At 72.5% G+C, this 112,753-nt stretch carries 101 protein-coding genes and 1 pseudogene (2 of these 102 cut by a window edge); 43 read left to right on the forward strand and 59 right to left on the reverse strand.

Annotation, left to right across the window (positions count from 1 at the left end; all coding sequences use genetic code 11):
* The 4 genes from ACTMSW_RS13400 to ACTMSW_RS13415 all read right to left on the reverse strand — a co-directional run.
* Positions 1-322, reverse strand: the 5' portion of a protein-coding gene (locus ACTMSW_RS13400) for a DUF3090 domain-containing protein (RefSeq protein WP_441180910.1). It extends 269 nt beyond the left edge of the window; only the first 322 of its 591 coding nucleotides appear in the window; the start codon lies at positions 320-322; the stop codon falls past the left edge of the window.
* Between the two features lie 142 nt (positions 323-464).
* The gene (locus tag ACTMSW_RS13405; protein ID WP_441180911.1) at positions 465-1,175 is read right to left on the reverse strand and encodes a histidine phosphatase family protein; all 711 of its coding nucleotides are present in this window, start codon (positions 1,173-1,175) and stop codon (positions 465-467) included.
* A 34-nt stretch (positions 1,176-1,209) separates the two neighbouring features.
* Positions 1,210-2,046 (reverse strand): undecaprenyl-diphosphate phosphatase, encoded by an 837-nt coding sequence (locus tag ACTMSW_RS13410; RefSeq protein WP_441180912.1) that lies wholly within the window; start codon positions 2,044-2,046, stop codon positions 1,210-1,212.
* Positions 2,043-3,095, reverse strand: coding sequence for an LLM class F420-dependent oxidoreductase (locus tag ACTMSW_RS13415; protein WP_441180913.1), 1,053 nt, complete (start codon positions 3,093-3,095; stop codon positions 2,043-2,045). Before ACTMSW_RS13415 ends, ACTMSW_RS13410 begins: the two co-directional genes overlap by 4 nt.
* 190 nt (positions 3,096-3,285) lie before the next feature.
* Here ACTMSW_RS13415 and ACTMSW_RS13420 point away from each other — a divergent pair, with 190 nt between their 5' ends.
* Positions 3,286-4,257: an aldo/keto reductase gene (locus tag ACTMSW_RS13420; protein ID WP_441180914.1), complete on the forward strand. Its 972-nt coding sequence runs from the start codon at positions 3,286-3,288 to the stop codon at positions 4,255-4,257.
* A gap of 121 nt (positions 4,258-4,378) precedes the next feature.
* Positions 4,379-4,570 (forward strand): DUF5703 family protein, encoded by a 192-nt coding sequence (locus ACTMSW_RS13425; RefSeq protein WP_357037061.1) that lies wholly within the window; start codon positions 4,379-4,381, stop codon positions 4,568-4,570.
* Here ACTMSW_RS13425 and ACTMSW_RS13430 read toward each other — a convergent pair.
* Positions 4,539-5,327 carry an AfsR/SARP family transcriptional regulator gene (locus ACTMSW_RS13430; protein WP_441180915.1) on the reverse strand — a complete coding sequence of 263 codons (789 nt, stop codon included), beginning with the start codon at positions 5,325-5,327 and terminating at the stop codon, positions 4,539-4,541. The two genes, ACTMSW_RS13425 and ACTMSW_RS13430, sit on opposite strands and share 32 nt — an antisense overlap.
* Positions 5,328-5,402: 75 nt before the next feature.
* Here ACTMSW_RS13430 and ACTMSW_RS13435 point away from each other — a divergent pair, with 75 nt between their 5' ends.
* Both ACTMSW_RS13435 and ACTMSW_RS13440 read left to right on the forward strand, forming a co-directional pair.
* Positions 5,403-5,825: an XRE family transcriptional regulator gene (locus tag ACTMSW_RS13435; RefSeq protein WP_441180916.1), complete on the forward strand. Its 423-nt coding sequence runs from the start codon at positions 5,403-5,405 to the stop codon at positions 5,823-5,825.
* A 77-nt stretch (positions 5,826-5,902) separates the two neighbouring features.
* Positions 5,903-7,084 (forward strand): MAB_1171c family putative transporter, encoded by a 1,182-nt coding sequence (locus ACTMSW_RS13440; RefSeq protein ID WP_441180917.1) that lies wholly within the window; start codon positions 5,903-5,905, stop codon positions 7,082-7,084.
* A 4-nt stretch (positions 7,085-7,088) separates the two neighbouring features.
* Here the strand turns inward: ACTMSW_RS13440 and ACTMSW_RS13445 are convergent, their stop codons facing one another.
* From ACTMSW_RS13445 to ACTMSW_RS13460, 4 genes are all read right to left on the reverse strand, one after another.
* On the reverse strand, positions 7,089-7,625 hold the full coding sequence (locus tag ACTMSW_RS13445; protein WP_441180918.1) for a hypothetical protein: 537 nt from the start codon (positions 7,623-7,625) through the stop codon (positions 7,089-7,091).
* A 12-nt stretch (positions 7,626-7,637) separates the two neighbouring features.
* On the reverse strand, positions 7,638-7,844 hold the full coding sequence (locus tag ACTMSW_RS13450) for a hypothetical protein (RefSeq protein ID WP_441180919.1): 207 nt from the start codon (positions 7,842-7,844) through the stop codon (positions 7,638-7,640).
* A 133-nt stretch (positions 7,845-7,977) separates the two neighbouring features.
* Positions 7,978-8,625 carry a hypothetical protein gene (locus ACTMSW_RS13455; RefSeq protein WP_441180920.1) on the reverse strand — a complete coding sequence of 216 codons (648 nt, stop codon included), beginning with the start codon at positions 8,623-8,625 and terminating at the stop codon, positions 7,978-7,980.
* Positions 8,626-8,682: 57 nt separating this feature from the next.
* On the reverse strand, positions 8,683-10,011 hold the full coding sequence (locus tag ACTMSW_RS13460) for a M20/M25/M40 family metallo-hydrolase (RefSeq protein WP_441180921.1): 1,329 nt from the start codon (positions 10,009-10,011) through the stop codon (positions 8,683-8,685).
* A gap of 133 nt (positions 10,012-10,144) precedes the next feature.
* Between ACTMSW_RS13460 and ACTMSW_RS13465 the strand changes: the two genes are divergently transcribed.
* From ACTMSW_RS13465 to ACTMSW_RS13510, 10 genes are all read left to right on the forward strand, one after another.
* Positions 10,145-10,759, forward strand: a complete 615-nt coding sequence (locus tag ACTMSW_RS13465) for a hemerythrin domain-containing protein (RefSeq protein WP_441180922.1) — start codon at positions 10,145-10,147, stop codon at positions 10,757-10,759.
* A gap of 78 nt (positions 10,760-10,837) precedes the next feature.
* Entirely contained in the window at positions 10,838-11,809 is a 972-nt protein-coding gene (locus tag ACTMSW_RS13470; protein ID WP_441180923.1) for a LysR family transcriptional regulator, read from the forward strand.
* 197 nt (positions 11,810-12,006) lie between these two features.
* On the forward strand, positions 12,007-13,548 hold the full coding sequence (locus tag ACTMSW_RS13475) for a sugar ABC transporter ATP-binding protein (RefSeq protein ID WP_441180924.1): 1,542 nt from the start codon (positions 12,007-12,009) through the stop codon (positions 13,546-13,548).
* Positions 13,545-14,549, forward strand: a complete 1,005-nt coding sequence (locus tag ACTMSW_RS13480; protein WP_441180926.1) for an ABC transporter permease — start codon at positions 13,545-13,547, stop codon at positions 14,547-14,549. The genes ACTMSW_RS13475 and ACTMSW_RS13480 overlap by 4 nt, the downstream gene beginning before the upstream one ends.
* A complete protein-coding gene (locus tag ACTMSW_RS13485) occupies positions 14,549-15,553 on the forward strand; it encodes an ABC transporter permease (RefSeq protein WP_441180927.1) in 1,005 nt (334 codons plus the stop codon). Before ACTMSW_RS13480 ends, ACTMSW_RS13485 begins: the two co-directional genes overlap by 1 nt.
* A 33-nt stretch (positions 15,554-15,586) precedes the next feature.
* Positions 15,587-16,780 carry an ABC transporter substrate-binding protein gene (locus tag ACTMSW_RS13490; protein ID WP_441180928.1) on the forward strand — a complete coding sequence of 398 codons (1,194 nt, stop codon included), beginning with the start codon at positions 15,587-15,589 and terminating at the stop codon, positions 16,778-16,780.
* A gap of 97 nt (positions 16,781-16,877) precedes the next feature.
* Positions 16,878-17,747, forward strand: coding sequence for a sugar phosphate isomerase/epimerase family protein (locus ACTMSW_RS13495; protein ID WP_441180929.1), 870 nt, complete (start codon positions 16,878-16,880; stop codon positions 17,745-17,747).
* Between the two features lie 142 nt (positions 17,748-17,889).
* Complete coding sequence (locus tag ACTMSW_RS13500; protein ID WP_441180930.1) at positions 17,890-18,057, forward strand: hypothetical protein; 168 nt, start codon at positions 17,890-17,892, stop codon at positions 18,055-18,057.
* Positions 18,030-21,581, forward strand: coding sequence for a ThuA domain-containing protein (locus ACTMSW_RS13505; protein ID WP_441180931.1), 3,552 nt, complete (start codon positions 18,030-18,032; stop codon positions 21,579-21,581). The genes ACTMSW_RS13500 and ACTMSW_RS13505 overlap by 28 nt, the downstream gene beginning before the upstream one ends.
* A 69-nt stretch (positions 21,582-21,650) precedes the next feature.
* Positions 21,651-21,893, forward strand: coding sequence for a hypothetical protein (locus ACTMSW_RS13510; protein ID WP_441180932.1), 243 nt, complete (start codon positions 21,651-21,653; stop codon positions 21,891-21,893).
* Positions 21,894-22,045: 152 nt separating this feature from the next.
* Here the strand turns inward: ACTMSW_RS13510 and ACTMSW_RS13515 are convergent, their stop codons facing one another.
* The 3 genes from ACTMSW_RS13515 to ACTMSW_RS13525 are packed head-to-tail and all read right to left on the reverse strand — an operon-like array spanning position 22,046 to position 25,130.
* Entirely contained in the window at positions 22,046-22,396 is a 351-nt protein-coding gene (locus ACTMSW_RS13515) for a DUF3140 domain-containing protein (RefSeq protein WP_441180933.1), read from the reverse strand.
* Positions 22,396-22,563, reverse strand: coding sequence for a hypothetical protein (locus ACTMSW_RS13520; RefSeq protein ID WP_441180934.1), 168 nt, complete (start codon positions 22,561-22,563; stop codon positions 22,396-22,398). Before ACTMSW_RS13520 ends, ACTMSW_RS13515 begins: the two co-directional genes overlap by 1 nt.
* A gap of 14 nt (positions 22,564-22,577) precedes the next feature.
* Complete coding sequence (locus tag ACTMSW_RS13525) at positions 22,578-25,130, reverse strand: ATP-dependent Clp protease ATP-binding subunit (RefSeq protein ID WP_441180935.1); 2,553 nt, start codon at positions 25,128-25,130, stop codon at positions 22,578-22,580.
* Between the two features lie 127 nt (positions 25,131-25,257).
* On the opposite strand from ACTMSW_RS13525, the gene ACTMSW_RS13530 reads away from it, so the two are divergent.
* The 5 genes from ACTMSW_RS13530 (at position 25,258) to ACTMSW_RS13550 (ending at position 30,457) form a co-directional block, all read left to right on the forward strand.
* Positions 25,258-25,662 (forward strand): hypothetical protein, encoded by a 405-nt coding sequence (locus ACTMSW_RS13530; RefSeq protein ID WP_441180936.1) that lies wholly within the window; start codon positions 25,258-25,260, stop codon positions 25,660-25,662.
* A gap of 123 nt (positions 25,663-25,785) precedes the next feature.
* Complete coding sequence (locus tag ACTMSW_RS13535; protein WP_250797911.1) at positions 25,786-26,046, forward strand: hypothetical protein; 261 nt, start codon at positions 25,786-25,788, stop codon at positions 26,044-26,046.
* 7 nt (positions 26,047-26,053) lie between these two features.
* Positions 26,054-27,145 carry a hypothetical protein gene (locus ACTMSW_RS13540; RefSeq protein ID WP_441180937.1) on the forward strand — a complete coding sequence of 364 codons (1,092 nt, stop codon included), beginning with the start codon at positions 26,054-26,056 and terminating at the stop codon, positions 27,143-27,145.
* Positions 27,138-29,804 (forward strand): FtsK/SpoIIIE domain-containing protein, encoded by a 2,667-nt coding sequence (locus ACTMSW_RS13545; RefSeq protein ID WP_441180938.1) that lies wholly within the window; start codon positions 27,138-27,140, stop codon positions 29,802-29,804. Before ACTMSW_RS13540 ends, ACTMSW_RS13545 begins: the two co-directional genes overlap by 8 nt.
* Positions 29,801-30,457 (forward strand): hypothetical protein, encoded by a 657-nt coding sequence (locus ACTMSW_RS13550; protein WP_441180939.1) that lies wholly within the window; start codon positions 29,801-29,803, stop codon positions 30,455-30,457. Before ACTMSW_RS13545 ends, ACTMSW_RS13550 begins: the two co-directional genes overlap by 4 nt.
* A 55-nt stretch (positions 30,458-30,512) precedes the next feature.
* Here the strand turns inward: ACTMSW_RS13550 and ACTMSW_RS13555 are convergent, their stop codons facing one another.
* From ACTMSW_RS13555 to ACTMSW_RS13565, 3 genes and pseudogenes are all read right to left on the reverse strand, one after another.
* Positions 30,513-31,784 carry a cupin domain-containing protein gene (locus tag ACTMSW_RS13555; protein WP_441180940.1) on the reverse strand — a complete coding sequence of 424 codons (1,272 nt, stop codon included), beginning with the start codon at positions 31,782-31,784 and terminating at the stop codon, positions 30,513-30,515.
* Positions 31,785-31,862: 78 nt separating this feature from the next.
* Positions 31,863-32,162: pseudogene (locus ACTMSW_RS13560) on the reverse strand (hypothetical protein); the annotation flags it as partial.
* 128 nt (positions 32,163-32,290) lie between these two features.
* Complete coding sequence (locus tag ACTMSW_RS13565) at positions 32,291-33,715, reverse strand: endo-1,4-beta-xylanase (RefSeq protein ID WP_441180941.1); 1,425 nt, start codon at positions 33,713-33,715, stop codon at positions 32,291-32,293.
* A gap of 298 nt (positions 33,716-34,013) precedes the next feature.
* Between ACTMSW_RS13565 and ACTMSW_RS13570 the strand changes: the two genes are divergently transcribed.
* Entirely contained in the window at positions 34,014-34,781 is a 768-nt protein-coding gene (locus ACTMSW_RS13570; protein WP_441180942.1) for a DUF72 domain-containing protein, read from the forward strand.
* 52 nt (positions 34,782-34,833) lie between these two features.
* Here ACTMSW_RS13570 and ACTMSW_RS13575 read toward each other — a convergent pair whose 3' ends face one another.
* From ACTMSW_RS13575 to ACTMSW_RS13610, 8 genes are all read right to left on the reverse strand, one after another.
* Positions 34,834-35,262, reverse strand: coding sequence for a DUF2267 domain-containing protein (locus ACTMSW_RS13575; RefSeq protein WP_357041249.1), 429 nt, complete (start codon positions 35,260-35,262; stop codon positions 34,834-34,836).
* Between the two features lie 306 nt (positions 35,263-35,568).
* On the reverse strand, positions 35,569-36,444 hold the full coding sequence (locus ACTMSW_RS13580; RefSeq protein ID WP_441180943.1) for a DUF72 domain-containing protein: 876 nt from the start codon (positions 36,442-36,444) through the stop codon (positions 35,569-35,571).
* 48 nt (positions 36,445-36,492) lie between these two features.
* Complete coding sequence (locus tag ACTMSW_RS13585; RefSeq protein ID WP_441180944.1) at positions 36,493-36,891, reverse strand: TraR/DksA family transcriptional regulator; 399 nt, start codon at positions 36,889-36,891, stop codon at positions 36,493-36,495.
* 155 nt (positions 36,892-37,046) lie between these two features.
* Positions 37,047-37,685, reverse strand: coding sequence for a uridine kinase (locus tag ACTMSW_RS13590; RefSeq protein ID WP_441180945.1), 639 nt, complete (start codon positions 37,683-37,685; stop codon positions 37,047-37,049).
* Positions 37,686-38,346: 661 nt separating this feature from the next.
* On the reverse strand, positions 38,347-38,958 hold the full coding sequence (locus tag ACTMSW_RS13595) for a winged helix-turn-helix domain-containing protein (RefSeq protein ID WP_441180946.1): 612 nt from the start codon (positions 38,956-38,958) through the stop codon (positions 38,347-38,349).
* A gap of 341 nt (positions 38,959-39,299) precedes the next feature.
* Positions 39,300-39,866 (reverse strand): winged helix-turn-helix domain-containing protein, encoded by a 567-nt coding sequence (locus ACTMSW_RS13600; protein ID WP_441180947.1) that lies wholly within the window; start codon positions 39,864-39,866, stop codon positions 39,300-39,302.
* A 47-nt stretch (positions 39,867-39,913) separates the two neighbouring features.
* Positions 39,914-40,408: a rhodanese-like domain-containing protein gene (locus ACTMSW_RS13605; RefSeq protein ID WP_441180948.1), complete on the reverse strand. Its 495-nt coding sequence runs from the start codon at positions 40,406-40,408 to the stop codon at positions 39,914-39,916.
* A gap of 32 nt (positions 40,409-40,440) precedes the next feature.
* The gene (locus tag ACTMSW_RS13610; protein WP_441180949.1) at positions 40,441-40,890 is read right to left on the reverse strand and encodes a cysteine dioxygenase; all 450 of its coding nucleotides are present in this window, start codon (positions 40,888-40,890) and stop codon (positions 40,441-40,443) included.
* Positions 40,891-41,076: 186 nt separating this feature from the next.
* Here ACTMSW_RS13610 and ACTMSW_RS13615 point away from each other — a divergent pair, with 186 nt between their 5' ends.
* On the forward strand, positions 41,077-42,003 hold the full coding sequence (locus tag ACTMSW_RS13615; protein ID WP_441181062.1) for a DUF3500 domain-containing protein: 927 nt from the start codon (positions 41,077-41,079) through the stop codon (positions 42,001-42,003).
* A gap of 10 nt (positions 42,004-42,013) precedes the next feature.
* On the opposite strand, the gene ACTMSW_RS13620 is transcribed toward ACTMSW_RS13615, so the two are convergent.
* The 7 genes from ACTMSW_RS13620 to ACTMSW_RS13650 all read right to left on the reverse strand — a co-directional run bounded on the left by ACTMSW_RS13620 (position 42,014) and on the right by ACTMSW_RS13650 (position 50,576).
* A complete protein-coding gene (locus tag ACTMSW_RS13620) occupies positions 42,014-42,778 on the reverse strand; it encodes a class I SAM-dependent methyltransferase (RefSeq protein WP_441180950.1) in 765 nt (254 codons plus the stop codon).
* A 41-nt stretch (positions 42,779-42,819) separates the two neighbouring features.
* Positions 42,820-43,317 carry a DUF2231 domain-containing protein gene (locus ACTMSW_RS13625; RefSeq protein WP_441180951.1) on the reverse strand — a complete coding sequence of 166 codons (498 nt, stop codon included), beginning with the start codon at positions 43,315-43,317 and terminating at the stop codon, positions 42,820-42,822.
* A gap of 73 nt (positions 43,318-43,390) precedes the next feature.
* The gene (locus ACTMSW_RS13630) at positions 43,391-44,131 is read right to left on the reverse strand and encodes a GAF and ANTAR domain-containing protein (protein WP_441180952.1); all 741 of its coding nucleotides are present in this window, start codon (positions 44,129-44,131) and stop codon (positions 43,391-43,393) included.
* A 184-nt stretch (positions 44,132-44,315) separates the two neighbouring features.
* Positions 44,316-46,607 (reverse strand): accessory Sec system translocase SecA2, encoded by a 2,292-nt coding sequence (gene secA2, locus ACTMSW_RS13635; protein ID WP_441180953.1) that lies wholly within the window; start codon positions 46,605-46,607, stop codon positions 44,316-44,318.
* Between the two features lie 85 nt (positions 46,608-46,692).
* Positions 46,693-48,450, reverse strand: coding sequence for an ABC transporter ATP-binding protein (locus tag ACTMSW_RS13640; RefSeq protein ID WP_441180954.1), 1,758 nt, complete (start codon positions 48,448-48,450; stop codon positions 46,693-46,695).
* Between the two features lie 34 nt (positions 48,451-48,484).
* Positions 48,485-49,573 carry a zinc-binding dehydrogenase gene (locus ACTMSW_RS13645; protein WP_441180955.1) on the reverse strand — a complete coding sequence of 363 codons (1,089 nt, stop codon included), beginning with the start codon at positions 49,571-49,573 and terminating at the stop codon, positions 48,485-48,487.
* Positions 49,566-50,576 carry a Gfo/Idh/MocA family protein gene (locus ACTMSW_RS13650; protein WP_441180956.1) on the reverse strand — a complete coding sequence of 337 codons (1,011 nt, stop codon included), beginning with the start codon at positions 50,574-50,576 and terminating at the stop codon, positions 49,566-49,568. The genes ACTMSW_RS13645 and ACTMSW_RS13650 overlap by 8 nt, the downstream gene beginning before the upstream one ends.
* Positions 50,577-50,803: 227 nt before the next feature.
* Here ACTMSW_RS13650 and ACTMSW_RS13655 point away from each other — a divergent pair, with 227 nt between their 5' ends.
* The 4 genes from ACTMSW_RS13655 (at position 50,804) to ctaD (ending at position 56,604) form a co-directional block, all read left to right on the forward strand.
* Positions 50,804-51,787 (forward strand): glucosyl-3-phosphoglycerate synthase, encoded by a 984-nt coding sequence (locus tag ACTMSW_RS13655; protein WP_441181063.1) that lies wholly within the window; start codon positions 50,804-50,806, stop codon positions 51,785-51,787.
* Positions 51,788-51,863: 76 nt separating this feature from the next.
* Positions 51,864-53,021 carry a glycosyltransferase gene (locus ACTMSW_RS13660; RefSeq protein WP_441180957.1) on the forward strand — a complete coding sequence of 386 codons (1,158 nt, stop codon included), beginning with the start codon at positions 51,864-51,866 and terminating at the stop codon, positions 53,019-53,021.
* A gap of 727 nt (positions 53,022-53,748) precedes the next feature.
* On the forward strand, positions 53,749-54,477 hold the full coding sequence (locus ACTMSW_RS13665) for an STAS domain-containing protein (protein ID WP_441180958.1): 729 nt from the start codon (positions 53,749-53,751) through the stop codon (positions 54,475-54,477).
* A 108-nt stretch (positions 54,478-54,585) separates the two neighbouring features.
* Positions 54,586-56,604 (forward strand): aa3-type cytochrome oxidase subunit I, encoded by a 2,019-nt coding sequence (gene ctaD / locus ACTMSW_RS13670; protein WP_441180959.1) that lies wholly within the window; start codon positions 54,586-54,588, stop codon positions 56,602-56,604.
* 59 nt (positions 56,605-56,663) lie between these two features.
* Here ctaD and ACTMSW_RS13675 read toward each other — a convergent pair whose 3' ends face one another.
* Both ACTMSW_RS13675 and ACTMSW_RS13680 read right to left on the reverse strand, forming a co-directional pair.
* Positions 56,664-57,803, reverse strand: a complete 1,140-nt coding sequence (locus ACTMSW_RS13675; protein ID WP_441180960.1) for a SigB/SigF/SigG family RNA polymerase sigma factor — start codon at positions 57,801-57,803, stop codon at positions 56,664-56,666.
* Between the two features lie 223 nt (positions 57,804-58,026).
* Positions 58,027-59,397 (reverse strand): hypothetical protein, encoded by a 1,371-nt coding sequence (locus ACTMSW_RS13680; protein WP_441181064.1) that lies wholly within the window; start codon positions 59,395-59,397, stop codon positions 58,027-58,029.
* A 284-nt stretch (positions 59,398-59,681) separates the two neighbouring features.
* Here ACTMSW_RS13680 and ACTMSW_RS13685 point away from each other — a divergent pair, with 284 nt between their 5' ends.
* Positions 59,682-59,906, forward strand: coding sequence for a CDGSH iron-sulfur domain-containing protein (locus ACTMSW_RS13685; protein WP_441180961.1), 225 nt, complete (start codon positions 59,682-59,684; stop codon positions 59,904-59,906).
* 46 nt (positions 59,907-59,952) lie between these two features.
* On the opposite strand, the gene ACTMSW_RS13690 is transcribed toward ACTMSW_RS13685, so the two are convergent.
* Genes ACTMSW_RS13690 through ACTMSW_RS13700 form a run of 3 tightly spaced genes read right to left on the reverse strand, consistent with a single transcriptional unit; the run spans position 59,953 to position 63,970 of the window.
* The gene (locus ACTMSW_RS13690) at positions 59,953-61,041 is read right to left on the reverse strand and encodes an iron-containing redox enzyme family protein (RefSeq protein WP_441180962.1); all 1,089 of its coding nucleotides are present in this window, start codon (positions 61,039-61,041) and stop codon (positions 59,953-59,955) included.
* Positions 61,042-61,092: 51 nt separating this feature from the next.
* On the reverse strand, positions 61,093-62,853 hold the full coding sequence (locus ACTMSW_RS13695) for a thiamine pyrophosphate-binding protein (protein ID WP_441180963.1): 1,761 nt from the start codon (positions 62,851-62,853) through the stop codon (positions 61,093-61,095).
* Positions 62,846-63,970 carry a baeRF2 domain-containing protein gene (locus ACTMSW_RS13700; protein ID WP_441180964.1) on the reverse strand — a complete coding sequence of 375 codons (1,125 nt, stop codon included), beginning with the start codon at positions 63,968-63,970 and terminating at the stop codon, positions 62,846-62,848. Before ACTMSW_RS13700 ends, ACTMSW_RS13695 begins: the two co-directional genes overlap by 8 nt.
* A 153-nt stretch (positions 63,971-64,123) precedes the next feature.
* Here ACTMSW_RS13700 and ACTMSW_RS13705 point away from each other — a divergent pair, with 153 nt between their 5' ends.
* Both ACTMSW_RS13705 and ACTMSW_RS13710 read left to right on the forward strand, forming a co-directional pair.
* On the forward strand, positions 64,124-64,669 hold the full coding sequence (locus ACTMSW_RS13705) for a hypothetical protein (protein WP_441180965.1): 546 nt from the start codon (positions 64,124-64,126) through the stop codon (positions 64,667-64,669).
* A 103-nt stretch (positions 64,670-64,772) separates the two neighbouring features.
* The gene (locus tag ACTMSW_RS13710) at positions 64,773-65,633 is read left to right on the forward strand and encodes an alpha/beta fold hydrolase (protein ID WP_441180966.1); all 861 of its coding nucleotides are present in this window, start codon (positions 64,773-64,775) and stop codon (positions 65,631-65,633) included.
* Between the two features lie 28 nt (positions 65,634-65,661).
* Here the strand turns inward: ACTMSW_RS13710 and ACTMSW_RS13715 are convergent, their stop codons facing one another.
* Complete coding sequence (locus ACTMSW_RS13715; RefSeq protein ID WP_441180967.1) at positions 65,662-66,000, reverse strand: DUF3817 domain-containing protein; 339 nt, start codon at positions 65,998-66,000, stop codon at positions 65,662-65,664.
* Between the two features lie 186 nt (positions 66,001-66,186).
* On the opposite strand from ACTMSW_RS13715, the gene ACTMSW_RS13720 reads away from it, so the two are divergent.
* Positions 66,187-67,665 (forward strand): glutamate--cysteine ligase, encoded by a 1,479-nt coding sequence (locus ACTMSW_RS13720; protein WP_441180968.1) that lies wholly within the window; start codon positions 66,187-66,189, stop codon positions 67,663-67,665.
* Positions 67,666-67,704: 39 nt separating this feature from the next.
* Here the strand turns inward: ACTMSW_RS13720 and ACTMSW_RS13725 are convergent, their stop codons facing one another.
* From ACTMSW_RS13725 to ACTMSW_RS13770, 10 genes are all read right to left on the reverse strand, one after another.
* Positions 67,705-68,775, reverse strand: a complete 1,071-nt coding sequence (locus tag ACTMSW_RS13725) for a GNAT family N-acetyltransferase (RefSeq protein WP_441180969.1) — start codon at positions 68,773-68,775, stop codon at positions 67,705-67,707.
* Positions 68,762-70,021, reverse strand: a complete 1,260-nt coding sequence (locus ACTMSW_RS13730) for an ATP-grasp domain-containing protein (RefSeq protein ID WP_441180970.1) — start codon at positions 70,019-70,021, stop codon at positions 68,762-68,764. Before ACTMSW_RS13730 ends, ACTMSW_RS13725 begins: the two co-directional genes overlap by 14 nt.
* On the reverse strand, positions 70,018-71,286 hold the full coding sequence (locus ACTMSW_RS13735; RefSeq protein WP_441180971.1) for an MFS transporter: 1,269 nt from the start codon (positions 71,284-71,286) through the stop codon (positions 70,018-70,020). Before ACTMSW_RS13735 ends, ACTMSW_RS13730 begins: the two co-directional genes overlap by 4 nt.
* Before the next feature lie 16 nt (positions 71,287-71,302).
* Entirely contained in the window at positions 71,303-72,637 is a 1,335-nt protein-coding gene (locus ACTMSW_RS13740) for a diaminopimelate decarboxylase family protein (protein WP_441180972.1), read from the reverse strand.
* 4 nt (positions 72,638-72,641) lie between these two features.
* On the reverse strand, positions 72,642-73,451 hold the full coding sequence (locus ACTMSW_RS13745; protein WP_441180973.1) for a class I SAM-dependent methyltransferase: 810 nt from the start codon (positions 73,449-73,451) through the stop codon (positions 72,642-72,644).
* Positions 73,448-74,137 (reverse strand): 2OG-Fe dioxygenase family protein, encoded by a 690-nt coding sequence (locus tag ACTMSW_RS13750; RefSeq protein ID WP_441180974.1) that lies wholly within the window; start codon positions 74,135-74,137, stop codon positions 73,448-73,450. The genes ACTMSW_RS13745 and ACTMSW_RS13750 overlap by 4 nt, the downstream gene beginning before the upstream one ends.
* 91 nt (positions 74,138-74,228) lie before the next feature.
* Positions 74,229-74,843, reverse strand: coding sequence for a GNAT family N-acetyltransferase (locus ACTMSW_RS13755; RefSeq protein ID WP_441180975.1), 615 nt, complete (start codon positions 74,841-74,843; stop codon positions 74,229-74,231).
* Between the two features lie 166 nt (positions 74,844-75,009).
* Positions 75,010-76,182, reverse strand: a complete 1,173-nt coding sequence (locus ACTMSW_RS13760) for a zinc-dependent alcohol dehydrogenase (protein ID WP_441180976.1) — start codon at positions 76,180-76,182, stop codon at positions 75,010-75,012.
* A 19-nt stretch (positions 76,183-76,201) separates the two neighbouring features.
* Positions 76,202-77,158: an SRPBCC family protein gene (locus tag ACTMSW_RS13765; protein ID WP_441180977.1), complete on the reverse strand. Its 957-nt coding sequence runs from the start codon at positions 77,156-77,158 to the stop codon at positions 76,202-76,204.
* Positions 77,159-77,287: 129 nt separating this feature from the next.
* Entirely contained in the window at positions 77,288-78,442 is a 1,155-nt protein-coding gene (locus ACTMSW_RS13770; protein WP_441180978.1) for a low temperature requirement protein A, read from the reverse strand.
* A gap of 217 nt (positions 78,443-78,659) precedes the next feature.
* Between ACTMSW_RS13770 and ACTMSW_RS13775 the strand changes: the two genes are divergently transcribed.
* Positions 78,660-79,070 carry a VOC family protein gene (locus tag ACTMSW_RS13775; RefSeq protein WP_441180979.1) on the forward strand — a complete coding sequence of 137 codons (411 nt, stop codon included), beginning with the start codon at positions 78,660-78,662 and terminating at the stop codon, positions 79,068-79,070.
* 346 nt (positions 79,071-79,416) lie between these two features.
* Positions 79,417-79,872 carry a pyridoxamine 5'-phosphate oxidase family protein gene (locus ACTMSW_RS13780; protein WP_441180980.1) on the forward strand — a complete coding sequence of 152 codons (456 nt, stop codon included), beginning with the start codon at positions 79,417-79,419 and terminating at the stop codon, positions 79,870-79,872.
* Positions 79,873-79,893: 21 nt separating this feature from the next.
* Here ACTMSW_RS13780 and ACTMSW_RS13785 read toward each other — a convergent pair whose 3' ends face one another.
* From ACTMSW_RS13785 to ACTMSW_RS13800, 4 genes are read right to left on the reverse strand one after another with little or no spacing between them, the layout of a single operon-like run.
* Positions 79,894-81,123: an epoxide hydrolase family protein gene (locus tag ACTMSW_RS13785; RefSeq protein ID WP_441180981.1), complete on the reverse strand. Its 1,230-nt coding sequence runs from the start codon at positions 81,121-81,123 to the stop codon at positions 79,894-79,896.
* A gap of 52 nt (positions 81,124-81,175) precedes the next feature.
* Positions 81,176-81,694 carry a peptide-methionine (S)-S-oxide reductase MsrA gene (gene msrA, locus ACTMSW_RS13790; RefSeq protein ID WP_441180982.1) on the reverse strand — a complete coding sequence of 173 codons (519 nt, stop codon included), beginning with the start codon at positions 81,692-81,694 and terminating at the stop codon, positions 81,176-81,178.
* A gap of 40 nt (positions 81,695-81,734) precedes the next feature.
* The gene (locus ACTMSW_RS13795; RefSeq protein WP_441180983.1) at positions 81,735-82,622 is read right to left on the reverse strand and encodes a redoxin family protein; all 888 of its coding nucleotides are present in this window, start codon (positions 82,620-82,622) and stop codon (positions 81,735-81,737) included.
* A complete protein-coding gene (locus ACTMSW_RS13800) occupies positions 82,619-83,362 on the reverse strand; it encodes a DUF1223 domain-containing protein (RefSeq protein ID WP_441180984.1) in 744 nt (247 codons plus the stop codon). The genes ACTMSW_RS13795 and ACTMSW_RS13800 overlap by 4 nt, the downstream gene beginning before the upstream one ends.
* A gap of 136 nt (positions 83,363-83,498) precedes the next feature.
* Between ACTMSW_RS13800 and ACTMSW_RS13805 the strand changes: the two genes are divergently transcribed.
* Positions 83,499-84,113 (forward strand): GNAT family N-acetyltransferase, encoded by a 615-nt coding sequence (locus ACTMSW_RS13805; RefSeq protein WP_441180985.1) that lies wholly within the window; start codon positions 83,499-83,501, stop codon positions 84,111-84,113.
* Here the strand turns inward: ACTMSW_RS13805 and helR are convergent.
* On the reverse strand, positions 84,100-86,253 hold the full coding sequence (gene helR / locus ACTMSW_RS13810; RefSeq protein ID WP_441181065.1) for an RNA polymerase recycling motor ATPase HelR: 2,154 nt from the start codon (positions 86,251-86,253) through the stop codon (positions 84,100-84,102). The two genes, ACTMSW_RS13805 and helR, sit on opposite strands and share 14 nt — an antisense overlap.
* A gap of 433 nt (positions 86,254-86,686) precedes the next feature.
* Between helR and ACTMSW_RS13815 the strand changes: the two genes are divergently transcribed.
* On the forward strand, positions 86,687-90,445 hold the full coding sequence (locus ACTMSW_RS13815) for a family 78 glycoside hydrolase catalytic domain (protein WP_441180986.1): 3,759 nt from the start codon (positions 86,687-86,689) through the stop codon (positions 90,443-90,445).
* A gap of 91 nt (positions 90,446-90,536) precedes the next feature.
* Here the strand turns inward: ACTMSW_RS13815 and ACTMSW_RS13820 are convergent, their stop codons facing one another.
* Genes ACTMSW_RS13820 through ACTMSW_RS13835 form a run of 4 tightly spaced genes read right to left on the reverse strand, consistent with a single transcriptional unit; the run spans position 90,537 to position 94,420 of the window.
* A complete protein-coding gene (locus ACTMSW_RS13820) occupies positions 90,537-91,154 on the reverse strand; it encodes a LutC/YkgG family protein (RefSeq protein WP_441180987.1) in 618 nt (205 codons plus the stop codon).
* Positions 91,151-92,614: a LutB/LldF family L-lactate oxidation iron-sulfur protein gene (locus ACTMSW_RS13825; RefSeq protein ID WP_441180988.1), complete on the reverse strand. Its 1,464-nt coding sequence runs from the start codon at positions 92,612-92,614 to the stop codon at positions 91,151-91,153. Before ACTMSW_RS13825 ends, ACTMSW_RS13820 begins: the two co-directional genes overlap by 4 nt.
* Positions 92,611-93,357, reverse strand: a complete 747-nt coding sequence (locus tag ACTMSW_RS13830; protein WP_441180989.1) for a (Fe-S)-binding protein — start codon at positions 93,355-93,357, stop codon at positions 92,611-92,613. Before ACTMSW_RS13830 ends, ACTMSW_RS13825 begins: the two co-directional genes overlap by 4 nt.
* A 4-nt stretch (positions 93,358-93,361) precedes the next feature.
* Positions 93,362-94,420: a LacI family DNA-binding transcriptional regulator gene (locus ACTMSW_RS13835; RefSeq protein ID WP_441180990.1), complete on the reverse strand. Its 1,059-nt coding sequence runs from the start codon at positions 94,418-94,420 to the stop codon at positions 93,362-93,364.
* A 291-nt stretch (positions 94,421-94,711) separates the two neighbouring features.
* Here ACTMSW_RS13835 and ACTMSW_RS13840 point away from each other — a divergent pair, with 291 nt between their 5' ends.
* The 8 genes from ACTMSW_RS13840 to ACTMSW_RS13875 all read left to right on the forward strand — a co-directional run bounded on the left by ACTMSW_RS13840 (position 94,712) and on the right by ACTMSW_RS13875 (position 107,609).
* Positions 94,712-96,256, forward strand: coding sequence for a sugar ABC transporter ATP-binding protein (locus tag ACTMSW_RS13840; protein WP_441180991.1), 1,545 nt, complete (start codon positions 94,712-94,714; stop codon positions 96,254-96,256).
* The gene (locus ACTMSW_RS13845; RefSeq protein WP_441180992.1) at positions 96,256-97,227 is read left to right on the forward strand and encodes an ABC transporter permease; all 972 of its coding nucleotides are present in this window, start codon (positions 96,256-96,258) and stop codon (positions 97,225-97,227) included. Before ACTMSW_RS13840 ends, ACTMSW_RS13845 begins: the two co-directional genes overlap by 1 nt.
* On the forward strand, positions 97,224-98,315 hold the full coding sequence (locus tag ACTMSW_RS13850; protein WP_441180993.1) for an ABC transporter permease: 1,092 nt from the start codon (positions 97,224-97,226) through the stop codon (positions 98,313-98,315). The genes ACTMSW_RS13845 and ACTMSW_RS13850 overlap by 4 nt, the downstream gene beginning before the upstream one ends.
* Positions 98,316-98,410: 95 nt before the next feature.
* The gene (locus ACTMSW_RS13855; RefSeq protein ID WP_441180994.1) at positions 98,411-99,385 is read left to right on the forward strand and encodes a substrate-binding domain-containing protein; all 975 of its coding nucleotides are present in this window, start codon (positions 98,411-98,413) and stop codon (positions 99,383-99,385) included.
* An 83-nt stretch (positions 99,386-99,468) separates the two neighbouring features.
* Positions 99,469-100,653: an L-rhamnose isomerase gene (rhaI, locus tag ACTMSW_RS13860; protein ID WP_441180995.1), complete on the forward strand. Its 1,185-nt coding sequence runs from the start codon at positions 99,469-99,471 to the stop codon at positions 100,651-100,653.
* A gap of 4 nt (positions 100,654-100,657) precedes the next feature.
* Positions 100,658-102,691 carry a bifunctional aldolase/short-chain dehydrogenase gene (locus ACTMSW_RS13865; protein WP_441180996.1) on the forward strand — a complete coding sequence of 678 codons (2,034 nt, stop codon included), beginning with the start codon at positions 100,658-100,660 and terminating at the stop codon, positions 102,689-102,691.
* Positions 102,692-102,718: 27 nt separating this feature from the next.
* On the forward strand, positions 102,719-104,206 hold the full coding sequence (locus ACTMSW_RS13870) for a rhamnulokinase (protein WP_441180997.1): 1,488 nt from the start codon (positions 102,719-102,721) through the stop codon (positions 104,204-104,206).
* 37 nt (positions 104,207-104,243) lie between these two features.
* Positions 104,244-107,609, forward strand: coding sequence for an alpha-L-rhamnosidase-related protein (locus ACTMSW_RS13875; RefSeq protein WP_441180998.1), 3,366 nt, complete (start codon positions 104,244-104,246; stop codon positions 107,607-107,609).
* Between the two features lie 43 nt (positions 107,610-107,652).
* On the opposite strand, the gene ACTMSW_RS13880 is transcribed toward ACTMSW_RS13875, so the two are convergent.
* Positions 107,653-108,543: a LysR family transcriptional regulator gene (locus tag ACTMSW_RS13880; protein ID WP_441180999.1), complete on the reverse strand. Its 891-nt coding sequence runs from the start codon at positions 108,541-108,543 to the stop codon at positions 107,653-107,655.
* A gap of 81 nt (positions 108,544-108,624) precedes the next feature.
* On the opposite strand from ACTMSW_RS13880, the gene ACTMSW_RS13885 reads away from it, so the two are divergent.
* Positions 108,625-109,605 (forward strand): DMT family transporter, encoded by a 981-nt coding sequence (locus ACTMSW_RS13885; RefSeq protein WP_441181000.1) that lies wholly within the window; start codon positions 108,625-108,627, stop codon positions 109,603-109,605.
* Positions 109,606-109,715: 110 nt separating this feature from the next.
* Here ACTMSW_RS13885 and ACTMSW_RS13890 read toward each other — a convergent pair whose 3' ends face one another.
* On the reverse strand, positions 109,716-110,426 hold the full coding sequence (locus ACTMSW_RS13890) for a VOC family protein (RefSeq protein WP_441181001.1): 711 nt from the start codon (positions 110,424-110,426) through the stop codon (positions 109,716-109,718).
* Between the two features lie 56 nt (positions 110,427-110,482).
* Positions 110,483-111,073, reverse strand: coding sequence for a DinB family protein (locus tag ACTMSW_RS13895; protein ID WP_441181002.1), 591 nt, complete (start codon positions 111,071-111,073; stop codon positions 110,483-110,485).
* A gap of 67 nt (positions 111,074-111,140) precedes the next feature.
* Here ACTMSW_RS13895 and ACTMSW_RS13900 point away from each other — a divergent pair, with 67 nt between their 5' ends.
* Complete coding sequence (locus ACTMSW_RS13900; protein WP_441181003.1) at positions 111,141-111,680, forward strand: GNAT family N-acetyltransferase; 540 nt, start codon at positions 111,141-111,143, stop codon at positions 111,678-111,680.
* 40 nt (positions 111,681-111,720) lie between these two features.
* On the opposite strand, the gene ACTMSW_RS13905 is transcribed toward ACTMSW_RS13900, so the two are convergent.
* A protein-coding gene (locus ACTMSW_RS13905; protein WP_441181004.1) for a helix-turn-helix domain-containing protein crosses the window boundary here: on the reverse strand, positions 111,721-112,753 show its 3' portion. 89 nt of this gene lie beyond the right edge of the window; the window shows 1,033 of its 1,122 coding nt (coding positions 90-1,122); its start codon lies beyond the right edge, outside the window; the stop codon is at positions 111,721-111,723.

Here is a 112,753-nt window from a genome sequence, read left to right on the forward strand (position 1 = left end):
TCACCACGGTCGCGGTGTCCACGTCGAAGGCCAACCCGAGCGTGCCGACCCGGAACTCCTCGTCGACGGGCGTGTCCAGGGGGTCGTTGTCTCCGACGGTGGTCACCGGCTCGGGCAGTTGCACACCGAACCGGCGCTGCGCCTCGGAGAGCAGCTCCTCCAGCTTCTCCGCCAGCAGCGACACCTGGACCTTCTCCAGCGCGACGCTGACCAGCCGGCCTCCGCCGCGCGCTTGGAGGAAGAACGTGCGATCCCCCGGCGGCCCGACGGTCCCGGCGACGAACCGCTCCGGCGGCTCGAAGGCGTGCACCTGGTGGGTCATACCCACGACCCTATCCGGCGCCCGGAGCGATCGCGCACCCCACCGACCTGAATCACCACCGGGCCGCCGCGCCCGGCGTACGGGTGACGGTTCCCGGGCGTGGCGGGGTGGGTGACCGGCACCGCGGCACCCGGTCCCGCGGTCATCGCGCCGCTCCCGCGCCGCCGCCGACGGCGGCGTCGGAGTCGGCCGCCGCCGGTCGGGCCGCGCGCCGTCGCCGCTTGCGCTGCGGCGGCACCAGCCCGGCGAGGTCGCCGCCCACGTCGTTCAGCCGGACCAGGAAGGGACGCAGTGGCGTGTACCGGATCGCCGTGACCGACGCCGGGTCGGCGACGATGCGCTGGAAGAGATCGAGATGTACGCCGAGCGCGTCCGCCACGATGGCCTTGATCACATCGCCGTGGCTGCACGCCAGCCACACCGCCTCGGGCCCGTGCTCGGCGGTGACCCGCGCGTCCCAGGACCGGACCGCCGCCACGGCCCGGGCCGCCATCGTGGCCATCGCCTCCCCCTCCGGGAAGACCACCGCGCTGGGGTGCTGCTGCACCACGGGCCACAGCGGTTCCTTGGCGAGCTTCTTCAGCGGCTGCCCCTCCCAGGAGCCGTACCCGCACTCGATCAGCCCCTCCTCGACGACCGGGGCGACCTGGGGCAACGCCAGCTCCAGGGTCTGCCGGCAGCGGATCAGCGGGCTGGTCACCACCGCCGCGAGGGGAAGCCCCCGTAGCCGCTCGCCGACCGCGGCGGCCTGGGCGCGACCCGTGTCGTCCAGCTCGACGGGTTGCCGGCCGGCGAGCCCGCCGTCCGCGTTCGCGGTCGTCCGGCCGTGTCGCAGGAGCAGAAGGGTCGCCACAGACCCACCCTAGATCCTTCCCGCGCCGACCGGATCAGGTGGCGCTGATGGTTCCGGTCATCAGGAGGGCGAGGACCAGGGTGCCCAGGGCCACCCGGTACAGCACGAAGACGTACAGGGTGTGGTGGGCGACGTAGCGCAGCAGCCAGGCGATGGCCGCGTACCCGACGGCGAATGCGATGGCCGTGGCGACCACCATCTGGGCGACGCTCGGCACCGACGTGCCCTCGGCGGCCGGGGTGAAGACGTCCTCCAGGCTGAAGATCCCGGACATCACCACCGCCGGGATGGCCAGCAGGAACGAGTAGCGGGCGGCCGTCTCCCGGGTCAGGTTGAGCAGCAGGCCGGCGGTGAGCGTGCCGCCGGAGCGGGACACCCCCGGGATCAGCGCCATCGCCTGGGCGAAGCCCATCACCACGCCGTCGCGCATCCGGAAGTTCTCCAGGGTGCGCGTCTGCCGCCCCCAGTACTCGGCGAACGCGAGCACGAACGCGAAGACGATCAGGGTGGTGGCCACCAGCCACAGGTTCCGGCCGGCGGTACGGATCTGGTCCTTGAAGAGGAAGCCGAACAGCCCGATCGGGATCGAGCCGATGATCACGTACCAGGCCATCCGGTAGTCGAGGCTGGACCGCACCGAGCTGTCCCAGATCCCGACGACCCAGGTCCGGGTGATCCGCCAGATGTCCTTGGCGAAGTAGATCAGCACCGCCGCCTCGGTGCCCAGCTGGGTGACGGCGGTGAACGACGCACCGGCGTCCCGGTCGAAGAAGATCGCCGAGGTGATGCGCAGGTGTCCCGACGAGCTGACCGGCAGGAACTCGGTGAGCCCCTGGACGATCCCCAGGACGATGGCCTCGACCCAGGTCACTCGCCGACTCCCGAGAGGTCCAGCGCCTCGGCGACGGTACGCAGGGTCTGCACGCCGCTGTCCCGGTCCGCCGCGAACAGCGTCACCGACAGCGTGGTGACACCGGCGGCGGCGTACTCCCGCATCCGCTCGGCGATGCGCTCCTTCGGGCCGAGCAGCGAGGTGCGGTCGATGAACTCCATCGGGACCGCGGCGGCGGCGTCACGCTGCCGCTTGGCCAGGTACAGGTCCTGCACCTCGCGGGCCGCGTCGCCGTAGCCCATCCGGGTGGCGAGCTGGTTGTAGAAGTTCTGCTGGCGGCTGCCCATGCCGCCGACGTAGAGCGCGGCGTACCAGCGGACCAGCTCGGCGCAGGTGGCGACGTCGTCGCCGACGACGACCGGGACCGACGGAACCACGTCGAAGCCGGCCAGCTCCTTGCCGGCCTTCGCCCGACCGGCCCGCACCGCGGCGAGCTGCTCGTCGGCGAACTCGGGCGCGTAGAAGACGGCCAGCCAGCCGTCGGCGATCTCGCCGGCCAGCTCCAGGTTCTTCGGGCCGACCGCGGCCAGGTAGATCGGGATCTCCTCGCGCGGCGGGTGGAAGCCCAGCCGCAGCGCCTTGCCGGGGCCGTCGGGCAGCGGCAGCGTGTAGAACTCGCCGTCGTAGGCGACCTCCTTGCGCGCCACGGCCATCTTCACGATGTCCACGAACTCCCGGGTCCGCGCCAGCGGCTTGCCGAACCGTACGCCGTGCCAGCCCTCGGAGACCTGCGGGCCGGACACGCCGAGGCCCAGGCGGAACCGGCCGCCGGAGAGCGCGTCGATGGTCGCCGCGGTCATCGCGGTCATCGCCGGGGTCCGGGCGGGGATCTGCATCACGGCGCTGCCCAGGTCGATCCGGGACGTCTGGCCGGCCATCCAGGCGAGCATGCTGGGCGAGTCGGAGCCGTACGCCTCCGCCGCCCAGACCACCGAGTAGCCGAGGCGGTCCGCCTCCTGCGCCAGCGCCAGGTGATCGGCCGGCGTGCTCCACGCTGTCTGGTATCCGAGGCTGAGCCCGAGTCGCACTAGTCCTCCCCCATCCGCACCACAGGTCGCACCAGGTTACGCAATACCGTTGGCGGAGCCGATCACCGGCTCACCGATTCGGACGGGGCACGGACGCCCGGCGACCCGGGCACGCGGATCGGCGCGTCGGGGAGCAGACTCGACAGGAGCGAGGATATCGGTGCGCGCCCGTTCGAAATAAGGTTCACCCATGCAACAGCGACCGCTCGGCCGAAGCGGGCTGGCGGTTTCGCGGCTCGCGCTCGGCACCATGACCTGGGGCCGGGACACCGATGCCGACGATGCGGCCGCCCAGCTCAAGAGTTACCTCGACGCGGGCGGCAACCTGATCGACACCGCCGACGTGTACGGCGACGGTGACGCCGAGTCGGTGATCGGGTCGCTGCTCGGCTCCCTGGTGCCCCGGGACGACCTGTTGATCGCCACCAAGGCGGGCCTGCGACCCGGCAACGGTCGGCGCCGGGACAACTCCCGGGGGCACCTGCTGCGCACCCTGGACGCCTCGCTGCGCCGTCTCGGCACCGACCACGTCGACCTGTTCCAGGTGCACGGGTACGACCCGGACACCCCGCTGGAGGAGACGCTGGCGGCGCTGGACCACGCGGTGAGCAGCGGGCGGGTCCGCTACGTCGGTGTGTCGAACTTCTCCGGCTGGCAGACCGCCCGGGCCGCCGCCTGGCAGGCCGCCTGGCCGGGGCGGGCGCCGGTGGTGGCCGTGCAGGTGGAGTACTCGCTGCTGGAGCGGGGCGTGGAGCGCGAGGTGCTGCCCGCCTCCGAGGCGCTGGGCCTGGGCGTGCTGCCCTGGTCGCCGCTGGGTCGCGGGGTGCTCACCGGCAAGTACCGCCACGGCCGGCCCGCCGACTCACGGGCCGCCTCCCCGCACTTCGAGCGGTTCGTCGCCACGTACCTGGAGCCGCGCTGCTCCAGCATCGTGGAGGCGGTCGCCACCGCTGCGGGTGGCCTCGGGGTCTCGCCGCTGGAGGTGGCGCTGGCCTGGATCCGCGACCGGCCGGGAGTGGTGGCGCCGATCCTGGGTGCCCGGACGGTCGGCCAGCTGCTCGGCGCGCTCCAGGTGGAGCGGATCACCCTGCCGGAGGAGATCGTCACCGCCCTCGACGACGTGTCCGCCGTGCCGGTCGGCTACCCGGAGCGCGACGGCTGACCGTGGCGGGTGCGGTGCCGCGTCCCGGCCACCGCGCCGGGCCCCGGGGACGCCGCGCGAGCGGCGCGGGTCACCCGGCGGGGGGTGGCGGTGGACCGTCGGGCTGGGCAGCATAGGAGCCATGGACTACGAGTACGCGCCGCTGCGGTTGCCGCCGAACGTCGATCGGGTGACCGCCGCGGTGCAGCTGGCGATCCAGGCGGAGTTCTCCGGATGGGAGTTGGCCCGGGTGCGGCTGTTCCGGGACGGTACGCGGCAGGTGATGTTGCGCCGTCGACGGGTCAACCAGCCGCAGCCGGGCCTGTCGTACTGATCGGGCACCCGCCGGTGAGGATCTGCTGGTAGAGGGTGCGCACCGCTGGACCGGGTGGTACGCCCAGTTCCCGGCCGAGCAGATCGTGCAGGCGCCGGTAGGTGAGCAACGCCTCGGGGCGCCGGCCGCTCTGGTCCAGGGCGACCATCAGCTGTCCCCACAGGCGTTCGCGCAGCGGGTACTGCCTGGTGGCGGCGGCCAGCTCGACGGTGAGACCGGCGTAGTGGCCCAGCGCGAGCCGTGCCTGCGTATGGTCCTCGATCGAGGCCAGGCGGGTCTCCTCCAGCCGGGCGGCGGTGGGCGCCAGCCAGTCGTGACGGTCGAGGCAGGCCAGCACCGGCCCGCGCCACAGCGCGAGGGCCCGCGTGAGGTGGTCGACCGCCTCCGCCGGCCGCTCGGCGACCAGGGCGGTGCGTCCCTGCCGGGCCAGCCGCTCGAACAGGACCGCGTCGCTCTCGTCGGGGCACAGGTCCAGCCGGTACCCGTGGCGGACCCGCTCCGGTCGGGCTCCGGCCCGTGCCGCAGCGCCGCCGAGGAGCCGGCGCAGGCCGGAGACGTAGGTGTGCAGGTTCGCCCGCGCCGAGGGGGGCGGGTGCTCACCCCACAGGCTGTCCATGATCTCGCCGGGACTCACCACGTTGCCGGCGCGGGTCAGCAGCAGCGCCAGCAGTTCCCGTTGCTTGCGTCGCACCGGCACGGCCCGCTGGTCCGCCGGACCGCCGACCTCCAGCGGTCCGAGCACCCAGATCCGGGGCACCGGCGCGCCTGCCGCGTGTGTGGGGTGGGGCTGAGGCGCTAGGGTGGGAGCGTTATCGGAGGAGGTCACCCGACGATGGCCGATCCGCCGGACCGGTTCCGTGGCTCCACCCTCGCGGATCGGCTCAACCACCTGTTCGAGGTGGTGCGGCCGGCCGGCCGGGACCGGCCCTACAGCAACCCCGAGGTCGCCCGGGCGGTCAGCGCCCGGGGCGAGGTGCAGATCTCCGCGCAGTACCTGTGGGCGTTGCGCAACGGCAGCCGTGACAACCCGACGGTGAAGCAGATCGACGCGCTCGCCGCCTTCTTCGGCGTGCCGCCCGCGTACTTCCTGTCCGACGAGCGGGCCGCGGACATCGACGAACAACTGGCGCTGCTCGCCGCCGTGCGCGACGCCGACGTCCGGGAGATCATGCGCCGGAGCAGCACCCTGTCCGGGCCGGACCGGCTGGCGGTCCTGCGCATCATCAAGAGCCTGACCGGGGATCCACCGCGGTAGAAGCATCTACTGACAGTAGATGCGCGCGACATTTTCATCTACCTCTGGTAGACGAACAGTAGGTAGCATGGGCGTCGATGTGGCACCCGGGCCTCGTGGACGTCGTCTACGCCACCGTGGCCGGGGCGCTGCTGTCGACCGCCGTCGTCGCGGCCCGCGCCGGGTCACCCCACCGCACACCCAGCCGTACCGCGCTGGTCGCCGCCGTCGGCACGCTCGGCGTCTCGTTCCTGGTGCAGTCACCGGCGGCGCGCGGCGTGCAGAACCATCTCGTCGCCGACCTGGGCCAGCTCACCGGCAACGGGACCTCGCTCGTGGCGGCCTACGCGCTGCGGGTCATGGTGCTGCACGTCCGGTACGACCGGGACACCGCCGCCGCCCGGGCACGACGCTGGCTCGTCGCGCTGGTCGTCGCGTTCGTCGCGATGACCGTGCTCTTCCTCGCCACACCCACCGTGCCGGGCCGCTTCACCTCCCCCGACGCGCCCGCCGGTGTCGTGGCCTACTACCTGATCTTCACCAGCTACCTCGGCGCCACCCTGGTCAGCCTCGCCCTGCTGCTCGGCCGGTACCTCGACACCGCCGGCGGCCGGTGGTCGCGGCTGAGCCTGCACCTGCACCGCGCCGCCTGCGTCGCCGGCCTGATCTACCTGGCCGGCCGAGTGGTCGCGCTGCTCGTCGGCCGGCCGCGCCTTGAGGGGTCGGGGCAGCGGTTCAACCTGATCGAGCTCGGCGTCACCATCCTGATGCCAGCCGTCGTGGCGGTGCTGTTCCTGCTCGGGGTCCTGATCGGACGCGGCGAGCGGTGGCTGCGCCACCGGCGCGCGTACCGACGGCTGCGTCCGCTGTGGGAGGCGGCGCGGGCGGCCCGGCCGCACGCGGTGCTGCCGGTGACCGGTGGTGGCGCCCGGCTCCGCCTCTACCGTCGGATCATCGAGATCCAGGATGCGCAGCTGGCCGCCGCGCAGGTGCTCGACGCGGCGCAGCGGCGGCGGATCGACGGCGCCATCGCCGGGGCGGCGCTGACCGGCGAGTCCGCCGCGGCGGTCCGCGAGGCCGCGCTCCTCGCCGCCGGCCTGGCCGTCCTGCGCGATGGGCGGGCGGCGGGCGGCGACGGCGGCCCGGTCACCGGGGCGGCCGACCAGGAGGTGGACCTCTCGGCCGCGGTGGCCCGGCTGGAACGCGTCAGCGCGGCGTGGACCGGGTCCCCCGTGGTCCACCGGCTCGCCGCTCCGCCGGAGCCGGCCAACCCGCGCTGACCCCTCACGGGTCCAGCGTGTGCCGCAGGCGTTCGAACACGACGCCGTCCCGGCCGCCACGGGGTGCTCCGGCGCCGAGGGATCGCGCCATGATGAGCGAGGCGACGAGTTCCGCCTCCCGCTCCTGGACGTCGTCGTAGACCGACCGCCGCAGCACCGACCGCACCATCGCCGGGTCGAGGTCGGGCAGCAGAGCGGTCAGGGCGGCGTCCGTCAGGGACGGGTCACCCGCGCCACCGGCCAGCACGTGCCCGACCTCGTGCAGGACGATGTGGTCGCGGTGGTTGGGCGGAACGCCCTCGGGGTAGCCGATGACGTCCCGGTCGGGCAGCGCGAGCCACAGGCCGCAGATGCCCGGCGGCAGTTCCCCGGCGGTCAACGGGAAGAGGGTGACCGGACGGCCACCCCGGTGTCGCCGCCACCGGTCGAGGAACTCGCCGAGGTCGAACGGCACCGGGATGCCCACCGTACGGTCCAGCCGGTCCACCAGCCGGGCGCAGCGTCGGAGGGACCCACGGCCACCGCGCAGTCGCACACCCACGTCGCCTCCGGGTCAGGTGATCCCCCCGACCACTCTAGGTAGGCGGCGCGGGATCGGCACGGCGGTGCGACCAGGGGACGTCACCCGGCCGACGATCAACGACCGGCCGGCGGGTCGCGCCGACGCCGTCGGCAACACCAGCACGTCGGCGGTGACCACCAGGGCCACCGCCGTCATCAGGGCGGTCATCCGCCGCCCTCGTCCGGACACACTCGCCACGTCGCCTCCCTCCGGCCCGGCCGACCGCATGTCGACCCTCACCCGGGGGCTGGCGGCACCGACCCCACGGGGCCCTACACGGACATGTGTAGGGCCCCGTGCGGGGTGACCGCCCGGAGGCGGCCGGCCGGTGTCAGTGGGCGTGGTCGTGCTCCTCGTCGTCGAGGAACGAGTGCTCGTCGAGGCGACCCACCAGCCGGTCGTCCACCGCCGGCTGGAACGGGCCGACCGGGTCGTCGTCGTCGAAGGACTCCAGGTCGACCGGCGTGCCGACCTCGCTGACCATCACGACGCCGTCCAGCGGCTCCAGCTCCGGGACCTCCAGGGCACCCAGGGACCCGTCACCGCTCTGCAGCAGCTCGAGCACCGCCTCGCCGACGCCCTCGACCGGGGCCACCTCGTCCTCCTCCGGGGCGCCGGCGCGCCGGGCGGCCTCGGCCACCTGGATCAGCGCCGAGACACTCGGCACCCGGTAGTCGCGCCGCTGGCGCACCGAGATGACCCGCGGGTGCGGGTCGGTGGGCTCCACACCCTCGCCGCCGAAGCGCCGGTCGGCCTCGTCCGGGTCGATCGCCTCGACATCCCACGGGGTGACCTCGCCGAAGGCGTCCATCAGCTGCTCGTCGTAGGCGTAGGAGGCGTTGTTCAAGGCGACGTACGCCTGCCAGACGTCGTCGTCGTCGATGCGACCCTGCGCGGCCCGGACGGCGGCCAGGTGGTGACGGGCCGCTTCGATGACGCGCTCGAGGGCGGCGTCCAGCTCACCGTGCTGGTCGGTCATGTGCGTGAGTCCCTTCGGGTGGGCGTGCCGTGCCGGGATGGAGACGCCGGACGGGGGCTAGCAGGTGCGCAGGAACCGGTCGAGAACCCGCACGCCGAACTGTAGTCCGTCGACCGGAACGCGCTCGTCGATGCCGTGGAACAACGCGGAGAAGTTCAGGTCCGCCGGCAGCCGCAGCGGCGCGAAACCGAAGCAGCGGATGCCCAGCTGCGAGAACGCCTTCGCGTCGGTGCCGCCGGAGAGCATGTACGGCACCGGGCGGGCGCCCGGGTCCTCGGCACGCAGCGCGGCCGACATCGCCTCGACCAGGTCGCCGTCGAAGGTGGTCTCCAGCGCCGGCTGGCGCTGGATGTACTCGATGGCGATGTCCGGGCCGACCAACTCACGCAGCTGCCGCTCCAACAGCTCCGACTGGCCGGGCAGACTGCGGCAGTCGATGGTCGCGGTGGCCCGGCCGGGGATGACGTTGTCCTTGTAGCCGGCCGCGAGGCGGGTGGGGTTGGCGGTGTTGCGGATGGTCGCGCCGATCAGGTTGGCGATCGGGCCGAGCTTGGCGATGGCGATCTCCGGGTCCTCCGGGTCCAGCTCGATGCCGAGCAGGTCGGAGACCTCCTCCAGGAACGCCCGTACGGTGTCGGTCACCACCACCGGGAAGCGGTGCCGGCCGATCCGGGCCACCGCCTCGGCGAGCGCGGTCACCGCGTTGTCGTCGTGCACCATCGAGCCGTGCCCCGGACGGCCCCGGGAGTGCAGCCGCAGCCAGTCGATGCCCTTCTGGGCGGTCTCGATCAGGTAGAGCCGCTGGGTGTCGCTGACCGAGTACGAGAAGCCGCCGACCTCGCCGATCGCCTCGGTGCAGCCGTCGAAGAGGTCCCGGTGGTGCTGGGTCAGGAAGTGCGCCCCGTAGTCGCTGCCCGCCTCCTCGTCCGCGGTGTACGCGAGCACGATGTCGCGGGGCGGGCGTACACCGGTGCGCTGCCAGTGCCGCACCACGGCGAGCACCATCGCGTCGAAGTCCTTCATGTCGATCGCGCCCCGGCCCCACAGGTAACCGTCGCGCAGTTCGCCGGAGAACGGGTGCACCGACCACTCGTCGGCGTCGGCGGGCACCACGTCGAGGTGACCGTGCACGAGCAGCGCGCCCCGGCCGGGGTCGGTGCCGGGGATCCGGGCGACGAGGTTGGCGCGGCCGGGCGCGGACTCGTGGATCACCGGCTCCACGCCCACCTCGGCGAGCTTCTCCGCCACGTACTCCGCGGCCCGGCGTTCGCCGACGCTGGTGTCGTTGTCCCCGGTGTTGGTCGTGTCGATCCGGAGCAGGTCGCGGCAGAGGTCGACGACCTCGTCGGTGGGTACGGAGTGGGCGGAGGCGGCGTCGCTCGTCATCGGTTCTTCATACCAGCCGGCCGGCTCCGGCAGCGCGCCCCGCCGGCCCCCGGTTTCGCCGATCGCGCGGCCGGGTACCGGCGGTCGCGACCGACTCCCCCACCGCACCGCCCGCCACACCGAGGAGGGCACCATGACCGTTCCCCTGCCGCCGCTGCCGCCCACCGGCCACGACGACACGTTCCGGCCGGCCGGACGCAGCGTCGCCGACATCGTCGACGCCGAGCACCGGCAGTTGCGGGAGCTGGTGGGACGGCTCACCGATCCGGACCCGGAGCCGGCGCCGGAGAACGGCCCGACCGTGCTGACGGCGGCGCTGTCCCGCCACCTGTCCGCCGAGGAGCAGTACCTGCTGCCCGCCGTGCGCGCCGCGCTGCCGGACGCCGCCGCTCGGGTCGACGCGGTGATCGAGGCGGACGCCGCCCTGCTGGCCGCCCTCCGGGACCTGCCCGCGCAGGGACTGGCCGACGTGGCCGCCCGCGTCCACCGGCACACCGACGAGGTCGGCGCGCTCGTGGCGGCGCTGCGGGAGGTGGCCAGCGCGGAGGAGCTGATCCGGCTGGGCAACCGGTTGGAGATCGCCGAGGAGGCCGCACCCACGCGACCGCACCCGGGCACTCCGGCGACCCCGCCGTGGAACCGGATCGTGGAGCCGGCGGTGGGCGTGGTCGACAAGCTGCGCGACGCGGTGACCCGGCGCCCCACGTACCTGAAGGATCTGACGGAGCCACCGGCCGGCGGTGCGTGACCGGACACACTCATATCGGGAATCGTTGATCCCTCGAACCCCTTCCGCCGGCCGCGTGATGGGCCCTACCGTCACGTTATGAATCTGGAGCTGCGACACCTGCGGGTCGTCTGCGCGATCGCCGAGACGGGGAGCGTGACCAAGGCGGCCTCGGCGCTGGGCCTCGCCCAGCCGGCGCTGACCGCCCAGCTCCAGCGCATCGAGCGCACCCTCGGCGGCCCGCTGTTCGAACGCGACCGCCGCGGCGCCCGGCCCACCGCCCTCGGCGAGCTGGTGCTCGCCCGGGCCCGGGTCCTGCTGCCGGCGATGAAGGGCCTCCAGGACGAGGCGGCCCGGCTGGCCGGTGCCGGGGACGCGCCGCGGCGGTACCGGTTCGGCGGGGTCAACAGCCCGATCCTGGGCCGGCTGGTGCACCGGCTGGCCGCCGAGCAGCCACCGGCCCAGATCACCACGCACGCCTCGTGGTCGGCCGACGAGCTGGCCCAGTTGGTCTCGGGTGGTCGCCTGGACTTCGCGCTCACCGGCGTCTGCGGCGACTCGTCCCCGTCGGCGGAGTTCGGGCTGATCTGGAAGGAGGTGTCGATCGACCCGGTGCACGTGCTGCTGCGGGAGGCGCATCCGCTCGCCGGCCGGGAGGAGATCGCCCTGGCGCAGCTCCGCCACGAGCAGTGGGTGGCGGCGCCGGGCGACGGTTGTTTCGGCGACTGCTTCGCCGCCGCGTGCGCCCGCGCCGGGTTCACCCCCCGCAAGGTGTACGAGGCCGACGTCCGCGGCTGCCTCGACCTCGTGGACGCCGGCGAGGCGATCGCGCTGTGCCAGGCCACCTTCCGGCCGGTCGCTGGCCTGGTGACCCGGCGGCTGGCCGGGATCCCGCTGCGCTGGCGGCTGATGCTCGGCTGGCACCCGGACTCCCCCGCCGCCGCGATCGCCGACCTGGTGCTGGAGTCGGCGCTGGCCGCGTACACCGACTCGCTGGCGGCGCATCCGGAGTACCTGGCCTGGCTGCTGCGCAACCCGAACTTCGGGGTGCGGCAGCCCTCCGGCGTCTGACGACGTCTTCCGCCGGGTCACCCGGAAGGCGCGAATGTTCCTCTTTGGACATTGATCACCTTTCGCCGCGCCCACCCAATACTTTCGGTTGGAAGATGCAAAAGTAGCGACGCAAAGTTCGGAACTTTGCTTTACACGACGATGAAGCATGCCTAATGTTCGATTTCACGGTCGTCGATCGTCGCGAGGTGACGCGGATGGCGGATGACATCGGATCGCAGGACCAGATCCTGCTCGGCATGTACGGCATCGACAAGAGCTTCCTCGGCGTACCGGTCCTGCACGACGTGCGACTGGAGTGCCGCCGGGGCGAGATCCACGCCGTGATGGGCGAGAACGGCGCGGGCAAGTCCACGCTGATGAAGATCCTCGTCGGCGTGTACCAACCGGACGCCGGGCGGATCGAGCTCGACGGGGCACCGGTGCGCTTCCACCACCCCCGGCAGGCACTGGCCGCCGGCGTGAGCATCGTCCACCAGGAACTCAACCTGCTACCGGAGCGCACGGTCGCGGAGAACATCTTCCTCGGCCGGGAGCCCCGCCGCCGCGTCGGCGTCGACCGTACGGCGATGGAGCGGGACGCCTCCCGGCTGCTGGCCGCACTGCACGCCGACGACGTGATCTCGCCGCGCGCCCTGGTCGGGCGGCTGCCGGTGGCCCAGCAGCAGCTGGTGGAGATCGCCAAGGCCCTGTCCTTCCGGCCCCGGGTGCTGGTCCTGGACGAACCCACCGCGGCCCTGTCCCCGCACGAGGTGGACGCCCTCTTCGACCGGATCCGCCGGTTACGCGCGGACGGCCTGACGGTCCTGTACATCTCGCACCGGCTGAAGGAGATCTTCGACCTCACCGACCGGATCACCGTGCTCAAGGACGGGCGGCGGGTCGACACGGTCCGCACCGCCGAGGTGGACACCCGCCGGCTCGTGCACCTGATGGTGGGCCGCGACCTCGACCACTACTACCCGCCCCGGGCGACACCGGAGCGTCTCGGTGAGGTTCGGCTGTCCGTGCGCGGCGCCGGCGCCGGGCTGCTCCACGACATCGACCTCGACCTGCGCTCGGGTGAGATCGTCGGGCTGGCCGGCCTGGCCGGTTCGGGCCGGACCGAGCTGGCCCGGCTGCTCTTCGGCGCCACCCGGATGACCCGGGGCCGCCTGGAGGTCGACGGGCGGCCACGCCGGCTGCGCTCCCCCCGACACGCCATCCGCTGCGGCATCGGGCTGCTCACCGAGGACCGCAAGAGCGAGGGGTTGGTGCTCCAGTTGTCCGTCCGCGACAACAGCCTGCTCGCCGTCCGCGCGCTCGGCCGTGGCGCCACCCGGCGGGTCGGGCTCGGCGGTCTGCTCGACCGGGTCGACCTGCGCGGCTCCACCGCTCGGGAGGTCCGCTACCTCTCCGGCGGCAACCAGCAGAAGGTGGTGCTGGCCCGGTGGCTCGCGACCGGGGCGCGGGTGCTCATCTTCGACGAGCCGACCCGGGGCATCGACGTCGGCGCGAAGGCCAGCATCCACGAGCTCATGCGGGAGCTGGCGGAGGCCGGCGCGGCGATCCTGATGATCTCCTCCGAGCTGCCCGAGGTGATCGGCATGGCCGACCGCATCGTGGTGCTGCGGCAGGGAACCGTGGCCGGCGTCCTGCCGGCCGGCGCGAGCGAGGCGGAGATCATGCTGCTGGCCACCGGCGAGCCCGACCGTACCGGCGTCGGTGTGGGCGCGGTCGCGGACGGCGGTGCGGCATGACCACCTCCACGTTGTCGCCGTCCGCCCCGCTGCGTCTGGCCGGTCCGGGTACGGGCGCGTCCAGCGCACCGGTCTGGCTGGTCTTCGGTGGGGTCTTCGCGGTGGCCTGGCTGCTCGTCGAGCTCAACGGCGGCCAGTTCATGACCGTGGACAACCTGCAGAACATGGCGGTCCGGTCGGTCGCGCTGGGTCTGGTCGCGGTGGGTCAGACGATCGTGCTGATCGGCGGCTCCCTGGACCTGTCGGTCGCGTACATGGTCAGCGTGACGGCGGTGAGCGCGTCGTTCGTCATGCAGGGCGACCCGGACCGCATGGCGCTGGGCGTCGCGGTCACCCTGGCGCTGGGCGCGGGCGTGGGCCTGGTCAACGGCCTCGTCATCACTCGGCTGCGGATCAACGCGTTCATCGCCACCCTCGGCACCTCCCTGGTGATGAGCGGGGTCCTCAACGCCCTGTTCACCAACTTCACCGGCTCGGTGCCCCGGGAGTTCCAGGCGCTGGGCTACAACGCCCTGGGTCCCGTGCCGGTGGCGGTGCTCCTCCTGCTGGCGGTGGTCGCCCTCGCCTGGTACGGGTTGCGCCGGACGCGTTTCGGCTACCACCTGTACGCCGTCGGCGGCAGCGCCGAGGTGGCCCGGCTCTCCGGGGTGCGTACCGACCGGGTGGTGGTCACCGCCCACGTGCTGTGCAGCCTGACCGCGGTCCTGACCGGGTTGTTCCTGGTCAGCCGGCTGCGCTCGGGGGCACCGTGGGTCGGCCCGGACGGCGGGTACGACCTCGAGTCGATCGCGGCGGCCGTGGTGGGCGGCACCGCCCTGGCCGGCGGTCGCGGGACCGTCGCCGGCACCCTGGCCGGTGTCCTCATCCTCGCCGTGGTCGACCAGGTGTTCAACGAGTTCGAGGTGAACGCCTTCCTCAAGACGCTGATCCGCGGCGTGATCATCGTCGGGGCGGTGGCGCTCTACGCGCTGCGCAACCGGCGCGACGAGGAGGTCTTCTGATGACGGTGACCGCCCCGCCGCCCACCGAGGCGGCGCCGGAGCGGCCGGCCTCGCGGGCCTGGCGGTTGCTGCGGGCCGTACCTCCGATCTGGCTGGTGCTCGTCGCGGTGATCGTGCTGATCGCCTGGCGGAACCCGACGTTCGTCGAGCCGGTCCCGTTCCTGGCCTTCCTGCGCAGGTGCGCGCCCCTGGCGGTGCTCGCCGCCGGTCAGGTCTTCGTCATCATCGCCGGCGAGTTCGACCTCTCGGTCGGCGCGCTGGTCACCGCCGTGGTCGTGGTGGCCGCGCGGCTCTCCGACGGAGATCCCGGCAACACGTGGTGGCTCATCCCGCTGCTGCTCGCCGGTGGCGCGCTGGTGGGCCTGGTGAACGGCCTGGTCACCACCCGGCTGCGGGTGCCCTCCTTCATCGCCACGCTGGGGATGCTGCTGGTCCTCAACGGTGCGGTCTTCCTCTGGTCCGGCGGCGCACCGCGCGGGTCGCTGGCCGACAACTTCCGCCAGTTCGGCCGCTTCGGGGTGGAGGTACCGGGGCTGGGTCAACTGCCGTACGCGGTGCTGGTCCTGGTGGCCCTCGGCGTCGGCCTCTGGCTGCTGCTGTCACACACCCGTTTCGGTCACCAGGTCTACGCCGCCGGTGGCAACCCGCGCGCCGCCGCCCTGTCCGGGGTCGACGTACGACGGGTCCGCACGGCGGCGTTCGTCATCTCCGGTCTGTCGGCGGTGGTCGCCGGGGTTCTCCTCGGCGGCTTCACCGGGGTCACCGCCGAGGCCGGTGTGGGTTACGAGTTCCAGGCCATCGCCGCCGTCGTGCTCGGCGGCGCGGTGCTCGGTGGGGGCCGCGGCAGCGTCGGCGCCGCCCTCGCCGGCGCGCTCACCCTGCAATCGGTGTTCACCCTGCTCAACCTTCTGGGCCTGGCCAAGTCGCTCCGTGACGCGGTACAGGGCCTGATCATCATCGGCGCGGCCGCGTACGCCGCCCACCGGCTGCGCCGGTCCGGCTGACGCCGCGCCGCCACCCGTCGCGAGGGAGAAGCCATGAGACATCCACTGCGGACCCGGCTGGCGGTGTGCGGCGCCGCGGCGCTGCTCGCCGCCGGCTGCACCTCGACCGCACCCGAGGAGGGCGGCGACGACGGCCCGGCGGGCAGCGGCACCGGCCAGCAGTCGTCGTTCTTCGTCCAGGCCGACTACGACGAGCAGATCGCCCAGCGCTCCGTCACCCCCACCGGGCCGGCCGACCAGCCCTGGCTGCAGGCGATCAACCCGCAGCTCGTCGACACGGCGAAGTACAAGAAGGCCGGCAAGCACACCATCTGCTTCTCCAACGCCGGGGTCAACAACCCGTGGCGGGTGGTGGGGTGGACCACCATGCAGGCCGAGGCCAAGCTGCACCCGGAGATCGCCGCCCTGACCGCGGTCGACGCGGAGGGCAAGGACGACAAGCAGATCAGCGACATCGACGGTCTGCTGGCCAGCAAGAAGTGCAGCGCCCTGATCGTCTCGCCGAACACCACCGCCGCCCTCACCCCGGCGGTGGAGAAGGCCTGCCAGGCCGGCCTGCCGGTGATCGTCTTCGACCGGGGCGTCAACACCGACTGCCCGGTCACCTTCATCCACCCCATCGGCGGGTACGCCTTCGGCGCGACCGCGGCGGAGTTCCTGACCGACAAGGTCAAGAAGAACGGCAAGATCCTCGCGCTGCGCATCCTGCCCGGCGTCGACGTGCTGGAGACGCGCTGGGCGGCGGCCAAGGTGATCTTCGACAAGGCCGACGTGGACGTGGTGGGGGTCGAGTTCACCGACGGCGACGCCGCCAAGGTCAAGACGATCGTCAACGACTACCTGGAGCGCCACGGCAGCATCGACGGTGTCTGGATGGACGCCGGAGCCACCTCGGTGGCGGCCGCCGAGGCGTTCGAGGACGCCGGCCAGAAGGTGCCGGTCATCACCGGTGAGGACCAGCAGGACTTCCTGCGGCTGTGGCAGGAGAAGAAGCTCACCGCCGTCGCCCCGACGTACCCGACCTACCAGTGGCGTACGCCGATCCTGGCCGCCCTGGACATCCTGGCCGGCAAGCAGGTGCCCAAGGAGTGGGTGCTCCCCCAGCCGACGATCACCGACGAGAACCTCGGCCAGTACGTGCTGCCGCAGCTCCCGCCGCTGCACTACGCGCTCTGCGGCTGCGAGAAGATGCCCGGCTTCCCGCAGAACTGGGGCGGCAACCAGTAGCCCGTGGCGGGCGCGGGCGGACCTCGTCCGACCCGCGCCCGCCCCGTCCGGCGCGTCCGGACCCCCGGACGCGTCCCGACCGACCACGAGGAGCGACGTGCACCCCATCGGCGCGAACACCTGGATCTGGGTCTCGCCCCTGACCGACGCCCGGCTGGCCGTGCTGGCACCGCGGATCCGGGAGTGGGGCTTCGACGTGATCGAGCTGCCGGTCGAGTCTCCGGGCGACTGGGACCCGGACCGGGCCGCCGACCTTCTCGCCGGCCTGGGGCTCGGCGCGACCGTCTGCGCGGCCATGTCCGCCGACCGTGACCTGGTGACCGACGACGAGGAGGTGGTCCGTCGGACCGGGGACTACCTCCGGCACTGCGTCCGGGTGGCGGCCCGGGTGGGCGCCGGCGTGGTCGCCGGTCCGATGTACGCCCCGGTCGGCCGGACCTGGCTGCTCGACGCCGACGCCCGCGCGGCGACGGTCCGGACGCTGCGCGACCGGCTCCGACCGCTGGCCGAGGAGGCGGCCGGAGCGGGTGTGACGCTCGCCGTGGAGCCCCTGAACCGGTTCGAGACCAGCCTGCTGAACACCACGGAGCAGACCCTGGAGGTGGTCGACGGCATCCCCGCCCTGGGGATCGCCCTGGACACGTTCCACATGAACATCGAGGAGCGCGACATCCCGACGGCGATCCGGACCGCGGGAGACCGGCTGGCGCACGTCCAGGTCTGCGCGAACGACCGGGGTGCGCCCGGCAACGACCATCTGGACTGGACGGGCATCATGGCGGCGCTGCGCGACGTCGGCTACGGCGGGCCGCTGTGCATCGAGTCGTTCACGGCGGAGAACCGCACGATCGCCACGGCGGCGGCGATCTGGCGTCCGTTGGCGCCTACCCAGGACCAGTTGGCCACGAGCGGCCTGGCGTTCCTGCGGGCGCTGCTCGCCCGGTCGGCCGCATCGACGGGGGCCTGAGCCTCCGCAGCCGGAAGCCGGGTGGGGTCTTCCCCGCCCGGGGGTGACGCCTGTTCATCCCCATTTACATTTCTTTTTACGGTGATTTCACAATTACTGAAAAGCACGTTGACTGATGTCGATATCAGGAGCACGGTTCTCCATGGAGCAGGAGGTGGCGCCGGCACGGGCCGACGTCACCGGCGAGCGCGGGGGTGACCCCATTCGGCGGCGCGTCGCGCCCTCCGCCCCGGCTCTCGCCCGGGCGGACACCGGCACCCGTGGTCCCCGAAAGGAGGCGGCATGCGCCGCCGACATCTCGCTCCGGTAGCCCTCCTCGCGCTGCTGCTGTCCCTGTTCGTCGTACCGGCCGCACCGGCCGCCGCCGCCCCCTTCCGTGCGCTGCTGTTCAGCGAGACGGCGGGGTACCGGCACGACTCCATCCCCGACGGCGTGGCGATGTTCAACGACCTCGCCGCCCAGCACGGCTTCACCGTGGTGCACTCCGAGGACTCCACCGTCTTCAACCCGGCCAACCTGGCCACCTTCGACGTGGTGATCATGTTCCAGACCTCCGGCATGGTGTGGGACAACGACGCCCAGCGCCAGGCCCTGCAGAACTACGTGGCCGGCGGCGGCGGCATCGCCGCCATCCACAACGCCACCGACATGGGCATCGAGAGCTCCTTCCCCTGGTGGGACGACTTGGTCAACGCCGGGGCGCACATGCCCGAGCACTCCCCCGGCGTGTTGCCGGGCACCGCGCACGTCGCCGACAAGGCGCACCCCTCCACCAGCGGACTGCCCGACCGGTGGCAGCGCAGCGAGGAGTGGTACAACTTCGACGCCAACCCCCGCGGCGACGTCCACGTGCTGGTCACCGCCGACGAGCGGACGTACAACCCGGGCAGCCGGGCGATGGGCGCCGACCACCCGATCTCCTGGTGCCGGGAGGTGGGCGCGGCCCGGGTGTGGACGACCGCGATGGGCCACCCCAAGGGCGCCTACGCCGAGGCCTTCTTCCGCCAGCACGTGCTCGGCGGGGTGCAGTGGGCGGCCGGGGTCGCCGCCGGGGACTGCGGCGGGACCGTCTGGGGCAACTTCGAGAAGGTGTCGCTGGACCAGAACACCGTCGACCCGATGGCCGTCGACGTGGCGTCGGACGGCCGGGTCTTCTACGTCCAGCGCGGCGGCCAGGTGAAGATCTTCAAGCCGACCACCAGCACGACCGTCACCGCCGCCACCCTGCCGGTGTACACCGGCGGCGAGGACGGCCTGATCGGCATGGCGCTGGACCCGAACTTCGCCACGAACAAGTGGATCTACCTCTACCACTCGCCGCAGGCCAGCCCGACCGACATCAACCGGCTGTCCCGGTTCACGGTCACCGGTGACAGCCTCGACCTCGCCAGCGAGAAGGTGCTGCTCGACGTTCCGGCCTACCGGGACCGGACCCACCCCGAGCCCGGCCACACCGGCGGCTACCTCGCCTTCGGGCCGGGCGGCAACCTCTACCTGTCCACCGGCGACGACAGCCCGCCCAACTACGACCCGGCCTGGCAGGGGTACGCGCCGCTGGACTGGCGGCCCGGCAAGAGTTTCCTGGACGCGGCCCGCTCCTCCGGCAACACCAACGACCTGCGGGGCAAGCTGCTGCGGATCCACCCGGAGTCGAACGGGACGTACACCGTCCCGAGTGGGAACCTCTTCACCCCCGGCACGGCGAAGACCCGGCCGGAGATCTACGCGATGGGCTTCCGCAACCCGTTCCGCTTCTCCGTCGACCCGGTCAGCGGCTGGGTCAACCTGGCCGACTACGGCCCCGACCGGGGCGGGCCGGCCACCAACCGGGGCCCGGAGGGCCTGGTGGAGCTGAACGTCATCAAGCAGGCCGGAAACTTCGGCTGGCCGTTCTGCCACGGCAACAACCAGCCGTACGCGCCGTACAACCCGGACACCGGGGTGGTCGGGGCGAAGTTCGACTGCGCCAACCCGGTGAACAACTCCCCCAACAACACCGGCCTGACCACGCTGCCGCCGCTGGTGCAGCCGCAGATCTGGTACGGCTACGGCGCCTCGGCGCAGTTCCCGGAGATGGGCTCCGGCGGGTCGGCGCCGATGGGCGGCCCGATCTACCGGTACGACGCGGCCAACCCGTCGCCGACGAAGTTCCCGGCCTACTACGACCGGGTGCACTTCTTCTACGAGTGGTCCCGCAACTACGTGCAGGAGATCCACTTCGACAACGCCGGCGGCCTGGTGAAGATCAATCCCTTCCTGCCCGGGGGCAACTTCGTCAAGCCGATGGACATGCGCTTCGGCCCCGACGGCTCGCTCTACCTGCTGGAGTGGGGCTCCAACTTCGGCGGCGGCAACAACGACTCCGGCCTCTACCGGATCGACTACGTGAGCGGCGGGCGGGCGCCCGTGGCGAAGGCCACCGGCACCCCGACCAACGGCACGGCCCCGCTGACCGTGCAGTTCTCCAGTGCCGGCTCCGCCGACCCCGATCCCGGCAACACGATCAGCTACGCGTGGGACTTCGACGGCAACGGCAGCACCGACTCGACGGCGGCGAACCCGTCGCACACGTACACCACCAACGGCAACGTCACCGCCAAGCTGACCGTCCGGGACAACACCGGGCGCAGCTCCTTCGCCAACGTCCCGATCACCGTCGGCAACACCGCCCCGACGGTGACCATCACCGGCCCGCCCAACGGGGGCATGCTCGACTTCGGCCAGCAGGTCGCCTACACGGTCACCGTGACCGACCCCGAGGACGGCACGATCGACTGCACGAAGGTGCTGGTCAACCCGGCGCTCGGGCACGACGACCACGAGCACGGCACCACCGACTACCCGGGCTGCTCCGGCACGATCGCCACCGACCTGCTCGGCGGCCATCCCGACGGAGCGAACCTCTTCTACGTCCTCAACGCCCGCTACCAGGACAAGGGAGCCAACGGCGTCGCGGCGCTCACCGGGTACGGAAAGGCGGTGCTGCAACCCAAGCACAAGCAGGCCGAGTTCTTCACCTCCCAGTCCGGGATCCGGGTCATCGACCAGGCCGGCGCGGAGAGCGGAAAGCGCATCGGCGACATCAGCGGCGGCGACTGGATCATGTTCGACCCGATGAGCCTCCAGGGCATCACCACGGTCAGCTTCCGGGTCTCGTCGCCGTACGGTGGGGGCAGCATCGAGCTGCGGGCGGACTCGCCGACCGGCCAGCTCCTGGCCACCCAGGCGGTGCCGAACACCGGCGGTTGGGACTCCTACCAGCAGCAGCCGGCGGTGAACGTGGCGGCGCTGGCCGGCACCCACAAGCTCTACCTGGTCTTCCGGTCCACCCAGAACAACGCGTTCGACCTGGACTCGATGACCTTCGGCGGGGCCGGCGTCGGCACCACGCCGACCGGGATCGCCGGGAAGACGTACACCCTGACCGCCCAGCACAGCGGCAAGCTCGCCGACGTGTCGGGCGTCTCCACCGCCGACGGCGCGCTGGTGCACCAGTGGACGGCGACCGGTGGCGGCAACCAGCGGTGGCAGGCGGTGGACGCCGGTGGCGGAGCGGTCACCCTGCGGGCCGTGCACAGCGGCAAGTGCCTGGCCGTGAGCGGCGGCTCCACCGCCGCCGCGGCGCAGGTGGTGCAGCAGACCTGCGGCACCGCCACCAGCCAGCAGTGGCAGGCGGTCGCCACCACCACCGCCGGGGTGTACGACCTCAAGGCCCGACACAGCGGGCTCTGCCTCGACGTCAACGGCAACTCCACCGCCGACGGCGCCCAGTTGATCCAGTGGACGTGCAGCGGCGCCGCCAACCAGCGGTGGCGGTTGACCACGGTCGGCTGAGCGGCACCTCGCCGGCAAAGCCCGGCCGGTGGCGGTGCGAACCGCCCCCGGCCGGGTATCCCGGACACCATGACGGACCTCTACCCTGCCGCCGACGACCGGGAGATCCTCCGGCAGGCGGCCGCCACGCACACCGCCGCCGCCCGCGACGTCGAGACGTTCCTGCGTCGCGTGCCGGACGTACCCGACCCGGCCGACGTCGCCGAGTACGCCAACCTGCTCACCCGCGAGGAGCGGGCCCGCACCGACCGGGAGGCCGCCGCCGACGCCGTCGGCCTCACCATCGGCAGCATCGAACCCGACCAGGGCTGACCCCACCACCCCACCCACCACCCACCTCGCCCGGTCGATCATGACGTTGTTGTCGCCGCGCACGGCGTGTCGCGGCGACAACTTCATGATCGACCGGGGTGGGGCGGGGCGGGGCGGAAGGCCGGCCCCCGAAGGGGGCCGGCCGGGGCGGGTCAGCGCTCGACGAGGGGGTCGTGGCCCAGGTCGAGCAGCGAGTGCCGCCACTCGTCGTCGGCGTTGCCGCGCGGTGGCTTCGCGTCCATCAGGGACTCGATGCGGTCGACCGCGTCGCGCATCACCTCGATGTCCTCCGGCGTGAGATCCACCTTGCGCTTGGTCAGGACCTTGAGGATCTGCCGGCCGGGCTCGGGCAGGTCGAGGTCCGGGTTCGGGCCGAACGACTCCTCTCCGGAGCCCCGGGTCAGCAGCCACTGCCGCAACTGCGCGGACGGCACGTTCACCTGGGCGTGGAAGTCGTCCCAGAGCACGTCCACCTCGGCGTCGACTCGCTTCTCGCGTACCATCAGCCCTCCTCTCGCCGGCGGCGTTCGGACGCCGCCGGGTCCCGCTCGTCGGTCTGCCGGCCCGGCCCCTCCGGCGGCACCTGCACCCGGGCGGGGTTCGCCGTCGGCGGCGCCACGATCGGCTCAGTGCGTTCGGCGCTGTCCTGGGTCTCCTCGGGTTCGGTCATGTGCCCCTCCCGGGTCATCGGGGATGCGACGTGGACGCCGCGGTGTGACCGCGCTCGCCCGTGGCCACGTCGAAGGCGAGCTGGCCGTCGCGGGCGTCCACGGTGACCTTCTGCCCCGGCGAGACGGTGGATTCGAGCAGCATCCGGGACAGGTGGTTGTCCACCTCGCGCTGGATGACGCGGCGCAGCGGCCGGGCGCCGAACTCCGGCTGGTAGCCGTGCTCGGCCAGCCAGTCGGTCGCGGCCGTGGTGAACTCGACCCCGATGTCCTGGGCGTGCAGCCGGCGACGGGTCTCCTCGAGCAGCAGACCGGTGATCTGGCGGAGCTGCTCGGCCTCCAGCCGACGGAAGATGATGACCTCGTCGACGCGGTTGAGGAACTCCGGGCGGAAGTTCTCCTGGAGGCGGCGCATCAGCCGCTCGCGCAGCTCGTCGCTCTCCCCGCCGCCGCCCTCGCCGGCGCCGAAGCCCACCGCCCGCTGGGTGCCGGTGATCAGTTCCGAGCCGAGGTTGCTGGTCATGATGAGCACCGTGTTCTTGAAGTTGACCGTCCGGCCCTGACTGTCGGTGAGCCGCCCCTCGTCGAGCACCTGGAGCAGGATGTTGAACACGTCCGGGTGGGCCTTCTCGATCTCGTCCAGCAGCACCACCGCGTACGGGCGGCGCCGCACCGCCTCGGTGAGCTGCCCGGCCTCCTCGTAGCCGACGTACCCCGGCGGCGCGCCGACGAGACGGCTGACCGTGTGCCGTTCCTGGAACTCGCTCATGTCCACCCGGACCATCCGGTCGGCCTCGCCGAAGAGCGCCTCGGCCAGTGAGCGGGCCAGTTCGGTCTTGCCGACGCCGGTCGGGCCGAGGAAGAGGAACGAGCCCATCGGGCGGTTCGGGTCGGCCAGGCCGGTACGCGAACGGCGTACCGCCTCGGCGACGGCGGTGACCGCCTCGTCCTGACCCACCACCTTCTCGTGGAGGTGGCCCTCCAGGCGCAGCAGCCGGTCCCGTTCCTCCTCGGTGAGCTGGCTGGCGGGGATGCCGGTGGCCCGGGACACCACCTCGGCGATCTCCGGCGGCCCGACGTGCGGCACGTGCGAGGCGTCGGGTCCGTCGCCCTGCGCCCGCCGGATCTGGTCCTCCAGCTCGGCGAGCCGGTCCCGCAGGGAGGACGCCTTCTCGTACTGCTCGTCGGCGACGGCCTGCTCCTTGTCCCGGCGTACCTCGTCGAGCTGGTTCTCCAGCTCCCGCACGTCGGCCGCCGGGGTGCGGGTGCGCAGTCGGACCCGCGCGCCGGCCTGGTCGATCAGGTCGATGGCCTTGTCCGGCAGGAAGCGGTCGGTGACGTACCGGTCGGACAGTTCGGCGGCGGCGACCAGCGCCTCGTCGGTGAACCGGACCTGGTGGTGGGCCTCGTAGCGGTCGCGCAGGCCGCGCAGGATCGCGACGGTGTCCTCGACGGTCGGCTCCGGCACGTACACCGGCTGGAACCGGCGGGCCAGGGCGGCGTCCTTCTCGATGCTGCGGCGGTACTCGTCCAGCGTGGTCGCGCCGATCACCCGCAGCTCACCCCGGGCCAGCGCGGGCTTGAGCATGTTGGAGGCGTCCATGCCGCCCTCGCTGCCCGCCCCGCCCGCGCCCACCAGGGTGTGGATCTCGTCCAGGAAGATGATCAGCTCCTCGCGGTGGGCGCGGATCTCCTCGATCACCTTCTTCAGGCGCTCCTCGAAGTCGCCGCGGTACCGGGTGCCGGCCACCAGCCCGGCCAGGTCGAGCTGGATGACCCGCTTGCCGAGCAGCGTCTGCGGCACGTCCCCGTCGCAGATCCGCTCGGCCAGACCCTCCACGATTGCCGTCTTGCCGACGCCGGCCTCACCGATGAGCACCGGGTTGTTCTTGGTCCGCCGGGACAGGATCTCCACGGCCTGCTCGATCTCGTCGGCCCGGCCGATCACCGGGTCGATCTGGTCCATCCGCGCCAGCTCGGTGAGGTCCTGCCCGTACTGGTCGAGGGTGGGGGTGCCCCGGTCCGGCTTCGGGCCGGTCATCGGCCCGCGCTCGGCGTTGGCCGCCTGCAACGACTCGGGCTGGATGCGGCCCGCGGCGAGCATCCGGCCGGCCGGCGACTCCGGGTTCAGCGGTAGGGCCATGAGGATGTGCTCGGGGCCGATGTAGTTCGCGCCCATGGCTCGGGACAGCTGGTGTGCGTCGAGCAGCGCCCGCTTGGCCGCCGGGGTGAGCGACAGGTTCGCCGGCACCTCGCCCCCCGGTGCGCCGTCGCCGCGCCCACCGAGGGCGTTGACGAGGGTGTCCGGGTCGGCGCCCGCCCGCCGGACCAGGTCGCGCAACGGCTCCCGTTGCAGGGCCGCCCAGAGCAGGTGGTCGGTGTCCAGGTCGTTGCTCTGCCTCTGGGCCGCCCGCCGGGCCGCGTCGGCCAGCATCTCCCGGGCGTCGGCGGTCATCAGGCGCGTGATGTCGACCCGGTGCGCGGGCCGCCGGCCACCCTCGCTCCGGCCGAAGTACCGGGCCAGGAACTCGTCCCACGGATCGGAGCCGAAGTCGCCGGGTCCCATCATGTCTGTCCTCCGCTGCTCGGGCGCGCCACGGTCGGCAGGGGCTACCCGGCGGTCGGCCCGACAAACGCCGTCGCGGCGCGCGGGGGCGTGCCGTCCGGATCCGGCGCGACGGTGGCAGGCTGGCGGCATGGACGCGACACCGCTGCTCATCGTGGACGCCGCCAACGTCGTCGGATCACGGCCCGACGGCTGGTGGCGGGACCGGGCCGGCGCCACCGCACGCCTGCGCGACACGCTGGTCCCGGTCGCCACCGACGGCGTGCCTCCGGAGCTGCCGCCGCCGGCGGAGGTCGTCCTGGTGGTGGAGGGGGCGGCGCGGGACGTGCCCTCGGTGCCCGGAGTCCTGGTGGTCGCGGCGCCCCGCTCGGGCGACGACGCGGTGGTGGAGTTGGTCGTGGCCGCGCCGCAGCGTCGCCGGCTTGTCGTCACCGCCGACCGTGAGCTGCGGGAACGTGTCACCGCACAGGGCGCCGAGGTGTACGGCCCGCGCTGGTTGCGCGACCGGGACATCCACGGCCGGGAGTCCCATTAATCGGACTCCCAGCACTTCCGGGTTGCAACCGGTCAGTGAGGTAGGAACGTGACAGGGCGGATGTTTGCTCGCTCAGGCGGATAGGCTCTAATGGAGACCTCCCCGCCCCCAGGAGGTTCCGCCGTGGCGAGCGTCGCCGAGCTCAAGGCAGCCATCGATGTCGCGCTCCAACAGATCGGCGACGGCCAGAGTGCCGTGCAGGCGGCCGGCGAGAAACTGGCCGAGGCGCAACAGACCCTCGCCGGTGCGCTGGAGGGCAGCGGGCACGAGACCGTCGAGGCGGCCCAGGCGTCGCTGACGCAGGCCAGCCAGGAGCTGGAGGAATGCCTCGCCGCGACACTCGTCGCGGTCGAGCAGGCCCAGCTCTACGTCGCGACCCTCTGAGCCCGCCGTGTCCATCGTCGAGGATCTCGGCGCCCACGTCCGGGCCGCCGCCGACGAGCTGCCGCTGGGGCAGCTCGCGCAGGCCCTGGAGAAGTTCGGGCAGGCCGCCGAGCGGCTGCGCTGGGTGCGGCAGGAGTCGGCCGACCCGATGGGGGTTCCGGAGCTGTCGGCGGCCACCGAACACGCGGAGACTGCCGGGTACGCGCTGCGCGTCGCCCAGGAGCAGCTGTCGGCGTACCTGGCGGCGATCGGGCTGGCCCCCGACGGCGCCCCCGCTCCCCGCGGCGAGCAGGAGCAGCGGCGACCGGCGCACGACGCGCCGCGGGAGGCGGCACCGGCCGCACCCGCTTCCCCGGACGCCGGCCCGGCCACCGCGCCGCGCTGGTGGGCGGTGCGGGTGGCGGAGCTGACCGGCGGGTCGGAGGGTCCGCCGGCAGCGCCCGACGAGACCGTACGCGACTCCGGCGAGCTGCTGCGACGGGTCGTGTCCGGGGTGCGGGCCGGCGACCGGGACCGGCTGCACGCCGAGCTGCGGCGGGCGCACGCCGACGTCGGCCTGGGCCTGGCCGCGGTGGCCCCGCCCCTGCTGCGCGAGCTCGCCGGTGAGCTGCTCGGGCATCCGCCCCGCGCCGACGACCTTCCCCGGCTGCGCCGGGAACTGGACGGCCGGGTCCGCGACCTGCTGCCCGGCCTTCCACCGCCGGTGCTGGACACCCTGCTCACCCGGGTCTGCCGGATGCCCCCGCCCCGGCGGGGGGAGGCCGAGCAGCCGCACGCCGCCGACCCGGCGGTCACCGCCGGCGTCCTGGCCGGCGTGCTGCTCGACCGCCTCGGCCGGGACCTGCCCGCCGAGGCGGAGCGGGAGCGGCAGGAGACACAGGCACGGCAGCGCCGGGAGGACACCGAGCGCCGGGACCAGCACGACGCGGCACGCGAGCGGGACGCCGTCCGCCAGCGCGACGCGGCCTGGGAGCGGCGGGCCGCGGCGGCCCGGGAGCAGGCGGTCGCCGCCCGGCGGCGGCTGGCCACGACCCGCGAGCGGGCAGCCGAGGTACGCCGGGACGCAGCCGCGCCACACCGTCGGGACTCCGATGGCTGACCGGCGCACGCAGCTGGTCACCCGGGTCCGGGGAATGCTCGGCGAGGCCCTCGGGTCGACCCGGACCCGGCTCGGCACCGCTCAGGAGGAGCTGACCGCCGCACGGGAACGGCTGGCCCGGATCCGGCGGGCCGCCGACGCGGTACCGGCCCGGGTCGGCGCGGAACGCGACCGGCGGCTCGCCGACATCGACGGCCGGCACGCCGCCCGCCTGGCCGAGCTTGCCGCCCGGGCGGCAGACGCGGCCCGTCGGGAGGCACCCGGCGCCGCCTCCGCCGACTGGGCGGAATGGCGGCCCACCCCGCCGACCAGAGCCGAACCGCCGGGCGCGCTCCGCGTCGGCACGGTGGCGGTCGCCGCCGACGAACCGGTGCCGGCGCTGGTGCCGCTCCTCGACGCCGGGCACGTCCACCTGTCCGGCGAGGACCGTCGGGGCACCGAGGCCGTGGTGTCGGCGCTGCTGTTGCGTGCCGTCGGTCGCGCCGAGCCCGGCCGCGTACGCCTGGTGGGGTACGACCCGGAGCATCTGGGCGGCGGGCTCGCGGGGTTCGCGCCGCTCGGCACCGCCGGGCTGCTCACCTTCGTCGGACCGGGTGGTCTCGGTCGGTTGCTCGACGATCTGGTCGAGCAGATCCGCCGGATCAACGAGACGGTGCTGGCCGGTGAGTACGGTTCGCTGCGGGAGTTGGCCTCCGCGACCGGCCGCCGGCCGGAGCCGTGGCGGGTGGCGGTGCTGCTCGGCGGCGACGAGCTGTCCCGGCACGAGCGCGGCCAGCTCGACCGGGTGGTCCGCACCGGGGCGGCGTGCGGGGTGCACCTGGTGGTGCGCGGCATGTCGCTGCCGGACGACCCGACGGTGACCCGGGTCCGGATGGAGCCGGGCGGCGCCCGCGTCGTCGACCTGCCGGTACGCCTCGACCCGCCGCCCCCGGCGACGCTGGTCACGGAGACCTGCCGCGAGGTGGCGGCCCGGGTGAACGCCGGGCCGGCGCCCACCCCGTTCACTGACCTGCTGCCGCCGGCCGACGCGATGTGGCGGGAGGACTCGGCGCACGGGCTGACCGCCCCGATCGGCGAGAGCCCACAGGGCCGACCCGTGCTGCTGACCCTCGGCGACTACCCGCCGCACGCCCTCATCGGCGGTCCCTCCGGCACCGGCAAGACCAACCTGATCTTCGCCTGGATCGGGGCGCTGGCCTCCCGCTACTCCCCGGCGGAACTGGAGTTCTACCTGCTGGACTTCAAGGAGGGCGTGTCGTTCGCCCGGTTCGCGCAGGGTCGCCGCGACCCGAGCTGGCTGCCGCACATGCGCCTGGTGGGCATCAACGTCAACACCGACCGGGAGTTCGGCCTCGCGCTGCTGCGGTTCCTCGCCGAGGAGCTGCGTCGGCGGGCCGACGCCGCCAAGAAGCACGAGGTCACCAAGCTCGCCGAGCTGCGGGCGGTCGACCCGACCGGGCACTGGCCCCGGATCGTCGCCGTGGTCGACGAGTTCCAGATGCTGCTCGCCGGCCGGGACGCCGTCGCCCGGGAGGCGGCCGACCTGTTGGAGGACCTGGCCCGGCGTGGCCGGTCGCAGGGCATCCACCTGGTCCTCGCCTCCCAGGACGTCCGCGGCATCGAGGCGTTGTGGGGACGGCCGGCCCTGGTCGCCCAGTTCACGCTGCGCATCGCGCTGCCCAAGGCGCTGCGCATCCTCGCCGAGCGCAACGATGCCGCCCAGTCGCTGCCCCGCCACCACGCGGTGGTCAACGCCGAGTCCGGCATGGCCGAGGGCAACGAGGTCGCCCGCATCCCGTCGGCCAGCGACTGGGACACGTGGAGCGACCTCCAGCACCGGTTGTGGCGGATGCGCCCGCCGGACGCCGCCCCCGCCCGGCTCTTCGACGGCGACGCGATCCCCCGGCTCGCCGACGCCCCCGACTTCCAGGCGCTACAGGCCCCGGACACGGGGACGCTGCGCGCGCCGGTGGCGCTGCTCGGCGAGATCATCGACGTGCAGTCCCGGTCGGCGGCGCTGCGGCTGCCCCGGGCACCGGGGCGGAACCTGGCGGTGCTGGGCACCCGGGTGGACGAGGCGTGCGCGGTGCTGGACGCCGCCGCCCGGTCGCTGGCCCGGCAGCACCGGCCGGGCGGCGCACGGTTCTCCATCGCGTGCCTGGACCAGGACGCCGACCCGATCGCCCGGTCGCTCTACGAGGACCTCGCCGACGACGCCGCCTGGTACGACGAGGAGACCGTCGCCGAACTGGTGGCCGAGACCGCCGACGGGCTGGGCGCGCCCGGCGCCACACCGCACTACCTGCTGCTGTTCGCGGTCGACGCGGCCGCCGGCGCCCTCGCCGCACGCGTCGGCGGGCGGACCGGCCTGGAGCAGCTGCGCCGGATCCTGCACGACGGACCGGAGCGGCGCACCCATGTGCTGGCCTGGTGGCGGGGCGTGGCCCGGATGCGCGCCGACCTGGGCGGGCCGGCGGCCCGCACCGACCAGATCGGAGCGTGGGTGGCGCTGGACACGCACGGTGGGGAGCTGGGGTCGTCGCTCTACCCGGGCACCGGCGGACCGGACTGGTACCCCCGCCCGTGGCGGGGCCTGTTCTTCGACCGGGCGGTGCACCGCACCGGGCAGACGATCATCCCCTATGGTCCTGCGCGATGAACGAACCGGTGACGAGCGAGTCGTACGCGGCACAGATCCGGCGGCTCGCCGACCTGACCGCACGGGTGCGCGCCCAGCGGGCCGAGGCGCACGCCTGGTACGAGCAGCAGTGCGCGGCGGCGCGGCGCGCGGTGGACGAGGCGCAGGCGCAGGTGGGCGCCGCCGAGCGGGAGCTGGTGGACGCCCGGGAGGCCCAGGAACGCGTCGACGCCGAGGCCAACCAGGTGTGGCAGGAGCTGCGGGGTCTCCTCGGGGGAGGTCGCCGGCTGGGCGGCCCGCCCGCCCCGACGCCGGGGGCGACGGGTGACCCCACGCTGCTCCTGGCCGGTGCCCGGGACCTGCTGCGGCGCACCGGACAGCCCGGTGACCTGCCGGGCTCGGTGAACCCGTTGCTCGCGCTCTGCGGGATCGGGGGCGCGTTGGCCGCGTACGCCCTGGGGAGCGCGGCCCGGGCGGCGGGTGACCGGTACGGCGGCGACCTGGCGGTCGGCCTTCCGGTCCTCGCCCTGGTGGTCACGCTGCTGGGGCCGCTGGCCGGGCTGGTGCCGGCGAAGGTCCTCGCCGACCGCCGGCACGCCGTGCTCGGACCGCGCCCGGTGGCGGTGGTCCTGGTCGCCGGCGTGGTGACGACGATCCTCCTGCTCACGGTGTAAGGAAGGGCCCCTTCTTAACGCGAGGCGTTAAGAAGGGGCCCTTCCTTACACCCGGTCAGGCGGGGACGGCGACCGCCTCGCGCAGGAGGCGACGGGCCAGGGTGACGCGGTCGGCGTCGTCGTCGAGGCCGGGCAGGTCACCGACGCGGGTGACCTCGCCGGCGAGCAGGGCACGCACGGCCGGCTCGCAGGTGCCGGGCAGAGTGATCGTGCGGTCGAAGATCCGCAGGGCGACCTTCTCCCCCGCCGGGACGAGCTGCCAGCGCAGGCCGGGACGCGGGGCGATCCGGCTGTCGGCGTGCAGTGCGGCGAGGGCGTCGGCCTGGGCCAACGGGCGGATCGGCGCGGGCCGGGCGGCCGGCCAGGCGCGCTGGCGCAGCCGGGCGGCGACGGCCGCCGGATCGGCGCGCAGCAGCCAGTCGCGCAGCGCCTCGACGGTCTCGGTGAGTTCCGGTTCGATGGCGTCGGCGTCGGACACGTCCACCCCGAACGGCAGGGTCGCCCGCAGCCGCTGGTCCTCCGCCGCGAGGGCGAGCAGCTCCTCGACCAGCGCGTACCGGGTCAGCGCACGGATGCCGACGGTCAGGTGCAGCGAGCTGGACTCCTGCGCCTGGGCGCTGTGCAGCCACCCTCGGGGCAGGTAGAGGGCGTCGCCGGGGGCGAGCACCACGTCCAGCGCGGGCGCGCCCTCGGCGGTGGCCGAGACCTCGTCGGCCCGCCCGCCCCAGGGCTGCTTCTCCAGCGGATCGGGCAGCACGGGTGGGTGGATCCGCCAGTGCTTGCGGCCGTCGACCTGGAGCACGAACACGTCGTGGGTGTCGTAGTGGGTGGCGAAGCCCTGGCTGCCGGCCGGCGTCAGGTAGGCGTTGACCTGCAACGGCTGCCCGAGCGCGGTGCCGAGGTCACGGGCGAAGTCGATGAGCGCCGGCCAGGTGCGGTGCAGCCCCTGCAGGACCAGGGTGGCGCCGCCGGCGTACAGCTCCAGGACGCGCTCGTCGAGGACCTGGTCGCCGATCTCGGCGCCCGCGCCACCGCCGCCGGTGTAGCGCGCCGCCGGCAGGAGCGCGCCGTCGCGGGCGATGCGCAGGAAGGGGGTACGCAGACCGCGCCGGCTCAGCAGTTCGTCGGCGTCGGCGGGGCTGAGCAGGTCGGTGAAGCCAGCCGGGTTAGGCAGCTCGTCGGCCCGTGACAGCAGGGGCGTCCGTCCCCAGTGGGCCGTGGCGAACTTGCCCGGCTCGACCGACACGCAACGGGCCAGAGCGGCGGTGGCCTCCGACGAAGCCGCCGGGCGGCCGTGGTGGCCGCCCGGCGGGTCGATGTGCGTCACGGCGATCCGTCAGGAGGCGCTGCCGTCGGCGCCACCGTCGGAGTGACCCGGGGTCGCGCCACCGTCGGCCGGACCCTCGGCGCCACCGTCGGCGCCACCGTCCTGGTGACCCGGGGTCGCCCCACCGTCGGCCGGACCCTCGGCGCCACCGTCGGCGCCACCGTCCTGGTGACCCGGGGTCGCCCCACCGTCGGCCGGACCCTCGGCGCCACCGTCGGCGCCACCGTCCTGGTGACCCGGGGTCGCCCCACCGTCGGCCGGACCCTCGGCGCCACCGTCGGCGCCACCGTCCTGGTGACCCGGGGTCGCCCCACCGTCGGCCGGACCCTCGAGGCCGCCGCCGCTGGTGGTCGTCATGTCGTCGTCGTTGAGTGCCATGAGTGCTCCCTCGGGTGTGCCGCCCCGCCGTACGCCGGGGTCCGTCGTGCAGCGGGTGGTACCCCACGCGCGATCTTCTCTAACCACACCGTAGACGGCCGTCGCGCCCGATACGGGCGGTTCACCGGTCAACCGTGGCGACAGGTGGCCCCGTTGAGGGTGAACAGGGTCGGCGAGGCGTTGGTGCCGCCGTGGGTGCCCTGGAAGCCGAAACTCACGGTGCCGCCGGGGGCGAGGGTGCCGTTCCACGCGGCGTTGCGGGCGGTGACCTGCGTACCGGACTGGGTCACCGTGGCGTTCCACCCTCCGGTGACCGTCTGGCCCGAGGTGAAGGCGAACCGGACGGTCCAGCCGTCGACGGTGGCCGGCCCGTCGTTGCGCACGCGCACCTCGGCCGTGAAGCCCGTGTTCCAGGAGTTGGGGACGTAGGTGACGGAGCAGCCGGGCGGCGGCAATGTCGGCGTCGGCGTCGGCGTGGTGGGGGTGGGCGTGGGTGCCGCGCCGAGCGCCTCGGCGACGGCCCGGTACGCGGGCTTGGGCGCGTAGTTCTCGTCGAACATCAGCGCCGCTCCCTGGCCGGAGAAGAACTCCGGGATCCAGGAGTACCGGTCGGTGAGGCCCCAGGTGGTCACGCCCCGGCACCGGGTCACCGCGAGACAGGCCTGCCAGACCTTGCGATAGTCGGCGGCCTGCTGGGCCAGTTCGTTGGCATCGGCGGGCAGCGGCACCCGGACGTCGAGTTCGGTGATCCGTACGTCCACGCCGAGGTCGGCGAAGCGCTGGAGGTTGGCCTGGAAGTCGGCGGGGACCTGACCGAGGACGAAGTGGCCCTGGAAGCCGACGCAGTCGATCGGCACCCCGGTGGCCTTGAAGGACTTGACCAGGTTGTAGACGGCGTTGCTCTTCGCGTTCACACCCTCGATGCTGTAGTCGTTGAGGCACAGGTCGACGTCGGGATCGGCGGCCCGGGCGGTGGTGAAGGCCTCGGCGAGGTAGCCGTTGCCGAGCTTCTGCTGGAAGACGGAGTCGCCCCGGCGGGAGCCGTCGCCGTTGTCGGAGAACGCCTCGTTGACCACGTCCCAGGCGGCGACGCGGCCCTCGTACCGGTCGACGACGGTGGTGATGTGGTGGCGCATGGCGGCGCGGAGCTGGTCGGCCGGCAGGGTGCTCACCCAGCTCGGCAGCGCCTGGTGCCAGACCAGGGTGTGGCCGTAGAGCTTCTTGCCGGTGGTCGTGGCGTAGTCCGCCACCACGTCCGAGGAGGTCCATCGGAACTGTCCCCGGACCGGCTCGACCGAGTCCCACTTCATGGCGTTCTCGGCGACGACGAGGGAGAACTCCTCGTCGGCGACGGCCCGGTACGCGGGCTCGGAGATGCGGTCGACGGCGAGGGCGAAACCCACGTCGCGGCCGGTGGCGGCGGCGAGGCTCCGCAGCGACGTGGCCGCGTCGGCGTCGTCGGCGAGGGTGACGGCGGTGGCGCTGCCGAGCAGCGTGGCGGCGAGGGTCGCGGCGAGCAGTGCGCTGCGGCCGAGCCGGCGGTGCGAAGACATACGGTCCCTGTCCTTCGTCGGGGCCACCCGGGGGCGGCATGGTTACGACGTCGGTCGATGGGAGCGCTACCACATTTTGTCAGCGGCCCCGGCGCCCGTCAACGCCGGACCCTGACCGGCACGGTCACCGTCCGCACCGCCGCGCCGGGCGGCGCGAGCCGGCAGTCGGTGACAGGATGGTCGGGGCGACCACGACGGAGGTGGAGGGACCGAGCCGACCGGTGGGCGCCCCGGCTCGGCGTCCGCCGCGGCGCCGCGTTCGAGGTGTTCCACTTCGACCTCTGGTGAGGCGCGGGCGATGATTCTGGTCGGCACGTCCGGTTGGCAGTACCGCGACTGGCGGGACCGCTTCTACCCCGCCGGCCTGCCGCAGCGGCTCTGGCTGGAGCACTTCGCGGCGCGCTTCGCCACGGTCGAGGTCAACAACGCCTTCTACCGGCTGCCGGAGCGGGACACGTTCGCCGCCTGGCGGGCCCGTACGCCCGACGACTTCTGCGTGGCGGTGAAGATGAGTCGCTACCTCACCCACATCAAACGGCTGCGGGAGCCGGCGGAGCCGGTGGCACGGTTCCTCGGCCGGGCCAACGCCCTGGGCGACCGGCTCGGCCCGGTGCTGCTGCAACTGCCGCCCACCCTGCCGGCCGACCCGGACGCGCTGGACGCGACCCTGCGCCTCTTCCCCGCCGACGTACGGGTCGCGGTGGAGCCGCGCCACCCCTCCTGGTGGACCGACGCCACCCAGAGGGTGCTGGAGCGGCGGCGCGCGGCGCTGGTCTGGGCCGACCGGCTCGGCCGGCCGGTGGCGCCGCGGTGGCGCACGACCGACTTCGGGTACCTGCGCCTGCACGAGGGCCGCGCCCGGCCGCACCCGCGCTACGGGCGGGCGGCCCTGGCCTCCTGGGTGCGCCGGCTGACCGACACGTTCGCGGCCGACGAGCCGGCGTACGTCTACTTCAACAACGACCCGGGCGGTGCGGCCATCGTCGACGCGGCCGCCTTCGCCGACCTGGCCCGAAGCGCCGGCGTGCCGGTCAGCCGGACGCCAGAGCGGTCCGCGGCCGGCTGAGCCGGCCGCGGACCGCGCGGCCCGACCCGTCCACGGGTCGGGCCGGCGCGCGTCACGGGATGATCCGCGCCAGGTCCTTGGGCATCTGGGACTTCACGTCCTGCCACTCGCCCTGGGTGACGTGACGGCGCAGGGTGTCCAGCACCACCTGCACGACACGCTCGGGGCCACCCTCGACGTCGTACGGGAAGCCCTGCCGCACCTCGTAGAGGAAGTCGTCCCGGTTCAGCTTCACCGGCACGTCCTCGGGCTTCCAGCCGTCGAAGTAGATCCCGCGCACCAGTACCGGCAACTGCGCGGCGAACTCCGCGCTCTCCTGCACCGGCATCCGGTCGCGCAGCAGGTGCAGCACGGTCCGCAGCGCCGCGTACGACTGGTTGCGCTGCTCCTTGGGCCAGCCGTACGCGCTCTCGATCTCCTTGAGGATCACGTTCGTCTTGTCCATTGAGGACTCGAACGCCGAATGCAGCTGCTCAGCCATCTCTCCACCCCCGTACGTAGGTCTCCCACGGTCGGTCGTCGGCGCGCCCCGGAGGCCCTGCCGGGCCACGCCACTGCCGGGTCGGAACGACCCGCGCGGCTCGCGGTGTGCGCCGCGCGTCGCCGGTCCTGCCGATGACGTGCAGCACGGCGCCGCGTCGTCGATCCGGTACCACCCGAACCGTCATGTCCAGCCCACCTCCGTACTGTTCGGCTCCGCGCGACCGGCTCCGTCGGCGGACGGCCGCACGCACCGTCCATGCTGCGCCGGAGGAGGGTGAGGCGACCTCACCCGGTGGGGGTGAGGTCAGCCGGCGGCGTCGAGCATCTTCGCCAGGGTGGCGGCGTTGGTCTGCGCGTAGTCCCGGTAGCAGTTGTTCATGAGCACGTGGGTCTGCGCGGCGGAGTCGGCCAGCTCGCGCAGCTTCGGGGCCCACTGCTTCAGCTCCCGGTCGGAGTACCGGTAGCCGAACTTCTCGTGGATGTCCTTGCTGGTCCACTTGTCGCTGTGGCCGTGGAAGCGGACCACCGCGAGGTCCGCGGTGGCGGCCAGCACCGGGGGAACCGACGAGCGGTGCCCCTGCGGCATGTCCACCGCGACGTACGGCAGCCGGTGCTGGCGCAGGAAGGACAGGGTCTCGTCGGCGCTGTCACCGTCGAACCAGGACTGGTGGCGGAACTCGAAGACCGGACGCAGCGGGGCGCAGCGCTTCGCCACCTCCAGCAGGTACTGCTTGTTGTCCCGTCGGATGGTGAACCACGGCGGGAACTGGAACAGCAGCGCACCGAGCTTGCCCGCCTCGACCAGGGGGTCGAGCGCGCTGAGGAACCGCGTCCAGACCTCCTCGTACGCCTGCGGTGGCAGGTCGTCGGGGTAGACGTTCTTCTTGTCGGTGTCCGGCCGGAGGTCCTTGTAGAGGGCGCTGACCTTCGTCGGGTGGCCGGTCAACAGGCTGAACGCCTTCACGTTGAAGGTGAATCCGGCCGGCGTGCGCTCGGCCCACAACCGCGCCGTGCGCTCGGCCGGCGGCGAGTAGTAGGTGGCGTCCACCTCGACCAGCGGGAACTGCCGGGCGTAGTAGGCGAGCCGCTTCTCCGGCGTGTCCGCCGTCTGCGGGTACCAGCCCGAGTCGAGCAACGTGCGATCGGTCCAGGACGCCGTCCCCACCCGGATGTCACCCATGGAGGGAGTCCACCGCGTCCCGGACCGACCGGCAAGCCGAGAAGGCGGTCAGGCCGCCCGACGCTCGCGGTTCTGCTTGCACGTGACGCAGGCCGTCGCCGAGGGGAAGATCTCCAGCCGCTCCACCGGGATCGGCGCGGAGCAGCCCTCGCAGAAGCCGTAGGTGCCCTCCTCCAGGCGGGTCAGGGCGTGCTCGTACTGGGTGCGTCGGTCGAGGATGGTCCGCAGCAACGACTGCGCGGTGTCCCGCTCGGCGGTCTTGGTGCCGCTGTCGGCCTGGTCGTCGCCGGCCGTGTCGCCCACCTCGACCAGCCGCAGCACCTGGCTCTGCAGCACGGCCTGCTCGTACTCCGCGGAGAGCTCGTCGTACCGGGCCTGCAGAGAGTGCCGGATCTGGTCGATCTCGTGCTGGGACCGACCGGTACCGACCGTGTCGTGGACGAGCATCGCTGCCTGCCTTTCTGAGGGCCGAACGGCCACCGGGGTGCCGGTGGCGCGGGCCCCGGCCAATGGTCGTCTCGGCACGGGCGATCACCCGTGCTCTGTGAGCCGGGCGAATACCCCCGTCTCCGGCGGACCAAACCGATCATCTGCGCCGGTTTTCAGCCCGTCTCGAGGGCCTCCACGACCGCGGGGTGCCGGGGGTCGTCGAGGCGTACCACGACGTCGGCGAAGGTGGCCGGGGCGACCTCGTCGGCGTACCGGGCGAAGGCCGGCAGGGTCCAGGTCAGCGCCGGTTCGGTGCGGCGTGTCAGGGCTCCCGGCGAGAGCTGCAGGTGCACGGTGACGTCGAAGGGCAGGCCACCGCCGAGCAGCAGTGCGCCACTGACCAGCAGCACCCCGCCCGGCGGCAGGTCGACGTACGCGGCGCGGCTGGACCGGTCGGTCCGCGCGTCCCACAGCGACGGCAGAACCCGGCCGGAGCCGCCGGGCCCGGCCGGGTCGAGCACCTCCCGGCGCAGGCCCGCCTCGTCCACCCACCCCTCGTAGTAGGCGTCCGGGTTGGTGCGACCGTGTTCGAGGCGTACCGAGGCGGGCCGCAGGAAGTCCTCGGCCCGGACGTGCAGCGCCGGCCGGCTCCGCTCCCGCAGGGGATCGACCAGCGCCTCGGCCAGCACGTCGGGGCCGGCCGCCGGTGCGCCGTCGACGGCGACGCGCAGCCGGCCCGCCGGGTCGGTGCCGGCGAGCAGGTCGGCCAGCTCGGCCACGAGCAGGTCGGGAGAGACGGGACGAACGCGCATCCGACCATGGTGCCCCCCGCCGCTGTGCCGCTGTACTGCTCTGCCGCTGTACCGCAGCCGGGCGCGGCGCAGCCCACCGGGCCGTGGGTTCACCGGGGGCGTCCGGTCGGCGGGTCGGCGGGTCGGCGGGTCGGCGACCTTGGTCGCCTCGGTGACACACCGTCATGTCGGCGGCGGGCGGCACGACACGGCTCGACCCCTTTGCTCTGCACCCCAGGACGCGCCAGTTACTCATCGTCATGATCAGTGCCGAGGGCGTACTCGGCCGCTGGACGAAAGGTGCAGGTCAGGGGAATGGCGCGTATCAGGGTGCAGAGCAAAGGGGAAATCGGCAGTGGTGGTGCCCCCCTCCGCGCACCACGAAGCGTCACCTCTACCGAGCGTGACGCCGCTGCGGACCAGCTCTACCTTTGTCGTTGCGATCGAGTCGCCCTACGAGAACACCGTGCCGTGAACACACACGCCCGCCAGAAGGCGGCGCCCGGCCCGGTACCCGCCCAGCCGACTCCGCCCGCCACCCGGCTGCCCCCTCGCCCCTGCCGGAACGGGTCGCCACTGGGGGCGAGAGAGATCTTGGTAGGGAAAGGCCCTCCTGGGGCCGTTCCCTACCAAGATCTGCACGCTTTCCGGCATGTGGGAGCCGGATCCCGGCGGGTACGGGTCAGCCGGTGCGGTCGATGGTGATCCGTGCGTCGTCGGCGAGCCGGTAGCCGACCCCGTAGACCGTGGTGACCAGTGGGACGTCCACGCCGACCTTGCCGCGCAGCCGCCGTACGTGCACGTCGACCGTTCGCACCCCGGCGTGCTCGTAGCCCCACACGGCGTTGAGCAGCTGGAGCCGGGTGAACACCCGCCGCGGGTGGGCGACCAGGTGCAGCAGCAGGTCGAACTCCAGACGGGTCAACGGAAGCGCCTCGCCGTCGCGCAGCACCGAGCGGGAGGCGGCCAGGATGTGCAGGGCGGGGATGGTGGGCGCCAGTGGCCGGGACGGTGACCGGCCGGCGGGAACCGGGTCCGGGCGGCGCTCGACCGGGGCGTTGGTGGTGGCGGTGATCGTTCCTTCGCCGCGCTCCAGCATCTCCCGGGCGGCCTCGAGCAGTCGGCGGGCCGGCGGGGTCAGCGACTCCTCACAGGCGAGCGGGATCGTGAGCGTGACCGTGAGCATCGGTGCGGCGGTGTTCGCGGGCCGGCGCTGACCGCCGGGGGGCCGACCGGGAACAGCGGGCTGGGACGTATGCCATCCGGCGCGCGACGAGGCGGGGCTGACCGACATGGTCCTCCTTGGCTGGTCCGGGTTACTCCCCACGGCCCGGGACGCCGCTTCATCGATGCTTCCCGGCGCCCGTGCAGGGGTCAAGGGGCGGCTGCGTTGCATGAATGTGACAATTGACGAACACATCGGAGCCAAACGCTCGCTCTGCGTACGAAGCCTGATGATTACAGCAGAGCCGCCGAGTTAACCCGATACGGGGGGTACCCGCCCGGTTCATATTCGACGCGGTCATCAACCCACCGTGGTGGAGAAACGTGATTCACGAGCAGGTGGCGCCGTCCGGGCGCGCTCCCATGTGGAAGCGCCCGTCCCGAGCGCGGGACGGGCGACACGAGGAACGGTCAGTGGTCGTGGTCGATGTCGATGCGCGCCTCGTCGGCGAGGCGGTAGCCGACCCCGTAGACCGTCGTCACCACGGGCAGGCCGCCGAGCTTGGCGCGCAGCCGCCGGACGTGCACGTCGACCGTGCGGGCGGTGGCGTGCTCGTACCCCCAGACACTGGTCAGGAGTTGCAGCCGGGTGAAGACCCGGTGCGGTCGTTGGGCGAGGAACAGCAGCAGGTCGTACTCCATCCGGGTGAGCGGGACCACCCGCCCGCCCTGGCGGACGACCCGGACGCCGGCCAGGATCGTCACCGCCTCCGGATCGGCGGGCCGGGGCGGGACGCCCGCCCCGGTGGCCGGTCGCAGCCGGCCCTCCCCCGTCTCGGCAAGCTCGCCGAGCAGGTCCAACAGCCGCGCCAGCCGGGGGCTCACCGGGCCGGGGGCGAGGTCGACGGTGATGGTGAGCGTCGACGTCGACGTCGACAGCGGACGGCCGGTGCCGGCCGGCGCGAGCGCGGGCGGGTGGGCCTCCCGCTGCCGGACCTCGGCGAGGCGCGGGCGGACGGGGATGGCGACGACGGACATGGCGACCTCCTGCGGCGGGTGCCGCCGCGCCCGGTGAAGCGCGGCGGTCAGCGTGAGCGCCGGCCGGCGGTCACCGGTGGCGCGAGGGTGGACGGACGGTGCGGCGGCGTGGGGCCGAGGGTGGGCAGGCCGGCGATCCGCCACGCGGCGAAACCGCCGACGACGTCGGTGGCCCGGTGCAGGCCGAGGTCCCGCAGGGCGGCGGCGGCCAACGACGACGTGTAGCCCTCCTGACAGAGGACGACGATCGGCAGGTCGTAGGAGACGGCGAGCGGCAGCCGGGCGGGACAGCGGGGGTCGAAGCGCCACTCCAGCACGTTGCGCTCGACGGCGAGGGACCCTGGCACCGTCCCGTGCGCGGCCCGCTGGGCGGCCGGACGGATGTCCACCAGCAGCGCACCGCGGCGGTACGCGACGTGCGCCCGCTCGGGGTCGAGCCGGTCCAGCCGGGCCCGGGCGGCGGCCAGGATCTCGTCGATGCCCCGGGATCCCGGTGGCGGGGTGGTGGGACGGGCGGTCGCCGGGGTGTCGATCAGGGACATCGGTGGTCCTTCCGGAGTCGGGCGGGAGTGTTTCACCAGGCCACGCCGGCCTCGGCCACCTCGGCGACCCGGAGTCGACCGTCGGCGAGCAGGTAGCGGGTCATCCGGCGCAGCGCGGGCCGGTACACGTGGACGCTGACCGCCGGGACGGCGTCGCGGTTGGTCACCACGTGCACGTGCCGGGGCCCGAACCGGCGCCCCACGCCGGCGGCGAGGCGCTGCGGGCGGAGCCGGCCGGCACCGACCGTCTCCTCGGTCAGCACCCCGGCGACGACGAGGAACGCCCCCGCGGAGCCGCCGTGGTCGTGCAGGTCGGTGCCCTGACCCGGCAGCCAGCTCAGCGCCCACACCTCGTGGTCGGCGCCGGTGGCGAGTCGGGCGTACCAGCGCTGGTCGGGGTCGTACCGCAGGGGCGACGGCCAGGCCGCGGGGTCGGTCCACCGACGGGCGACGGCGAGCAGGTCGGGCTCGGGAGTGTGCATGCGGAGAGGTTCCCGTCCGTGCGGCGGCAGGTCCGCCCCCGAGCTTAGACGCCTAAGCCTATAGGTTTAGTAGGTAATCCTGGATGCTGGGACGGAGGCGGCCCGCGGCGAACGCGCGGCGACTCCCCGGCGCGCCGGAGCCCGGACCGGTATACAAAGGCGGTGGAGGATCCCGTACCCGAGCAGATGCGCGCCGCCGGCTCGGCCCTGCTCGCCGCTTTGGACGAACCGGAGCGCACCCGTGTGGCGCACCGGTTCGACGACGACGCCGCCCGGCGCTGGCTGGAGTACCGGCCGCGTCCCCGGCCCGGAGTGTGCCTCGCCGACCTCGACCGCGCCGCGCGCAAGGCCGCCCACCGGCTGCTGGCCACCGCCCTCAGCCCGACGGCGTACGCGCAGGCGATGGCGATCGTCGCGCTGGAGGAGGTGCTGGACCGGGCCGAGGGGTGGCGCAGGGGGCGACACAGCGACGACTACTCGGTGGCCGTCTTCGGTGACCCCGACCGGGACGACGCCTGGGCGTGGCGTGTGGAGGGGCACCACCTGTCGGTGAGCATGACGGTGGTCGACGACCAGGTCTCCCCCGCGCCGGTGTTCTTCGGGGCCAACCCGGCCGCCGTCCGGTACGCCGGTCGTCCCGTCCTGCGCCCGCTCGGCGTCGAGGAGGACCTGGGGCGCGCCATGCTGGACGCGATGGGACCGGCCGGTCGTGCCGCCGCGATCATCGCCGACGAGGCGCCGGCCGACATCGTCAGCGCGACCCGGCCTCGCGTCGACGGCCCGCTGGAACCGCTCGGCGTGGCGACCGACCGGCTCGGGCCGGGCGCGCGGGCCCTCGTCGGCCAGCTCGTCGCGGCGTACCTGGAACGCCTGCCACCGGCCCTGGCCCAGCACGAGGCGCAGCGGCTCGACGGCGGACAGCTGCACTTCGCCTGGGCCGGCTCCACCCGTCCCGGCCAGCGCCACTACTACCGGGTGCAGGGCGACGACCTGCTGGTCGAGTACGACAACACCACCGACGACGGTAACCACGCGCACACGGTGCTGCGCCGGCCGGCGAGCGACTTCGGCGCGGACGTGCTCGCCGCCCACCACGCGCGGGCGCACGGCTGACCGGTTCCGCTCAGTCGGCGGGCCGGATCGCCTCGACGAGGAAGCGGCGGGCGTGGGCCACGAACGGCCCCTCGGCCCGGATGCGGTCGTGCAGGCGTACCAGCGCGGGACGGTGCCGCTCGACGGTGAAGCCGGGAACGGTCCACACCACCTTGCGCAGGAACCAGACCACCGCCGCGACGTCGTGGAACACCGTGCGCAGGGTGGCCTCCCGCAGGTCCACCACCCGCAGCCCGGCCGCCTCCGCGTCGGCCACGGCCCGCTCGGGGTGCCGGTCGGCGGGTGGCGGCAGCGGACCGAGGATCGCCTCACTGAGTTCCCGTACGGTCCCCGGGCCGATCTGCTGGGACAGGAAGGTCCCGCCCGGTCGCAGCACCCGCGCGGTCTCGGCCCAGTCGGTGCGGACCGGGTGCCGGCTCACCACCAGGTCGAACGCGGCGTCCCGGAACGGTAGCGGCGCTCCGGGCGTGACCGCGACGACGCGACCTCCGACGGGACGCAGCGTACGGGCCGCGACGGTCACGTTGGGCGGCCAGCCCTCGGTGGCCACGAGCAGCGGCGGCGACTGCGGCAGCTCCGCGAGGACCTCTCCCCCGCCCGTGTCCACGTCCAGCGCCGCACGGGCGGCCGCCATCCGGGTGGCGACGCGGCGCGCGTACCCCCAGGGCGGGCGTTCCTCGGCCGCCCGGCCGGCGAGCCAGTCGAACGCCCAGCCGTCCACCGGCGCGGCGGCCCCCTCGGCGATCAGGGCGTCGACGTCGGATTCGCGTTCCACCCCCGCAGCCTCGCCGACCGCCGCGACGACCGGCAACGGAGTTACCGCCGGACGATCTCCGCGGTCGAGCCGCCGACGCCACCGAGCACCTCGAAGGTGCCCGCCTCGGCCCGCCGCCGGGAGTCGAACTGTCGCATCAGCCGGGCGCCCAGCCGCACCCCGACCGCGCCGACGGCCAGCGCGACCAGCTCGGTGGCGAGCAGCACGGCGTCGGCACCGCGCTGCGGGGCGTCCGCCCGGACCAGGCAGGCCACCAGGAACAGCCCGGCCATCGCCGCGTTCACCAGGTTGAAGGTCACCGCCGTGCGGCGGGTGGCGTCACCCGGGGAGTCCCACAGGTCCACCATCCCGGCGACCGTGGTGAGGGCGGCGGCCACCAGCGCGGCCACCGACGTCCAGTAACCCACCTCGCCGAGGAAGGCCGGCCCCCCGATCACGTCGGTCAGGTCGAACACCGTCGCGCTCACGAAGAGCCCGAACGGGAACGTCACCAGCATCGGTTGGATCGGATGGCCCTGCACCCGCAGTCGGCTCTCCATCGCATTCCCCCAGGTCGGCTCAGGTCGCCAGTCCAGGGTGCTACCCGGGCGCCACCGGGACGAAACGACACGCTCAGGAGTCCCGGGGCCGCGACACCGTGCTGACCAGCCGCTCCGCCACCTCCCGCAGCGGGATGGAGAGCGATTCCGCGGCGCTGCGCAGCACCTGGAGGGCCTCCTCCGGCGGGCAGCCGCGCTGCGTCATGATCACACCGACGGCCTGCCCGACGACGCCCTCGGAGAGCAGCGTCGCGTCCCGGTCCCCGACCTGCGCCGCCACCCGGGCCCGGTCCCGCACGGCCGCCAGCAGCAGGCCGGCGTGCTCGGCGAGGAGCATCGCGGTCAGCTGGTGCTGCGGGGTGAGCACGTCGGTGGCGCCGGCGTACAGGTTGATCGCCCCGATCACCTGCTCGTCGACGTCGACCGGCGCGGAGATCACCCCTTGCACGCCGAACTCGCGGGCCCGGCCGGTCCACGCCGGCCAGCGCGTCTCCCGGGTGAGGTTCTCGGAGAGGATCATCTCGCGGCGGCGGATCGCCTCCATGGCCGGTGAGTCCGGCCCGTGGCGCAGGTCGTCGAGCCCGGCCAGCCGGGCGTCCGACGCCGCCACGCCGGCCGGCTCACCGGCCCGCAGGGCGGTGAAGCCGCACCAACTGACCCCGGCCACCGCGTCCCGCGCGATCCGGACCAGGGCGCTGAGCGCCTCGTCGAAGTCACCGACGGCGATCAGGCCGGCGGTCAACTCCCGCAGCAGGGCGGCCGTCTCCAGCACGCCCAGCGTCTCCACCACCGGGTCCCGCGTGTCGAGGTTCACCGGTCCACAGCTCCCGCCGTACCCGCCCGCGTCGCCGCGCGCCCGACCGGTGTCGTCACCCGTCCCATCCTCTGCACTCTCCCGATTCTCCGACCCGCCCTACTACCCCCGCGAACTGGGGTCGAAACGGCGCAAAGGGGGCCCCTTCCCGCACCGGTGCGTGCCGGAAGGGGCCGCCGACAGGTCAGCGGGACGCGGCGGTGAGCCGCCGGCCGACCGACGCGATGAGCCGGTCCAGCTCCGAGCCGAACGGGTTGTCGTGCACCAGGTACGTCCAGGTGGCGCTGGGACGCGCCAGCTGCGCCTGGTCCGGCTCCCAGTCCTCGTCGAACTCGCTGGAGGTGAAGGTCTCGATGGTCCGCCGCTCGATCTCCGGGACCAGGTTGTTGAACGCCGGCACCGCCGACCGGTGGAACTCGTCCAGCGGGTCCAGCCGGCCCAGCGCCCGCAGGTGAACGCCCTCGCGCACCTCGGACAGCTCGGCGAGGTGCTCCGCCCAGAGCCGGTCCAGGTGGTGCAGCGCGATCGACCGGGCCACCCGCGCCAGCAGGTCCTCGTCCATCTCGCCGGCCTTCTCCGGCACCCGGTCCAGCAGCATCAGCGCGGCCACGTCGGTGGTGAGCAGCCGCTCGCGGCGCTCCGCGAGGGCCTTGCGCTGCTGCTCGATCACCACGCTGTACCGCCACGTGTTGCGGTGGATCTCGTGGTTGACGCCCTCGGCGACCCGCTGGGCGTGCTCGACGGCGTAGTCCACCTGCGGGTCGGTGACCAGACCGTCGGCGTTCATCCGGGGCGACGCCGGGACGGTGTCGCCCGCGTGCCGGGCGACCAGGTCGTCCTCCAGGCTGACGAAGAACACCGAGCCGCCCGGGTCGCCCTGGCGACCGGCGCGCCCGCGGAGCTGGTCGTCGACCCGGCGGCTGTCGTGCCGGCCGCTGCCGATCACGTAGAGGCCGTCCAGCTCGGCCACCCGGTCGTGGTCGGCCTGGTCGCTGCCGCCGAGCCGGATGTCCACGCCCCGGCCGGCCATCTGGGTGGAGACGGTGACGGCGCCGTACGCGCCCGCCTCGGCGATGATCGCCGCCTCCTCGTCGTCGTTCTTGGCGTTGAGCACCACGCAGGGCACCCCGGCGGAGCTCAGGGCGGCGGCGAGGCTCTCGGACTCCTTGACGTCGAGGGTGCCGACCAGCACCGGGCGACCCCGGTCGTGGTTGCGCTTGATCTCGTCGACCAGCGCCTCCTCCTTCTCCGCCCGGGTGGCGTAGATGCGGTCCTGCTCGTCCTCGCGGATGCAGGGGGTGTTCGGCGGGATGACCGCCACCTCCAGGCCGAAGAACTCCCGCAGCTGGTCGCCCACCAGCACCGCGGTCGCGGTCATGCCGCACACCGTGGGGTACAGCCCGATGTACGCCTGCACGGCGATCGTGCCGAGCACCTCGCCCTCGGCGGTGGCGTCCAGGCCCTCCTTGGCCTCGACCGCCGCCTGGAGCCCGTCGGGCCAGCGACGGCGCTGGGCGACCCGCCCCCGCATCTCGTCGATCAGCTCGACCGAGCCGTCCCGCACGATGTAGTCGACGTCGCGGTGCAGCAGGGCGTGTGCGTGCAGCGCCACGTTCACCGCGGAGAGCTGGGCGACGTGCTCCTCGTCGTACAGGTCGATGCCGAGCTTGGCCTCGACGGTGGCCAGGCCGGTCGACGTGAAGGCCACGCTGCGCCCGTCCTCGGCGACCGTGTAGTGCTTGCCCTTGCGCAGCCCGCGCACCAGGGCGGCGGCGGCGTGGACCGGGTCCTGCTCGCCCGGCACCGCGCCGGCCAGGACCATCGGCACCCGAGCCTCGTCGATCAGGATGGAGTCGGCCTCGTCCACGATCGCGGTGCGCAGCGGCGGCTGCACCCGGTCCTCAATGTCGGTGACCAGCTGGTCACGCAGGTAGTCGAACCCGGCCTCGCTGACCGAGACGTAGGTGACGTCGCAGGCGTACGCGTCGCGCCGCTCCTGCGGGGTGGAGGCCTCGTTGACCCAGCCCACGGTGAGGCCGAGCAGGGTGTAGACCGGTTCCATCCACTGGGCGTCGCGGCGGGCCAGGTAGTCGTTGACGGTGAGCACGTGCACCGGGCCGTTGCCGACCCGCACGTGCCCGTACGCGGCGACGACGGCGGTGAGCGTCTTGCCCTCACCGGTGGCCATCTCGGCGACCTTGCCCGACAGCAGCGCCATCGCGCCGAGCAGCTGCACGTCGTACGGCCGCTGGTCGAGGGCGCGTCGGGCGGCCTCGCGGCCGATCGCGCAGATCTCCGTGTAGCCCTCGGCGCGGCCGGCGGCCTCGGTCAGCTCGACGTCGTCGAGCGCCGCCAGCTCGTCCTCGCGCGCCTCGATGGCCGGCAGCAGCTTCTCCAGCGGACCCAGATCCACCGTCGTGCCCGGGCGCTGGAGGAAGCGCCGGAACCTGGTCTTCAACCGTTGCGACACACCCATGAGCGGCAACGGTACGCGACCGGACGCACCCGCCGCGTCCCGGTCGGCGGTCGCCGCGCCGGGGTGTCGCCCCGCGGGCCGGGGCTCAGCCGACGAGGAGCTGGTGGGCGGCGAGTTCCCGGTACAGGGGGCTGGTGGTGGTCAACTGGTCGTGGGTGCCGGCGGCGACCACCCGGCCGCCGTCGAGCACCACGATCTGGTCGGCGTCCACGACGGTGGAGAGCCGGTGCGCCACGATCAACAAGGTCCGGCGGACGGCCACGGCGTCGATCGCGCGGCGCAGCGCCGCCTCGTTGCGGGCGTCGAGGTTGCTGGTCGGCTCGTCGAGCAGCAGCACCGGCGGGCCGGCCAGCAGGGTCCGGGCGATGGCGAGTCGCTGCCGCTCGCCGCCGGAGAGCAGCACGCCGCCCTCCCCCACCTGCACGTCCAGGCCCTCGGCGGCGCGCTCGGCCAGGTGGCCGAGGTTGACCTCGTCGAGCACGGCACGCAGCTGGTCGTCGGTGGCCGCCGGCGCGGTGATCAGCAGGTTCTCCCGGAGCGTGCCGGCCAGGACGGGCGCCTCCTGCTCGACGTAGCCGAGGCGGGCCCGCAGCGCGTCGCGGGGCAGGTCCCGCACGTCGATTCCGTCGACGCGCAGCGCGCCGGCGGTGACCTCGTAGAAGCGCTCGACGAGGGCCAGCAGGGTGGACTTGCCGGCGCCCGAGGGGCCGACCAGGGCGGTCCGGGTGCCGGCCGGAACGGCGAAGCTCACCTCGTGCAGCACCGGTGGCCCGCCGGGGTAGCCGAAGCCGACGCGGTCGAACTCGATCATGGGTACCGGCCCGCCGGCCGCTGCCCGGTCCACGGTCACCGTCGGCCCGGCCCGGTCGGCGGCCCCCTCCGCGGGGATCTCCAGGACCTCCTCGATCCGCTGGAGCGCGCCGAGGCCGGTCTGCAACTGGGTGTACGCGTGCACCGCCTGCCCCAGCGGCAGCACCAGGAAGAACAGGAACATGATGAACGCGACCAGGTCGCCGACGGTGATCGCGCCGGACGCCACCCGGGCCCCGCCGAGGCCGAGCACCAGCAGGAAGGCGCTCTGGATGGTCACCGTGCTCACCGGCCCGACGACCGCCTGGACCCGGGCCACCCGCAGACCCGCCGTGTACGCCGCCTCGGCGCTGGCCCCGACCGTGTCGGCCTCGCGCCGCTCGGCGCGGGCGGCGCGGATGGTCCGGGCCGCCGAGATCGCCCGCTCCACGGTCGAGGTCATGTCGCCGATGCGCTCCTGCGCGGCGCGGGCCAGGTCGCGTACCCGGCGGGCGACGGTGACCGCGAAGCCGACGCCGGCGGCCACCCCGAGCAGGGTCACGCCGAACAGCACCGGGTCGAGCAGCACCATCGCGCCGGCCGCGCCGACCACCATCACCGCTCCGGTGACCACCTCGAACAGGCCGGAGGTCACCACCGCCCGCAGCAGGGTGGTGTCCGAGCCGACCCGGGACAGCAGGTCACCGGTGCGGCGCTGGTCGTACTCGGCGATCGGCAGGCGCAGGAGGTGCCCGGCCAGGCGCCGCCGGGTGCCCAGCACCACACCCTCGGCGGTGCGCTGGAGCAGGTAGTCCCGGAGCCCGCCGACCACCGCGGCGACCACCACGAGGCCGACCAGCACGGTGACGAGGCCGGCCACCGGACGGGCGGCGGTGACCCCGTCGAGGACCGAACGGGTCAGCAGCGGCTGCGCCAGCGACGCCGCCGCACCGAGCAACGACAGCGCGCCCACCACGGCGAGGGTGCCGCGGTGGGCGCGCAGGTACGGCAGCAGGGCGGGCAGGCCGACCCGCCGGTTCTCCTCGGCGCTCATGCGGGGAACGGTAGCCGCCGGGCGCGAGGGCGGATCAGGGGGTGAAGACCACCTGGAGCTCCTGCCGGCGGCGTTCGGCCAGGTCGGTCAGGAGCGCGGGGGCCTCCTCGAACGGTACGACCGCCGACACCAGGTGCTTGCGGATCGCCTCGCCGTGGACCCGGAGCAGGTCGATGGTCTCGGCGGAGAGCCGTTCCCGGTCCCAGGTCGGCGCGAGCCCGCGCGGCACCCGCCCGATCTGGGCACAGCGCAGCGACAGGCCGTTGTGGTGGAACTCCTCGCCGAGACGCACCGCGTCGGCGCCGTCCTGGTAGAAGGCCAGGTCGACCACCGTGCCCTGGGGACGCAGCAGTCGCAGCGCCAGCTGGAGCGCCCACGCCTGCCCCCGGCACTGGAACACCACGTCCGCTCCCCGGTCGCCGGCGGCGTGGTTCCAGCGGGTCTTGAGGACCACCGCCGGGTCGTCGGCCTCCGGGTCCAGGGTCTCCAGGCCCAGCGCCTCGGCGACCGCCCGGCGCTGCGGCGTCGGGTCGAGCACCACCACCGAGGCGGCACCGTGCCGCTGGGCGAACAGGGCGGTGAGCAGCGCCACCACGCCGCTGCCGACCACCGCGACCCGCCGGCCGCGCACCCCGTCGCCGAGGGAGCGCACGTCGGTCCCGCACAGGTCGGCGGCGGCGTGCAGGACGCCGTTGGCGCAGATCGGACCCATGTGCGCGACGTACACGCCGAGCAGCGGGTCCAGGTCCTCGGGCAGCGGCACGAACCGCTCCTTCACCGGGTCCGCCACGTAGCCGGTGCGGTGGCCGTAGGTCATGGCACCGACGGTGCCCACCGCCACCGCCGGGGTACGGCTCTCCACCACCCGTCCGACCTGCATGTAGCCGAGCCGGGTCACCGGGTACGGGGTGCTCGCCTCGCCCGGCTGAAACAGGCCGAGGTCGGCGTTCCAGGTCACGTTCAGGTAGGGGTTGGTGCCCTTGACGAAGCTCAGCTCGGTGCCGGCGGAGACACCGCTGTGCAGCGTCTCGACCCGGAAGCCGCCCTCGGGCACCTCGCCGGCGTCCTGCTCGACCAGTTCGACCCGGCCCGGGCCGCTGACCACCACGACCGTGTCACGCATCGACGGTCACCCCCGTGGTGACGGCCGGCGCGACGCCCGGGGCGTCCAGGCGGACGGTGCGCCCGGAGCGGGCCGAGTCGGCGACCGCGAGGGCGAGCCGCTGGGTGGCCAGCGCCTCGGCGTACGGGACGCGCACGTCGTCGCCGATCCCGCGGACCGCGTCGACGAACGCCCGGTCCACGGCCACCCGCGCCGCGTCCGGGTCGGCGTCGAACCGGCGCTCCCCCTCGGCGTCGCGCACCACGAGGCCGTCCTCGGCCAGCGACAGGGCCAGCCCGTCGGCGAGGATCTCCAGCCCGGCCCGGTGCTTCCAGCCCAGCACGCACGCCGCACTGAGGGTGCCGACCGCGCCACCGGCGAACCGCAGCGCCGCGGTGGTCACCGAGTCGATGTCGGCGCCGTCGACCGGCGGCGGCGTCCCGTCACCGTACGCGGTGACCTCGGCCACCTCGCCGGCCAGCAGCCGGATCAGGTCCAGTACGTGGGCGGCCTGCTCGACGACCGGTCCGCCCGAGCGGTCCCGCTGCGACCACCAGGCCACCGGGGGCACCTTGTCCAGCCACGCGCCGCTGACCATCCGGATCGGACGGTCGGCGAGCAGTTCCCGGGCCCGGTCGACCAGCGGCGAGTACCGCCAGTGGTGTCCGACCCCGGTCAGCAGGCCCCGCCGGGCCACCAGGTCACCGATCCGTTCGGCGGTGGCGAGGTCCACCGCGACCGGCTTCTCCACGAACATCGGCACACCGGCGGCGATCACCGCCTCCTCGGCCGGGCCGTGCGCGAACGGGGGCACGCAGACGTACACCGCGTCCGGCCCCGCGGCCAGCAACTCCTCGACATCGGAGAAGGTCCGGGCGCCGTGCGCGCCCGCCAGCTCCGCCGCCGCGTCCGGCACGACGTCGGTCACCCCGAGCACCTCGACGTCATCGAAACCGCCCAACACGCGAGCATGGCGTTGCGCCACCCCACCGGCCCCTACCAGCCCAATCCGGCACGTGCGCATGTACGACCCTCTCGCCACAGTTTCATGTTCTCGGCGTCAGCACTCCCCCGGCGTGGGCGCAATCAAACGTTCACCCCCCCGGGAACGCCCTGGTGCCCCAGGTGTGATCAAGCTGTTAGCCCCTACCCGGTTAGCGCGAGCAGGGTAGTGGGAAAACCAACTCTGGTTTTTCCGCCCACGATCAGGGGGTGCCTGTGCGGAATACGGAAACGACGGTCTCGCCGGTGGTGGAGGCGTGGGCCACCTACCGGACGACGTCGGCGGCCGACTGGCCGGCGCGGCGACTGATGCGTGCCAAGGGTGACAGCCGGGTCAGCGTGGTGCTGCCGGCGCGCAACGAGGAAGCCACGGTCGGCGCGATCGTGTCGACGATCCGTGAGCACCTGATGGACCGGGTGTCGCTCGTCGACGAGTTGATCGTGGTGGACTCGCGGTCCGACGACCGCACGGCCGAGGTGGCCCGTGCCGCGGGCGCCGAGGTGGTGAGTCAGGACGCGATGACCCGGGGCCTGCCCCGGCTCAACGGCAAGGGGGACGCTCTCTGGGCGGGCCTCGCGGCGGCCGAAGGAGACATCGTCGCGTTCGTCGACGCCGACCTTCGGGAGTTCCGTCCGCACTTCGTCACCGGGCTGATCGGCCCGCTGCTCACCGACCCGTCGGTGGACTTCGTGAAGGGCTTCTACCACCGCCCGCTGGTGGGTGCGACCAGCGTGGAGGCCGACGGCGGCGGTCGAGTGACCGAGCTCATGGCCCGTCCGCTGCTCAACCTGTTCTGGCCCGAACTGGCGGGCTTCGTGCAGCCGCTCGCCGGTGAGTACGCCGGCCGCCGCGAGGTGCTGGCGCAGGTGCCGTTCGTCTCCGGTTACGGCGTCGAGACGGCGATGCTCATCGACCTGCTCGAGATGGTCGGGCTGGACGCGCTGGCCCAGGTGGACCTGGGCGAGCGCAAGCACCGCCACCAGGACACGGCGGCGCTGGGCCGGATGTCGGCCCAGATCATGCACACCGCCTGGTCGCGGTTGCAGCGGCGGGGCTGGGCGGCTCCCGGTGCCATGCCGGCCGCGCTGCTGACGCAGTTCCGACGGGGTGGCTCCGACGCGCTGCCCAACCTCGACCGGGAGATCGTCGTCAGCGACGTGTCGATCGAGGAGCGTCCGCCGCTGGCGGAACTGCGGCACCGGGTGCCGCGGCGCCGGGTGGCCGCGGCGTGAGGACCCGGTCGCACCGACCGGTCGATGGTGGAGTGCGGGCGCCCCGGCGGCCCGCCGAGGGAAGGAACCCGGCACGATGAGCCTCACCGTCCTGATGAACGCCGGTCCGTGGTTGTCCGTGCCGCCGCCCGGCTACGGCGGTATCGAGAACGTCATCGCCACCCTGGTGCCGGAGCTGCGCCGACTGGGCGTGAAGGTCGTGCTGGCCTCCGTGGAGAGCAGCACCCTGCCGGTCGACGAGAAGTTCTCGGTCTTCCCCGACGGCCAGTTCCACGCCCTGCAACGGCCGTACAACCAGGTCTGCGGCATCGCCCAGGCGCATCTCGGCGGGGTGGTGCGGGCCCTGCACTCCCGCGACGACATCGACCTCGTGCACGACCACGTCGAGGCCGTCGGCCTGGCCACGCTCGCCGCGATGGGTCCGGACGCACCGCCGGCTCTGCACACGCTGCACTGGGACCTGGCCAAGCACCCGGAGCTCTACGGCAACCTCGACGGCGGTGACCGGGTCCGGGTCAACGGGGTCTCCGCCTCACAGCTGGCCCGGGCGCCGCAGGCGCTGCGGGACCACTCGGTGGGGCACGTGCACCTGTCCACCCCCCTCGCCGTCGACGCGGACCGGCGGCCCCGGGCGGACAAGGGCGACTACCTGATCATCCTGGGGCGGATCAACCCCGGCAAGGGGCAGGACGTCGGCGCGCGGCTCGCCCAGCGCGTCGGGGTCCCGCTGGTGCTGGCCGGTCCGGTCGGGCCATACCACCGGCCGGAGGACCTGGCCGCGGCCGGCGACGAGGCGCGGCAGAACCCGGACGTGCGGTTCTTCTACGACGAGGTCGCGCCGCACGTCGACGGCGACCGGGTCCGGTGGGTCGGGACGGTCGCCGGGCAGGAGCGCGACGACCTGCTGGCCGGTGCCCGGGCGTCGCTGTTCCCGCTGCGGTGGGAGGAGCCCGGCGGCACCGCCGTGGTGGAGTCGCTGGCGCTCGGGACGCCGGTGGTGGCGACCGCGCGGGGCTGCCTGCCGGAGCTGATCGAGCACGGCCGCACCGGCCTGCTCACCACCGACGAGGACGAGCTTGGTGACCTGCTGCTGGCCGCCAGCCTGCTGGACCCGGACGAGTGCCGCCGGGAGGCCGCCGTGCGGTTCACCCCGGCGGTGATGGCGGAGCGGTACGTGGCGCTCTACGAGCGGGTCCGGACGGTCGCGGCGGCACCGCGCCTGCAACCCGTCTGAGCCGCGTCGTCCCGTACCGGGCCGGTCCGCCGTCACGGCGGGCCGGTCCGGTACGGAAGCCGCGCGACGATCCCGGATCGCCGGTCCCGCCTGATCCTCCCGTCCCGCTGGACCCGCCCGTCCCGCAGACCCGGCCGGCTCGGCCGTCCCGGCAGCCCGCCCGGCCCGGCGGTCCGCTGGCCCGATAATCCGCCTGGCCTGGAAGTCCGCCCGATCGGCCCGCCGGGGCGGTTCGCTCATTCCGCCCGGGCGCCGTCCATGTAGCCCCGCCCAGCCGGCTAGGGGGATGGCCACGCAGACCCGTGATGTCTGTGCGACATAAATATGTCTGACAGACATCACGAGTTTGGGCCTCGCTCCCCGCGCCTCCACCGGTGCCTGATCCACTCGCCTCCATTGAAGGAGGGGCATCGGCGCGCTGGGGATACCCCTACTTCAATGAAGATGCGATGATCTTGGCGCGGGGCGCGGGGCGCGGGGCGCGGGGCGCGGGGCGCGGGGCGCGGGGCGCGGGGCGCCGGGCGCGGAGCGCGGACCCGGCGGTGGATGCGGTCACGTCAGGTCGGTGCGGATGGCGCTCGGTGGGAGCGCGACCGGCCGGCGCGGGGGCCGGTGATGGCGGCGACACCCACCGTGACGTGCGTCGCCTCCGCGCCGGCGTCCGGTTTGACCGTCCTCGCCCTCGGGTAGGTCCCAGGTTCCCGACGAACCGAAACGGGGGCTTGCGATGCCGAGCCGGATCACCTGCGAGGTGCGCGACTGGTCACCGGTGACCGTCGTACGGCTCCACGGCGGCCTCGACCTGGGCACCATGCGTACGGTGCACACCGCTCTGGACCGGTGCCTGTCCACCCAGCCCGACGCCCTGGTGGTCGATCTCGCCGACGTCACGGTGCGCGACCGGCTGGCGCTGTCGGTCTTCGCCGCCACCGCGCGCCAGGCCGCGGACTGGCCGGGGGTCCCCGTGGTGCTCTGCTCCCCACCGCCGGACGCCGCCGTGTGGCTGGCGGAGTCGACCGCCTGCCGGGTCGTGCCGGTGCGTCGGGACTGCGCCGAGGCGACCCTCGTCGCGAACGCCGCCGCCGTGCCGCGCCTGCGGGCGCGCCTGGAGCCGGTGGCCGGCGCCTGCCGGCGGGCCCGGGAGCTGGTGGGCGACGCGTGCGGGCGCTGGAACCTGCCGGAGGCGGTCGGTCCGGCGTCGCTCGTGCTCAGCGAGCTGGTCGGCAACGTGGTCCGGCACGCCGGCACCCCGATGCAGGTGACGCTCACCCTGCGCCGCCCGTACCTGCAGCTGGCGGTGCTGGACGGCAGCCGGGCCGGCGCCCGTGTGATGGTGCCGGACCTGCGCGCCGAGGGCGGTCGCGGCCTGATGCTCGTCCGGGAGCTGGCGCAGCGCTGGGGCAGCGGACCGGCCGGGGACGGCAAGGTCGTCTGGGCGGTACTCCCGGCTAACTGACCGAAATTACCGCTCTAGCCTGAATGGGCTCTCTCGCCTGGTTTCATGGTCGGAGGGGCGGGTAGTCGCGCCCGTCCTTTCTGTCATCACGGCGGGGTGAAAACTTTCATGGCCAAAGAGGTCACGACGGAACCGCGCGACCGAGGTCCGGCCATCCTGGCACCGGCGCGCTTCGGTGGCTATCCAGGACCCCTCCGGCCCGCAACACCGGGCGGGAAACTGCTCAGGTTCCTCGCCACCACCGACCACAAGCAGATCGGCCTGCTCTACCTGCTCACCTCATTCGCCTTCTTCGTCCTGGCCGGGATCGAGGCGATGCTGATCCGCGCCGAGCTGGCCCGCCCCGGCCTGCAGATCCTCTCCGCCGAGCAGTACAACCAGCTCTTCACCTCGCACGGCGCGGTGATGCTGCTGCTCTTCGCCACCCCGGCCGCGTTCGGCTTCGCCAACTACATCGTGCCGATCCAGATCGGCGCGCCGGACGTGTCGTTCCCCCGGCTCAACGCCCTGGCGTACTGGCTCTACCTGTTCGGCGGGCTGATGGTGGTCGGCGGTTTCGCGACGCCGGGAGGATCGGCCGACTTCGGGTGGACCGCGTACACCCCGTTGAGCAGCCAGGAGCACTCCCCCGGCGTCGGGGCGAACATGTGGGTCGTCGGGCTGGTGATCTCCGGCCTCGGGACCATCCTCGGTGCGGTCAACCTGATCACCACCATCCTGACCCTGCGGGCACCCGGCATGACGCTGTTCCGGATGCCGATCTTCACCTGGAACATGCTCTTCACCAGCGTCCTGGTGATCCTGGTCTTCCCGCTGCTGGCCGCGGCGCTGCTGGCCCTGTCGGCGGATCGGTTGCTCAACGCGCACGTCTTCGACCCGGCGACCGGTGGACCGATGCTCTGGCAGCACCTGTTCTGGTTCTTCGGGCATCCCGAGGTCTACATCATCGCGCTGCCGTTCTTCGGCATCATCACCGAGATCATCCCGGTCTTCTCCCGCAAGCCGATCTTCGGCTACACCGGTCTGGTGCTGGCCACCATCGCGATCACGGTGCTGTCGATGACGGTCTGGGCGCACCACATGTTCGCCACCGGCCAGGTGCTGCTGCCGTTCTTCAGCATCCTGAGCTACCTCATCGCGGTGCCCACCGGGGTCAAGTTCTTCAACTGGATCGGCACGATGTGGAAGGGGCAGATCACCTTCGAGACACCGATGCTGTTCGCCATCGGCTTCCTGGTCACCTTCCTGCTCGGCGGGCTCACCGGGGTGCTGCTGGCCAGTCCGCCGGTCGACTTCCACACGCACGACACGTACTTCGTGGTGGCGCACTTCCACTACGTGGTCTTCGGCACCGTGGTGTTCGCCCTCTTCGGCGGCTTCTACTTCTGGTGGCCGAAGATGACCGGTCGACTGCTCGACGAGCGGCTCGGCAAGGTCCACTTCTGGACCATGTTCATCGGCTTCCACGGCACCTTCCTGGTGCACCACTGGCTGGGCAGCGAGGGTTTCCCCCGCCGGTACTCCGACTACCTGCCCACCGACGGCTTCACGGCGCTGAACACGACCTCCAGCATCTTCGCCTTCATCCTCGGCGTGTCCACCCTGTTCTTCATCTGGAACGCCTGGAAGTCGTGGCGCTACGGGGCGATGGTCAACGTGGACGACCCCTGGGGTTTCGGCAACTCCCTGGAGTGGGCCACCACCTGCCCGCCCCCGCTGCGCAACTTCGACCGGATGCCCCGGATCCGCTCCGAGCGGCCTGCGTTCGACGCCAAGTACGGCCCGCTCGTGGCCGACCTCGGCCGCGACCTGCCGCAGCGCACCACCAAGCCGCCGCAGGGATTCCGCGACGAGATGCACCGAGAGGAGCACCTGCCCGAGTCGCCGGCCGCCGGAGGCGCGCGTGGCGCCCGTGACGCCGTCGCGTTCCAGCCGGCGCCGCAGTCGGGCGCCCGGCCGGTGGAGGTGCCGGAGCCGGAGGACGTACGCCGGCCCAGCTTCGAGCACAGCGACGCGCCGGACGAGGAGGAGAACCCGAACCCGCTGGACTCCGAGCGCGGGCCGCGCGAGAGCCCGCCCCGCTGGCGGCACCCGCACAGCGACGGCGGTGACGAACCGCGGGGGTGACTGTCCGCGTACGCCGAAGGGGGCCGGCACCGTGCGGTGCCGGCCCCCTTGTCGCGTCGTCAGCCCTCGCGGGCCGCGGCCAGTCCGGCGGCGGTGAGCGACCGGCGGACGGCGGGCTGGACCCGCGTCAGCCGCAGCGGCACCCCGGTCCGGGCCGCCGCCTCGTGGCCCGCCATCAGCGCCGCGATGCCGCCGGCGTCGAACCCGCCCGCGCCGACCAGGTCGACGACCACCTCGGCGGGCTGGCCGGTGACCGCCTCCAGCATCGCCCGGCGCAACTGGTCCGCGCCGGCGCGGTCCACCTCACCGCCGACCTCGACCAGGACCCGGTCGCCGTTGTGCTTCACCGAGATCCGCGTCTTGGCGGTGCCGGTCTCCGCGGTGCCGTTCTGCCAGGGCGGCGGGGCGTCGGCGAGCATCGCCTGCCGCAGCCAGGTCAGCGCGCGGGACAGCAGCCGGGAGACGTGCATCTGGGAGATGCCGAACCGGGCCGCGATCTCCGCCTGGGTCTGGTTGCCGTAGAAGCGCATGGCGAGGATCCGTCGTTCCCGCCAGGGCAGCCGGTGCAGCAGCCCGCTGACCGTCACCCGGTCGTCGACGGACTCCAGCGCGTTGTCCGATTCGCCCACCAGGTCGCCGAACTCGGCCGAGCTCTCCCCGCCGACGGGCGCGTTGAGCGAGGCCGGGCTGTAGCCGGCGGCCGACTCCAGGGCGGCCAGGATCTCCTGCTCGGGCGTCTCCAGCCGCGCGGACAGCTCGGCGACCGTGGGCGCCCGGGACAGCTCGCTGGTCAGCGACGCCGTCGCCTGTCCGACCTCGAGGATCAGGTCGCGCAGCCGGCGGGGCACGTGCACGCCCCAGGTGCGGTCGCGGAAGTGCCGCTTGATCTCGCCGACGATGGTGATCGCCGCGTACGCGGTGAACGAGCCCCGTTCCGGGTCGTACCGGTCGACGGCGTTGACCAGGCCCAGGCGGGCGACCTGCTCCAGATCCTCCAGCGGCTCCCCCCGCCCCCGGTAGCGGCGCGCCAACCGGCCCGCGAAGGGCAGCGCGAAGCGGACGAGGTCGTCCCGCGCCTCCTGCCGCCGTTCCGGTGGCAGGCCCTCGATCCGTGCCGCGTACGCCAGCGCCGCCGCGTCGAGGTCCTCCAGGCCCCGCTCGGTGGGCGGTGGTGTGGTTGTGGTGGTCTGTCCGAACATCCGCGCCTCCCTCAGGAAGGTCCCCCGCCCGGATTGGGAAACCGGTCGTGCGCGTGGTCGGACCACGCACCGGGCCGGAAGTGGGTTACGTGACTGGGATGCCAGCGGGTGACGGCGCCGCACTGCACGGCGTGATCAGGCCGTCGCAGCCAGCGGTGTTCCCGCTCCGTAGGTACTCAATCACGGGACCACGGGTTCGCGAGGATGTTTCGGTGTCCCCGTCTCAACAGACCAGAAGGCCCTGGTGGCTGCCGGTGTCGCGGAGCGTCTCCAGGGCCTCCGGCACGCCCATCCGGGCCGGTGTCGGCAGGTCGTACGGCTGGGCGCGCAACACCTCGGTGGCACGTCGGGTGGGTACCGACGTCACCGGGTAGCCCCGGGCGGTGGTCCGGTCCAGGGCGCGCCGCCGGCGACCGAACCCGGCGACGGCCAACCACTGCGGCAACCCGGCCAGGGCCGGCGAGCGCAGCCCCGGGGGCTCGGGCAGCACGTCGACGGAGCTGAACGGCTCGCTGCCGGCGAGCCACCACTCCACCTGGTCCACGCTGCGCCGGGTGGCGTTCTCGCACCAGTACGGCACCATGCCGGCCCGGACGACCTGCCACGGATCGAGCAGCCGGCCGCATTCGACCACCAACCGGTCACCGGTCTTGCCGGCCGCGCGCAGCCACCGCCGGTAGAGGTCGGCGGTAGCCGCGCTCAGCGCCGACGGCTGCGGCACCAGCACGCGGTGCAGCGCGTGTCCGTGCGCGGAGACCCACCGGCGGGTGTCGCCCTCGAAGCCGTCCTCCACGCCGTGCTCAGCCGCGCCGCGCGGCACGGTGACCTCCGGCGGCTCCCAGCTCGCGCCGTCGCCCCCGGCGGACCGCAGCACCTGACGCAGGGCGTGGCTGTCCGGGTGGAAGTCCACCGGATCCAGCCCGCTGGCCGGGGAACCGATCTGGAAGCTGTGCCCGGACCCGTCGTCCAGGACCGGCCAGGTCCGTACGTCGCGCAGCAGCAGCAGGGGCGCGCCGGGTTCGAGCCGGTCGGCCAGGAACCGTGCGTACGCCGCCGGCAGGGACCGCCACCGCGCCGCGAGGGAGACCGTCGCACCGCTCAGGGCGCCGCGGCTGGCCGGGCAGTGCACCTGCCGTACGTGCAGGTCAGGGTTGCCGGCGAGCAGGCGGCCGGCGAGGGCGGCACCGTGGTCGAGGGCGGCTCGCGGCTGGTCCACCGCGCCCTGCGCCCAGTGCACCGACATCTCGAAGCCGGTGGGCAGCCAGGGCACGCCGAGCGCCACCGCGAGGTGGGCGACCGCGCCGTGCGGGGACCCGAGCAGTGCTCCGGGATACCGGCCGCGGGGGTACTGGTCGGCGAACCACCGGGCCACCCGATCGGCGTCGACCTCGGCGGTCTGCCCGATGGTGAGCGCCACCCGGCCGGCCGCCCGCGTCACCGCCGCCCGCCGCACCGGGTCGGGCGCGCCGGTGAACCGCGACAGCGGCCCCGGGTGCCCCAGGTCGGCGCAGTCCTCCCCGCGCAGCGCCCGAGCGGTGGCCGCCACCAGGACCCGCGCGGCGCTGCCGACCGCCACGACCCGGTCGCCGGCCATACCGGCACCGTCGGCCGTGAGCCCCTTGCGCACCTTGTGCACCGGCCCCACCTTGCCTCGTTCGCTCACCACGCGGCCCGGCTTCCCGTCCGGATGGGGTTCAAACGGGGCATCACACGCCGGTCGGGAGTAATCCTCGGAACTCTGGCGCTTCGCCAGTCTGGGGCGGTTGTCGACAGGGCGGCCCCGATCGGCGCGCCGAACCGAACCCTGGCGGCCCCGCTGCCGGCCCCGGGCGCGACGTCCGGGGTTTCGGTCGGCGGACCACGGGCACATGACCGCCCATGCAGGAAGACGAGACCAGCGCCGCCGCCACCATCACCCCGTACCAGGACGGTCCGCTGCTGGTCCGGGGCGACTTCGCCCTGGTCACGCCCGACGGTAAGCGCATCGACGCCCGGCGGGGCACGGTGGCGCTCTGCCGCTGCGGCAAGTCGGCCCTCAAGCCCTTCTGCGACGGCACCCACAAGGCGATCAGCTTCCGAGCCGGCACCGACCGCGAGTCGTAACCCCGGCGCGCCCGCCCTCGCCCCGCGCTCCGGCGCCGCGGAGCGGTCAGGCCGCGGCGACGGCCAGGTCGGGGGCGGATCCCTCCGGGGCGGTCGGTTCCACGGCGACCCCGGAGGGGGTACGCAGGGAGGTGTGTCCGGCCGACCAGGCGTCGAACACGTGCGCCGCGAAGAGCCGGTCCACCGCGAGCGCCGCCGCCGCGCCGAACAGCACGTCGCCGGCGAGCCCGGGCTCGACGCGGGTCAGGCCCCCGCACATGTCGTACGCGGCGATCTGCTCGTGCACCGCGTCGGCCTCGACGTGCTCGTCGTAGAACCGCGTGGCCACCTCGTCGAACCCGAGCCGCCGCAGCGCGTTGCCGTAGCGGCGGTTGGGCAGCGAGGACGTCATCTCGTACGCGGCGAGGTGACCGAGCACCGCCCCGCGCAGCCGCCGGTGCAGCCCGAACAGGGACATGAGGTTGTTGGTGGCGAGGGTGATCGCGGGCACCACGTCGAGGTGGGCACCGTAGTCGGTGTCCAGGCCGAGCCGGCCCAGCGTCGTCCGGAACAGCTCGGCGTGCATCCGCTCCAGCCGGCCGTTGCCGTACTCGTCCATCTGGATCTCGACCAGCGCGGCCTTCGCCGGCCCGCCGAGCCGGGGTAGGACCCAGGAGTGCGGGTCGGCCTCGCGCAGGTGGTAGACCGACCGGTGGGTGGCGAACTCCCGGAACTGCGCCAGGGTGGCCCGCCGTTGCAGGTACCCGGCGAGGGACGGGCCGTCGTCGGCGGCGACCACGTCGGCGAGGGCCGCCGGGACGCCGCTGGGCAGCACCGCCGGCGGCGGCCCCACCAGCGCGCGCACCGCCGCCTCGAAGAGCCCTTCGGCGTACGCGCGCAGCGCCAGCAGGGACGGCTGCCACTCCCAGTCGTCGTCGACGCCCTCCCACCCCCGGTAGTGCAGCTCGTAGCAGAGGAAGAGGGTGAGCTGGAGATCCTCGCCGGTGAGCGGGTCGGTCGGGTCGAGCCGGTTCCCGAGGTCGGCCGGCAGGTCGTGCGGCGCCTGCCGCAGGGCGGTCAGCAGCGCCCCGGACACGGGCCCACGGGGCTGCGGCAGGGGTGCCGGACCGTACCGGCGATCGGCGGACTGGGGCACACTGACCTCCCGCGTTGGACTGCGGATCTCCAGTGCCCGGGTGGTGGAAGGCTAAACGAGGTCCTCCGCCTCCACGGTCGTCCGGGCGGCGAGCATGCGGTCGCGGACACGTCGGGCGGCGTCCCCGTCGGCGACGATGGACCGCAGGTCCGCGAACGCCGGGTCCGGTGGGTCGAGCGGGACGGCCGCGTCGACGACGGCCTCGACCACGCAGGGGCGGTCGGCGGCCAGCGCCTCGTCCCAGGCGGCGCCGACCAGCTCGGGCCGGTCCACCCGTACGCCGTGCAGCCCGAGCAGCCGGGCCCAGCCGGCGTACGGCACGTCGGGACGGCGCCGGGACGGGTCGGTCGTCGGCCGTCCACCGCCCATCCCGGACTGGTCCCGGTTGTTGAGGACCAGCACCACCAGCCGCGGGTCCTGCCACTCCTGCCAGTGGCGCGACACGGTGATCAACTCGGCGAGGCCGTTGAGCTGCATGGCACCGTCACCGATCAGCGCGATCACCGGCTGGGCCGGGTCGGCCAGCTTGGCCGCCACCGCGTACGGCAGGGCGCAGCCCATCGACCCGAGGGTGCCGCAGAGCTGCGCGTTGACCCCGGGTGGCAGCTCCAGGTGGCGGGCGTACCAGTAGAGGACCGACCCGACGTCGACCGCCACGGCCCCGGTGCGCGGCATCCGGACGGACAGTTCCTGGAGCACCAGCTGCGGGTTGATCGGCTCGGCGGGCGCGGCGGCCCGGTCGGCGGCCTCCAGACGCCACCGGTCCACGGAGTTCTCCACCGTGGCCCGCCAGGTCGGGTTGGGCCGGTCGGGAACGCGGGCGTACAGCGCGCGCAGCGTCTCGGCGGCGTCACCGATCAGCGGGACCTCCACCGGGTAGCGGGTGCCGATCCGGCGCCCGTCGATGTCGATCTGGACCGTGCGGACCTGACCGGGCATCGGGTAGTAGTCGGTCCACGGGTCGTTGGTGCCGACCATCAGCAAGGTGTCGCAGCCGCCCATCAGCTCCGCGGCGGCGGGCGTGCCCACCTCACCGAGCACCCCGGTGTGGAAGGGCAGTCGCTCGTCGAGCACCGGCTTGCCGAGCAGCGAGGTGGCCAGTCCGGCGCCCAGCCGGTCGGCCAGCGCGATGATCTCATCCTCCGCGTCCCGGCCACCCTGCCCGACCAGGATCGCGACGCGCTGGCCGGTGGCCAGCACCTGCGCCGCGGCGTCCAGGTCCACGTCGTGCGGCAGCACCCGGGCCAGCGGCACCCCCGGGGTGGCGGTGATGACTCCGGCCGACTGGAGCGGCAGGTCGGGCGCCGGTGCCTCCAGCAACTGGATGGGCAGCACCACGCAGACCGGGCTGCGGGTCGCCGCGGCGGTCCGGAACGCCTGGTCGAGCAGGGCCGGGACGTGCGCCGGATCCCGCCCGTGCCGGACGAACTGGTTGCACACGTCACCGAACAGCCGGCTCAGGCCGATCTCCTGGTGGGCACCGCCGAGTGGACCCGAGACGTCCTCGCCGACGATCGCCACCACCGGCTTGCTGTCCAGCTTCGCGTCGTACAGGCCGTTGAGCAGCTGGACCGCACTGGGCCCGTGGGTGGCGAGGCAGACCCCGATACCGCCGGTGAACTTGGCGTGTCCGGTGGCCATGAACGAGGCGGTCTCCTCGTGCCGGGCGGGGACGAACGCCGGGTCCCCGCCCGAGGCGTCGAGGGCCTCGACCACCGGCGCGATGGCCGCGCCGGGGTAGCCGAAGGCCCGCGGTACCCGCCAGGCGCGCAGCCGGTCGACCACCAGGTCGGCGACGGTGCGCTCACCCATGGCCGCGCCCCGGCGTGGACTCGTCGACGTAGCGCAGCACGGCGCCCACCCCGTCGGTCAGGTCCGGCGCCTCGTCCGGGCCGAGCACGGTCAGCTCGGCGTCGGTGCCGACCAGCGCGCGGACCAGGGCGGCGTCGGCGCGTACCTTCGCCGGGTCCGGCACGGACATGGCCGCGAGCTGGCCCGGGTCGGTGGCGATCTCGGTCGGCTCCGGCCCGATCCACAACTCACCGTTCGCCGACGGGTCGTCGACGATCAGCATGGTGTCCACCTGGTTGCGTTGCAGGGCGGACACGACGGCGTCCAGGCCGGCGCCGACGTCCTCCTGCATGCCGAAGCGGTCCAGTGCGGCGGTGACCTTCTGGTTGGCGACCTCCGCGATGGTCTGCACCGTGATGTCGTCCAGAAGGGTCTGGTCCGCGCCCAGGGCACGGGACCCGGCGTCGGTACGCACCATCATGTCCTGCCAGCGTTCGGGCATCTGCGCGGCGACCATCCCGGTCGCCCGGACGTCCCCGGCGACGACGACGACCTCGGCGCCGACCTTCTCGGCCAGCTCCACCGTCGCGGCGGTGACGTCGCCGGTGTTGTGGTGCCAGGCCTCCTCGGCGGCCTTCTGATACTTCGACTGGGACCAACCGCCGGGTTGGGGCTTGCGCAGGGGAAAGCTCTCCCGTCCCCTGACGTGGGCCCGGCGGGGTACGCCTCCGGCGCTGATCGCCATCGCGTCCGCGCCCTTCCGATCGGTCAGCACCCGGACCCAGGCCACCTGCTCGCCGCGCTGGGCGAGCATCGGCATCACGTGCGGCAGCGGGCTGAACGCGGCCAGGTCCCGCAGCGGCGGCGCCGAGAGGTACTCCGACAGCACCACCCGTCCGTGGCTGGCGAAGACGGCCAGGCCGTAGTCGCCGGCCATCGGGTCGTGACCCCGGACCACGGCTTCGATGGCGTTGATGGACGCCTCGTCGGCGCGTTTCTGCTGCAGTCGGTCCCGCAGGGCGCGCCAGCGCAGATCCAGCGCCGGGTGGGCGTCCTCGGTGTTCGCGGAGGCATCCAGATAGACCGAGCACCACGGCCCGGGTCGGTCGTAGAGCGGGCGCAGGAAGGACAGCTGCATGCTCGACCCCTTTCCAGCTCGGCCCTGCGCTTACCCACCCGACCGGCGATGTCACCTGGCTGCCCGGGTCCTTCTCCCGCCGCGTGACCACCGTTCATTCACGTCGTTCAGCCGGGAGTGCCGATACGATCGGTCAACACGACGCGACCCTGGGTGGTGATCATGGACAGCGACCTGCAGTACCGGCGGATCGCGCACCCGACCGGACGGATCGTCACCGGACGGATCGTCCGACTGCTCGACGGTTATCCCCGCGAGGTACGGATCGGTCAACCGGTGCTGGTGGCGGTGCTGGTGGCCGCCGGGGTGGCCGGCCTGCTGGTGACGCTGCTGCGCTCGCTGCTCGGCGCCGGCTCCGGCGGGCGACGCACGTTCAAGGATCTCAAGAAGGGCCCGGAGTACCTGGTCACGCCGGTCCGGCTGCGCGACGCCGCTGGGCAGCTGGTCGAGGTCGAGTTGCACGGGCACCTGCCGCAGAGCGCCCTGCACCCCGCCGACCACGTCCAGATCACGCTTCGTCGGCAGCGCGACGCGGACCTGCCGCCGAAGATCGAGCGGATCGTCAACCTCACCACCGGCCAGCTGCTCACCCCGCGTACGGCGACGCTCTGGTCGCACCTCGGGCCGCCGCTGCTGCTCCAGGCGGTACTGGGCGCGATCCTGCTCACCGGCGTAGCGGCCTGCTCCGCCCTGACGTGAAAGGAAGGGCCCCCGCTTAACGCCTGGCGTTGTAGCCGGGTCCCTTCTTAACGCCGCGACGCGAACGTTTCGGCCGTCCCGCGGGTGGGCAACGCGGCCCGACATGTTCCCCGGTTTCGCGCTCGAGGAGATCGACGTCGGCCCGGTACGGCTGCGGGTCCGCCACGGCGGCTCGGGCCCGCCGGTCGTCCTGCTGCACGGTCATCCCCGCACCCACGCCACCTGGCACCGGGTGGCACCGCTGCTCGCCGCACGGCACACCGTGATCTGCCCCGACCTGCGCGGCTACGGCGGGTCGTCGAAGCCGCCGAGCACGCCCGAGCACACCACGTACGCCAAGCGGGCCATGGCCGCCGACGTGGTCGCGCTGCTGGACCGGCTCGGGCACGACCGGGCCGCCGTCGTCGGCCACGACCGGGGCGCGTACGCGGCGATGCGGACGGCGCTGGACCACCCGGACCGGGTCTCGCGGCTCGCGGTCCTGGACGGGGTGCCGATCGGCGAGGCGCTGGCGCGCTGCGACGCCCGGTTCGCCGCCCGCTGGTGGCATTGGTTCTTCCTCGGGCAGACCGGAAAGCCCGCCGAGCGGGTGATCAACGCCGATCCGGACGCCTGGTACGGCGGGTCGCCCGAGCAGATGGGCGAGGAGGCGTACGCCGACTACCACCGCGCCATCCACGATCCCGCGGCCGTGCACGCGATGTGCGAGGACTACCGGGCCGGGCTGGGCCCGGACCGGGCGGCCGACGACGCGGACCGCGCCGCCGGGCGGAGGATCACCTGCCCGGTGCTGTTCCTCTGGTCGACGCGCGACGACATGGTGGACCTCTACGGCGACCCCACCGCGATCTGGCGCGACTGGGCCGACGACGTCCGGTCGGGCGCGATCGACTCCGGGCATCACATGGCCGAGGAGGCGCCGGAGCAGCTCGCCGCCGCGCTGGCGGACTTCCTGGCCGACTGAAGCCCGGAACGACCCGTCGACGGACCCGTCAGCCGACGGGCGTGGCCTCGCGGACCGACTCCCGCGCCGACCGGAGCAGGCCGCGGCGCCGCGCCCAGCGCTCGAAGACCAGGGTGGCGAAGGGTGGGACCGCGCAGGCCAGGGCCACGCCGGTGGTCAGCAGGCTCCACCGGTGCAGGCGGGCCACCGCCAGGACCAGCACGCCGTACGCCACGAACAGCCCGCCGTGGATCGGGCCGAAGACCTGCACGCCCAGCTCGTTGGCGGGCGGGCCGTACTTGACCGCCATCCCGGCCAGCAGGGCCGCCCAGGAGATCGCCTCGGCGATCGCCGCCACGACGAACAACCGGGTCACCTTCTCGCGCATCGCCGCTCCCCCACCTCTCGCGCGGCCATGCTAGCCGGGTCCGGCGGTGCGGACCGGTAAGACCGGCCGGGGCGCGACAGGGATCACCCGGGCCCTCCGTGGGTACGTGGAGAGAACTTCGGGTCTTTCCCCCACCGGGTGTCACGTGCGAGGTTAGGGGGTACCAGCGGTGACAGGGTGGTGACCATGGGCGAGGAAGTCGGCGTTCGGACGTTCAGCCGGGAGGACCGGGCCCGCTATCGTGACAAGGTTCGCCGCTGCCTCGACGTCTTCGCCGAGATGCTGCGCGAGTCGCGGTTCGACGTGGACCGGCCGATGACCGGGCTGGAGATCGAGCTGAACCTGGTCGGCGACGACTTCATGCCGACGATGAAGAACACCGACGTGCTGGCGGCGGTCTCCGACCCGGACTTCCAGACCGAGCTGGGCCAGTTCAACGTGGAGATCAACGTTGCGCCGCGCCGGCTGGCCGGCACGGGCACCGCGGAGTTCGAGGAGCAGGTCCGGGCGAGCCTCAACGCCGCCGAGGAGAAGGCCCGCACGGTCGGCGCGCACATGATGATGATCGGCATCCTGCCGACGCTGCGTCCGGAGCACCTGACCGCGGAGACGCTGTCCGGCAACCCGCGCTACAAGCTGCTCAACGAGCAGATCTTCGCCGCCCGTGGCGAGGACCTGCGGATCGCCATCAACGGGGTGGAGCGGCTCGCGGTCACCGCCGACACGATCACCCCGGAGGCGGCCTGCACGAGCACCCAGTTCCACCTCCAGGTCTCACCGGACCAGTTCGCCGACTACTGGAACGCCGCCCAGGCCATCGCCGGCATCCAGGTGGCGCTCGGCGCGAACGCGCCGCTGTTCTTCGGCCGAGAGCTGTGGCGGGAGACCCGGGTGCCGCTGTTCGAGCAGGCCACCGACACCCGCTCCGAGGAGATCAAGGCCCAGGGCGTACGCCCCCGCGTGTGGTTCGGCGAACGCTGGATCACCACGGTGTTCGACCTGTTCGAGGAGAACGTGCGCTACTTCCCGGCGCTGCTGCCGGTGTGCGACCCGGAGGACCCGGCGGAGACCCTCCACGCCGGCGGTGTGCCGAAGCTCGGTGAGCTGCGGCTGCACAACGGCACCATCTACCGCTGGAACCGCCCGGTGTACGACGTGCTGCGTGGGCGACCGCACCTGCGGGTGGAGAACCGCGTGCTGCCGGCCGGTCCGACGGTGGTCGACACCATCGCCAACGGCGCGTTCTACTTCGGGCTGGTCCGGGCGCTCGCCGAGGCGGACCGGCCACTGTGGTCGCAGATGTCGTTCAGCGCCGCCGAGGAGAACTTCACCGCCTGCTCCCGGTACGGCATCGACGCGCAGGTGTTCTGGCCGGGCCTGGGCTACCTGCCGGTGACCGAGCTGGTGCTGCGGCGGCTGCTCCCGCTGGCCCACCACGGGCTGGACCGGTGGGGTCTCGACCCGGCGGAGCGGGACCGGCTGCTCGGCATCATCGAGCAGCGGTGCCTCACCGGCCGCAACGGCGCGAGCTGGCAGGTGGAGACCCTGCACCGGCTGGAGTCCGCCGACCACCTGGACCGCCCGGAGGCGCTGCGCGAGGTGGTCCGGCACTACGTGACGCTGATGCACAGCAACCGCCCGGTGCACGAGTGGCCGCTGCCCTGAGCAGCGGCGCACACACCCGAGGCACCCCCGGACGCCGGACTACGACGTGGCCGGTGCCCGACGGCCGCGCTCGGCGAGGTCGGCGAGGCGCGCCTGCAGCGCCGGGTCGAAGGCCTTGACGTACGCCAGTTGCGCCAGCGCCCGGCAGCCCCGCGACAGCTTCGCCCGGTCCGCGCCGGTGCCGTAGTGGACGGTGGTGACGCCGTCGAGCTGGGCGCAGCGGATCAGCTCGTAGTAGACCAGACCGAAGTACAGCGGTAGCCGGCCCTGACGGGCGTAGTCGAAGCCGGCCTGGCGTGCGTACCGCTCGCGACCGCGGCGCAGCACGAGGACGAACCCGGCGATCGCGCCGTCGATCTCGGCCAGCAGGACGCGGGCGTCGTCACCGAGGTGGACGGCGATGCTGTGCAGCACCCGAGCGAGGGTCGCCGGATCGGCGTCGGTGCCGTGGCGACGGTAGAGCGCCTGCTCGAGTGGCACGAGCTGGCCGACGACGGCCTCGGACAAGGCGGTCTCGCGGTAGGTGACACCGCCTTCCCGCAGGGCCCGCAGGTCCCGGTTGATCTTCGTGCGGTGGCGGTAGTCGAACCGGGCGAGGTAGGCGCCGAAGTCGCCGGGCGGAACGTCGAGCAGGTAGGCGGTCTCCGAGGGCAGCTCGGTGTAGCCGGCGCGCCGGAGCGCCGCACGGGAGGGCTGGTCGTCGGCGTCGACGTAGAGGAACCCGACCGAGGCGAGATCGAGGTCGCGGGCCCGCCGTTCGGCCAGGCCGACGAGGGTGTCGAGGGCGGCGTCCCGCGCGGCCGGGACCAGGTCGGGGTGCACACCGAGGCGGCTGTGGCCGGGGTTGCGGCCGCCGCAGGACAGGGTGGGTGCCAGGTCGGCCGCCCAGGCGGGGACCGTGCCGGTCGTCCGCTCGGCGATCTCCGCGACGACCTGGTCGGTGCGACAGAACACGTACGGGGAGGCGGCGTCCAGGGGGTAGCACGGCAGCGCGCCGTGGGCCCCCACCGTCACGTGGGCCGGGGGCCGGTCGGCGGTCCGGTCGGCGTGGCGACACCAGGCGCTGCCGGCGAACATGCCGCGCACCGGGAACAGGTCATCCCAGCTCATCGAGGTCGATCCGCACCTGGTTCATGGCGGCCTCGGCGCTGCGCACGGCGTCGCCGACGGTGTCGGCGACGGCGATGAGGCAGCCGAGGATGTCGAGGTTGCTCTCGGCCGGGCCGACCGTGTCGCCGGGGCGCACCTCGATGTCGAGGTGGATGTCGGCGGGGATGCGCCGGGCGAGGTCCAGACCGGTCAGGCCGCGGAAGACGCCGGGTGTGGAGGCGACGAAGCAGCGCGAGACGGCGGCGCGGGCGCGGGTGCGGGTCAGGTCGGCCCGCTCGCCGCAGTGCAGGCGGACCAGCTCGCGCTGCTGGTCGATGCCGGTCGCCTCGTAGATCATCTGCGGCAGCTCGGCGCCGCCCATGCGCCCGTTGACCTCGACGACCCTGGGCCCGTCGGCGGTGACCCTGATCTCGACGTGGGCGGCGCCGAAGTCGTGGCCCACGGCGTCCAGCGCCCGCGTCGCGGTGTCGACGACGGCCGCCTTCACCGAGTCCGACAGCATGGACGGGAACATGTCGCCGGTCTCGACGAAGTACGGGTGCGGGCTGAGCGTCTTGTCGGTCACGCCGATGACGTCACGCCGCCCACCATCCTGAATCGACTCGACGCTGACCTCGTAGCCGACCAGGTACTCCTCGACGAGAGCGCCGGGGCGGCGGGGCTGGCCACGGAAGTTGACCGGTACGGACGCGATCGTCTCGAAGGCCGCCCGTACCTGGTCGGCGTCGCGGCACAGGCTGACGCCGATGCTGGCCGACTCGGTCATCGGCTTGACGACGCACGGATAGCCGAACGTGGCGGCGGCGTCCAGCGCGTCGGTCAGGTCGACGGCGTTGCGGAAGCGCGGCACGGCCACCCCGGCCGCGGCCAGGGCCTGCCGCATCAGCAGCTTGTCGCGGCACGTCCGGGCGGCCCGGGGATCGAGGCCCGGCAGGCCGAAGTAGGCGGCCACGTCGGCGACCAGCGGCAGGTTGTAGTCGGTGACGGTCATGACCCCCCGCAGCCGCCCCTGCACGTGCAGCGGGGTGAGCGCCTCGACGACCGCGTCGGTGGAGTTCGTGTCGGCCGTGGCGATCAGGTCGACGTGCCGGTCGAAGACCTCGTCGGCCAGGGCGACCACCCGGTAGCGGTCGGGGTCGTTGCTCAGCAGCATCGTCTGGTAGCCGAGGTCGTGTGCCGCGCGCAGCGGGGTAAGGCCGAAGTTCGACAGCTGCGTCTCCACCACGGCGACGACACCCGGTGTCATGCGGTGATCCTTTCACGGTGGTGCGCCGCGGCGGTCACGGCGGCGGCGAGGTCGGAGCGCAGGACGCGGCGTGCGGCCGCGACCAGGACGAGGGCGAGTATCACGCAGGCCGCCGGGAGGAAGAGAGCATCCCTCGTGCTCAGCGTGTCGGCGACCGCGCCCGCGGCGGCGGTGCCGGCCGCGGACCCCACGGCGATGACGCTGCCGACCCCGGCGAAGGCCTGGGTACGACGTGCGGCCGGGGACAGGTCCCCGATGAGGGAGAACTCCTCGGTGCCGACGATCGCGATGGGGATGCCACCGACGAGCACCAGCGCCGCCACCAGCACCAGCCCGGTCGGGCTGGTCAGAGGTCCGGTGACCAGCACGGTCAGCGGCAGGGCCGCCGCCCCGGCGGCGAGGACGGCCAGCAGCCACAGGTAACGGCGGACCGGTTCGCCACGCCAGACGCGGGCGCCGTACCACAGGCCGCCGACGACGCTGCCCACCGATTCGAGGGCGATGATCGGTCCGGCCCAGGAGGACGGCCGGCCGCCGGTGGAGATGTAGGCGGTGACCGCGACGGCCAGGGCGCTGGACAGGGCGGCGGTCAGCCCGATCGCGGCGAGTACCACCAGGCCGCCGGGCCGGTAGAGCCGCGGCCGGGTGCCACTCACGCCGCCTCGCGCGGGTGTGGCGGGGCGGCTGGCGCGTACGGCCGGGGACAGGGCGAAGCCGGTCGCCCCGGTCGACAGCAGCGTCGCCGAGGCCACCAGGGCGACGGAGGGGCTGCCCCAGGCGGCGAGCCCGCCGACGGCCGCCGGACCGACGACGAACAGCAGTTCACTGAGCGTGGCCTCCAGCGCGTGGGCGGTGGTGCGCGCGGCGGGGTCGGGGGTCAGGGTCGTCCACAGCGCCCGCATGCTCGCACCGACCGGTGGGGAGAGCAGGCCGGACAGCAGCGCCAGGGCGATGAGTAGGGGCGGAGCCTGCCGGGGCCACACCGCGAGCGCGGCCAGGGGCGCGGCCACGGCGAGCCCGCACAGCCCCAGTGGCAGGCTGGGGCCCCGGCGGTCGGCGACGCGGCCCCAGATCGGCGCGCCGGCGGCCATCCCGACGGCATAGGCGCCGCCGACGGCGCCGGCGACCGCGTACGTGTGGCCGGCGCCGACGAGCGCGAACAGGAGCGCGAGGCTGATCATGCTCACGGCGAGGCGGGCGAGGGCGGCCGGCAGGGCGGCCCGCAGCGCGCCGGGCAGCCGTAGCAGGGCCAGGTAGCGGCTCACGGGGCCGGGTGGCGGGTCATGGGACGGGGTCCGCCTGCTCGAGGTCGGTGGCGAACCGGAACACGTCGGCGTACGACTCACGGCGCCAGACCAGGCGCTCGCGGTCGCCGTCGATCTCCACCACGGCCGCCCGCGTGCGGATGAAGTTGTTGCTGCGGCCCAGGGAGTAGGCGCCCGTGTCGTGGAGGCAGAGCAGGTCGCCGGCGCGCAGGTCGGCGGGCAGGTCGACGTCGGTCCCGTGGATGTCGTTCTCGTAGCACAGCGGCCCGGCCACCGACCACGAACTGGTCCGCTCGGTGTGGACGCGACCGAGCGGGACGAGCCGGTGCCGCTCCCCGGTGCCGGACCACGGGGCGACGTTGTTGCCGGCGTCGAGGATGAGCCAGCGCGCGTCGGGCAGGTGCTTGGCGGTCACGACGCTGGTCAGCAGGGCCATGGTGTCGGAGACCAGCCAGCGGCCGGGTTCGCAGCCGAGCGTCGTGTCGGCCAGCCCGTGCGCGCGCATCTGCTTGTCGACCGTCGTGAGGAACGCCGCGAGGTCGAGCCGCGGCTCCGGGTCGGCGGGCACGGGGCCGCCGGACGCCGCCCACAGCGCCGACAGCGGTCCCGTGCGGGGCCGGACGATGCCGGGCACGCCGAAGCCGCCGCCGATGTTGACCTCCTGTATGTCGAAGCGGTCGCGCAGGCCGGCCGCCGCGGCGAACACGACGTCCAGCGCCTGACCGAAGAGGTCGTCGTGCACGATCTGACTGCTCAGGTGCGCGTGCACCGCCGTCAGCCGCAGCTGCGGCCGGGCGGCGATGCGGTCGAGCAGGTCGGCGAGCTGGGGTGAGCCCGCGGGCCAGCCGAAGCGGTTGCGACGGGCCGCCCCCGCGGTCTGCGCCCGGTAGGACGGGTCGACCGAGGTGGAGACCGGCAGGCCGGGTGAGATGCGGATGCCGACGGCGGCGGGTCGCGCACCATCGGCGATCGCGGCGAGAGCGTCGACCTCCTCGGCGGCGTCGATGTTGACCGCGATGCCGAGGGCGTGGGCGCGGGCGAGCTCGTCGGGGGTCTTCATGGGACCGTTGAAGACCATGTCGGCGGGCGGGAACCCGGCCGCCAGGGCGGCCTCCATCTCGTACCCGGAGACCACGTCCGCGCCCTGGCCGGCGCGGGCCAGGCGTCGACACAGGGCGGGCAGGTAGTTGGTCTTGACGGAGTAGTAGACGCGGGTCGGACGATCGAGCGCGCCGAGCGCCTCGTGGAGCCGGGCCACGGCGTCGTCCAGGCGCTGGGCGTCGAAGACGTGCACGGGGGTGCCGTGGCGGCGCGCCACGTCGGCGAGGCGGGCGTGGTCCCAGTCGGTCATGTGGTCACTCCCGGCGCGGCGAGACGCCCGTGAGAAGCCGGAATCCGGCATCGATCTGATCGAGGTCGAGCAGGGGTGCGTACCGGTCGGCCCACGTGCCGTCGTCGAGGTCGCCGCGCAACTGGTCGATGCCCCGGGCGACCGCGGCGGCGTCGGTGAGGGCGAAGGCCGAGCAGGCGCGGCGCACCTGCTCGTCGAGGTACGCGGCCGGGCGGCGCCAGAACGCGGTCATGAACCCGTCGGTGAAGTCCGCCGGGATCGGCAGGTCGCTGATCTCAGCGGGGCCGAGCAGGTCGGCCAGGTGGGCCAGCTCGGGCACGCGGGCGCGCTCGGCCTGCTCGATCTCGGGAATGTAGTCGCGGGTCAGCCAGAACTGTCCCTGTACGGCCATGTCGTAGCTGACGACGACGAACCGCCGGGCCACCCGCCGCAGCTCTCCCAGCCCGGCCTCCAGGTCGGACCAGTGGTGCACGGTGAGCACCGCCATCGCCACGTCGAAGCTGTCGTCGTCGAACGGCAGGTCCTCGGCCCGACCGGCGACGCACGGGGGTGCGGACGGGGGGCGCTGGGCCCGCATCACCGCCGAGGGTTCGACCGCGGTCACCGCCAGGTCCACCGGTTCGTAGGCCCCGCTGCCGGCGCCGACGTTGAGCACCGTGCGAGCGTCGCCGACGGCGTGCCGGATCGTGGCGGCCCAGCGGGGGTCGGGTCGGCGGACGTGGGAGTATCCGACGCCGATGCGGTCGTAGACCGGCCGGGCGGCGGGCGGATGGCGTTGGTCGTGGCGGCGTTCGGCGAGCGTCCGCCCGCTCATGCCGACTCCGCGCTGGCCAGCGCCTGCGCCTCGTACTCCTCGCCGTAGCGGCGGTTGGCCCACCGGTTGACCGCGACGAGCCACACGTCCCGGTGGCCGCCGGTCCCGTCGAGGTGCTCGATGTCGGTGACGTGGTGGAACATCCGGGTGTCGTCGAACACGACGGCCTGCCCGTCCCGCAGGACGGTGCGGAAGAACGGCTCGCCACCGCCCAGCGGCATGAGCTGGGTCTCGCCGCCGGCGATGTTGTGGCGGCGGGTGACGGCGACCATGCCGAAGTCGTGGCCGTCGCGGTGCGGGCCCTCGGGCGCGGCGACGCCGGCGACGTCGGGCGTGGAGATCACCCGGCACTGGTGCACGTTGATCTGGTACACCTGACCGGTGTCCAGGCCGAGTGCCTCCGCGCCGGCCGCGATGAGCGGCGTGGGGTCGACGGTGAGCGGCTCGAGGGTGCGCAGCATGCCGCCGACCAGGTTGTTGTACGTGCGCGGCTGGGTGAACGCCCGGGCGGGCAGCAACTCCAGTCGCCAGGTTCGGTCGTGGAAGAGCCGATACTGCGAGAAACGGCGGTAGCGCTGCGTGGAGCCCGTGTACGGGTCCAGTGGCAGCGATTCGAATTGAGTGAGCGTGTGGTCGTCCAGTGGCGGTGTGTCGATGACGGCATAGCCGAGATCGTTCAGACCCATGCGAAGCCAGCTCCCCGTGATGACGACCGGGGTAGCCCGCTGTAGCCCCCCGGCGAACAATGCGTGAATCCTATGGGTCGGTCATCGACGTTCACAAGTGTTCGGGGCCCGGAGTCGGCCACTCCCGCTCGGCGGGCCGATCCCAGGGCGACGGGTCGTCGCGCAGGCGGCTGTAGAGCAGGCCGTCGCACCAGCGGCCAGCCCGGAACTCGGCGGCGCGGACGACGCCCTCCCGCTGGAAGCCCGCCCGCTCCAGGGCCTGCTGCTCGGCCACGTTCTCCGGATGGGTGCCGGCCTGGATGCGCTGCGCCGGGGTGTGCAGGAACAGGTAGTCGCAGAGCAGCACCTGCGCGCGCCATCCGATTCCCCGCCCCCGCCACGGTGGCAGCAGGGCGATGCCGATCTCCCAGTAGCCCGCCGTCCCGCCGTACACAGCATGGTGGAAGCCGACGAAGCCGGCGGCGGCCTCCTCGGCCTCGACCTCGACGACGAGCCGGCCGTCCTTCTCCCCCAGCCACCCGTCGGTGGCGTAGCGGCGTTCCGCCGCGCCCGGGTCACGGAAGCCGTGCCAGTCGTGACCGACCAGGCCGGGCTCGACGGCGAACCGGCGGAACATCGCCAGGTCCGGCTCGGTGACCGGCCGCAGCCGGACCCCGTCGCGCCGGACCTCTCCGCCGGTCTCGGCAGGACCGCCACCCCTGGCCATCAGACCACCGTAGCCAGTCCCGACCGCGGTGCGCGATCCCGCGCTGTCGGGCGTCGGTGCCAGCTCCCGCCACACGTTCCCAGGCCTCGACCGCGGTGGCGCGGCCCGACCCGTCGGCCGCGGCGCTGTCGCGCCTTCCCGGACGTGGTCCGGCCCCCGTACGCCGTCACACCGTGAGGACGACCTTGCTGCACTCGTCCTGCTTCTTCTGGAAGATCCGGTAGCCCTTGGGGGCGTCCTTGAGCTTCATGTGGTGGCTCACGACGAAGCTCGGGTCGATCTCGCCACGCCGGATGCGCTCCAGGAGCGGGCGGGTGTAGCGCTGCACGTGACACTGCCCGGTACGCATGGTCAGCGAGCGGTTCATGAAGGCGCCCATCGGAAACTTGTCGACCATTCCCCCGTACGCGCCGATCACCGACACCACCCCGCCGTTGCGGCAGGCGAGGATGGCCTGCCGCAGCGCGAACGGCCGCTCGGTCTCGGTGCGGGTGGCCTGCTTGGCCCGGTCGTACGCGTACACACCGGCGTTGCCGTGGTGTCCTTCCAGGCCGACGGCGTCGATGCAGGCGTCCGGGCCACGGCCCGCGGTCATCTCGTTGAGGGCGTCCCGCACGTCGGTGTCCTCGTAGTTGATCGTCTCCGCGCCGGCGTGCGTGGCGGCCAGCCGCAGACGGTACGGGTACCGGTCGATGACGATCACCCGGGCGGCGCCGAGCAGGCTCGCGCTGGCGGCGGCGAGCAGCCCCACGGGGCCGGCCCCCCAGACCGCGACCACGTCGCCGCTGGTGATGTCGCACATCTCCGCACCCATGAACCCGGTCGGGAAGACGTCGGCGAGCATCACCGCCTGGTCGTCGGTGACGTCGTCGGGAAGCTTCTGCGGCCCGACGTCGGCGAACGGCACGCGGACGTACTCGGCCTGACCCCCGGCGTATCCGCCGAGCAGGTGGGAGTAACCGAAGATGGCCGCCGGCGAGTAGCCCATGATCTTCTCGGCGGCGCGGGCGTTCGGGTTGGAGTTCTCGCAGACCGAGTAGAGCCCACGCTGGCAGGAATTGCAGTGCCCGCACGCGATCGGGAACGGCACGACGACCCGGTCGCCGCGGCGCAGGTTGCGCACCTGCGGGCCGACCTCCACGACCTCGCCCACGAACTCGTGGCCGAGGATGTCGCCCTTGCGCATGGCCGGGACGTAGCCGTGGTAGAGGTGCAGGTCGGAGCCGCAGATCGCGGTCCTGGTGACGCGGACGATCGCGTCCCGGGCGTTCATGATGGTGGGGTCGGGCACGGTGACGACCTTGACTTTGTCCTTGCCCATCCAGGCGGTGGCCCTCATCGGTTGCCTTCCTCTGTTGTCACCGGCGGCTGGTCGGCAGCGGCTGCGCCGGACGCTGGTGGACCTGCTGGCGTACCGATATGCCGTCGGGGTTGCCCTCGGAGCGCACCACCTCGCCGGCTTCCAGCACCTGCTTGAACCGGCGCAGGTCGTCGCGGACCTGCTGCTCCGGCTCCTCTCCGAAGAGCTTGGCCACCGCCCGGCCGAGGGCTCCGGCCGGTGGCGCGTACCGCAGGTGCACCCGCACCTCGGTGCCGCGGTCACCGGGCGCCGGCTCGAACCGCACCCGGCCCGCGTTCGGCACCCGCGCGCCCGGCAGCGACCGCCACGCCACCCGCCGGTTCGGCTGGTCCTCGACGATCTCCGCGTCCCACTCGACGTAGCGGCCGGCCGGGCCACGGGCGACCCAGTGGGTCCGGCGCAGGTCGTCGGTGCGGACCGACTCCAGGTGGGACATGAAGCGCGGCAGGTTCTCCAGGTCGCGCCAGAACCGGTACGCCTCGGCCGGGGAGCGGTTGACGGTCACCGCGACCCGTACCTCGATGACCCGCCGCCAGGCCCGCCGGGCGCGTCCAGCGCGTACGGCGGCGAGCAGGTCCAGCGCGGCCACTCCCCCGACCACGGCGGTGGTGAGCGTCAGCCGGCGTCGCCGCTCGCCGCGCCGGTCGGCCATCGCCCGGGAGAGCAGGGTGAGGTCGAGCGCGTCCCCGGCCACCCGGGCCCACGCTCCGCCGACCGGCCGGCGACCGGCGGTCAGCCCGACTCCGTGGGCCAGGTACCGCGCGCCGAGCGCCGGGACCAGGGTCCGTGCCGCCGGCACGTCGTCCACGCCGGTCAGGCGGGCAACGCGCTGGGGTACGGCGAGAGCGCCGCCGCCAATCGCGAGGCTCAGCCAGCCCAGGGCGCGGGGCAGCCGGATCGCGGGCTGCGGTCCGTCCAGTTCGCGCAGCAGCACGCCGTCGTCGTCGTCGTCCACCCTCTGGCCCTCCGATCGGCACGGGACCACGGGCACGAGTGCCCCGTGGTCCGGCGATGGTTCCGCCACGTGACGTTATGCGACTGATTCGGCCGACGAGCCCGATTCCGCCGAATGGCCGCGGAGGCATCAGCGCTTCATCCGTGACCGTGACTTCGTGCGACGGTCGAGGAGCGTCACGACCAGCAGGGCGACGACGTTCGCCGCGGCCACGCCGAGCAGCGGCGCCGCGGACCCGATGAACGCGACGACCAGCAGGGCGGCCAGCCCGAGCGACCGGTACCACGACAGCCGGCGGTAGATGAGCGCGGACAGGGCGACGCGACCGGCGAGAAACAGCACGGGCCCGGCGACGGTCAGGGCGATCCCCACACCGGACGCCTTGTCGGTGGGATGCGCGATCACCAGGTCGGCGGCCACCGACGTGGCCACCACACCGGCGATCATGACCAGGTGCAGGTTCCCGGTGAGGGTGGCGAACCGGAGCGGATCCCGCTGGTCGATGGCGGCGCCCAGGGACGGGCCGGCCGGCGCGGTGTACAGCCGGCCGACCAGCACCGCGGCGGTGAAGGCCAGAAGGAAGGCGGCGGACTGCATCGGGGCCAGCTCGGTCGCCGAGTACGCCAGACCCGCCCCGATGATCAGCTCACCGAGCGCGATGATGAAGATCTGCTGGAACCGCTCGGTGAGGTGCCCGCCGCGCAGCCGCAGTTCACCGTGCTGCGCCCGGCCCAGTCCGGGGACCGGCCAACCCAGGTGCGGTGCCGCGTAGTCCAGCGTCAGGGCCACCACCCAGGCCGGCACCCGTACCGCCGGCCAGGCCGCCCCGACCAACCAGAAGATCCCGGACGCGACGAACCAGATCAGGATCCGCAGCGTACGGCGGCGCAGGGGATGCCCGCGCAGCGCCACGGTCGTGACGATGCTCCGCCCGACGTGGAGCGCGACGTACGCCCCGGCGAAGAGAGCCGCCCGGCTGCCCGTCGCGTCCGGCACGGCGACGCTCATCAGCAGCACCCCGAGCGTGGCGCCGACGAGCAGGGCCCGCACCGCGCGGTGCTCGCGGGCGAACCAGTCGGTGAACCAGGCCGTCACCACCCAGACCGACCACAGCGGAAGCAGGAGCAGGGCGGTGCGGGCCGCCCCGGCGAGGCTCGTGTCGGCCAGCAGGACGAGCGAGATCTGCCGCAGCGCGAGGACGAACGCGAGGTCGAAGAAGAGTTCCAGGAACGACGCCTGAAGTGGTTCGTCGCGGCGTCTCAGCAGCGCGGCCGGACGACTCACCCTGGTTGCTCCTCCCGGCGTTTCCCGGTCCTCCACGTCCACGCCCTGCGATCGCCGATTGTCCCGGCGGCACGGGGGACCGTGGACCCGATACATCCGACACTCACCCTGACGGGGTACATCGACGGAGATGCGTGTCGGAGAGCGCGTGGCCGTGGGCCGGATCGATCAGGAATCGAGAAGTGCCGGCCGTACCGCCGCACCTAGCCTGATCGTCATGGACATCACCATTCACACGACCTTCCTGCCGCACGTCGACCCGGACGCCTCGCTGGCCTTCTACCGCGACGTCCTCGGCTTCGAGGTTCGCAACGACGTCGGCCAGGGCACGATGCGGTGGATCACCGTCGGCCCCGTCGACCAGCCCGGCACGTCGATCCTCCTGGCCCCGCCGGCCGCCGATCCGGGGATCACCGAGGACGAGCGCCGCACCATCGCCGAGATGATGGCCAAGGGCACCTACGGCTGGATCCTGCTGGCCACCCGGGACCTGGACGGCACCTTCGAGAAGCTGCAGGCCGGTGCCGCCGAGGTCGTCCAGGAGCCGACCGAGCAGCCGTACGGCATCCGCGACTGCGCCTTCCGCGACCCGGCGGGCAACCTGGTCCGCATCCAGGAGCTGCGCTGACCGGTCCGGTCGTCGACGGAAGGAGTTCTCTGGTGTGTCGCCCCGCCTGGGGGCAGGCCCTGGCCGCCCAGCACCGACGCGACCGCGCGCGACCGCACGGGGACGATCCGGAGGGTCCCGACCCCGGCGAAGCCGGAGCGTACGGACCCGTGACCGACGGCGACGCCGGAGCCTGCACCGACCCGAACCGGTCGTGGCCGGCGACAGCGCCGGCGCACACGCCCTGACCCGTCGCTGGCCCCTGATCCACCGGGCGCCGCTCACGAGACGTCCGCCGCACCGGACGACGATCAGCGAGGAGCCCCTCCCCGCAGGGAGGGGCTCCCACGACATGACCGGAGGAAGCATGACGGGCACACCGCCGCGTGGACTCGACCAGAGGCTGCGGGACACTCACGCGAGGCTGGAGAGCGACGTCGACCTCTGGGTCGCGACATCGGGCTCTCCGGGCGGAGTCCACCTCGTCCCGCTCTCGTACCTCTGGGACGGGACCGCGCTCGTCATCTCGACGCCACGCGACTCGGTGACCGGCCGCAACCTGCGGGCGGACGGCCGGGTACGCCTCGGCCTCGGGCCGACGCGCGACGTCGTCATGGTCGACGGCACCGCCGAGCCGGTGGACATCACCGAACTCGGCCCGGCGGCGGGCGACGCCTTCGCGACGAAGACCGGCTTCGACCCGCGCCGGCTCGACGAGCCCTACCAGTACTTCCGGATCCGGCCGCGGCGCGTCCAGGCCTGGCGGGAGGCCGACGAGCTGCGGGGACGCGACCTCATGCGCGACGGCCGCTGGCTCGGCTGACCGCCGTCCGGGCCGGCTCGATCAGCGCAGCGACCGGAAGGCGGTGCGCAGCTCCTCGGTCAGGAGCATCGGCTGCTCGAAGGCCGCGAAGTGCCCACCCTGGTCGAGTTGGTTGTAGTGGATGAGGTTGGGATACGCCTGCTCGGCCCAGCTCCGCGGGGTCTGGTAGAGCTCGTCCGGGAAGACGCTCACGGCGGCCGGGACCGTCACTCCCTTGGCGGCGAAGAAGGAGAGCTTGTTCTCCCAGTAGATGCGCGCCGCCGACACGCCCGTGTTCGTCAGCCAGAAGAGCGTGACGTTGTCGAGGACGTCGTCCCGGGTGAGGCCGACCTGCTCTCCGGCGAAGGCCCGGCAGATCAGCTCCAGACTGGCCGCGTCGTGGTCGATCATGTAACTCGCCAGGGCGATCGGCGAGTCCGCGAACCCGGTCAACGTCTCCGTGCGCGTCCCCATCATCAGCGCGTAGGCGGAGTGCTGCCAGAAGAAGTGCAGCTGTTCGCACGCCCGCCGCTCCTCGACGGAGAGGCCGGACGGCAGCCCGGCCAGCGCGTCGCCCGCCCCGGTGATGTCCGACTGGAGCAACGTGTCGATGTCCGGCGGGACGGTGCCCGGCATGTTGGTGTGGATGCCGGCCAGTTCCCGCGGCGCCTGCAGGCCGATGACGTCGGTGATGAGCGCACCCCAGTCGCCACCCTGCGCGACGTACCGCGAGTAGCCCAGACGACTCATCAGTTCGATCCACGCCTTCGCGATGCGCTCGGGACCCCAACCGGGCGTGGTCGGCTTGCCCGAGAAGCCGTAGCCGGGCATCGACGGGATCACCAGGTGGAAGGCGTCCGACGCGGACCCGCCGTGCGCCGTCGGGTCGGTGAGCGGGCCGATGATTTTCATTTGCTCGATGATCGAGCCCGGCCAGCCGTGGGTGACGATGAGCGGAAGCGCGTCGTCGTGCTTGGACCGGATGTGCAGGAAGTGGATGTCGAGCCCGTCGATCTCGGTGATGAAGTTCGGCAGGTCGTTCAGCCGTGCCTCGACCTTGCGCCAGTCGTACTCCTTCTCCCAGTACGCGGCGAGCGCCTGGCTCGTCTCCAGCGGCACACCCTGCGACTGGTCGTCGACGGTCTGCTTCTCCGGCCAGCGGGTGGCCGCGATGCGTGCCCGCAGGTCCTGGAGGTCCGCCTCGGAGAACTCCACCCGGAACGGCCGGATGTCGGTGGCGGTACGGGTCAGCGTCTGTGTCCTGGCAGCCACGTGGGCCTCCTTCTCGTTCGGCGTGATCGGATCCAGCGGAAGGCGCTGGAAATCAGGTGCCGCTCTCGCCCCGGCGGGGCAGCTTCCAGTCCGGCCGGACGAAGTGGCAGGTGTACCCGCCGGGGTTGCGTTCCAGGTAGTCCTGGTGCTCCGGCTCGGCCTCCCAGAACGGGCCGGCCGGGCTGACCTCGGTGACCACCTTGCCGGGCCACAGCCCGGAGGCGTCGACGTCGGCGATGGTGTCCTCGGCGACCTTCCGCTGCTGGTCGTCGGTGTAGAAGATGGCCGACCGGTAGCTGACACCCACGTCGTTTCCCTGGCGGTTCTTCGTGGTCGGGTCGTGGACCTGGAAGAAGAACTCCAGGAGGTCGCGGTAGGACAGTTCGTCCGGGTTGTAGACGATCTCGATGGCCTCGGCGTGGGTGCCGTGGTTGCGGTACGTCGCGTTCGGCACGTCCCCGCCGGTGTATCCGACCCTCGTGTCGACCACGCCGGGGCGTTTCCGGATGAGATCCTGCATCCCCCAGAAGCAGCCGCCGGCCAGGATCGCCTTCTCGGTGGTGTCGGTCATCGCTCCACTCCGTCCAGGTGCTCGATCGTCAGGACACGCGCTACGGGCCGAAGGTGAAGACGTACGCGCGGAATCCGGGTCGGTCGGTGACGAGGGTCAGCAGGTGGTCGACCCGGGACGCGTCGGCGACGAGCCGGATCATGGCCGCCCGGTCGATCCGTGCCACCGCGTCCGGATCGACGTCGGGGCCGCGTTCCTCGCCGATCGGGTTCCCGTCGAGCAGCACCTGAATCGCGGCCTGCCCGGTGGGTCCCGGGTCGACGACGAGGTTCACCTCGCCGGCGGTGAAGGGCAGCACGAGTTCCCCGCTGCCGCCGGTGAGTTCGACGTACTCGCCCTCGCTCCGCCAGTCGCCGGCGACGGTGGACGTGCCCGGCACGGCCCGGTCGGCCCCGAGGTACGTCTCGGGGGTGATGCCGACGTAGGTGGGTTGCCCGGTCGTGACGAACGCCGTCACCTCGGGGCTGACCGGCGGCAGCGCGGTGCCGGGTGCCCGGACCTCGACGAGTCGGCGGATCTCCGACTCCACCCGTTCGTAGTCGCCCTCACCGACCCACCGGTCGACGAGCCGACCGTCGGCGTCGAAGAGGTACTTCGCCGGCCAGGCGTCGTTGCGCAGGGCCCGCCAGAACGTGAAGCGGTTGTCCAGCGCGATGGGGTAGGTCAGGCCGTGGTCGCGGATGGCCCGGTCGATGTGTGCGGCGTGCCGGCCGAACGCGAACTCGGGCGCGTGCACACCGACGACGCTCAGGCCCAGGTCGGCGTAGTCGCGGTGCCACGCCTTGACGTACGGCGCGGTGCGGATCCAGTTGACGCAGGTGTACTCCCAGATGTCGACCAGGACCACCCGGCCGTGCAGGTCGTCGGGGGTCAGTGGCGGCGAGTTCACCCACCGCTCGACCGTGATCGGAGGGAGCCGCACGGTCATGTCCGTGCTTCCGCCGCAACGTCCACGGCTGCGGCGCCGACGATGGACTTGTCGCCGTTGTTCTGCACATAGCCGACGACCGAGGCGTGTCGGGGGTCGACGTCCGGCGGCACGGTGATCTCGACCCGCCCGCGCCCCATGTCCAGCTTCGCGGACGTGAAGGCGCGTACGACGCCGTCCTGCCGCAACCGGCGCCCGGCGTTCTCGCCCCGGGGGACGTCGTTCTCCAGGCCCCGTTGCACGACGGCCACGTTCAGGACCGCCTGCTCCGGCGGATGCTCGGCCTGGTAGTCCACCGCCAGCCGACCCCCGTCGCCCCCGTCGGAGTTCTCGACCGACAGGGTGAGCGACGTGGCGGCCGCCTCCCCGAGGGCCGCCCGGATCGCCGACGACGCCGCCCGGTCGTTGGAGCCGACGAACTCGACGGTGCCGTTGACGATCATCTGCGGCGTGTACAACCCTCCGGAGCCGAAGGCGCGCGCGTACGCCTCCTGGCGCAGGGTGTGCGCCGGGTCGCCGTACGGGTCGGCCCAGCCCAGGTGGTCCCAGTAGTCGACGTGGAACCCGAGGGCGTACACGGGCTGCCCGCGCTCGCGAGCGTCGCGGTCGATCTCGGACAGCACCTCCTCGGCGGGAGGGCAGCTGTCGCAGCCCTGGGAGGTGAACATCTCCACGACGGCGAAGCCACCGCCCTCTCCCGGACGTCCACTCCCCGACCCTGTGCGCGCTGTGTCCGTCATGGCGCCGCCTCCCCGGTCAGTCTCTGCTGGCGGCCCCTGCCCTTCCCGTTAGGCCCGCGACCATTCCCCTCTGCCGACCGACCGGTTGCGACAAAAAGGATCGCGTCCCGCAAACCAGTCATGCGATCGTTGCCGCATGCCCCAGCCGACCGTGCGTACCGCACGCCTGCTGCTCGTTCCGCTGGCCGACCGGCACCTCGACCTGGAGGTCCACCTGGACTCCGACCCGGAGGTGCTCCGCCACCTCTACGGCCGGGCGCGGTCGAGGGAGGAGGTGACCGCCTCGCACGCCGAGCGGATGGGCCTGGCCGCCCGGGGGGACGACCTGGGCTTCTGGATGGCGTTCGGCTCCGACGACTGCGCGCCCGGCTCGACGCCTCCGGCGGGTGAGGACGACGGCGACTTCGTCGGGCTGATGATGCTTCCGCCCGCGCACGGCCCCGACCGGCCCGCCGACCCGACGGTCAGCGAACTCGGCTACCGCCTGGTCCGCCGGCACTGGCGGAAGGGCCTGGCCAGCGAGGCGTCGCGCGCCCTCCTGCGGCACGCCTTCGACACCGTCGGGCAGAGGAGGGTGATCGCGCAGACCATGGCCGTGAACACCGGGTCCCGGCGGGTGATGGAGACGATCGGCATGCGGTACGTCCGGACGTTCATCCCGTCCTGGGACGACCCGCTGCCCGGGACGGAGCTGGGCGAGGTCGAGTACGAGATGACCCGCGACATGTGGACGGTCGTCAGGCGCTCGTGAGGATGACGAGCTGCCGGGTCGCCCGGGTCATCGCGACATAGCGGTCGACCGCTCCTTCGATGCCGGTACCGAACGTTTCGGGGTCGACGAGGACGACCAGGTCGAATTCGAGTCCCTTCGAGAGCACCGGAGTCAGCGACCGGACGCGGGACGTCGGCTCGAAGGTGGGATCGCCGATGACACAGGCGTTTCCCTCGGCGTGCGCGGCGAGCCAGGTGTCGAGGATCGCGTCCCGGTCGGCGGCGCATCCGTGGACGACAGGCACGTCGCTGCTCCGGATCGAGGTGGGCACGTTGGCGTCCGGCAGCACGGCCCGGATGACCGGCGCGGCCTCCGCCATGATCTCTTCCGGCGTCCGGTAGTTGATGCTCAGGGCGGCCAGCGTGATCCGGTCGATCCCGATCCGTTCCAGCCGCTCCTGCCACGACTCCGTGAACCCGTGCCGGGCCTGGGCCCGGTCGCCGACGATCGTGAAGCTGCGGGACGGGCAGCGGAGCAGCAGCATCTGCCACTCCGCGTCGGTCAGCTCCTGCGCCTCGTCGACGACGATGTGCGCGAACGGGCCGGCCAACCGGTCCACGTCGGCGCCGGGCAGGCCGGCCTCGTCGACCAGGGCATCCTGGAGGTCGAGTTGGCGCAGGCTCGACAGCACACCCTCGCCGTCGTCATAGGTGTGTGCCTCGATCAGCTCGTCGACGACCGTGGCGCGGCGCTCCCGTTCGACGGCGACGGCGGCGTCGTTCCGGCGGGTGCGCCGGGACGCCTCCGGGTCGCCGAGCCGCTGCCGGGCCGCGTCCAGGAGCGGCAGGTCGGACAGCGTCCACGCCCGGGCGTCGTCGCGCTGGAGCGTCCGGACCTCGTCGACGCTGAGCCAGGGCGCGCACCGGCGCAGGTACGCGGGCACCGACCACAGGTCTCCGACGAGGTCGGCCGCGTCGAGCAGCGGCCACGCGCGGTGGAACGCCGTGAGCAGTTCCGTGTTCCATAGCAGCGACCGGCGGACCAGGTCGTCCGGCTCGTCGCCGTCGTACCGGTCCAGCAGGATCGTCACCAGCTCCTCCCAGATCTCGTCACGCGCCTCGTTGTGCGGGGTACCGGGTCCCACCCCCGCGAACGCCTCGGCCCAGTCCTCGGCACTCAGCCAGATGTCGGTGTCGTCGGTGGTGACCGTCATTCCCCTGGCCGGCGGCTCCTCGTAGAACCGCACGGCCGCCTCGACCGCCGTCACCATGTCCGCGGACGACTTGAGACGGGCCACCTCCGGGTCGGTCTCGGCGGTCGCCGCGGCGCCCTCGGCGACGAGGTCCCGCAGGGTGCAGATCTGCACGTCCTCCTCGCCGAGGCTGGGCAGGACGTCGCCGACGTACGCCAGGTAGGGCTGGTGCGGACCGACGAACAGCACACCGCCGCGGCGGTGGCCGAGGCGAGGGTCGGCGTAGAGGAGGTAGGCGGTGCGGTGCAGCGCCACGACCGTCTTCCCGGTGCCCGGACCGCCGTCGACGACGAGAGCACCGCGGGAACCCGCTCGGATGATGGCGTCCTGGTCGGCCTGGATGGTGCCGAGCACGTCCCGCATCCGGCTCGATCGGCTGCCGCCCAGGCTGGCGATGAAGGCCGATTGGTCGTCGAGGGCGGCGTGCCCCTCCAGACCGTCCGGGGTGAACACCTCGTCCCAGTAGTCGGTGATCCGCCCGAGGGTCCAGCGATACCTGCGGCGGCTCGCCAGGCCCATCGGGTTGCCGTGGGTCGCGGCGAAGAACGGCTCGGCCGCCGGAGAGCGCCAGTCGAGCAGCAGCCGCCGACCCGCGCCGTCGGTGAGGCCCCGTCGTCCGACGTACACGGGCTCGGGGTCGTCCGCGCCGACCATGCGTCCGATGCACAGGTCCAGACCGAAGCGACTCAGGGCGCGCAGGCGGGCGGTCAACCGGCGGACCTCCATGTCCCGGTCCACCGCCTGCCGGCCCTTGCCACCGGGTGCCCGGCGCGCGGCGTCGAGGCGATGGGACAGGTCGTCGTGCAGTTCCTGGAGGCTTTCGGCCATGGCCGCGAAGTGCCGCTCGTCGCGGTCGATCAGCGTCGGATCGGCCTTGGCGCAGAGCTGCTCGGGAAGGTTGAACGCACGGGAATGCAATTCATCAATTCCGTTCTGAGGTCGTTCCTGCCGCCGTTGCACGGTTTCCGTTTCCGCAGGTAGCGGCCTTGGCCGGTGATTCTGCGGCACCACCCGGGTCTTGCGGCAAGCCCCCCGGTGCGCTATACGTTAGGAGTGGAAGGGAGTAGTCACTCCCTTTTCCCTTCATCGTCCGCTGGACGGACAACCCCCTCGCGAAGCAGCGGCATGCCGCGCACCCCGGTGCCGTCCTCGTCCAGAACGCTGCGAGTCGCCGCCCGGAGGTCGTCGCCGGGCGGCGGGAGCGGTGGGCGAAACCAGCGCCGCAGTCATCCGTGAGCTCCGATATGTCGGGCGCGCCTCCAGAACACATTGACATCACTGCATATGAGCTTTAGTGTCTGGACGCCGTACAAGAAATGAAACGTTTTAACCCCCGCGATCCCCGTCAGGAGGCGTCGCCATGCACCGTCCCCCGCTCCGCTCGCGCACCTCAACCCGCACCCGCTCGCGCACCTCGACCCGCACCCGGCGGACGTTCACCGCACTGGTTGTCGCCGCCCTCGCGGCGAACACCATCGTCGCCGCCACTCCCGCCGTCGCCGCCACCCCGGTCAGCGTCAGCGGAGCCCACTGGGTCTGGTATCCCGAGGGCGATCCCCGTACCGCGGCGCCCGTCGGCCACCGGTACTTCCGCAAGACGTTCACCGTCGCCGCCGGCGCGATCAGCGACGCCCAGCTGGTGATCACCGGCGACGACACGGTCGACGTCTGGCTCAACGGCAAGCCGCTCGCCGGCTCCACACGAGCCGTCGACTCGTGGAAGAACGCGCTCTACGTCGATCTCCAATCCGCCCTGGTGGCGGGTACCAACACCCTCGCGGTGGCCGTGCAGAACACCACGGCGAGCCCCGCCGGTGTGCTGGGTCGGGTGCACGTGGTCACCGCCGGTGGCACCACCGATCTGATCACCGACGGGAGTTGGAGAGCGTTTCAGAGCGCGCCGGTCGGCTGGGAGCAGCCGGGCTTCGACGACAGCGGCTGGGCAGGCGCCGCCGATCTCGGCACATACGGCATCGCGCCGTGGAACAGCCAGGTCGTCGACCCCACCATCGGCGCGAACTCCCCACTGTCGATCGCTTCGGCAACCACGGAACGGCACACCGAGCCACTCGGCATCGACGCCGCAGCACCGCGATTCGGCTGGAAACTGTCGGCCTCGACGGTGCAGCAAACTCAGGGCGCGTACCAGGTGATCGTGGCCAGCACCAGCGCGAATGCCGCCGGCAACACGGGTGACGTCTGGGACAGCGGCCGGGTTGCCAGTCGGCAGTCGGTCGACGTCGCGTACGCCGGTCCGCCGTTGACCTCACTGAAACGTTATTTCTGGCGGGTACGGGTCTGGGACTCCCACGGCCGCCCCAGCGCCTGGAGCGCCACCCAGTCGTTCGAGACCGGATTGCGCAACCCGGCGACCGAGTGGCAGGCGTCGTACATCGGCCAGCCGACCACGACGGACGGCCTCGCCGGTGCCACCTGGATCTGGTATCCGGAAGGCGATCCGCTGGCCGGCCTGCCGGCGATGACGCGCTACTTCCGGCGCACCTTCAGCCTGAGCAGCGCCCCGAGCCAGGCCACCCTGATGATCACCGGTGACGACACCGCCGACGTGTGGGTGAACGGCACGCAGATCAGCACCTCGCCCCGGGCCACCGACTCGTGGAAGCAGGCGGCGGTCGTCGACATCGCCGGACGGCTCGTCCCCGGCACCAACACCATCGCCGTGGTCAGCCAGAACAGCACCCAGTCCCCGACCGGCATGATCGCCAAGCTGACCGTTGCCGGCGGCCCGACGATCCACACCGACGCGGCCTGGAAGGCTTCGCAGAGCGGCCCGGCCGGCTGGGAGCAGCCCGGCTTCGACGATTCCGGCTGGGTCGCCGCCCAGGCGTTGACCGCATACGGCAGCGGGCCGTGGGGCACGCAGGTGGGCTCCCGCAAGGTGTCCCCGCTGCTGCGCAAGGGCTTCACCGTCAGCAAGGACGTGGCCAGTGCCCGGCTGCTCACCACGGCGCTCGGCCTGCACGAGACCCGGCTCAACGGCGCAAAGGTCGGCAACGACGCACTCGCCCCTGGCTGGACCGACTACAACGACAGACTGCAGTACAAGGTCTACGACGTCACCGGCCAGATCCGGCACGGAGCCAACGCGCTGGGTGCCTACCTTGGCAACGGCTGGTTCTCCGGCAGCATCGGCTTCGCCGGTTCGCAGCGCTACGGCACCCAGCCGTGGTACTCGGCACAGTTGCAGATCACCTTCACCGACGGTACCAGCACCGTGATCAAGACGGACAACACCTGGAAGACCACCGCAGGTCCGATCCGGGCCGACGATCTCTACTTCGGCGAGGAGTACGACGCCCGGCAGGCCATCGCGGGCTGGGACTCGCACACCTACAACGACGCCTCCTGGGGCACGCCCGCCGTCCGCACCGGCACCGCACCGCGCCTGGTGTCGCAGGTGGACAACGGGGTGCTCGTGCAGAAGGAGTTCCGGCCGATCGCGGTCACCCAGCCCAAACCGGGCGTCTGGGTGTTCGACATGGGCCAGAACTTCACCGGGTGGAACCGGGTCAAGGCGACCGGAGCCGCCGGCACCGTACTGACCATGCGGCACGCCGAGGTGCTCAACCCGGACGGCACGCTCTACCTGGACAACCTACGGGTCAACGGGCTCGCCACCGACAGGTTCACGCTGGCCGGCACCGGCGGGGAGGAGAGCTACACCCCGCGGTTCACCGTGCACGGCTACCGCTACGTCGAGTTGACCGGCTATCCGGGCACCCCGACCGCCGACACCGTCACCGGGCTCGCCGCTTGGACCGCAGGGTCGCAACTCGGCACCCTGACCACGTCGAACACCCTGCTCAACCAGGTGCAGCAGGCGATCGTGTGGGGTCAGCGCTCCAACATGCTGTCCATCCCGACCGACTGCCCGCAGCGTGACGAGCGGCTGGGTTGGACCGGTGACATCGCGGCGTTCGCGGCGACGTCCACCTTCAACATCGACATGCAGGCGTTCCTGGACAAGTTCGCCGACGACCTCGCCGACGCCCAGCACCCGGACGGGGCGTTCCCCGACACCGTGCCGGACGCCTGCTGCGGCGCCGGCACGGCGGGGTGGGGCGACGCGGGCGTCATCGTGCCGTACACGCTGTGGCAGCGCTACGGTGATCTGCGCGTGGTCGACGAGCACTTCGACGCGATGGCGCGCTGGGTCGACTACTCGCGCAACACGGCGGGTGCCGACCTGATCCGCAACACCGGCGGCTACGGCGACTGGCTCAACGTCAACGACGACACCGCCCGCGACCTCATAGCCACGGCCTACTTCTCCTGGTCGGCGCGGTTGGTGTCCCGGATGGCAGCGGCCACCGGCCGCACCGCGCAGGCCACCAGCTACGGCACGCTCGCCGATCAGGTCGCCGCGGCCTTCACCGCACGCTGGGTGTCCGGCGACGGGACCGTGGCGGGTAACACGCAGACCGGCTACGTGCTGGCCCTGGCCTTCGGGCTGCTGCCGGCCCACCTCGTACAGCCCGCTGCCAACAAGCTGGTCGGCGAGGTCAATGCGGCCGGAGGCCACCTGTCCGTCGGTTTCCTCGGCGTGGAGAACCTGCTGCCGGTGCTGGCGGACACCGGGCACGCCGACGTGGCGTACCAGATCCTGCTGCAGCCGGACTTCCCCGGTTGGGGCTACATGATCGCCAAGGGCGGTACGACCATCTGGGAACGCTGGGACGGCATTCAGCCCAATGGGGAGTTCAACACCCCGTCGATGAATTCCTTCAACCACTACGGCCTCGGTTCGGTCGGCGACTTCCTCTACCGGCAGGTCGGCGGGCTCTCCGCCGGCACGCCCGGTTACCAGTCGTTGCTGGTGGCACCGCGCCCCGGTGGCGGGCTGACCTCGGCGAAGTCGGCACTGGAAACGCCGTACGGGCAGGCGGTCAGTGACTGGTCGATCTCCGGCGGCACGCTCACCCTCCGGGTGACGGTCCCGGCCGGAGCCACCGCGACGGTACGGATGCCGGCGAGCGCGGCCGACGTCGTCTCCGCTCCGGCCCAGGCTGTCCCGTTCGGGTTCAGCCAGGTCGGCTCGCAGGGCACGGCGGTGTACCACCTCCCCGCAGGTTCGTACACCTTCACGGCCCCGGCCTAGCCAGGGACAGGGGCCGCGCGGGGTTCGTCACCCGCGCGGACCCGTTCCCCTTCGGTCCGGGCCGCACCTCCGATCGGGACCGCACAGCTGATCAGGCGAGGTCGGCTACCAGGACGACGACGAGGTGGCGCGGGCCATGCACGCCCTCGACCCGCTGCAGCTCGATGTCGCTGGTGGCCGACGGCCCGCTGATGAAGGTCAGCGGCCGGAGCGGATCGACCCGTTCCAGCAGCTCCGCTACCGTCTGCACCACCTGTGCCGCCCGCACCACACACACATGCCGGTCAGGTATGAGGGTGACGGCCCGTCGTCCCTGGTCGACCGACCCGTCCAGCACGATCGTCCCGGTCTCGGCACACGCTGCCGTGCACGCGGTCAACACGGCGTCCATCGCGTCCAACTGGACTGCCGTCAGGGTGCCGTCGTCCACCACCGCGCCGTCCGGCGCCCACCCGAATGGCAGGCCGGTCGGCACCACTGTCCGACCGACACCGTCCAGCGCCGCAGCGAGCACGGCGGGCAGGGTTTCCGGGGTGGCGCGGTGCACCGCAGCCCGGTAGTCGGCGAGCCGATCCACGAACAGCTCGAGCATCTCGTGTGCAGCCAGGTCGCCCGCTCGCCGGTAGTCCCGCACGACGGGCACCAGCCCCTGCGGGAGGTCGCCGAGCGCCGAGCGGATCCGGGCCAGCACCTCGTCGCGGGCGGTCATGACGTGCCCCTGGTGCGCAGCCACCACTCGCGGAACGTCTCGGTCGGCGGCAGTGGGATGTCGCGACTGACGGTCCACGCTGACAGTGGCGGTGGCAGAGCGCGGCGGCGCACCAGCCGGCGGCCCCAGCGAGCCAGTCGGGTGGCGAGGCCGAACCGGCCGGGGGAACGCATCACCCAGGCGGCGGCGGCCATCGCGATGGCCTCGGCGGAGGGCCGCACATGAGCGGCCGCGCGCTCCTCGACGTGCCGGGCGCGCAGGTGGACCAGGATCGACGGGATGTCGATACGCACCGGGCAGGCGTCGAAGCAGGCACCGCACAGGCTCGACGCGTACGGCAGCGAGGCGTTCAACTCCACGCCGGTGAGCTGCGGGGACAGGATCGCTCCGATCGGACCGGGATAGGTGGACCCGTAGGCGTGCCCGCCGGTGCGTTCGTAGACCGGGCAGACGTTCAGGCAGGCGCTGCACCGGATGCAGTTCAGAGCGGGCCGGCCCACCTCGTCGGCGAGGACCGCCGTACGACCGTTGTCGAGCAGCACCAGGTGGAAGTCCTGCGGACCGTCGCCGGGCGTCACGCCGGTCCACATCGAGGTGTAGGGGTTCATCCGCTCGCCGGTGGACGAGCGAGGCAGCAGCTGGAGGAAGACCTCAAGATCGGCCCAGGTCGGGATGACCTTCTCGATGCCCATGACGGTGATCAGGGTGTCCGGCAGGGTGAGGCACATCCGCCCGTTGCCCTCGGACTCGACGACCATCAGGGTGCCGGTCTCGGCCACCGCGAAGTTGGCCCCGGACACCGCCACCTTCGCCGACAGGAACTTGCGGCGCAGGTGGCGGCGGGCGGCCATCGCCAGCACCCGGGGCTCGTCGGTGAGGTCGGGGTCGACGCCGGGCATCTCCCGCAGGAAGATCTCGCGGATCTCGGCCCGGTTGCGGTGGATCGCCGGGACCAGGATGTGCGAGGGGGTGTCGTGTCCGAGTTGGACGATCAGCTCGGCGAGGTCCGTTTCCCAGGCCGCGATGCCCGCTCGGGCCAGCGCCTCGTTGAGCCCGATCTCCTGGGTGACCATCGATTTGACCTTGACAACCTCGTCGGCCCCGGTGGCGCGCACCAGGTCGGTGACTATCCGGTTGGCCTCGACGGCGTCCCGGGCCCAGTGCACGGTGCCACCGCGCTCGGTGATCGCGCTCTCCAGCCGTACCAGGTGGGTGTCCAGGTCTTTCATCGTGTTGGTCTTGATGGCTTCGCCAGCGAGCCGCAGCCGCTCCCAGTCGGGCAGCTCGGCGACGACCGCGGCGCGTTTGGCGCGGATGGTGGCGGTGGCGTGGCCGAGGTTGCGGCGCAGCGACGCGTCACCCAGGGCGATGCCCGCGGCCTGCGGGAACGTCCGCGAGCCGCGCAGTGCGCCGACGCCCGGGGACGAGTGCACCGGCATGCCGAGGAACACGGTGCTCATGGTGCCGCCTGCCTGGTCTCGGTGCCGGCGAGGATCTCGGCGAGGTGCAGGGTGCGCACCCCGGTCCGCAGCCGGGACAGCCCGCCGCCGATGTGCATCAGGCAGGACGAGTCGCCGGCGGTGACGATCTCGGCGCGGGTGCCCGTGACGTGCCGCATCTTGTCGGCGAGCATCGCTGTCGACGTGTCGGCGTTCTTGAGGGCGAACGTGCCGCCGAAGCCGCAGCACTGATCGGCGTCGGGCAACTCGATCAGGTCGATGCCCCGCACCTGGCGCAGCAGCCGCAGCGGCTTGTCGCCGACGCGCAGCATGCGCAGCGAATGGCAGGTGGGGTGGTAGGTGACCCGGTGCGGGAAGTAGGCACCGACGTCGGTGACACCAAGAACATCGATCAAGAACTCACTCAGCTCGTACGTGCGCCCCGCCACGTCTTCGGCGCGCTGGGTGAGATCGGGGCGGCCGTACCGCGTGGCGAGCGCCGCGTGCTGGTGACGGACCGAGCCGACGCAGGAGCCCGACGGTGCGACCACCGCGTCGAAGTCGGCGAAGACGGTGCTGAAGTGCTCGACGAGCGGTACCGCCTGGCGCTGGTAACCGGTGTTGACGTGCATCTGCCCGCAGCAGGTCTGCGCGGTGGGAAACGTCACCTGGTGTCCGAGTCGTTCCAACAGGGTGACCGTCGCCCGCCCGACCTGCGGAAAGAGTGTGTCGGCCAGGCAGGTGACGAAGAGCGCGATCCGCATTGGTTCACCGCCTTCTGGCAGTGGTCGCCGAGCGGGCTGATCGACGGGTCGGCGCGCTGACCCGGATGCTCGACTCGCGGACCACCAGCTCGGGCCGGAACACGACCTGCCGGTGTTGGTGCTGCTCGGGCTCGTTGGCCTCCTCCAGCAGCAGCTGGGTCGCCGCCCTGCCGAGTTGCTCGCGGGGCTGGCGCACCGACGACAGCGGCACCGCCGAGGCGGCGGCGAAGTCGATGTCGTCGTAGCCGACGATGGCGACGTCCTGCGGAACGCGCACGCCCCGCATGGTCATCTCCTGCAGCACGCCGAGCGCCACCAGGTCGTTGGCGCAGAACACCGCGGTCGGCCGGGTCTCGGCGGGCAGGTCGGCGATGTGTTTTCCGGCGCGTCGGCCGGCGGCGACCGTGAGATTGGAGGTCGGCACCACCTGGAGGTGCTGGCCGCCGGTCAGCGCGGCGATCAGGCCGGTATGCCGGTCGGTGACCTGCGCCAACGAGAACGGCCCGCCGGCGAAGGCGATCCGTTCGTGGCCCTGCTCGACGAGGTGGGCGCCGGCGAGCCGGCCGCCGAGCACGTCGTCGACGGCCACCGAGCAGCGGTTGTGCCGGCCGGAGCCGCGGTCGACCAGCACCACCGGGATGCCGCGCTCGATCAGCTGGTCCAGTCGGGCGTCCACGGTGTCGTCGACGGGGGTGATGAGCACGCCGAGCACGCGTTGCTCCTCCAGCAGGTCGAGGTGACGGCGTTCGCGGGCGGCGTCCTCATCGCTGTTGAAGATCATGATGTTGACGCCGCCGTCCTCGCCCGCCGTCTCCGCACCCCGCAGGACATCGGTGAAGAACGGGTTGGCGAGGTCGAGGGCCACCACCGCGATGGTCTTGCTGCGTCCGGCGCGCAGTTGCCGGGCCGAGTCGTTGCGGACATAGCCGAGCTCGGCGATCACCTCCAGCACCCGCTGGCGGGTGGTGGGCGCGACCAGGGCGGGACGGTTGAGCACGTTGCTCACCGTTCCGATGGAGACACCGGCGCGCTGGGCAACCTCCTTGATGTTGCTGGTCGCCATGGCTCCTCAAGGTGTTCGCTGGCACGACGGGTGTCCGTGCAGAGATAGACGCCCATTCTCGGCTGAGTAGCGCCGAGCTTACGCGCGAAATGAAACGTGTCAACTCACGGCCGACCCGTACTTGCATCTCGACTTGGCGCAGGTGCGTGCCTTATCGAAGCTCGCCATTGACAGTCCCGCAACGGGATCGTAGCGTACGAGCCGCAAACATCGAAACGATTCAGTTTGATCTTGACTTGATCTGGTCCGGGTTCTCGAGACGGTTCGGAGATGGTGGAGGGAGGTGGAGACATGGCAACCGACACCACGCTGCCGGTCGGTCAGCCGCTGCTGCACGTCGATCGGATGACAGTGGACTTCCCCGGCGTACGTGCCCTGGACGGCGTGCACTTCGACGTTCGAGCCGGCGAGGTCCACGCGCTGGTCGGCGAGAACGGCGCCGGAAAGTCCACATTGCTCAAGGTGCTTGGCGGGCTGCACAGTCCGAGCGCGGGCGAGATCAGGCTGGGAGGCCGGGACTACCGCCCACGTCGGCCCGCCGACGCGTTGCACGCGGGTATCGCGGTGATCTACCAGGAGTTCAACCTCTACCCCGACCTCACGGTCGCGGAGAACGTCTACTCCGGCCGCGAGCCGTACGGCCGGATCTCGCGCGGCATCCGCTACAGCGAGATCAACCGACGCTCGGCGGAGCTGTTCACCACCCTGGGCGTCACCATCGACCCCACGGCGACGGTCGGCAGCCTTACCGTCTCCGAGCAGCAGCTCGTCGAGATCGCCAAGGCGCTGTCGGTGGACGGCCGCATCATCGTGATGGACGAACCGACCGCTGCGTTGTCCGCCGACGAGGCGACCAGACTGCTGGACGTCGTACGGCGACTGCGCTCCGAAGGTCGCAGCGTCGTCTACGTCAGCCACCGCCTTGACGAGGTCTTCGCCGTCGGGGACAGGGTCACCGTGCTGCGCGACGGTCGGCACGTACGCACGGCCGCGCTCGCCGACACCCACCCTGACGAGCTGGTCCGGCTGATGGTGGGCCGCGACATCTCGTCGGCGGCACGCGTCGAGGTCTCGGGCGACGAAGTGGTGCTCGACCTTGCCGGGATCAGCGCCGGGCGGCAGTTGCGCGATGTGTCGATCACGGTGCACGCCGGCGAGATCGTCGGCATCGGGGGCGTGGCGGGAGCCGGTCAGCCCGAACTGTCGCAGGTCATCTTCGGTGCCCTGCCGGTGACGGCCGGCACCATGACGTTCGACGGCGCGCCGTACCGGCCGGGCAGCCCTGCCGACGCGATGGCGGCCGGCATCGGCTTCCTGCACGAGGACCGCAAGGCCGCCGGCCTGCTGCCCGACCTGTCGGTGCGCGACAACCTCACCATCTCGGTGCTGGGCCGGCTGCGGCACGCGCTCAGCCGGCTGCTGTCCCCGGCGGCCCAGACCGGCGTCTTCGCCGACTACCGCAAGCGGCTGGCCATCCGTACCACGGGTCCTGACCAGCTGATCGGCCAGCTCTCCGGTGGTAACCAGCAGAAGGTCCTGCTCGGGCGGGCGCTCGCTCCCGGAGGTCGGTTGCTGATCCTCAACGAGCCGACCCGGGGCGTCGACATCGGCGCCAAGTTCGAGATCCATCAGCTGATCAATGAACTGACCGCCGGCGGCGCCGCGGTGCTCATGATCTCCAGCGATCTGCCGGAGCTGCTGGGAATCAGCAACCGGGTCTACGTGCTGGCCGGTGGCCAGGTGGTCGGGCACCTCACCGGCGCCGACCTGACCGAGGAGAACGTCATCATGTGCGCCACCACCGAACGCAGGATCTTCTCGGAGGTGAGCGTCTGATGTCAGCCGTGCTGCGCAGAGCCCCGCTCGCCGTCCCGCTCCTGCTGGTAGTCCTGTTCCTGGCCGTGCGGACCGACAGCTTCCTGTCCGGCGGCAACATCGAGAACGTTCTGGTCAACGCGGCGATCGTCGCGGTGCCGGGGCTGGCGATGACCTTCTGCCTGGCGATGGGAGAATTTGACCTGTCGATCGGCTCGACGGTCTCGCTCGCCGCGGTGGTCTGCTGCACGGCGATCATCGACGGGCATCCCGTACTGGTGGCGATGCTGCTGGCCCTGGCGGCCGGAGCGTTGATCGGCCTGGTCAACGGCCTGGTCGTCACCAAACTCGGGGTCACACCGTTCATCGCCACCCTGGCCACCCTGGTCATCGTGCGCGGGCTGTCCCTCGCCTACACCGACGGCCACGACCGGATCGTCAGCTCGCCCGGCCTGAAATACCTGGTGGGCGGGCGGCCCCTCGGGATACCGATGCCGATCCTGTTGGCAGTGCTCGCCACCGCGCTCGCCTGGTGGACCGTCAACCGGACCAGGTTCGGCCGTTGGGTCTGCGCGGTGGGCTCCAACCGCGAGGCGGCCCGGGTCTCCGGCCTGCCGGTCGACCGGATCAGGATCGCCGTCTATGTGCTGGTCGGGGTTGCCGGTGGCTTCTGGGGCCTGCTGATCGCCAGTCAGCTGCAGAAGGGCAACGGGCAGCTGGGCCTGGGCTTCGAACTCGACGCGATCACCGTGGTCGTGCTCGGCGGCACCGCGCTGCTCGGCGGCCGGGCCTCGATCATCGGCACCGTGCTGGGCGCGGTGCTCATCGAGACCATCCGCAATGGGCTGAACCTGCTCAACACGCCACCGGCCTTCCAGCGCATCAGCGTCGGGCTGCTGCTCATCGCGGCACTCGCCCTGCTCGGGCTGCGCAGGCGGGCCACCAGTGGCCCCGTGACCGTCCCCGCCGCCGTCAGGGAGGCCGCCGTATGAGCACCAGGACGGAAACCCCGGTACCCGTCGACCCGGCACCCGGGCACAGCCGGAGCCCCGGTGCGGACGTCACGAGCCGACCTGGGTTGGGCAAGCTCTGGGACACCTGGGGGATCACCGCGATGCTGGTCCTGCTGCTGGCGGTGACACCGCTGGTGGCGCCGGACTTCCTGGAGTTCGAGAACCTGCAGTCGGTGCTGCGGGAGAGCGCGTACCTGGGGATCGTGGCGGCGGGCATGACCTTCGCCATCGCCAGCGGCGCCTTCGACCTGTCGGTCGGCGGGCAGCTGGCCCTGGTCAGCGTGGTGACCCTGATCGGATACTCGGCGGGTGGCACTCCGCTGGCGGTGTCCTCCGCCGTGGCGACCGGGCTGGCCTGCGGGCTGGTCAACGCCGCTCTGATCACCGGCCTGCGGGTGCCGCCGTTCGTCGCCACCCTCGGGACACTGTTCGTCTTCCGGGGCGTGGCGTACATCCTGACCCAGGATGGACCCAAGACGCTGCCGTACGACCAGATCGGCTCACCGTTCGTCAAGATCGGCGGATTGAACCTGGCCGGCATCCCGGTGCCATTCGTGATCATGCTCGCCGTCTATGGAGCCGCTTGGTTGCTGCTGCGCCGCACCGCGACCGGCAGGCGAATCCTCGCCTACGGATCGTCGCCGGCGGCGGCCCGGTTCTGCGGCATCTCCGAGACCCGGATCAGAATTTTCGTCTTCGCCCTGGTAGGAGTGAGTGTCGGCATCGCCGCGCTGACCTACATCACCCGGGTGTGGACCGCCGACGGCTCGCTCCAGGACGGGTTCGAGCTGAAGGTGATCGCCGCCGTGGTGCTCGGTGGCACCAGCCTCAAGGGCGGCAAGGGCACGCTGATCGGGACCTTCTCGGCGGTGCTGCTCGTCAGCGTCCTCAACGACGTGCTCGTCAGCCAGGGGGTCCCGTCGGCATACCAGCGGATCGTGCTGGGTTGTGTGCTGATCGTCGCCCTGACCATCGACGGGTTGCGGACCCGCTTCGCCGCTCCGGGATCGTTCGGGCGGGCGCTGGCAGGTCTGGTGCGAAGGCCGTCGCACGCGGACGGCGCCTGACGATCGACGCCGGTGGCGCCCGCCACCATCTTCGATCATGAATTGAAACGATCAAATCACCCCTCCCGTTCGACACTCGGAAAGGAACATCGACGATGTTCAAGAAGGGTCTCCTCCCGTTCGCCCTCGTCGGCGTGCTGGTCCTGGCAGGCTGCTCGGACTCCAACGCCACCACCCCCGAGGCACCCAAGGACGACAAGATCGTCGTCGGCTTCTCGGTCTACGACATGCAGTACGAGTTCTTCCAGAAGATGGAGGCGGGCACCCGGGCCGCCGCCACCGCCAAGGGCTGGGAGTTCAAGCTGCACGACGAGAAGAGCGACGAGAACGAGATGGTCACCGGCGCCCAGGCGCTCATCGACCAGGGCGTCGACGTGCTGATCATCAGCCCGTTCAAGCCCAGCGCTCTCGGCCCGATCATCGCCAAGGCAAAGGCCAAGGGCGTACCGGTGATCGTCGACGACATCGGTGGCGGCGGCGCGCCGTACGACGCGATCGTGATCTCCGACAACGCCGGTGGTGGCAAGCTCGCCGCCGAATACATGGCCAAGCAGATCGCCGCCAACGGCAAGACCAGCAAGAACGTCGCCTCGATCACGTGCGAGCCGTCGGCGGTCTACGCCGCCCGGCGTAACGCGGGCTTCAAGGAGGCCATCGAGAAGGCGGGCTTCAAGGTGGTCGCCGAGCTGTCCGGCAACTCGAAGGCCGAAGAGGGTTACAAGGTCATGAAGGACATCCTGGCCAAGAACCCCGACGTGGCAGGCGTGTTCTCGTGCAACGACCCGATGGGTGTCGCCGCCGCCAACGCCATCAAGGACGCCGGCAAGAACCCGGTCACCGACATCGTGTCGGTCGGCTTCAACGCCGACCCGGAGGCCATCACCGCGATCAAGGCCGGTGGCCTTGCCGCGACCGTCGCGCAGGACCCGAAGGCGATGGGCGAGCTGACCGTCACGCTGGCCGAGCAGGCTGTCAAGAAGCAGACGATCACCTTCGACAACGCCGCCGAGCGTGAGGTCTACAACCCGGTGGCGCTGATCACCAAGGAAAACGCCGACTCGGTCAAGTGACCCGACAGGTCCGGCGGGTGGGCACCATTTCGGCGTCCGCCCGCCGGACCACTCCAGCCCTTCGGCGCAGCACAGGAGAGATGATGACCGACCACGCCGCGGCCACAGCCGCTGCCGCTGTCAAAGCCGCAGTCGCCGCCATGCGCATCGAGACGCCATCGTGGGCGTACGGCAATTCCGGCACGAGATTCAAGGTGTTCGCTCAGACCGGTGTGCCCCGCGACGCGTACGAGAAGGTGTCGGACGCCGCGATGGTGCATCGGCTGACCGGGGCCGCGCCCAGCGTCGCGCTGCACATCCCGTGGGACGCCGTCGACGACTACGCCGATCTTGCCCGGTTCGCCGAGGCCGAGGGCATCGCGCTCGGGGCGATCAACCCGAACGTCTTCCAGGACAACGACTACAAGCTGGGCAGCGTCTGCCACCCCGATGCCGGTGTGCGGCGCAAGGCGATCGATCACCTGCTGGAGTGCGTCGACATCATGGACGCCACCGGCTCGTCGATACTGTCGCTGTGGTTCGCCGACGGCACCAACTACGCCGGGCAGGACTCCATCGCCGTCCGGCAGGACCGGCTGGCCACCGCGCTGAGCGAGGTCTACGACAGGCTCGGCGACGGCCAGCGAATGCTGGTGGAGTACAAGTTGTTCGAGCCGCACTTCTACTCGATGGACCTGCCGGACTGGGGCACCTCCTACGCGCACTGCGTGGCGCTGGGCGACAAGGCACAGGTTCTGGTCGACACCGGCCACCACGCGCCCGGGACGAACATCGAATTTCTGGTCAGCGTGCTACTGCGCTTCGGCAAGCTCGGCGGCTTCCACTTCAATGGTCGCAACTACGCGGACGACGACCTGATGGCCGGTGCCGCCGACCCGTTCCAGCTGTTCCGGATCGCACACGAGCTGGTCCGCGCCGACGCGATCCGGCCCGAGGCGAATGTCGCCTACATGCTCGACCAGTGCCACAACCTGGAAGCGAAGGTGCCGGCGCTGATCCGTTCGGTGCTCAACGTGCAGGAGGCGGTCGCCAAGGCGCTGCTCGTCGACACCGGGGCGCTGGTCGCCGCGCAGCAGGCGGGCGACGTGCTCGGTGCGCACGCGGTGCTGATGGATGCCTTCTCCAGTGACGTGCGCCCACTGCTCGCCGAGATGCGAGTCGGGATGGGGCTCGACCCGGACCCGATCGCCGCCTACCACCGGTCGGGCTACCAGAAGAAGATCGAAACCGAGCGTGTCGGCGGCCAGCAGGCCGGATGGGGAGCCTGACCTGATGAGCAGCACAGCTTCTGACCTCGTCGCCCGGTCGAACCGGCTGGGCGCCGACCCGCGCAACACCAACTTCGCCGGGGGCAACACCTCGGCGAAGGGCACCGACCTCGATCCGGTGACCGGAAAGGACGTCGAACTGCTGTGGGTGAAGGGCTCCGGTGGTGACCTCGGCACGCTGACCGAGGCCGGGCTCGCGGTGCTGCGGCTGGACCGGGTGCGGGCCCTGGTCGACGTGTATCCGGGCGTCGAGCACGAGGACGAGATGGTCGCGGCGTTCGACTACTGCCTGCACGGTAGGGGCGGTGCCGCCCCGTCGATCGACACCGCGATGCACGGCCTCGTCGACGCCGCGCACGTCGATCACCTGCATCCGGACGCCGGGATAGCGTTCGCGACCGCCGCCGACGGGCCGGCCCGGACCGCGGAGTGCTTCGGTGACCGGGTGCGCTGGGTGCCGTGGCGCCGGCCCGGGTTCCAACTGGGACTCGACATCGCCGAGATCCGGCGCGACCACCCCGAGGCGATCGGCGTCATCCTCGGTGGACACGGCATCACCGCCTGGGGCGAGACCAGCGAGGAGTGCGAGGCGCACGCGCTGGAGATCATCGACACGGCGCAACGGTTCATCGACTTCCACGGCAGGCCGGAGCCGTTCGGTCCGGTGCTACCCGACCACGAGCCGCTGCCCGAGGCGCAGCGCCGGGAGCGCGCGGCGCAGTTGGCACCCGTGCTGCGCGGCCTCGCCTCGACGGACCGTCCGCAGGTCGGTCACTTCAACGACAGCGACGTCGTGCTGGACTTCCTCTCCCGTCAGGAGCACCCCCGGCTGGCGGCGCTGGGCACCTCGTGCCCCGACCACTTCCTGCGCACCAAGGTCGCGCCGATGGTGCTCGACCTGCCGCCGAGCGCCCCGCTCGACGACGCGATAGCCCGGTTGCGCGAGCTGCACGCCGCCTACCGCAACGACTACGCCGCCTACTACGCGCGGCATGCAGATGCGGACTCGCCGGCGATGCGGGGCGCCGATCCAGCGGTGATCCTGGTGCCGGGGGTCGGCATGTTCACCTTCGGCGCCACCAAGCAGACCGCCCGGGTGGCCGGCCAGTTCTACGTCAACGCCATCAACGTGATGCGGGGCGCCGAGGCCCTGTCAAGCTACGCGCCGATCGACGAGAGCGAGAAGTTCCGGATCGAATACTGGGCGCTGGAGGAGGCGAAACTCGCCAGGCTGCCAAAGCCCAAGCCGCTGGCCTCCCGGATCGCGCTGGTCACCGGCGGCGGCTCGGGGATCGGGCGGGCCATCGCGCATCGGCTGGCGGCCGAAGGCGCCTGCGTCGTCGTCGCCGACCGCGACGGTGAGTCTGCCCGGCGGGTGGCCGCCGAACTCGGCGGGGCCGACGTCGCGGTCGGGGTGGTTGCCGACGTCACCGACGCGGGTGCGGTCAGCCAGCTGGTACAGGCAGCCGCGCTCGCCTTCGGCGGGGTGGACCTCGTGGTCAACAACGCCGGCCTGTCGATCTCCAAGCCGCTGCTGGACACCACCGAAGCCGACTGGGACCTGCAACACGACGTGATGTCAAAGGGCTCCTTCCTGGTGGCCCAGCAGGGTGCCCGCGTGATGATCACGCAGGGGATGGGGGGCGACATCGTCTACATCTCCAGCAAGAACAGCGTCTTCGCGGGTCCGAACAACGTGGCCTACAGCGCGGCGAAGGCGGCTCAGGCGCACCAGGTCCGGCTGCTCGCGGCCGAGCTGGGCGAGCATGGGATCAAAGTCAACGGCATCAACCCCGACGGCGTCGTACGCGGGTCCGGCATCTTCGCCGGAGGCTGGGGCGCCAAGCGGGCCGCCGTCTACGGGGTTCCGGAGTCCGAACTCGGCGCCTACTACGCCCAGCGCACCCTGCTCAAGCGGGAGGTACTGCCCGAGCACGTCGCGAACGCGGTGGTCGTGCTCACCGCCGGCGAGCTGTCGCACACCACAGGCCTGCACATTCCCGTGGACGCCGGCGTAGCTGCCGCGTTCCTGCGCTGACCGATCCGACCGCCGAGGAGCACGCAGATGACAGGCACCGTCACGGTCGCCGCAGCGGATCTCGGAGCGTCGAGCGGCCGGGTGATGCTGGCCCGGGTCGGCGCGGACGTCCTCGACCTGACCGAGACGCACCGGTTCGCCAATCGGCCGATCCAGCTCGGCGCCACGTTGCACTGGGACGTGCTGAGCCTCTACCAGGGCGTTCTCGACGGGCTACGGGCGGCGGGCAGGATCGCCGCGCAGGGCGGCGCCCATCTCGACGGCGTCGGGATCGACTCATGGGCCGTCGACTACGGTCTGCTCGACGCGGCCGGCGCCCTGATCGGCAACCCGGTCTGCTACCGGGACAGCCGGACCGACGGCGTGATGGAGACCGTGCTCGGCCGGCTGGGAGCTGCCCGCCTCTACGAGACCACCGGGCTGCAGAACCTGCAGTTCAACACCATGTTCCAGTTGGTCAGTGCCGAGGGGACCGCGGCGGCGCGGACGGCACGGCGGATGCTGCTGCTGCCCGACCTGCTGGCGTTCTGGCTGACCGGGCAGCAGGGAACCGAGATCACCAACGCGTCGACGACGCAACTTCTCGACGCTCGTACCGGCGAATGGTCTCTTGATCTGATCTCCGACCTCGGCCTTGCCCCCACGCTGTTCGCGCCGCTGCGCCGGCCCGGAGACCGGATCGGTGAGCTGACCTCGCAGGTGCTCGCCGATCTCGGCCTGCCGGGACCGGTGCCGGTGATCGCGGTCGGCTCGCACGACACGGCCTCGGCCGTGGTGGCCGTCCCGGCGAGCGGTGACCGGTTCGCCTACATATCCTGCGGCACCTGGTCGCTGGTGGGTGTGGAACTGCCGGCGCCGGTGCTCACCGAGGCCAGCCGGCAGGCCAACTTCACCAATGAGACGGGTGTCGACGGCACGGTGCGCTACCTGCGCAACGTGATGGGGCTGTGGCTGCTTCAGGAGACGATCCGCTGCTGGCAGGCCGACGGTTCCGCGGTGGACCTGGACGTGCTGCTGTCCCAGGCTGCCGCCGAACCCGCGCTGCGCTGCGTGGTGGACCCGGACGACCCGGTGTTCCTGCCGCCGGGCGACATGCCGGCGCGGATCGCCGAATCCTGCCGGCGGACCGGCCAGCCGGAGCCGTCGTCGCGAGCCGCCATCGTGCGCTGCATCCTGGACAGCCTCGCTGTCGCTCATGCTCGCGCCGTCCGGCAGGCCCAGGAGCTGTCAGGTACGGCGGTCGACGTGGTGCACATCGTCGGGGGCGGTTCCCGCAACGAGCTGCTGTGCCAGCTGACCGCCGACGCGTGCGGCCTGCCGGTGACGGCCGGCCCCGTCGAGGCCACCGCACTGGGCAACGCGCTGGTGCAGGCCAGGGCACTTGGCGCGGTCTCCGGCGGGCTCGACGACCTGCGACGCCTGCTGCGCCGCCACCTGCCGGTGCAGCACTACCAACCGCGACCTGCGGCCGGAACGGATTGGGAGCACGCCGCGCGCCTGATCTCTCACCCCTGATCCCCGTCCTGATCACCCGCCCAGGAGGACCGCCGCCATGTCCCGCCAGTTCCGTCCCGTTCGTCTCCTCGCCCTCGCCCTGACCGCGATCCTGCTCGGCAACACCGCGGTCCACAGCCCCGCTACGGCAGCGCCGTTGGCCACGCCGCTCGGCGTGCAAGCCAGCGCCGACTTCGTCACCAGCGCGCGATGGATCTGGACCCCATCCTCCGCCACCGACCAGTGGGTCGCCTTCCGCAAGACCATCGACCTGACGGCGGCGCCCAGTTCGGCGCTGACGATGATCGCGGTGGACTCGAAATACTGGCTGTGGGTCAACGGGACCCTGGTCACCTTCGAGGGCGGGCTCAAACGAGGTCCCAACCCGAACGACACCTACTACGACGAGCGCGACATCGCGCCGTACCTGACCGCCGGCCGCAACACCATAGCGGTGCTGGCCTGGAACTTCGGCAAGGACAGCTTCTCGCACAAGAGCAGCGGGCAGGGCGGGCTGCTGGTGCAGTCCGACATCGTCACCGCCGGCACCACCACCCGGCTGGTCAGCGACGCATCCTGGCGGGCCGTCAGCCATCCCGGCTACCAGCACGAGACCACCGGCAGCCAGCCCAACTACCGGCTTGCCGAGTCCAACGTGTACTACGACGCCCGCAACGCCGGCGCCATGGCCAACTGGCAGGGCGCGACCTTCGTCGACACCGGCTGGGCCACCGCGACCGACAAGGGCGCCGCAGGTGCCGCACCGTGGAACGCTCTGGTGCGCCGGCCGATCCCGGCATTCCGTTTCAGCACACTGCGCGACTACACGAACAACGACTCGCTGCCCACCCAGGGCACCGGCGCCACCATCGTCGCCACCCTGCCGTCCAACCTCCAGGTCACGCCGTACCTGCGGGTGGACGCTCCCGCCGGGAAGGTGATCGGCATCCGTACCGACCACTACAACGACGGCGGGGAGTCCAACGTACGGGCCAGCTACGTCACCACCGGTGGGGTGCAGGAATTCGAGGCGCTGGGCTGGATGAGCGGAACCGCGGTGGAGTACACGGTCCCGGCCGGTGTCACCATCCAGGCGCTGCGCTACCGGGAGAGCGGCTACGACACCGACTTCGCCGGCTCCTTCACCAGCAACGACCCGTTCATGAACACGTTGTGGACCAAGGCAGCCCGCACCATGTACCTCAACATGCGCGACACCTACTTCGACTGCCCGACCCGGGAACGGGCCCAGTGGTGGGGCGACGTGGTCAACCAGCTCAAAGAGGGCTTCTACACCTTCGACACCCGTTCGCACGACCTGGGCCGCAAGGCGATCAACGAGCTGACGGCGTGGCAGAAGCCCGGCGGCCAGCTCTACTCGCCGGTGCCGGCCGGCAACTGGACCAGCGAGCTGCCCACCCAGATGCTCGCCTCGGTCTGGTCGCTGTGGACGTTCTACACCTACACCGGTGACTCGGCCACCGTCGGCGGCGCCTACCCGGAGGTCAAGCGATACCTGGACCTGTGGTCGCTGGACGGCGACGGGCTGGTCAACCACCGCGGCGGCGACTGGGACTGGGAGGACTGGGGTTCCAACATCGACGCCCGGGTGCTCGACAACGCCTGGTACTACCTCGCCCTGGACACCGCCGTCAAGCTCGCCCAGCTGACCGGCAACACCGGGGACGTGGCGGCCTTCCAGGCCCGACGCACCAGCATCGCCGACAACTTCAACCGGGTGCTGTGGCGCTCGGCGCAGGGTGAGTACCGGTCGCCCGGCTACACCGGCGACACCGACGACCGGGGTAACGCGCTGGCGGTGGTGGCGGGTCTCGCCACTCCGTCGACGTATCCGGCGATCGTCAACGTGCTCAACAATCACCGCAACGCCAGCCCGTACCTGGAGTTCTACGTCCTCGAAGCCCTCTACCTGATGGGCGATCCGGCGGCCGCGGAGGCCCGCATGCGGCTGCGCTACGCCTCGCAGGTCAGCGACCCGGGTTACACGCTGTGGGAGCTGTGGAGCAAGGGCGGTGGCGGCACCGACAACCACGGGTGGAACGGCGGCCCCCTCTACGTGCTGTCCGCCTACGCGGCCGGGGTCCGGCCGACCCAGCCCGGCTACACGGCGTACGAGGTGACGCCGCAACCAGGCGGGTTCACCGCCCTCGACGTGGCGGTGCCGACGGTCCGCGGCACCATCGACGTCGAGCTGAACCGGCCGACCGCCAACCAGGTCACCCTGAAGGTGGTCTCGCCGGCCGGCAGCACGGCCACCATCGGCGTGCCGAAGGTCGGCCTGAGCGCCGTCACCATCACCGCCAACGGCACCACCGTCTACGCCGCAGGTGCCGCCACCGGCAGCGTCGCCGGACTGACCTATGCCGGCAGCGACAGCGGTTACGTCTACTTCACCGCCGCGCCCGGCACCTGGACGTTCGACGAGACTGGCACCGGCGGTAGCACCGGCGCGGGCAATATCGCCCAGGGCAAGCCGGTGAGCAGCAACAACTCGCTGGAGACTCCGGACTGGGGCACCAGCCGGCTCACCGACGGCCAGCTCACCAGTGTCGCCGGCTCGCGGGGGTCCACCAGCGCACACACCCTGAACCCTGACGTCAGTGGCGCGCCGATCTGGGTCGAGGTCGACCTCGGCGCGGACACCGACGTGGACGCGCTGCGGCTGTTCCCGCGCACCGACACCACCGCGACCGGTGGTGGAACGCCGGGCTTTCCCGTCGACTTCGCCATCCAGGCCCGGGCCAACGGCAGCGGCAGCTACACGACGGTGCGCACGGTCACCGGCCAACCGAACCCCGACGGCGTCCCGCAGACGTTCGGCTTCACGCCGGTACGGGCTCGCTACCTGCGGGTGCAGGCGACCAGGCTCGGGGCGCCGGCCCACGACGAGGCGGGCGTGTACTACCGGCTGCAACTCGCCGAGCTGGCGGTACCGCTGGCGCACACCGTGGTCACCGCGAGCGACACGTTGGAGAACGGCGACTGGAACCGTGCCTTCGCCTTCGACGGCATCACCACCAGTGTGCCGGGCGCCAAGGGCTACACCAGCAATGACTTCACCGGGCCCGCTGTCGCCGGAACCTGGATCGAGCTCGACCTCGGCGTCAACCGTCCGATCTCGGCCCTGACGCTGGCGCCTCGCACCGACACCCCGGCGTCCGGCGGCGGCACAGCCAACTTTCCCATCGACTTCACCATCGCCACCAGGCCGGACGGCGGTGGCGCCTACACCACGGTGCACACCGTCGCCGGACAGCCGAACCCCAACGGCGCAAGCCAGCAGTACGCGCTGACGCCCACCACAGCCCGCTACGTCCGAGTGCTGGTCACCAGGCTCGGAACGCCCGCCACCGACGAACCGACCCGCTACCGGCTGCAGCTCGCCGAACTGGGCGTCGGATAGGCAGCAAGATTTCGATGGTGCCGACAGCCCCCGCCGCGCATCATCACGCGGAGGCGGCAGCCTCCCGCAGTGCGGCGACCGCCGTCCGCACCGCCGGTGTGTGCTCCACCGCGTCGTGCACCACCAGCTGGATCGACCGGACCGGCGTCGGGCGGACCACCCGGACCGGGGTCACGCCGTGGGGCAGGTGTGCCGCGCCGAGCGCGGGGAGCACCGTGAGGCCGATGCCGGCGGCGACGAAGGCGAGCGCCGTGGGGTAGTCGTGCGCCTCGACCCGGAAGGCCGGGCTGAAGCCGGCGGCGGTGCAGGCCTCGATGAGGTTGGCCCGGCACCACCCGCGGGCGAAGTCGTTGTCGACCCAGCGCTCGTCGGCGAGGTCGACCAGGTCCACCTCCTCCTGCCCGGCGAGGCGGTGCCCGTCGGGCAGCACGGCCACGTACGGGTCGTCGAGGAGGTGGTGTGCGGTGAAGCCCGAACCGGGGTCGAAACCGGTACCCGCCACGACCACCTGCACGTCGGCGCGTTCCTCCCGACTGTCCGGGATGTGTTCGCGCAGTTCCAGGTCGAGCCGGACCCCGGGCAGTTCGGTGGTGACGCGCCGCACCACGAGCGGCATCCACGCGGCGCCCACCGATGCGAAGTACGCGATGGACAGCGCGCCGGTGCGCCCGGTCCGCAGGTCGGCGATCAGCGACTCGGCGGCACCGAGGCGGGCGAGCACCCGGTCCGCCTCGGCGGCGAGGGCGTGCCCGGCGGCGGTCGGCCGCAGGCCCCGCCCGGCTCGGGCCAGCAGGGTGAGACCCGTCTCGCGCTGGAGCGCGGTGAGGTGCTGGCTGACGGCGGACGGGGTGTAGCCCAGGTTGGCGGCGGCGGCCTGGACGGACCCGGACGCGACGACGGAGCGGAAGACCCGGAGGCGGTGGACGTCGAGCACGCCACAACGATAAAGCCAGACTGAATCGTTGTGAAGAAACAATCGCTGGTGCTGAACAATCGTGCCCACGAGAATCGCCCCATGACGTCTGCACAGCTCACCGCCGCCCCGAGCCGGCCGCAGGACACCGAGGGCGACCGCGACCGCGCGCCGTACACCCGGTCCGGGCCGACGGTCGCCGCCGCCGGGATCACGGTGCTCCTGTGGGCGTCGGCGTTCGTCGGCATCCGCTTCGCCGGGCACGACTACTCCCCCGGCGCCATGGCGCTGGGCCGCATGGTGGCGGCGTCCGTCGCGCTGAGTGTGTTCGTAGCGTTCACCGCCCGGCTGCGCCGCGACCGACCGCGGCCCACCGCACCGGGGCCGGACCGGCGTGCCGCCCTACCCCGGGGCGGCACCCTGGGGCTGGTCGCGCTCTGGGGCGTGGCCTGGTTCGGCGGGTACAACGTGGCACTCAACGCCGCCGAGCGCCTGGTCGACGCCGGGACGGCGGCACTGCTGGTGGCGGTCGCGCCCATCCTCGTCGCGGTGGCCGCGGTCCTCGTCCTGGGTGAGCGGCTCACCGGCCGGCTCGGCACCGGCGTGGCGATCGCCTTCGTCGGTGTCGCCCTGATCGCGGCCAGCGGCTTCACCGGGCACGCCGACAAGGTCGGGGTTGGCCTCGCCGTGCTCTCCGCCCTGCTGTACGCCTTCGGCGTACTGCTCCAGAAGCGCCTGCTGGCGCGGGTGGACGCCGTGACGATGACCTGGCTCGGTGCGCTGGCCGGGACCGCGGCCCTGCTGCCGTTCGCCCCCGCGCTCCTCGGGCAGCTCGTCGCCGCGCCGCTGTCGTCCACCCTCGGCATGCTGTACCTGGGCGTGTTCCCGACGGCGATCGGCTTCCTCGCCTGGGGCTACGTGCTGTCCCGCTGGACCGCGGGTCGCACCACCGCCGCGACCTACCTGGTCCCGCCGGTAACCGTCCTGCTGTCCTGGACGCTGCTGGACGAGGTACCGGCACCGCTGGCCCTGCTCGGCGGCGCGCTCTGCCTGACCGGCGTGGTCCTCGCCACGCGCCGCTGACGCCAGGCCGACGCGGCGAACGCGATGTCCCTCGCGCGCGATATGCCTGTCAGGCATAAATATGTCCCTCAGTCATATCGCCATCCCGACATCTTCCTGCCGGGTCGCCCCTACCGGTCGGTCTCCCGCACGCAGAACTCGTTCCCGTCGGGGTCGGCCAGCATCACCGTGCCGTCCGCGCCGATCTCCGGACGGGTGGCCCCGAGGGAGCCGAGCCGGTCGACCTCCGCCTGCAGGTCGACACCGGTCACGGCGAGGTCGAAGCGCTGCCGGTTCCTGCCCGTCTTCGGGGCCACGGGCGGGCCTCCCCAGGCGACCTTCGTGCCGCCGTGCGGTGACTGGATCGCGGTCTCCTCGTCCTGGTCCCACACCAGCGGCCAGCCCAGCGCCTCCCTCCAGAAGAGACCGACCTGCCGGGTGCCGTCGCAGGCGACCTCCCCGAGCAGGCCGCATCCGGCGAGGTAGTTGTTGCCGGGCTCGGTCACGCAGAACTCGTAACCCTCCGGGTCGGCCAGGACGATGTGCCCCTCCTCGGGGCGCTGCCCGACGTCGAGGTGGCCGCCGCCGAGCCGCAGAGCCGTCGCCACCCTGTGCTGCTGGTCGTCCGGGCTGGCACTGGTCAGGTGGAGGTGCATGTAGTTCGGCCGCACCATCTCCGCGTCGCCGGGGGCGAACCGGAGGCTGACCTGGGTGTCGTCGCCGGGCAGGAGCACACCACCGGCGTCCTCGACGATCTCCCGCCCGAGCATGCCGGCCCAGAACTGCGCCAGGCGAGCCGGGTCCTGCGCATCGTAGGTCACCGTCAGCGTTCGCGTTCGCATCACTGCACGGTAGTGACGGAACAGCAGGACGACAACGCAATAGGCCGGTCACCGGGTCAGGCCGACAGGCGTGGTCCGACTGCCCTGGCGGCCCGCTCGATCTCTGTACGTCTGGCCTCCCAGAAGGCCGCGTCGCGCTGCTGGTCGGCGTACCCGGCTGCGGTCCCGGTGGAGCCGTCGAGCTGTTCGCGCAGGATGTCGGCGTGACCGGCGTGCCGGCTCGAATCGTTGAGGATGTGGACGAGGACGGCGAACAACGTGACCTGCGGCCGCGGCCACCAGGGCACGTGGCCCGGCGCGTCGACGGCCAGAGCGGTGATCGTCGCGTCCGAGTGGGCCCACACGCGACGGTATCGGCCGGTGATCTCCTGGCGCGTCTCGTGCTCGGTCGCCCACATGTCGGTGCCGCGCGCCTCGGCGTCGTCCCAGGGGGCCAGCGGTTCGGGGAACGGCCGTCCGAAGACCTCGCCGAGGTACCGGGCCTCCCACACCGACAGGTGCTTGACCAGGCCGAGCAGGTTCGTGCCGGTCGCGGTGAGGGGGCGGCGTACGTCGTACTCGCCGAGCCCGTCGAGCTTCCAGAGGAGTGCCTCGCGAACCTCCCGCAGCTCGGTGTGCAGATACGACTTCGCGAAGTCATCGATCATGAACCATGAGCCTGCCACGTGCTCCCGGCGGCCTCAAAGCCGGCAGGTCGTCTGTTAGCGTCGGGCCGTGTTCGCCACCGAACGGGTCCGACTGCGCCCGCCCACGCCCGACGACGCGCCGAACCTGTTCCGCCTGAAGGGCGATCCCGACCTGCACCTGATCACCGACGGCGAGCCGTTCGTTCCGCGCCACGTCGGCCAGCTTCGGGCCTGGCTGGAGCGGCAGGTCATCGAGCCGCCCGACAGCCAGTCGACGGTCCTGCTCCTGGCCGAGACGGTAGCCGACAGCACGTTCCTGGGTCGCGGCGTGCTCTGGGGGATCAACACATTCAACCGGTACGCCCACCTCGGCATCGCGCTGGTCCCCGAGGCGCGCGGTCAGGGATACGGGGCCGAGGTGATCCGGCTGCTCTGCCGGTACGGCTTCCGTAACCGCAATCTGCGCCGCGTGGAACTGGAAACGCTGGCCAGCAACGTCGCCATGCGGCGGACCGCGGAGGCGTGCGGCTTCACGCACGAGGGCACCCAGCGGGAACGCGAGTACGACGGCGACGGCTTCGCCGACTTCGTGCTCTACGGCCTGCTCCGGCGCGACTGGACGTCGTAGTCGGCGCGCACCGCCGCCTCGGCCGGCGGCGGGCGAGACGTCAGCGGGTCAGGCCGACCAGCGTGGCCAGCCGCGCCACCCCGGCCGGCGCTGGGTGGCCGCGGGCGACCTCGGCGATCACCGTACGCGCCGACGGCCGGCACCGGACCTCGGCCGGCGCGACGGCATCAGCCTCGACCAGCGCCCGGGCCGCGCCACGCAGGTCACCGACCTGGAGGTACGCCCGCGCCACGTCCACCAGGTACGCGGCCCGGTGTTCGGCCGGCAGCCGCCGCCACCCGTCCCGCCGCACCGCCGCCGCGTGCCGCCGTACCGCCTCCTCGACGTCCCCCAGCTCGACCGCCGCCACCACCCGGGCCAGCTCGACGGCGGTCGTACCGAAGCCGGTCCGGTGCAGGTCGTCCCCGCCGCGGATCCGCGCGGCGATGTCGGCGGCCTGCTCGGTCAGCTCCCCCGCCCGGCTGCTGTCGCCGCAGCCCGCGGCGGCCAGGGCGGCCTGGAGCAGCAGCGTCCCCTGCACGGCCCCCGGGCCGACACGGCTGGCGGCAGCCAACGTCGCGGCGAGGGCCAGCCGGTGCCGTCCCGACGCGCGCAGCGCCGCCCCGACCGGCACGGCCGCCGTCGCGGCCAGGACCGGGTCGCCGCCCGCCGCGCCCATCGCCCGGTCGCCGGCGAGCCACGCGAGATCGGCCTCGCCGAGCTTCACCAGCAGCGACGCGGTGATCCGGTACGCCGGCACCAGCAGCTCCGGCCCCGTGCCGTGCGCGGTGTCCAGCAGCCCCGGCAGCACCCGCACCAGCTGCGCGTAGTGCCCGTGCTGGTAGGTCAACCAGGCGTACTCGACGTGCCGCCTGACCTCACCTGTCGGCTTCTGAGGGGTGTTGTCGTAGCGGGCGAGGGCGGCCCGGATCTCGTCCACGCCGTCCAGCCCCTGTTCGGTGGCCGGTGCGGGATGCGGGCCGAGCAGCGCCATCGGGTCGACACGCAGCACCTCGGCGATTTCCTGGATCAGCGGGTACCGGTCCAGCGTGCGGACACCCCGCTCGACCTTGTCCACCCAGGACTTCGACCGG

The organism is Micromonospora sp. BQ11 (assembly GCF_052068135.1).
Classification (GTDB): domain Bacteria; phylum Actinomycetota; class Actinomycetes; order Mycobacteriales; family Micromonosporaceae; genus Micromonospora.

Bases quoted from the DNA above. Each gene is read 5' to 3' on its own strand.
- ACTMSW_RS13685 (WP_441180961.1), top strand. From the start codon at position 59,682: ATGCAGGAAGACGAGACCAGCGCCGCCGCCACCATCACCCCGTACCAG.
- ACTMSW_RS13485 (WP_441180927.1), top strand. From the start codon at position 14,549: ATGACGGTGACCGCCCCGCCGCCCACCGAGGCGGCGCCGGAGCGGCCG.
- ACTMSW_RS13755 (WP_441180975.1), bottom strand. From the start codon at position 74,843: ATGGCCAGGGGTGGCGGTCCTGCCGAGACCGGCGGAGAGGTCCGGCGC.
- ACTMSW_RS13580 (WP_441180943.1), bottom strand. From the start codon at position 36,444: ATGGGTGACATCCGGGTGGGGACGGCGTCCTGGACCGATCGCACGTTG.
- ACTMSW_RS13585 (WP_441180944.1), bottom strand. From the start codon at position 36,891: ATGCTCGTCCACGACACGGTCGGTACCGGTCGGTCCCAGCACGAGATC.
- ACTMSW_RS13750 (WP_441180974.1), bottom strand. From the start codon at position 74,137: ATGGGTCTGAACGATCTCGGCTATGCCGTCATCGACACACCGCCACTG.
- ACTMSW_RS13845 (WP_441180992.1), top strand. From the start codon at position 96,256: ATGTCAGCCGTGCTGCGCAGAGCCCCGCTCGCCGTCCCGCTCCTGCTG.
- ACTMSW_RS13530 (WP_441180936.1), top strand. From the start codon at position 25,258: ATGGACGCGACACCGCTGCTCATCGTGGACGCCGCCAACGTCGTCGGA.
- ACTMSW_RS13775 (WP_441180979.1), top strand. From the start codon at position 78,660: ATGGACATCACCATTCACACGACCTTCCTGCCGCACGTCGACCCGGAC.
- ACTMSW_RS13850 (WP_441180993.1), top strand. From the start codon at position 97,224: ATGAGCACCAGGACGGAAACCCCGGTACCCGTCGACCCGGCACCCGGG.
- rhaI (WP_441180995.1), top strand. From the start codon at position 99,469: ATGACCGACCACGCCGCGGCCACAGCCGCTGCCGCTGTCAAAGCCGCA.
- ACTMSW_RS13715 (WP_441180967.1), bottom strand. From the start codon at position 66,000: ATGCGCGAGAAGGTGACCCGGTTGTTCGTCGTGGCGGCGATCGCCGAG.
- ACTMSW_RS13720 (WP_441180968.1), top strand. From the start codon at position 66,187: ATGGGCGAGGAAGTCGGCGTTCGGACGTTCAGCCGGGAGGACCGGGCC.
- ACTMSW_RS13825 (WP_441180988.1), bottom strand. From the start codon at position 92,614: ATGAGCACCGTGTTCCTCGGCATGCCGGTGCACTCGTCCCCGGGCGTC.
- ACTMSW_RS13460 (WP_441180921.1), bottom strand. From the start codon at position 10,011: ATGACGAGCGACGCCGCCTCCGCCCACTCCGTACCCACCGACGAGGTC.
- ACTMSW_RS13590 (WP_441180945.1), bottom strand. From the start codon at position 37,685: ATGCGCGTTCGTCCCGTCTCTCCCGACCTGCTCGTGGCCGAGCTGGCC.
- ACTMSW_RS13610 (WP_441180949.1), bottom strand. From the start codon at position 40,890: ATGCACACTCCCGAGCCCGACCTGCTCGCCGTCGCCCGTCGGTGGACC.
- ACTMSW_RS13760 (WP_441180976.1), bottom strand. From the start codon at position 76,182: ATGAGGGCCACCGCCTGGATGGGCAAGGACAAAGTCAAGGTCGTCACC.
- ACTMSW_RS13795 (WP_441180983.1), bottom strand. From the start codon at position 82,622: ATGACCGTGCGGCTCCCTCCGATCACGGTCGAGCGGTGGGTGAACTCG.
- ACTMSW_RS13730 (WP_441180970.1), bottom strand. From the start codon at position 70,021: ATGACACCGGGTGTCGTCGCCGTGGTGGAGACGCAGCTGTCGAACTTC.
- ACTMSW_RS13525 (WP_441180935.1), bottom strand. From the start codon at position 25,130: ATGATGGGACCCGGCGACTTCGGCTCCGATCCGTGGGACGAGTTCCTG.
- ACTMSW_RS13815 (WP_441180986.1), top strand. From the start codon at position 86,687: ATGCACCGTCCCCCGCTCCGCTCGCGCACCTCAACCCGCACCCGCTCG.
- ACTMSW_RS13650 (WP_441180956.1), bottom strand. From the start codon at position 50,576: ATGCGCACGTGCCGGATTGGGCTGGTAGGGGCCGGTGGGGTGGCGCAA.
- ACTMSW_RS13425 (WP_357037061.1), top strand. From the start codon at position 4,379: ATGGACTACGAGTACGCGCCGCTGCGGTTGCCGCCGAACGTCGATCGG.
- secA2 (WP_441180953.1), bottom strand. From the start codon at position 46,607: ATGGGTGTGTCGCAACGGTTGAAGACCAGGTTCCGGCGCTTCCTCCAG.
- ACTMSW_RS13885 (WP_441181000.1), top strand. From the start codon at position 108,625: ATGACGTCTGCACAGCTCACCGCCGCCCCGAGCCGGCCGCAGGACACC.
- ACTMSW_RS13820 (WP_441180987.1), bottom strand. From the start codon at position 91,154: ATGACCGCCCGCGACGAGGTGCTGGCCCGGATCCGCTCGGCGCTCGGC.
- ACTMSW_RS13640 (WP_441180954.1), bottom strand. From the start codon at position 48,450: ATGAGCGCCGAGGAGAACCGGCGGGTCGGCCTGCCCGCCCTGCTGCCG.
- ACTMSW_RS13500 (WP_441180930.1), top strand. From the start codon at position 17,890: ATGGAGCAGGAGGTGGCGCCGGCACGGGCCGACGTCACCGGCGAGCGC.
- ACTMSW_RS13800 (WP_441180984.1), bottom strand. From the start codon at position 83,362: ATGACGGACACAGCGCGCACAGGGTCGGGGAGTGGACGTCCGGGAGAG.
- ACTMSW_RS13595 (WP_441180946.1), bottom strand. From the start codon at position 38,958: ATGTCGGTCAGCCCCGCCTCGTCGCGCGCCGGATGGCATACGTCCCAG.
- ACTMSW_RS13680 (WP_441181064.1), bottom strand. From the start codon at position 59,397: ATGGCCGGCGACCGGGTCGTGGCGGTCGGCAGCGCCGCGCGGGTCCTG.
- ACTMSW_RS13695 (WP_441180963.1), bottom strand. From the start codon at position 62,853: ATGGGTGAGCGCACCGTCGCCGACCTGGTGGTCGACCGGCTGCGCGCC.
- ACTMSW_RS13855 (WP_441180994.1), top strand. From the start codon at position 98,411: ATGTTCAAGAAGGGTCTCCTCCCGTTCGCCCTCGTCGGCGTGCTGGTC.
- ACTMSW_RS13895 (WP_441181002.1), bottom strand. From the start codon at position 111,073: ATGATCGATGACTTCGCGAAGTCGTATCTGCACACCGAGCTGCGGGAG.
- ACTMSW_RS13455 (WP_441180920.1), bottom strand. From the start codon at position 8,625: ATGACCGACCAGCACGGTGAGCTGGACGCCGCCCTCGAGCGCGTCATC.
- ACTMSW_RS13515 (WP_441180933.1), bottom strand. From the start codon at position 22,396: ATGGTACGCGAGAAGCGAGTCGACGCCGAGGTGGACGTGCTCTGGGAC.
- ACTMSW_RS13490 (WP_441180928.1), top strand. From the start codon at position 15,587: ATGAGACATCCACTGCGGACCCGGCTGGCGGTGTGCGGCGCCGCGGCG.
- ACTMSW_RS13550 (WP_441180939.1), top strand. From the start codon at position 29,801: ATGAACGAACCGGTGACGAGCGAGTCGTACGCGGCACAGATCCGGCGG.
- ACTMSW_RS13780 (WP_441180980.1), top strand. From the start codon at position 79,417: ATGACGGGCACACCGCCGCGTGGACTCGACCAGAGGCTGCGGGACACT.
- ACTMSW_RS13865 (WP_441180996.1), top strand. From the start codon at position 100,658: ATGAGCAGCACAGCTTCTGACCTCGTCGCCCGGTCGAACCGGCTGGGC.
- ACTMSW_RS13435 (WP_441180916.1), top strand. From the start codon at position 5,403: ATGGCCGATCCGCCGGACCGGTTCCGTGGCTCCACCCTCGCGGATCGG.
- ACTMSW_RS13520 (WP_441180934.1), bottom strand. From the start codon at position 22,563: ATGACCGAACCCGAGGAGACCCAGGACAGCGCCGAACGCACTGAGCCG.
- ACTMSW_RS13745 (WP_441180973.1), bottom strand. From the start codon at position 73,451: ATGAGCGGGCGGACGCTCGCCGAACGCCGCCACGACCAACGCCATCCG.
- ACTMSW_RS13420 (WP_441180914.1), top strand. From the start codon at position 3,286: ATGCAACAGCGACCGCTCGGCCGAAGCGGGCTGGCGGTTTCGCGGCTC.
- ACTMSW_RS13605 (WP_441180948.1), bottom strand. From the start codon at position 40,408: ATGTCCCTGATCGACACCCCGGCGACCGCCCGTCCCACCACCCCGCCA.
- ACTMSW_RS13565 (WP_441180941.1), bottom strand. From the start codon at position 33,715: ATGTCTTCGCACCGCCGGCTCGGCCGCAGCGCACTGCTCGCCGCGACC.
- ACTMSW_RS13710 (WP_441180966.1), top strand. From the start codon at position 64,773: ATGTTCCCCGGTTTCGCGCTCGAGGAGATCGACGTCGGCCCGGTACGG.
- ACTMSW_RS13835 (WP_441180990.1), bottom strand. From the start codon at position 94,420: ATGGCGACCAGCAACATCAAGGAGGTTGCCCAGCGCGCCGGTGTCTCC.
- ACTMSW_RS13465 (WP_441180922.1), top strand. From the start codon at position 10,145: ATGACCGTTCCCCTGCCGCCGCTGCCGCCCACCGGCCACGACGACACG.
- ACTMSW_RS13505 (WP_441180931.1), top strand. From the start codon at position 18,030: ATGCGCCGCCGACATCTCGCTCCGGTAGCCCTCCTCGCGCTGCTGCTG.
- ACTMSW_RS13875 (WP_441180998.1), top strand. From the start codon at position 104,244: ATGTCCCGCCAGTTCCGTCCCGTTCGTCTCCTCGCCCTCGCCCTGACC.
- ACTMSW_RS13660 (WP_441180957.1), top strand. From the start codon at position 51,864: ATGAGCCTCACCGTCCTGATGAACGCCGGTCCGTGGTTGTCCGTGCCG.
- ACTMSW_RS13890 (WP_441181001.1), bottom strand. From the start codon at position 110,426: ATGCGAACGCGAACGCTGACGGTGACCTACGATGCGCAGGACCCGGCT.
- ACTMSW_RS13600 (WP_441180947.1), bottom strand. From the start codon at position 39,866: ATGTCCGTCGTCGCCATCCCCGTCCGCCCGCGCCTCGCCGAGGTCCGG.
- ACTMSW_RS13740 (WP_441180972.1), bottom strand. From the start codon at position 72,637: ATGACCGACTGGGACCACGCCCGCCTCGCCGACGTGGCGCGCCGCCAC.
- ACTMSW_RS13545 (WP_441180938.1), top strand. From the start codon at position 27,138: ATGGCTGACCGGCGCACGCAGCTGGTCACCCGGGTCCGGGGAATGCTC.
- ACTMSW_RS13645 (WP_441180955.1), bottom strand. From the start codon at position 49,573: ATGCGTGACACGGTCGTGGTGGTCAGCGGCCCGGGCCGGGTCGAACTG.
- ACTMSW_RS13805 (WP_441180985.1), top strand. From the start codon at position 83,499: ATGCCCCAGCCGACCGTGCGTACCGCACGCCTGCTGCTCGTTCCGCTG.
- ACTMSW_RS13510 (WP_441180932.1), top strand. From the start codon at position 21,651: ATGACGGACCTCTACCCTGCCGCCGACGACCGGGAGATCCTCCGGCAG.
- msrA (WP_441180982.1), bottom strand. From the start codon at position 81,694: ATGACCGACACCACCGAGAAGGCGATCCTGGCCGGCGGCTGCTTCTGG.
- ACTMSW_RS13675 (WP_441180960.1), bottom strand. From the start codon at position 57,803: ATGTTCGGACAGACCACCACAACCACACCACCGCCCACCGAGCGGGGC.
- ACTMSW_RS13625 (WP_441180951.1), bottom strand. From the start codon at position 43,317: ATGGAGAGCCGACTGCGGGTGCAGGGCCATCCGATCCAACCGATGCTG.
- ACTMSW_RS13475 (WP_441180924.1), top strand. From the start codon at position 12,007: ATGGCGGATGACATCGGATCGCAGGACCAGATCCTGCTCGGCATGTAC.
- ACTMSW_RS13480 (WP_441180926.1), top strand. From the start codon at position 13,545: ATGACCACCTCCACGTTGTCGCCGTCCGCCCCGCTGCGTCTGGCCGGT.
- ACTMSW_RS13870 (WP_441180997.1), top strand. From the start codon at position 102,719: ATGACAGGCACCGTCACGGTCGCCGCAGCGGATCTCGGAGCGTCGAGC.
- ACTMSW_RS13830 (WP_441180989.1), bottom strand. From the start codon at position 93,357: ATGCGGATCGCGCTCTTCGTCACCTGCCTGGCCGACACACTCTTTCCG.
- ACTMSW_RS13575 (WP_357041249.1), bottom strand. From the start codon at position 35,262: ATGGCTGAGCAGCTGCATTCGGCGTTCGAGTCCTCAATGGACAAGACG.
- ctaD (WP_441180959.1), top strand. From the start codon at position 54,586: ATGGCCAAAGAGGTCACGACGGAACCGCGCGACCGAGGTCCGGCCATC.
- ACTMSW_RS13725 (WP_441180969.1), bottom strand. From the start codon at position 68,775: ATGAGCTGGGATGACCTGTTCCCGGTGCGCGGCATGTTCGCCGGCAGC.
- ACTMSW_RS13615 (WP_441181062.1), top strand. From the start codon at position 41,077: ATGCGCGCCGCCGGCTCGGCCCTGCTCGCCGCTTTGGACGAACCGGAG.
- ACTMSW_RS13470 (WP_441180923.1), top strand. From the start codon at position 10,838: ATGAATCTGGAGCTGCGACACCTGCGGGTCGTCTGCGCGATCGCCGAG.
- ACTMSW_RS13440 (WP_441180917.1), top strand. From the start codon at position 5,903: ATGTGGCACCCGGGCCTCGTGGACGTCGTCTACGCCACCGTGGCCGGG.
- ACTMSW_RS13570 (WP_441180942.1), top strand. From the start codon at position 34,014: ATGATTCTGGTCGGCACGTCCGGTTGGCAGTACCGCGACTGGCGGGAC.
- ACTMSW_RS13665 (WP_441180958.1), top strand. From the start codon at position 53,749: ATGCCGAGCCGGATCACCTGCGAGGTGCGCGACTGGTCACCGGTGACC.
- ACTMSW_RS13840 (WP_441180991.1), top strand. From the start codon at position 94,712: ATGGCAACCGACACCACGCTGCCGGTCGGTCAGCCGCTGCTGCACGTC.
- ACTMSW_RS13700 (WP_441180964.1), bottom strand. From the start codon at position 63,970: ATGCAGCTGTCCTTCCTGCGCCCGCTCTACGACCGACCCGGGCCGTGG.